Source organism: Amycolatopsis sp. NPDC051373, assembly GCF_040689465.1.
Taxonomy (GTDB): domain Bacteria; phylum Actinomycetota; class Actinomycetes; order Mycobacteriales; family Pseudonocardiaceae; genus Amycolatopsis.
In genome coordinates this window covers 109,991-222,464 of the sequence record NZ_JBFBAE010000001.1, presented here as the reverse complement: position 1 = coordinate 222,464, position 112,474 = coordinate 109,991, and the positions used below count along the sequence as shown (strand labels likewise).

The following is a 112,474-nucleotide window of genomic DNA, read 5'->3' as shown; positions in this document are numbered from 1 at the left end:
ACCGAAGGACTCCTTCGCCTGGTACCGAAAGCTGGTCCGCCATGAGTGACACGACCACCAACCGGCTTCCGGAAGCGCTCGCCGAACCGCTCACGCGGGTGCGGCGGGGCTGGATGAGCCTGCTGTTCTTCGCGAACATCGCGATGTGGCTCGGCATCTACGCGCCGATCCAGGTCCTCCTGCCGCAGCAGGCCGAGCTGCTCGACGCCGCGAACAAGGAGACCGTGTTCGGCGTGGTCACGGGCGTCGGCGCGGCGGTGGCGCTCATCGCGAACCCGCTGGTCGGCCTCCTGTCCGACCGCACGGTCTCGCGCTTCGGCCGCCGCCACCCGTGGACCGTCCTGGGTGCGGTCCTCGGTGCGGCCGGGCTGCTGGTGCTGGCCGAGGCACCCAACGTCGTCGTGATGACCATCGGCTGGTGCCTCGTGCAGGCCGGGCTCAACGGCATGCTCGGCGCCACGCTCATCTGCGGCGTCGCCGACCGCGTGCCGGTCGGTCAGCGTGCGCAGGTCGGTGGCCTGATCGGCATCGCGCAGATGCTCGGCACGGTGCTCGGCGCCGTGGTGGTCGTGGTGATGCTCGACGTGGCCGGCCTGCCGCTGGGGTACGCGGTGTGCGCGGTGATCGTGCTCGGCGGGGCCGGCGCGTTCGTGTTCCGCACGCCCGACGCGCGCCTGCCCCGGGAGTTCCGGCCCAGCACGCGGTTCCGACGGTTCCTCAAGGACCTCTGGGTGTCGCCGCGCAAGCACCCGGACTTCGCGTGGGCCTGGGGTTGCCACTTCATGATCAACCTGGGCAACGCGTTCGGCACGCTTTTCCTGCTGTTCTTCCTCAAGGACTCCGTGCACTACGCCGACCCGGAAGACGGTCTGCTCATCATGATGGGCCTCTACGGCGTGGCGCTGGTGATCGGCGCCGTGCTGGCCGGGCACTTCTCCGACAAGTCGGGTCGCCGCAAGCCGTACGTCCTGGCGTCCTCGGCCGTGATGGCGATCGCCGCGCTGCTGCTGGTGGTGTGGCAGACGTGGCCGGCGGCGCTGATCGCGTCGCCGCTGCTGGGCATCGGGTTCGGCGTGTACATGGCCGTGGCGCTGGCGATGCTCACGCAGGTGCTGCCGGTCGCGCAGAACCGGGCGAAGGACCTCGGCGTGGTGAACATCGCCGGTTCGCTGCCTCAGGTCGTGGCACCGCTGCTGACGACGCTGATCCTCAAGTTCCTCGGCGGCTACCCGGCACTTTTCGGGGCAGCGGCGCTGGCGACGGTCCTCGCGGGTGTGCTCGTCACGCGAGTGAAAGCCGTCCGGTGATCAGCCCGGTGATCGGAGTGGTAATCGGGCAAACCCGATAACTCCGGGAAGTGGAACCGCGGGCCGGTGCCGGTCGGGGGAGGGGAGTGCAACGGCACCGGCCCGCGGAGTTTGTGGTCGTAGCCAGGGAGTTGGCCCCGCTGCGATGATCTTCAACCTAGCGGCGGATTTCGCCGTCCGCTAGAGCCTGCGGTGATAATTTTCGATTAATCGCGGTGGGGGCTGGGGCACCGGGGCTGGTTCGCCTCGCTCGGGGGGACGGACGAACCAGTCCACGGCCACGGCGAGAGTGCCGGTGCCGGTCCGACCGGGGCAGTCGGGTCCGGCGCTCGCTCGCCTGCTCGGGATCAGGCCGTGACGGCCCGGGGGTTCACCAGCGCGTGGCGGCCGGTGGTTTCGGCGGGCGTCGCGCGCCGCGCCTGGTTCGGGACGCGGCGACGGCTCGCGTTGCCCTCGTCCTGCGTGCGGGCCTGCGGGGCGAGGCCGCCGGCGACGAGGTGCTCGTGCGCCACCTGCCACACCGAGCACGGCGCCTTGCAGCGGTGCCACCGGGTGGAGCACGTGGGGCAGTCGCCGCGCTCGTCGGGCTCGTGGGCCTGCAGCATCGCCCGCCAGCCTTCGGTCAGGCGCGGCAGTTCGGAGCGGGCCACCGAGACGAGCGACTGTGCGTCGGCTCGCGTCGCCAGGTCGGACAGCATGTCGAGGCGTTCCCAGACCGCGTTGCGGAGGACCTGCCCGAGTACCTGATCCATGGAGAGCTCACCGTTACCTTTCCGCCATTTTGGCGGCTTCGTTGAGAGCGGCCCTGAGCTGGCCGAGCTGACCGGATGTCAGGCGAGCGGTCTCACCGGGAGGCGAAACGACGACGACCTGGTCGTTTTCCACGAACACCGTCACCGCGCGCTCGCGGCTGATGAGGTCGCCGCACTGCACGCGCCACACCAGCTGTCCGCCTTCGTAGTGACGGACACCCGCGGTGCGGGGGTCGGCCACGGCGGAGGGGGTGACCGGCCGGGTCGCGGTCGCGATTCCCGGCACGCCCGGGGCGGGCCGCAAGGGCCGCATCGCGGTCCCGGCATGTCCTCCTGCGAGCGAGTCAACGAACTCCACTGGCCCTCCACCGCTCTCTCGTCCCGTGTGCACCTTGCGAGATGCACATCCGCGTCGTCGCCGGTCTCCCGGTCTTCGTCGCTCTCCGTGATCGCTACCGGTGTCCGGGCGGTGACGGAGATCTGACAACTACAGTGAAGTGAAATCGGGTGCGATAGAAGGTCGAAACCGCGTCATAGCGGTGACCGGGCGAGGTTCCACGGTAAGCGGTCAGTGGAGTTCGGCCGGGCCGATCAGACACACTGTCTGCTCGTTTCACATGCTTCTCGAGGTGTGCTTAGTCTGCTTCCGACGCCCAACGGACGGTGAGGGGTCGTTATGGACGCCAGTGCTGGCGACAGTGTTTCCGGTGGTACCGATGCCCGTCAGGGCAGCCCGGTTCCGCCCGATGCCTGGGAACAGCCGGAGATGCGCTCGGCGCTGGCGGCCCGGGAGGTCAGCGCGGTGTATCGCCTGTTGCGCAAGCACGGTGTCTCGCAGCGCCAGATCGCCGCGATGACCGGCCAGTCGCAGTCCGAGGTGTCGGAGATCCTCAAGGGACGCCAGGTCATGGCGTACGACGTGCTCACGAGAATCGCCGACGGCCTGGGTGTCCCCCGTGGATACATGGGTCTCGCGTACGACGAGACCACGGCGATACGGGTCGTCGGTTCGTCCGACGGCCGGCAGGCTGAGGAGGACGAGTCCGTGAAGCGACGGAGGTTCCTCGCGCACGCCGCCCAGGTCACGATGGGTGCGGCGGTGTTCGGTTCGGAATCCGGGACGTGGTCGGCGGCGCCGGCGCGCACGCCCGCTCCCGGGCGCATCGGGACGACCGACGTCCGCCAGGTCGAGGCGGCGACGAGGGCGCTGCGCGCGCTCGACTACCAGTACGGCGGCGGGTTCTGTCGCGACGCCGTGGTGGCGCAGCTGTCCTGGGGCCAGCAGATGCTCGAGGCCACCGCGACCGAGGTGGTGAAGCAGCGCCTGTTCGTGGCGCTCGCCGACCTGCACAGCCTCGCCGGCTGGACCTCGTTCGACACCGGCCTGATGGACTCCGCCCGTGGCCACTTCGCCAACGCGCTGGACCTGGCCAAACAGGGTGACAGCCACCCGCTCGTCGCCAACGTCCTTTACCGCATGGGCCGCGTCTACCTGCACAACGACGCCCCCAACGACGCGCTGAAGCTCTTCCAGCTCGGCCAGATCGCCGCGCAGGAGTCGGGTTCCGAGCTCGCCGTCGCGGTGCTCTGCGCCAACGAGGCCTGGGCCTACGCGATGATGGGCAACGAGGACCAGGCCACCAAGCTGCTCGGCCGCAGCAAGGACGAGTTCGCGCGCGCCGACCTCGTCAACGCCGAGTCGTGGGTGAAGTTCTTCAACGAGACCGACGTCTACGCGATGACCGGCACCGTCCACACCGTGCTGGCGCAGAAGAACCCCGAGCACACCAAGTACGCGATTCCCGCCCTGACCAGGGCCGTCGACTCCTACACCGACGACATGGCGCGCAGCAAGACGTTCATGCTCAGCGCGCTGGCCACCAACCACCTGCTCGACGGCGACCTCGACCACGGCGCCAAGGTGGGCGGCAAGGCCCTCGACTACGCCGAGAGCATCAAGTCGGAGCGCATCAAGGACCGCCTGCGCCCGTTGCAGGTGGAGGCCGAGCGTCGGCGCAACAACGGTGACGCCCGTGACCTCGCCGACCGGCTCAAGATCTTCTACGCCGCCTGACGTCGCCGAGAGCGCCGGTGGAGCCACCGGTCTCCCGGTGGACGGCCGGTTCACGCCCGCGAAGCTGCGCGAAGCGCTGACCGAAACGTGCGCGCTGCTGGGCCTGGACCCGGCCGGCGCGCGGCTGCTGCGGTTCACCAACAACGCGGTGTACGCGCTGGCCACGGCCCCGGTCGTGGTCCGGATCGTCGGCTCCACGCGGCTTCGCCACCGCGTCGGCACGGTCGTGTGCGTCGCCGAGCACTTCGCGCGCCACGACATCCCCGCGATTCGCCTGCTGGAAGGCATCGGCCAGCCCATGCACGCCGGGGCGCACCTGGTCACGGCGTGGCACGAGGTCCCGTCCGTCGGCCCCCCGGCCACACCCGCCGACCTGGCCGGGCTGCTGCGCCGCGTCCACGCGCTGCCGCCGCCCGCCGGGCTCGCCGAGTGGGCGCCGTTCGACGCGGTGCGCGCCCGCGTGTCCGACGCCGAGGAGCTCGCCGACGACGACCGGCGGTTCCTGCTGGAGCGCTGCGCCGAGGTCGAGGCGCAGCTGGCCGAGCTGGACTTCCCGCTGGCCAGGGGCTTCGTCCACGGCGACGCGTACCCGGGCAACCTGATCCCCGGCCCCGACGGACCGGTGCTGTGCGACTTCGACTCCTCCTGCGTCGGCCCGCCTGAATGGGACCTCACGCCGCTGGCCGTCGGCCGTGAGCGGTTCGGGGACCCGCCGGACCGCTACCTGGAGTTTTCCCGGGCGTACGGCTTCGACGTCACGGCCTGGTCCGGCTTCGCCGTGCTGCGGGCCGTACGCGAGCTGAAGCTCACCACCAGCGTGCTGCCGATCCTGCGCAGCCACCCGCAGGTGCGCCCCGAGCTGCGTCGCCGCCTCGACGACCTCCGCCAGGGCCGCACGGCCGCCGGCTGGGCGCGCTACCGCTGATCGGGACGAGTGGCCCGCGCCACATTCATGAGCTGCTGCACGTGCATTCGACGCCTGAAGAGGACCACTCGTCGCTTCCCCGAAGATCGCCCGCAGGGTCTCCGCGCGAGTAGAAAATTCGGTCCGGCCGATCGCCTCTAACGGAGGACTGCTACTCCCGTGGTGCAACTTGCAGCTACGTGCGGTGAGAACGAGCCGGTAACGGGCTCGGAAACACTCGGATTTCGAGCAAGTCGGCTTCAGGAAACGGCGACCGGCGCCCGCGTCAGCACGACCGCGAAGCCGAACGCCAGCCCCATCACCGTGAGCTCGAGCGTCGCCCACGACGCGATCGCCGTGCGGTTGTGGCGCACGATCTGCGGCATCAGCCGCCAGCGCAGGTTGGCCGCGAGCAAGGCGATCGCCCCGGTGCACGCGATCTTCAGCAGCACCAGCTGCCCGTACGGAGTGGTGAACACGCCCGCCCAGAAGCTGATGGTGGGGTTGGCCAGGATCTCGACGGCGCCGTTGAACACACCGGTCACCGCGGAGACGGCCAGGCACAGTGTCGCCAGCTTGGAGAACCGTGGCAGCGCGTGGGCCAGCAGCGTGCGGTTCGTCGCGAGCAGCACGATCATCGCGCCGAGGCCGCCGCACCAGGCGACGGCGCTCATCACGTGCAGCTCCATCGAGATCATCGTGTAGTCGTGCCACGACGAGTTCGACGCGTGGCCGGTCACCGGCAGCGGCAGCAGCGCGAACATGCCCACGCCCACGCGCACCTCGGCGGGCACCTTCTCGCCCTGGCGCAGCGCGAGGAACCCGAGCCCGGCGTGCAGCAGCGCCAGCACCGCGACGATCACGAGCGCCTTGCCCGCGCCGACTTCGGCGATGTACGCGCCGATGTCGCTCGCGGTCAGCGTGTCCTTGCCCGGCTTGTACTCCGCCGTCTGCAGGATCAGCGCGACCACGGAGCCGGCCGACCAGATCAGCGCGGCGGCGACGGCGGCCGGTCGGGCCCGCGCCATGATCGGCTCGGTGAGCTTCGGCCGGTCGTAGCCGACCATCACCGAAAGCAGGCCCAGCCCGATCGTGGCGACCGCGGCCAGGTCCATCAGCACGCGCACGATCGGGATGGCGGCCGAGACCACCTCGCTGGGCTCCACCACACCCGGGATGGGCGCCGACGCCGTGAGCGCGACGCCGATCAGCGCGCCCAGCAGGCCCGCCGTGACCACGCACAGCAGCGTGGACCAGCGGACCGCGGAGGTGATCTCGGCTCTGGTCACTGCTTCGTCTTCTCCTGGCTCGGCTCACGCCCGGTGCGCAGCGCGACGGTGAGCCCGATCGCGAGCAGCACCACCGCGCCGGCGATCCAGACCCAGATCGGGATGCCGGTCGAGCCGGAGGTCGAAGACGTCGCCGACGTACCGGCGGCCGGTGCCCCGGAGGCCTTGGCCGCGTCGACCTTCGCCGGCGTGCCGGTGCCCGCCTTGGTGAGCGTGAACGGGATCTCGCCCGACACCGGGTGCCCGTCGGCCGACAGGATCCGGTAGCCGACCGTGTACTTACCCGCCGGGCCGAGTGGCCGAAGCGTTGCGCTGATCACGTTGTTCTCCACGGTCACCGGGCCTTCGGCCCACTGGTTCCCGTCGGGTCCGGTCACCGCGATCTGGTTCACGTCAGCGTTCTGCACGTACTGGTCGAACGTGAGCGTGACCTTCGCCGGACCGGTCGCCACCGACGCGTTGTCGGCCGGGTCGGAGCTGATCAGCACGTTGTGCGCCAGCGCCGGGGTGGCCGTGCCCAGCAGGGCCACCCCGGCGATCGCCAGCGCGAGGAGCGCTTTCCGCATTTACTTGCTTCCTCCGGTGTTGCCGGTGCGGCGGGAGCGCAGGATCGCGCCGCCGCCGATGCCGAGCCCGAGTGCGCCGACGATCAGGCCGGCGCCGCCGAGCCAGCGGGCCGTGGTGTCCTCCGACGCGGGTGCCGAGGCCTCGGAGTCGCTGGTGCTGGCCGTCATGCTCGCGTGGTCGCCGTCCGCGGTCTTGGCGGCGAGCTTGACGGTGGGCGCGGGGTGCTCCGGCTCCTCACCGCCCGGCGTCGCCGTCTGGTCCCACGACACCACTTTGCCCGCCTCGTAGGTCTGGATGGCGGGGAACTCGAGCTGGTCCACGTTCGCGGGCAGCGGGCCCGCGCTGACCTCGAACTCCTGGAACTGGTTCTGCCCGATCTTGGTGCCGGTGTCGGCGGTCCAGACGACCTTGGTGACCGCTTCGGTGATCTTCGTGCCCGACGCGGTGGTCACCGGCTGGGGGAGCGACGACTTGGTGACCTGCGCGGTCCAGCCGGGGATCGGCTTGGTGCTCACGCTGCCGATGCCGTACTCGGGCTTGATGTCCACCTCGAGCTTGATGGTGCCGAGCTTCGCGTCCTCGTTGGGAACGCGGAAGAAGATGGCGCCGTATCCGCCCTTGGTCGCCGGGGCGCCGTAGACGTTGGCGGTGACGTGGGCCGACGCGATGCCGGCGCCGAGCAGGCCGGTGATGCCGACGGTGGCGGCGAGAACGCCGGCGCGCTTGAAGACGTGATGGGACACAACTGCTCCTGAACAGGGGTGATCCGGTGGAGCTCTTTCGGGGACTCCACCGGTGAGGGAAAGGGAAATCTGGGTTGAGGACAGGGCGGGTGGCCCGCGCCGGCCGCGGACGCGCCGCAGCTCGACGTCGAGGATCGCCACGGACCGGGTGGGTCGCGGCGGAAGGGTCACCGCCGCGCCGGCGGGCACGGGCAGTGGCGGCGTGAGGCGCGGCAGGACCGCTCGCACCACGTGCAGCACGGCGAGCAGCAACGCGTCGGCCCGTGCCAGCAGCAGCGCGGTGATCAGGGTGGCCACGGCGTGCGTGGCGGTCATCGTCCAGCCGCTCGCCCAGCCCGCGACCGGTTGGCCGTCGTGGTGCGCGAGCGTGGTGAGCACGAGGTGCATCACGAGCTGGCCGGCCCCGAGCACGGCGACGGTCGCGAGGCGGCCGCGGGCCTTGTCCGCGAACGCGGTGGCCGTCCAGCCGAGCAAGCCGGTGAGCAACACCGTGAGCGCCGGGTCGGGCAGCCCGCCGTCGGCAACGCTGTGGGCGGTGACCGCGAGTGACGCCGAGCTCGCTGCGAGCAGCCCGCCGCGGGCAGCGGCCAGCGCGCCGCGGTGCCGGGTCCGGGTGCTCACCGAGGCAGCTTATCGGCACTCCGACGCGTGAACGAGGGGTTTCAGCCTGTGAGCAGTGTCTCGGTGAACGTTCAAGTAAATGCTGGTCGGAGCGTTGCGATCAGGTGACGACCGCCCGGCCGGGCCACTCGCTTCGGTTGCCGATCGTCTCAGGATGCGAAACGGTGGCCTGACCAACGGTGAGACGGGAGGTTTGGGCCGCCTTCGTTGTGGGTAGTCACCCTCCCGGTTGACGAGCTACTCCGAACGGGTGACGTCTGGGGCTCCTCACTAGCGGCAGGAGATCGAATACGCATGAACCTCTTCGAGTACATCTCGGACCGGTGGGACAGGCTGTGGCTGCAGGCTTACCTGCACACGAGCATGGTTGTGCAGTGCACGATCCTCGCCGCCGTGCTGGGGGTGGCGATCGGTATCGCGGTGTACCGCAGCCCCATCGGCTCGGCGGTCGCCACGGCGCTGGCCAGCACGATCCTGACCGTTCCCTCGTTCGCTCTCCTCGGGCTGCTGATCCCGCTCTCGGGACTCGGCTCCACCACCGCGGTCATCGCGCTGGTGCTCTACGGCCTGCTCCCGATCGTGCGCAACACGATCGTCGGCCTCGCCGGAGTCGATCCGGCGGTGACCGACGCGGCGCGCGGCATCGGGATGGGCCGGTTCTCCGTGCTCACCCGCGTCGAGCTGCGGCTGGCCTGGCCCGCGATCCTCACCGGCATGCGCGTCGCGACGCAGATGTTGATGGGCATCGCGGTGATCGCGGCCTACGCGAAAGGCCCCGGCCTGGGTTCCGAGGTCTTCTCGGGTCTCACCAACGCGGGGAGCGCCAACTCCCTCAACCAGGCCCTCGCGGGCACCGTCGGCGTCGTGATCCTCGCGCTCGTGCTCGACGCCATCTACGTCCTGATCAAGCGATTGACCGTACCGAGGGGGCTCCGTGGCTGAGCACGTTTCCGACGACCATGTCTCCGGCGCCGAGATCGAGCTGGAACACGTCACCAAGCGCTACCCGGGCACGCGCGCGCCCGCCGTCGATGACTTCTCGATGGTGGTGCCCGCCGGCAAGATCGTCGTTCTGGTCGGCCCGTCCGGCTGTGGCAAGACGACCACGATGCGGATGATCAACCGCCTGATCGAGCCGACGTCCGGGCGCATCACGATCGGCGGTGAAGACGCGCTGAAGCTCGACGTCGACACCCTCCGCCGCCGCATCGGCTACGCGATCCAGCAGGCCGGGCTGTTCCCGCACTTCACGGTGGCGCAGAACATCGGCGTGGTGCCGGGGCTGCTCGGCTGGGACAAGAAGAAGGTGACCGCGCGCGTCGAGGAGATGATGGACCTCGTCGGGCTCGACCCGGCCGACTTCCGCGACCGTTTCCCGCGCCAGCTCTCCGGTGGTCAGCAGCAGCGCGTCGGCGTGGCCCGCGCGCTCGCGGCCGACCCGCCGGTGCTGCTGATGGACGAGCCGTTCGGCGCGGTGGACCCCATCACGCGCGGCAACCTGCAGGACGAGCTGCTACGGCTGCAGACCGAACTCAAGAAGACGATCGTGTTCGTCACGCACGACTTCGACGAGGCTGTGAAGCTCGGCGACAAGATCGCCGTGCTCGGCAACGAGTCGAAGATCCTGCAGTACGACACCCCGGACGCGATCCTCGCCAACCCGGCCGACGACACCGTCGCCGGCTTCGTCGGCGCCGGCGCTTCGCTCAAACAGCTGACTCTGCTGCGCGTACGCGACGTCGAGCTGAAGCAGGACGCGCTCACCGCGAGTGAGGACGAGGACCCGGCCGATATCGCGCGCAAGCTCGACGACCAGCGCAAGCACTTCGTGCTCGTCCTCGACCGGCGGCGCCGTCCCGTGCGCTGGGTGCACCGGCGTCAGCTCACCGCGGCGACCTCGCTCGCCGGCGCGGGCAAGCCGCTGCGCGACATCGTGAGCCTGCAGTCGACGCTGCAGGACGCGCTGGAGGCCATGCTGGCGGAGGGCGGTTCGGTGCCGGTCACCGGCGCGCGCGGCGAGTTCGCCGGCACGATCGAGCTGGACACGGTGATCAACACGATCCAGCAGCTGCGCGACGACCACGCCGACGACCACGAGCCGGTCGGAGGTGTGTCGCAGTGACAGCAGTCGTCGAATCAGGCTTCTCCACCGAGTCCGGCTCCCGCGGCGCGGAGCGCTTCCGCTTGTTCGCGCAGCCCATCGCCGTGGTCGTGCTGGTCGCGGTCACGCTCGGCTGGGTGTTCGGCACCGGCCTGACCGCCACCGAGGCGACCACGCTCAACGCGACTTCGCTGCTCACCGCGTTGCGCGACCACGTCGCGATGACGCTGGTCGTGGTGGTGCTCGTGGTGCTGTTGGCCGTGCCGCTCGGCGTCCTGGTCACGCGGCGGTGGGCGCGGTTCCTCGCGCCCGTCTTCCTCGCGATCGCCAACATCGGCCAGGCCGCGCCCGCGCTGGGTGTGCTGGTGCTGTGGTTCATCGTCACCGGCGCCGTCGGCGGGCTGTGGGTCGCGGCGCTGCCGCTGGCGTTCTACTCACTGCTTCCGGTGCTGCGCAACACGATGGTGGGCCTGCAGCAGGTGGACCCGGCGCTGATCGACGCCGGGCGCGGCATCGGGATGTCCTCGTCGGCCGTGCTGTGGCGTGTGGAGTTCCCGCTGGCGATCCCGCTGATCCTGGCCGGCCTGCGCACGTCGCTCGTGCTGGCCGTGGGCACGGCGACGTTCGGGATGTTCGTCAACGCCGGCGGTTTCGGCCTGCTGATCGACACCGGCTACAAGCTCAACCTCACGAAGGTGCTGATCACCGGCTCCGTGCTGGCCGTCGCGCTGGCGCTGCTGGTCGACTGGCTGGGCGCGGTGGCGGAACAGTTCTTCGGACCGAAGGGGCTGCGCTGATGAACGTCCTCAAGAAGGCGGGCGCCCTCGCGGGGGCGGCGCTGCTCGCCGGGACGCTCTCGGCGTGCGGGCTCGACCTCAACACGTCCGTGCCGTACTCGATCCAGCCCGGTTCCATCCAGCCGACGCCCGGCGTGCAGGGCGTGCGCGTGGTGGTGGGTTCGAAGGACTTCACCGAGAACATCATCCTGGGCTACATGGCGGAGATGGCGCTGAGCGCCGCCGGCGCCGACGTCGTGGACCTCACCGACATCAAGGGGTCCAACTCGTCGCGCCAGGCGCTGCTCAACGGGCAGACCGACGTCACCTGGGAGTACACCGGCACCGGCTGGATCAACTACCAGGGCAACGAGCTGCCGGTGCCGGGCGGCGAGCAGGCGCAGTACGACGCCACAGCGAAGGCCGATGCCGAGAAGAACGGCGTCACGTGGCTCAAGTACTCGCCGCTCAACGACCAGTACGCCTTCGCCACGACCGACGCCTACGCCAAGCAGAACAACCTCAAGTCCACCACCGACCTAGCGAACTTCCTCAAGCAGAAGCCCGATCAGGCGCGGTTCTGCCTGGAGACGGAGTTCACCAGCCGCCAGGACGGCTTCCCGGCGGCGGTCAAGGCGTATGGCTTCCAGAATCCGAAGATCGAGAACTTCGGCATCGGCACGATCTACTCCGCCGTGGCCAACGGCACGTGCCCGGTCGGCGAGGTGTTCACCACCGACGGCCGCATCTCGGGGCTCAACCTGCGCGTGCTCGAGGACGACAAGAAGGCGTTCCCGCAGTACAACGCCGCGGTGACGATGCGCACGGACTTCCTGAACCAGCACCCCGCGCTGCGTGGCCCGCTGGAGAAGGTGACCGCGGCGATCGACAACGCGCAGATGGTGCAGCTGTGCAAGCAGGTCGACGTCGACGGCGAGGACGCCGGCGTCGTCGCGCACCAGTGGATGATCGACAAGGGGTTCATCAAGTAAGCAGCCGGGCGCGGGCCGTTCACTAAGGAATGCTAAGTTGCTCAGGAATCCTTAGTCGAGCGGCCCGCGTTTTGCCGGGTCGGGAGGAGGCGGAGGCGTTGCCGAAGCTTGAGATCATCCTGGCGAGCACGCGGCCGGGCCGGGTGGGCCTGCCGGTCGCGAAGTGGACGGAGTCCGCGGCGATCGAGCACGGCGGCTTCGACGTCGAGCTCGTGGACCTCGCCGAGGTCAACCTGCCGTTCTTCAACGAGCCGAAGCACCCGCGCCTCGGTCAGTACGAGCACCAGCACACGAAGGACTGGAGCGCGAAGGTGTCCGAAGCGGACGCGTTCGTCTTCGTGATGCCGGAGTACAACTACGGCTACAACGCCGAGCTGAAGAACGCCATCGACTACCTGCACAACGAGTGGAAGTACAAGGCCGTCGGCCTGGTCAGCTACGGCGGCGTCGCGGCAGGCACGCGCGCGGTGCAGCAGATCAAGCAGGTCGTGACGACGCTGCGCATGACCCCGGTGTTCGATGCGGTGTCGGTGCCGTTCGTGCAGCAGTTCATCAGCGACGAGGGCGAGTTCGTGCCCAACGAGATCGTGAAGACCTCGGCCAAGGCCATGTTCGACGAGCTGGTGCGGGTCACCGCGTCGCTGGCGCCACTGCGCTCGGGCGACTGACGCCTCGCGAGGGGAGCGGGCGATGGTCGAGCACGGTGAACCTGGGCACGCCGACGACGTCCACCAGGTCTGCACGCGCTTCCACACGGCGATCGAGCTGATCGGCACGCGCTGGACCGGCGCGATTCTGCGCGCGGTGTTCACCGGCAGCCACCGCTACGCCCAGATCAAGGCCGCGGTGCCGGGTGTCAGCGACACGATGCTGGCGCAGCGGCTGCGGACGCTGGAGGAGGAGGGCCTGCTGGAACGGCAGGTCCTCGCCACCACGCCCGTGCAGGTCGAGTACCGCCTCACGGCGAAGGGCCTGGACCTCGAGCCGGTGGTCGACGCCGTGATCACCTGGTCGCACAAGTGGATCCCGCTGCCGCCGGGAACCTCGGTTTCTTGAGCGGGTTGTCTTGAGCAGGGCTGTCTTCGGGGCGATCGAGCCGCTCACCACTTCGGGTGAGCGGCCCGGCTCGCGCTCAGACGCCGAGCCGGTGCAGCAGCTGTTCCTCCAGGGAGTCGAGCTCGCTAGCGACCGCGCGATGCGCGGCCTTGCGCCGGGTGGCGGGCATCCGCTCGGCCGCGCGGACCGTGGCCGAGAGCTGTTCGAGCGTGCCCTGGGTGTCGGTCGCGAACTTCGCGTCGGCATCGGTGGCCTTGCTCGACTTCCTGAGCTCGCCCAGGCCCTGCACGAGACCGGCGATCCGCGCGTGCAGCGCGGCACCGCGGCCGGAGAATTCGCCGAGCTGGTCGACGGCGACGCCGAGCTTGCGCGCCTGGTAGCGGTCGTACAGCTCCCGCGCCGCGCCCGCCGCGCGCACCGCGTACGGCGCTACCACCGGGATCACGGCCGGCCCGAGCACCTTGGCCACCGCGATCGCGTTCTTCGCCTTCTTCGGGGTGATCCGAGCTTCACCCGCGTCCTGCTTGGCCTTGCGCGCCATGGCCCACCTCCTGCTACTCGTCGTGGTCGAACTTACTGGTCCGAGTGGGGCCGGGCATGTCGGCTCGCAGCACGGAAAGGCAGTTCTGTCGGTGGGGGCGGATAAGGTGATCGTCATGGGTAACGAGGTGCTGCTCGACGCCGGCGCGGTCAGTCGCTGCCGTCGTCGTGTGCATCTGGAGCACGACCCCGCGATGCGCGACGTTCCGCTGCCGCCGCCGGATCCCACGGCGCAGCAGCGGATCGCCGACGCGACGGCGCACCGCGAGGCGATCCTGCAGCGCCTCATCGCCGCGACCACCGATGCCGCGGGCCGTGATGTGACGAGTACTGATGCGACCAGCGCCGACGTGACCTGGGCGCGCATCCCGCGTGACTTGCCCGCGGCAGATCGGGTGCGGCTCACGGAGGAAGCCTTCGCCGAGGGCGCGCGGTTCATCTGGGGCCCGCTGCTGCAGGCCGACCCGGTCGGGCACCGGCGCGGCGGCGTCGACCTGCTCGTGCGCACCGCGACCGGATACGTGCCGGTGCTCGTGGTGCGCCACCGCATCACCGACCGCGGCCAGGGTGCGCCGACCACCGGGCTGACCGACCTCGACCCGGCGCACCGCACGCCGGACGAGACGCGCAAGGTGCGTTCGCAGCCACGCGACCAGCTGCGGCTCGCGCACCTGCGGCGGATGCTCCAGACGTACGGGCGGGCCGAGACCGGCCGCGCTGTCGGCGGTGTGATCGGGCTCGACGCCGATGTGGTCGTCTGGCACGACCTCACGGCCGGCACCTGGCCCGGCGGCCGCAGCGCGCTGGCGGAGTACGACGCGCGCTTCGCCGACCGCCTCGCCGTGGCCACCGCGGCCGCGACCGGCGGCGAACCGCTGGCCATGCCCTCGCGCGTGCTGGAGTGCCGGCGCTGCCCGTTCTGGCCGACGTGCGAGGTGCAGCTCACCGAGACCCGCGACGTCAGCCTCGTGGTGCGCGGCGAGGACGCCGGCGAGCTGCGCCGCGCCGGCGTGTCCACTGTGGACAAGCTGGCCGCACTCGACCCGGCCGCCGAGGCGCCGCCGATGAACTGGACCGGCGGCACGTTCGCCGACGCGATCATGCTCGCGCGCGCATGGCTCGCCGACCTCACCGTGGTGCGCCGCACGCCGCAGGTCGAGGTGCCGCGCGGCGACGTCGAGGTCGACGTCGACATGGAGAGCTTCGGCGACGCCGGGGCGTACCTGTGGGGCACGCTGCTCTCGGGCGCCGACATCGGTGTCGAGCAGGGCTACCGCGCGTTCGCCACGTGGGAGCCGCTGCCGACCACGGACGAGGCGCGCTCGTTCGCGGAGTTCTGGGCGTGGTTCACCGACGTGCGCGAGCGCACGCTCGCGGCCGGGCTCACGTTCCGCGCCTACTGCTACAACGCGCTGGCGGAGAACCGCTGGCTGTTCGGCTCCGTGGAGCGCTTCGGCGACCACCCGGGGATTCCGGCCAAGAAGGACGTGCAGTCCTTTGTGGACTCCGACGAGTGGGTGGACCTCTTCCGCAGCGTCACCGACCAGTTCCTGTGCTCGCGCGGCAAGGGACTCAAGGTGATCGCCCCCGTCGCGGGCTTCCGGTGGCGCGACGCGGAGGCCGGCGGCGAAGCGTCGATGCGCTGGTACCGCGACGCCGTGGGCATGGACGGCGAGACCCCCGACGACACCCAGCGCGAGCGTCTCCTGCAGTACAACGAGGACGACGTGCTGGCCACCAAGGCCTTGCGCGAGTGGATGTCCGATCGGGCACAAGTCGAGGTGCCTTTCATGCTCGATCTCTGATCCGAGGGCCGGTGCGCAGTATGTTGACGCGATGATCAAGGTCGAGCCGCCCCTTGCGATCGAGGAGTGCGAGGCGGAAGCGCTGTTCCGGCTCGAGACCGGGGGTCCCGAGCCGGTGCGTTCCGCGCTCGGCATGACGGCCACGCGCCTCGGCGGTGCGGTGGTGCTGGCGGTGCGCAACGACCCGACGGACTACTGGAGCAAAGCCCTGGGCTTCGGCCGCACGGAGCCGGTCACCGCTGAGCTGATGGCCGAGGTGTGCGCGTTCTACCGCGCGGCGGGCACGCGCCGGGCCACGCTGCAGCTCGCGCCGTCGGTGATTCCGGAGGGCTGGGCCGAGATCTGCGAGCGCGAAGGGCTCAGGACCCCCTCGTCGTGGGCCAAGCTCGTCGCCCCGGTGGAAGAAGTCGTGGCTCGCGCCGACGACGACGAGCGCCGGCCGGCCGACGAGATCCGGGTCGAGCCGGTCGAACCCGGTGACCTGTACCGGTGGGCCGCGCTGATGCTGAACGTCTTCGGCATGCCCGAGGACCACTTCGCGGAGATATTCGCCGCGGCGGCCACCGAGCCGAACTGCCACCCGTTCGCCGTTTGGCTCGACGACGAGATGGTCGGCACCGCGATGATGTATCAGCACGGCGAGATCGGCCAGATGTTCGGCGGCGCGGTGGCCGAACACGCCCGCAACCGCGGTGGGCAGACGGAGCTCCTCGCCGCCCGCGCCCGGCTCGCGGCCGAGCTGGGCTGCCGCCTGCTCGTCGCCGAAACCGGCGCCGAGACCGAGGGCGAGCACAACTCGTCGCTGCACAACATGCTCAACCTGGGCTTCCAGGTGGCCTACGAGCGGCCGAACTGGGTGTGGTCACCCGCCGAGTAAATCGCCGGCTCGAGTTCGGCCGGCCAGGCAACTTTCCGGCGTTCTCCGCGATCCAAGGGGCGTCGGGGAGCGGAGGGCGGTGGGTGTGCGCGGGTTCGAGGTCTTCGTCGAGGAGCACTACGACGAGCTGTTCCGCTACGCGCTCGTGCTGACGGGCGACCGCGGCGAGGCCGAGGACGTGGTGCACGACGCGCTGCTGCGCCTGGTCAAGCACGTCGGCCGCGCGGACATCGAGCACGAGCGCGCCTACGCCCGCCAGGCGTTGTTCCGCGTCTTCCTCGCTCGCCGCGACCGTCGCCGCCGGGAGCGGCTGATGCCGATCGCCGGGGCGGACGTCGAGGCCGGGGGAGACGCCTTCGCCGTGTCGGCGGGCCGGGCGGAGATGGTCGCGCTGCTGTGGCAGCTGCCGCCGCGGATGCGGGCGGTGCTCGCGGCGCGCTTCTACCTCGACCTCGGTGAGGCGGAGACCGCGCGGCTGCTGGGCTGCGGCGTCGGGACGGTGAAGTCGTCGACGGCGCGCGGGCTGGCCCGGCTGCGGGATTTGTGGGAGGTCGCGCACGAGCCGAGTCCGGCGGCGATCGGGAGGGGACAGCGTTGAGGCAGCAGGAGTTCACCGACACCGTCCGCCGGGAGCTCGGCGAGACCGCGCTGGCGCCGCCGGAGCCGGGGGACGCGGCGCGGATGGCGCGGCGAGTGCTGGGCACCCGGACCCGCCGACGGCAGCGGACGCTGGCCGGGGCCGCGGCCGCCGCCGTGGTGCTCGCGGTGGGTGCGGCGACGATCGTCACCACTCAAACCACGTCGTCGCAGGTCCAGGCGACGCCGGTGACGCAGTGGCCTGCGCGGGGGTCGCTGGCCGGCAACGTGGACTTGATCGAGCGCGCGCGGTGGGGCTGGGGTGGGCAGGCGGCGCAGGTGGTGTTCGCCGGGAGCCGGCCCGAGGTGGGCACGATCGTCGTGCTGCGCAGCCAGGAGCACGACGGCGGAGTCCGGCTGGCGTTTCTCACCGGGCCCGAGCTGGCGGTTCAGGCGCAGCTGACCGTCCCGGCCGGCCGGCTGACGGCTCCGGCCTACGGTTTCGTCGCCTCCGCGCCGGACGGCGGCCCTGCGGCGGGCGTCGCGGTGACCGCTCCGCAAGTGGACACGGCGAGGTTCACCTCCGGCGAGACCCGGGTGGCCGACGGCCTCGCGACCGCGGAGCTCCCACCCACCGCGGCCGCGTGGAACACCTCCCTCGCCACCGGAAACCCGCAGCATCCCGTCTTCGGCACGCTCACCAGTTCGGCCCACGACGCGGCGATCTCGACGGGCACCGTCGTCCGCGCCCGGGACGATGCCCAGTTCGGCATCTCCGGGGTCGACGCGAAGCCTGGCGACGTCGTGGCGACGCGGGCCGGGTTCGTCGGCGTGATCGCCGAGGGCCGCGACGATTTCGCGGCCGTGAAGTCCGACCCGGGTGCGCTGACCGAGGCGTGGGGACTGCGCGCGACGACGGCGACCGGCGAGCCCGTCACCCTGAACGACACCGGCTCGTCGGTCGACAGCCCGGCGATCGTCACCCTCGCCGGCACCGGCGAGCTGCACGACGGCGACCGGATCGTCCTGACCGGCTTCGGCCACTCGGCCGCTGTGGTCGCCCTCGGCACCGTCCACGCCGGGCGGCTGCAGCGCGCCGTCGCCGTACCCGCCGACGGCACCGAGGTGCTTCTCATCCACCGCTGACCCTGGCGATCACCGGCCGGCTGTGCCTATACTCGTCCGCGAATACTCGTAGACGAGGAAGTGGTGGCCGTGAAGCGGCGCAAGGTCGGGAACATGCTGGGGCTGGCGGTGCTCTCGGCCCTGGTCGAGCGGCCGATGCACCCCTACGAAATGGCCTCCGTGCTGCGCGAACGCGGCAAGGACGCCGACATGAAGATCAAGTGGGGCTCGCTCTACACGGTTGTCGGCAACCTCGAGAAGCACGGCTTCGTCGCCACCGTGGAGAGCGTCCGCGACGGCGCGCGGCCCGAGCGCACGATCTATCGCCTCACCGACGCCGGCCGCGCGGAGCTGGAAGACTGGGTGGCCGAGTTGCTCGGCGAGCCGGACCTCGAGCCGACGAAGTTCCAGGCCGGGCTGTCGATCATGGCTTCGCTCGGGCCGGACGAGGTCGCCGACCTGCTGACGAAACGCCTCACGGCACTGGAAAAGCGCCTCGCTGAACGGGTTTCGGCGCTGGACACCTCGCGCGCCGAGGTGCCGCGGCTGTTCCTCGTGGAAAGCGAGTTTGAACTTGTGCTGCTGCGCGCCGAGATCGAATGGGTGCGCAGCCTGCGCGACGACCTGGCCACGAACGCGCTGCCGGGCGTCGCCGAGTGGCGGCACTACCGCGAGACCGGCGAGCTGCCGGAAGACTTGACCGCTTTCACCGAAGGCGGCCAGGAGTAGAAAGCCGGCCCCGGAGGCAGTGCTGGCACACCGCCACCGGGACCGGGGAAACCCTCGAACCGATTCCGCGGACGCGGATCCGATCCTCAGGCTGCGATCACAGGATACGGGCCCGCACTCGCCGGAGCGGTTCGGCCGACCCACCGAACTGGAGTGCAACCATGACGAACACCGAGGTCAAACGGCACCGGACCAAGCTCGTGCCGGAGATGGAGGGACCGGTCGCGCGGGCCTACGCGCGCGGTCGCGGGACGGCGCCGCAGATGTCGTACTACCGCTCATCGGCGGCCGAGCTGGCCAAGCAGCTGCCCGGCGGCGCCGACGTGCTGGAGGTGGCGCCCGGACCCGGCTTCCACGCGGTCGAGCTCGCGCGGCTCGGCTTCGCGATCACGGGGCTGGACGTGAGCCGCACGTTCGTGTCCCTGGCGAGCCAGTACGCGCGGGAGCAGGGTGTCGCGGCGGAGTTCGTGCACGGCGACGTCGCGGCGATGCCGTTCGCGGACGGGTCCTTCGATTTCCTGATCACGCAGGCGGCGTTCAAGAACTTCGCCGACCCGGTCGACGCGCTCGACGAGATGTGGCGCGTGCTGCGGCCGGGCGGGGTGGCGCTGGTGCAGGACCTGCGCAAGACGGCCACGTCGGAAGACATCGCGGCCGAGGTGGCCGGGATGAAGCTGGGGGCCGTAAGTGCGTTCACGACGAAGTGGACACTCGGGCAGCTGCGCAAGCGCGCGTACACGCCGGAGCAGTTCGAAACGTTGGCGCGCGAAAGCCGCTTCGGTTCCTGCCGCATCACCACGGACGGCATCGGGCTGGAAGGTCGCCTCACCAAGGCATAGTGGGCGACCCCATCACCCCGACCCATGATTGTCACGACGGTCTGGACCACTTTGTCAAGGCGGGAAAGCATGCCTTGACGAAGTGGTCCAGACCGCGTTCAAGCTGGGGATCGAGGTGCGGGGCGGAGTCTGGGTGCTGCGAACCTCGGGTGGTCCGCTGCGGGTGTGAGCGGGTTGTTACCGCGGGGCCATGCGCAGCGCGCCGTCCATGCGGACGACTTCGCCGTTGAGGTAGTCGTGGTCGATCAGCGAGAGGGCGAGCTGCGCGTACTCGTCCGGCCGCGCCAGGCGCTTCGGGAACGGCACGCCGGCGGCGAGGCCCGCGCGGAACTCGTCGCTCACGGTGGCGAGCATCGGGGTGTCAACGATGCCCGGCGCGATGGTCAGCACGCGGATGCCCTGCGACGCCAGGTCGCGCGCGGCCGGCAGCGTGAGACCGACGACGCCACCCTTGGACGACGAGTAGGCCACCTGGCCGATCTGGCCGTCGTAGGCCGCGACGGAGGCGGTGTTGATGATGACGCCGCGGGCGTCGTCGGTCAGCGGCTCGGTCTTGGCGATGGCCTCGGCCGCGATGGTGAGCACGTTGAAGGTGCCGATGAGGTTGATCTGCACGACCTTCGCGTACAGCGCGAGGTCGTGGCGGCCCTTCGTCGACAGGATGCGGGCCGAGGGGCCGATGCCGGCGCAGTTCACGACCGTGCGCAGTGGCACGCCGGAGCCGGCCGCGGTGTCCACGGCGGTCTGGACCTGGTCGGGGTCGGTGACGTCGGCCTCGACGTAGGTGACGCCGTCGACCTGCTCCGCCTTTTCGATCGAGGAGGCGAGGTCGAGCGCGAAGACGCGCGCGCCCTTGGCAGCCAGCGCCTTGGCGGTGGCGCCGCCGAGGCCGGAAGCACCACCCGTGACGAGCGCTGCGGTGTCGGTGATCTGCATCTTCAGCCTTTCTCCTGCTCGTGGTGCGGCCCTGCACCGTAACGACAGGTTAACGTTCGTTCGCACCAGCGCCGGGTGTGCTGCCTCACGCGAGAGCCGTTCTTCACTTCTCGCGTGGAGTATTTGGCGTCGCCCACTTCCGTTAGCGCCCGCTTCAACTCCGAATGTCACCTTCGGCATCATGAGCGCAGCTCGGATCGTGGTGGTGGGGACGGGGTACGTCGGATTGACCACGGGGGCATGTCTCGCGAGACTGGGGCATCGCGTCACCTGCGTGGACGTGGACGAGGCGAAGGTCTCTCGCCTCACCGCCGGCAGAGTGGACATTCTCGAACCGGGGCTGGCCGAACTGGTCACCGGTGGCATCAACGGTGGGCGGCTGTCGTTCGTCGTCGGCGCGCGCGAAGCCGTGCAGGAGGCAGACGGTGTCTTCCTGTGCGTGCCGACGCCCATGGGCGCCGGCGGCTCCGCGGACCTGCGCGCGGTGGAGGCGGTGACCGCCGAGATCGGCGACGTGCTGCCCGCCGGCTGCGCGCTGATCACCAAATCGACCGTGCCCGTGGGCACGTCCAAGCGCATTCGCGCGATGCTCGGCCGCTCCGACGTCCCGATCGTGTCCAACCCGGAGTTCCTGCGGGAAGGCACCGCGGTTTCCGACTTCCTCAACCCCGACCGGATCGTGGTCGGCTCCGACACCCCCGGCGCGGCGCACTGGGTCGGTGACCTCTACGCGGACCTCGGCGCACCCGTCGTCGTCGCGGACGCGGCGAGCGCGGAGCTCGTGAAGTACGCGGCCAACTGCTTCCTCGCGCTGAAACTGTCCTATGTGAACTCGATCGCCGAGCTGTGCGAGCGCCTCGGCGCCGACATCGACCTCGTGACCGAGGGCATGGGCTACGACCGGCGCATCGGCCGCACGTTCCTCAAGCCCGGCCCGGGCTGGGGTGGCTCGTGCCTGCCGAAGGACACCAGCGCGCTGGTGAAGGTCGCCGAGTCCGTGAACTACGACTTCCGCATGCTCACCTCGGCCATCGACGAGAACATCGCCCAGCGCGACCGCATCGTCGCGAAGATCGCCGGTGCCTGCGGCGGCACGCTCGCCGGCGCGCGGATCGGCGTGCTGGGCCTGGCGTTCAAGGCCGGCACCAACGACCTGCGCGACTCGCCCGCCCTCGCCGTCTCCTCGGTGCTCGGCGCGCTAGGTGCGGAGATCACGGCCTACGACCCGGCGGTGGACACCGGCATCGACGGCATGACCGTGGTCGACGACCCGTACCAGGTCGCGAAGGACGCCGACGTGATCGTGGTCCTCACCGAGTGGGCCGAGTTCAAGCACCTCGACTGGACGGTGATGGCCGACGCGATGGAGGGCGACGACGTCGTCGACACCCGCAACCTCCTCGACCCGCGCACGGTCATCGACGCCGGCCTCTCCTGGCAGGGCGTCGGGCGGCCGCGCGTGGCGGGGCGAAAGCGCGTGACGGTTTCCTAGTCCTGGCTTACGATCACGGACGCGGCATCGCGTGTCGGTCACCGGCTGGGTGAGGCATGGAGGTGCCGGGATGCCTTCTGGAGGCATTGTTCGTGTCCGTTTCCGTTGAGCTCAATCATCTGATCGTGCCGTCCCGGGACAACCGGGAGTCCGCCGAGTTCCTCGCCCGCTTGCTGGGTCTCGAAGTGGGCGAGGAATGGGGGCCGTTCATCCCCGTCGAAACCGGCAACGGCGTCCGGCTGGACTTCGCGACGATCCCGCCGCAGGACCTTCGGCTGCAGCACTACTGTTTCCTGATCCCCGAGGACGACTTCGACGCGTTTTTCGCGCGGCTGAAGGAAACCGGCGTGACCTACCACGCCGACCCGGCCGGCAAGCAGGTCGGCGAGATCAACCACAGCCACGGCGGGCGCGGGGTCTACTTCCTCGACCCGGGCGGCAACGGCATGGAAGTGATCACGCAGCCCTACGAGCCGGACCGCGCGCGTCCGGCTGGCTGGTAGTCAGGGCCGGATCCCGTGCTCCCGGCAGGGTGCGGGATCCGGCCACCTGCACCAGCACCGCTCCCGCGAGCAACACGGCCGCGCCGACCAGCTGCGTCGCGCCGAGTGTTTCGCCGAGCCACCACCACGCCAGCCCCGCGGCGACGAGCGGTTCCACCAGCGCCAGCACGCTCGCCAGTGCCGAAGGCAGATCGCGCAACGCGCGCAGCCCGGCCAGGTAGGGCAGCACCGTGCCGGCCACGGCCAGCACCAGCAAGGCCAGCCACACGGGCACGTGCAGGCTCCCGAGCGTTGCCGTGGCGGTGATCGACGCCGGCGCGACTGTCCACGGTGGACTAACCGCGCCCACCACGACGGCCCCGATCGCCAGCCCGACGGCCGTGAGCCCCACTGAGTCGTGCCGGCCCGCGCCGCGTTCGCCGAGCAGGAAGTAGCCGGCCGAGCACACGGCTGCGCCCACGCCGGCGGCGATGCCGAGCGCGTCGAGCCGTCCGCCCTGCCAGATCCGCGCGACAAGCGCCAGCCCGGCCACGCCCAGAGCGGTCCCGGCCCACACCAGCGCCGGAAGCCGCTCGCGCCGCACCACGCGGACCCACAGCGCGACCAGCGCGGGCGCCAGGTTCACCAGCACCATCGCCACTCCGACCGCCACCCGGTCCACGGCGACGAAGAAGCACAGCTGCACCCCGGCCACGCCGAGCACGCCGTAGCCCAGCACCAGCCACACGTCGAATCCGCGGAACCGCAACGCCCACGGCCGCACCAGCGCGACGCCGGGCACCAGCACCACCGCTGCGAGCGCGATCCGGACCGCCGTCACCGCGGCCGGTGACCAGCCCGTGCCCATCACGGCCTTCGCTACCGGCCCGGATCCGGCGAACAGCACCCAAGACGTGAGGCTCAACCCTGTCGCTCGTCCTCGCCCGGCCATGACCGCAGTGTCGCCGCCCGCCACCGGCGGCGACCAACGATTTTCCGGCGGCCCGAAATTCACCCGACGGAAAACGCGGTCCCCGGACGACGATGTGGGTGTGACGGAACCGCGGGTGAGACCGGACCCGGCTTTCGCGCTGCTCGGGCTGTACGAGTCCGCGCTGCCGGAGGTCTACGGGTACCTGCTCGCGCGCTGCGGCGACCGCGTGCTGGCCGAGGAACTGACGTCCGAGACGTTCCTGGGGGCCGTCGCGGCGTGCCGCAAGGGTGGCGCGCCGCCGGTGAGCACCCGGTGGCTGATCGGGGTGGCGCGGCACAAGCTGGCCGACCACTGGCGCCGCAAGGCCCGCGAGGAACGCGGGCTGCGGCTGGTGCACGAGCCCGACACCCACGATCCGTGGGACACCGAGCTCGACGCGTTGCGCGCACGCCAGGTGCTCGAATCGCTCGGCGCAAACCACCGGGCCGTGCTCACGCTGCGGTACGTCGACGGCCTGCCGGTCGGCGACGTCGCCGCCTGCCTCGGTCGCACGGTCAACGCGACGGAAGCGTTGCTGACCCGCGCGAAGGCTGCGTTCCGCCACAGCTACGAGGAGAAAGGGGGCCGCGATGACTGAGCCGTTCGACGCGCTCGCACTGCCCCCGACGCCGGTCGACCCGGACCCGGCGTTCGCCAGGGAGCTGCGGGACAACCTGCGGCGCCTCATCCTGAACGGAGCCGAGATGACCACCACCGAAACTCCCGCCGACGCCGCCGTGCGCGCGCTCGCCCCGTACCTCGTCGTCACCGATGCCCGCGCCGCGCTGGACTTCTACGTCGAGGTCTTCGGCGCGCAGCGTCGCTCCGACCCGATCGTGATGGACGACGGCCGCGTCGGGCACGCCGAGCTGGCCATCGGCGACAGCGTGCTGATGCTCGCGGAGGAGTTCCCAGAGCTGGGCAACGTCGTCGCGCCCGAGGGCGGGCCGCTGATCCGCGTGGAGGTTCCCGACGTCCGCGAGTCGGCCCGCCGCGCCGTGGAGCTGGGCGGCGAGCTGCTGCGCCCGGTCGAGGACCGCGGGTACGGGCTCAGCGGCACGATCAAGGACCCCTACGGCCAGCGGTGGCTCGTCGCGCAGGCCGGCCACCCCGGGCGGACCGGGAAGTACGCCACGAACCCGACCCGCCACGGCGAAGCCATGTACTTCACGTTCCAGGTGCCCGACGACGAAGCGGCGAAGGCCTTCTACGGTCGCGTCCTCGGCTGGCAGTTCTCGCCGGGCTCCGTGCCGGACGCCTGGGGCTTCGAAGGTCCCGGCCTCCAGGGCGGGTTGTGGGGCGGCCCGGGCCGGCAAGTCGGCTGGAAGCTGATGTACGCGGTGGACGACCTCGAAGCGGCTCTCGCCCGCGTCCGCGACCACGGCGGCACGGCCGGTGAGGTGGAGAACCACCCGTACGGCACGACCGCCGACTGCGTCGACGACCAGGGCATCGAGTTCTGGCTCTGGGAACAGCCACACGAGTGAGAAACCCCATGACCCCAGCGGGTCCCGCGTTGCCCAGGCGCACACTCGAACCATGGCCGGGCATTGGACTCCGTGCAACGAAGCTGAGCTGACCGCCGGCTGGCGGCTGTGGCTGGAGCTGGGCTCCTGCACGTGGCCAGGGGCGGACTGGGACGGCACGCCCGCCGAGGCCGTGACCGGGCTGACGCGGTTGTTCTCGACGTGCAACGAGATCCTCGAGTCCTACCGCCGCAGCGGCGGCCCCGACGGCGCCGGGATCATCGGCCTCGTGCGCTCGATGTTCCTCGCCGCCAACTGGACCCTCGAGCTCTGGCGCGACGACACGGCACCGTTGGACGCCGAACGCGCCGCGTTGCTGCACGGCGACCTCGCGGGCTTCGCGGAACACGCCGAGGCCGTCCGAATCCTGCTCGCCCGGGGCGGCGGCTGGTCGTCGCTCCCGGGCTGAGCCGTCACCGAGGATCAGGCAGCTTCCTCGCCAGCACCACCACGAGCAGCGCCACCGCGGCCAGCAGCCCCATGACCAGCACGAACGCTCCCTCGTACCCCATTGAGCCCGTGCTCAAGCCCGCGAACAGGCTGCCGAACACGGCCACCCCGAGAGCCAGCGACGTCTGCTGCGTCGTGGTCATCACGCCGCCGCCGATGCCGGCGAGGTCGTGGGGCACGCGGGACAGGACGATGCGGAACAGCGTGGTCATGGCCAGGCCGTTGCCGATCCCGATGAGGACCATGGCGGGAGCCAGCTCCCACAGGGTGAGGTCCGGCCACGCCCACAGCGCCGAGCCGGCCAGCACGAGCAGGCCGAGCGCCGCGATCAGGCCACCGGCGAGCACCACCTTCTGGCCGAAGCGTGCGACGAGGTGGCTGCTGACCAGCGACGTCACGAAGTACGCCACGGCCATCGGCGTCAGCACGAGCCCCGAGCCGAGCGGGCCGAGGTGCAGGCCGTCCTGCAGGGTCACGGCGTAGATGAACATGAAGGACCCGAAGCCGCAGAAGAACGGCACCGCGACGACCAGGCCGTGGCGCACGTTGGCCGTGCGCAGCAGCGCCGGCGGCAGCAGCGGCATCCCGCCGCGCGCCTCCAGCCGGGTCTCGACGCGGGCGAAGGCCACCACGGCGAACGGGAACAGCACCAGCAGTGCGATGGTCCACCACGGCCACCCGAGCGCGCCGCCTTCCATCAGCGGCACGAGCAGCGTCAGGAGCGAAGCGGCGAGCAGCGCCGTGCCCCAGCGGTCGACGCCGAGCGGGTTCTCCGCGCGGCTGTCGGGCACCGTGCGGCGCGCGACGAGCAGCCCGATGAGGCCGATCGGCACGTTGACCAGGAAGATCGGCCGCCAGCTCGTGCCCCACAGGTCGGCGGCCACCAAGGCGCCGCCCAGCAGCTGGCCGACGACGGTGGCGATGCCACCCGTCGCGCCGTAGAAGCCGAGCGCGCGGGAGCGGTGTTCGCCGGTCGTGCCGGCCTGGATGATCGAGAGCACCTGCGGCAGCAGCAGGGCGGACGCCGCCCCTTGCGCCGCGCGGGCGAGCACGAGCGTCGTCGCATCGGGTGCGAGGCCGCAGACCAGCGAGGTCAGCGTGAACAGCGCGAGCCCCAGGAGGAACAGCCGGCGGCGGCCGAACGCGTCGCCGAGCCGGCCGCCGAGGACCAGGAGCACGGCGTAGGCGATGCCATACGCGGCCACCACCAGTTCCAGGGTCGCGGTCGAGGCGTGCAGGTCGGCATCGATGGTGGGGAGGGCGACGTTGACGATGAAGAAGTCGATGATCGGCAGTGCCGCCCCCAGCAGCACGGTGACCAGGCCGGCGGAGGTGAGTGCCGGTCTCGTCGGCACACCGGTGGTGTGCACCGGTGTGGTGGTTGTCGTCGTCATGACTACCACGCTCCGACGCTTTCGAACCTGGTACCAGGTGCGCTCTCATCCTGGTAGTGGGACTACCTGGTACCAGGCAACGCGCTGTGCTGAACTGGGGGCATGACCACCGCTGTCGAAGAACGCCTCCGCCGCGGCGAGCTCGGCGCGTTCCTGCGCAGCCGCCGCGCCCGCATCACGCCCGAGCAGGTCGGCCTGCCGCTCGGCGGCCGCCGGCGTACGCCTGGCCTGCGGCGCGAAGAGGTCGCGCAGCTCGCCGGCGTCGGGGTCACCTGGTACACGTGGCTGGAGCAAGGCCGCGACATCAACGCGTCAGAGCAGGTCCTCGGCGCGATTTCGCGGACGCTGCGCCTCGACCCGCACGAGCACTCGCACCTGTTCACCCTCGCCGGCGCGGCCGAACCGCCGGCCGCCAACGAGTGCAACGCCATCACGCCGTCGATGCGCAAGATGATGACCCAGCTCGAGCCCTTCCCCGTCGCGGTCCGCAACGCGCGCTGCGACCTGCTCGGCTACAACCGCGCGTATGCGTGGTTGATGGGCGACGTCGACTCCATCCCGTTCGAGGACCGCAACACGCTGGTCCAGTGCCTGCTCAACCCGGACTGGCGCAGCCGGATGCTCGACTGGGAGCAGAACACCCCGCGCGTGGTCGCGTCGTTCCGCGCGGCGATGGCCGAGCACGTGGCCGAACCGTCGTGGAAAGCGCTGGTCAAGCGGCTGAAGGCGGAGTCGCCGCTGTTCGAGCAGCTGTGGAACCGCCACGACGTGAACCCCGAGCCGATCCGCACCAAGTGTTACGACCACCCCGAGGTCGGCCTGCTGAAGTTCAACTTCACCTACCTGTACTCGGGTCGCCGCTCCGAGATCACCGTGTCCACGTACACGCCGGCCGACGAGCAGACCGCCGCGAAGCTGCCGAGCTCGTTCGACTAGAAGTGCACCAGTACCCGGCCGTCGTTGGCGGGGTCGGCCTCCACCCGCCGGTAGAGCTTCTTGAGGTGCGGCTGGTTCAGCGTGGCCAGCACACGCCGCTTCAGCTTGCCTGAGCCCTTGCCGGAAATGATCTCGACGGTCCTGATCCGTTCCCTGGCCGCGCGGAAGATCGCGGTCCGCACGGCCGCGTCGATGTCCCGGTCACTGCGGAAGATCGGGTGCAGGTCCACGGTCAGCATCTCCGGCATCGTCGGCTCCTCGGTCACTCGGGTACTGCACCGGACGTAGCCATCGTGCCGCTTCCGGACGGACGCGCGAAGGCGCCGTGAGCGGTAGTTTTCTGCACCATGCAGGACTGGTGGCGGGCGCGGAACCCGTGGTTCGGACGCGTGTTCCGGACCTTCGTGGTGCTCGTGTTCACCCTCGGCGCCACGAGCGCGGCCGGTCGCTGGCAGCCGGGCGCCCACCTGCTCAGCGCCGCGGGCGCCGCGTGGCTGGTCGCGACCGTGCTGACGCTGCTGGTCGTGCACCGCTACCCGCTGCCGGTCTTCGTGGTCACGGCCGCGTCGGCGTACGCGTTCTACGCCTCCAGCGAGCCCAACGGACCGATCATCCTGGTGCCGACCATCGCGTTGTTCATGCTCACCCGGCGCAGTGGCCCGGTGGTCGCGGGCTGCACCGGCGCCGGCGTGCTCGTCGCCGGGTACGCGGCGCACGTGATCGCCACGCGGTCGTTCGCGATCACTCCTTCGGCCGGGGTGTTCGTGGTGTGGCTGGCGGCGGTGATCGGCATCGGCACCGCCGTGCGCTACCAGTTCGCGGCCCTGGCGGCGCGGCGCGAGCAGGCGGTGGAGCACCGCCACCGCCTGGCCGAGCAGGAGCGGCTGCAGATCGCGCGCGAGGTGCACGACGTCGTGGCCCACAGCCTCGCGATGATCAACGTGCAGGCGGGCGTCGCTGCGCACGTCGCCGACCGGCGGCCGGAGCAGGCGAAAGAGGCGCTGCTGAACATCAAGGCGGCCAGTGCGTCGGCGCTCAACGACCTGCGCGCGACGCTGGCAGTCCTACGTTCGGGCGAGGACAAGGCGCCCGCACCGAGCCTTGCGCAGCTGGGCGAGCTGCTCGACCACGCGCGGTCCGCGGGCCTCGAAGTGCGGCTGCACGGCGACGCGGGCGATGTGCCCGCGCCCGTGGCCGGCGCGACCTACCGGATCCTGCAGGAGTCGCTCACCAACGTCGTCCGCCACGCCGACGGGGCGCAGCACGTGGACGTCCACCTCGACCGGCGTCCGGGCGCCCTCACGCTCACCGTCCGCGACGACGGCCGCGCCACCACCGCACCCACACCGGGCCACGGCCTGCGCGGCATGAACGAACGCGCGGCCGCCCTCGGCGGCACGGTCCACGCCGCCCTGGTCAGTGCCACCGACGGCGGTTTCGAAGTGCGGGCCGAGCTGCCCGTGAAGGGGGAATGATGACGATCACCGTGGTACTGGCCGACGACCAAGCCCTGGTCCGCGCGGGTTTCCGCGTGCTGCTGGAGACGGAAGACGGCTTCGCTGTCGTCGGCGAGGCGGGCGACGGCGCGCAAGCCGTGGCGCTCGCGGCCGAGCACAAGCCCGACATCGTGGTGATGGACGTCCGCATGCCCGGCACCGACGGCCTCGAAGCAACCCGCCGCATCACCGCCGACCCAGCGCTCGCCGACGTGAAGGTGCTGGTCCTGACCACTTTCGACGTCGACGAGTACGTCTACGAGGCCCTGCGCTCGGGCGCGAGCGGCTTCCTGCTCAAGGACACCGAGCCGGTGGAGCTGCTGCGCGCGCTGCGCGTGGTCGCCGCGGGCGAGGCGCTGCTGGCCCCGACCGTGACGCGCCGGCTGATCTCGGAGTTCGTCGGCCGCCCGGAGCATCGTCGCATCGACACCGCCGCGGTCAAGGAGATCACCGACCGCGAACGTGAGGTCCTCGGCCTCGTCGCCGGCGGCCTGTCCAACGACGAAATCGCCGCCCACCTGGTCATCTCCACCGCCACGGCGCGCACCCACGTCAGCCGCATCATGACGAAGATCGGCGCCCGCGACCGCGCGCAGCTCGTAGTCCTGGCGTACGAATCAGGCCTCGTGACGCCGAGACGCAACTAGCCCGAAGGTGTGAGTTACGCCGTGTCGGTGAACGTCGTCCCACGTTCGGACGCCTTACCGGCAGAGCATCGCCTCACTCAGCGATGTGTTCGGCGGAAGGAGCTCCCATGGCGTGGGAGATCGTCGTGGTCGCCACGCTGGCCGTGATCTTCCTGGTCAGACTGGTGCTGCAGCTCAAGCGGGGCTGACGGGCGCCGCCGCGGCGTGCTGTGGCGGGCGCGGGGCTCGGCCGTGCGGTCGGAGCCTGTCTCCTGCGCGAGCGGGGGCCGGGGCTGTGGTTGCGGCTGCGGCCGGCGAGACGGGACGGCCCGGGTGATGACCGTCTTCTCCGCGTCAGCCGGCGGGGGCGGCGGCTTCGGGCCGGGCGGCGTCTTCGGAGGAGGCGGCTTCGGGGTCCCCTTGGGCGGCGTCGAAGGCAGGCTGCCGTTCAGCGACCCGGACACCGACCCCTTGGCCGAACCAGCCGCGTGCCGAGGCCGTTCCGCGACCTTCGGGATCTCGATCGTGATCTCGCTGTTGACCTTGATCGGCGCCGGCTTTTCGCGCCGGTACGAGAGCTTGCGAGCCAGCGCGTGGCTCGGCCGCTCGACCCACCGATAACACACCTCGACCACGCCGAACACCGCCGGGATCACGATCAGCAGCGCGATCGGCAGCGGCACCGCCGGGCGCAGCAACTGCAGCAGCACGAACGACACCAGCATGTGCAGCAGGTAGATCGAGTAACTGCGTTCGGACACCGCGGTCCAGAACTTCCGCTGCTTGAGCTTCGGCTCCGCCATCATGCCCAGCATGAACAGCACCACGGCGAACGCCATCGAGAGGTTGTAGGACGTGTCCACGCGGCCGACGTCGATGATGTCCGCCAGCACGTACAGCGACCAGGCGCACGCGCCGTACAGCGCGCCCGTCCACAGCGGGATCTTCTTCGCCGTGGTGGCCCAGATCGTCTGCCCGATGATCATCACCGGCAGGTAGGACACGTTCACCGCGAACAGCGACCACGACGGCCCGAGCTGCGACCGGCTCATCATCACCACGAAGATGAACGTGAGTTCCACCGCGATCGCCAGCCACACCGAGCGGCGCAGCAGCGGCAGCACGGCCATCAGCACCACGTAGAAGACGACCTCGACGATCATCGACCACGCCACCGGCACCAGCACCACCTGCGGGTAGATCAGGTAGTTCACCAGGAAGGTGTTGGTGAAGATCGTGAGCGGGTTGAGTTCCTGCGACTGCCCGGTCGACGGCGGGTGCAGGCTCACCACCAGCATCAACGCGGTGAGCAGCACCACGAACAGCATCGGCGCGTACACGCGGATCAGCCGGTTCACGGCGAACCGGCGCTGGCCCTGGCGCAGTGCGATGGGCGTGACGACGAAACCGCTGACCACGAAGAAGAACGGCACGGCGATCTCACCGATGCCCTGGGTGGACATGTGCATCGGATTGCTCGTCAGCGCCTCGACGAAGCTGATGTAAGGCGCGGAATCATTCTTCGCGATCACCCACGGGTGGGCGATGTGGCTGTAGAACACGAGCAGGGCGCCGAGGCCACGGCCGATGTCGATGAAGACGATGCGGGTCTTCTTCTGCACAGCAGGTGGCTGCTCAACCAGCGCGACCACCCCCGTCTACTCGTGCTGATTCCCCCAAGCAGGGTAGCGCCTTGCTCCGGGGCCGCGGACCAGTCCCCGGAATTGCCCGGGATTCGAGAAAAACCACCCGCGGCGTTCTGGCCTCGGAAGATGCCACGCGCAGGTACCATCGGGTAGGAATTTGTCCCTTTTCACCCGAGCCGTTCAGGAGTCCCGCGCGAGTGCAGTCGACCACCCTCGACGCGGATCTCGAGTCCCGTTCGGCCTTCCAGGCGAGGATCCGCCCCGCCTTGCCGGCGGTCGGCCTGTACCTGCTCTTCCAGCTCCTCGCCTTCGGCGTGCTGTGGCTGATGAGCTGGAAGGCAGACGTCTCGCCGGGCCGCTTCGTGGGCGCGTTCGACTCGAACTGGTTCATCTCAGTGGCCACGCACGGTTACGACCAGGTGCCGACGATCCTGGCGAACGGCATGCCGGGGGAGAACAGCCTGGTGTTCTTCCCGCTGTACCCGGCGCTGATCGCGGTGCTGACGTTCGTCGGCATTCCCGCGCTGCCCGCGGCCCTGGCGGTGTCGCTGCTGGCCGGCTGCGCCGCGGCGTGGGGCCTGTTCGTGCTGGGTCGCGAGTTCGCCGGCCCGCGGGTGGGGATGCTGCTGGCGGTGCTGTGGTCGCTCGGGCCGGGTTCGACGGCGTTGCGCATGGCGTACTCCGAGGCGCTGCTCGTGGCCCTCGTCGCGTGGACGCTGGTCGCCGTGTCACGCCGGAAGTGGCTGCTTGCGGGTGCGCTCGCCATCTTTGCGGGGCTTACCCGGGCGAGCGCCGGCGCGCTCGTGGCCGCGGTGGGCGTCGCGGCGATCGTCGCGATCTTCCGGCGCCAGGACGGCTGGCGGCCGTGGGTCGGTGGTCTGCTCGCGCCGTTGGGGCTGCTGGGTTACCTCACGTACGTCGGGTTTCGCACCGGCCGCGCCGACGGTTGGTTCTGGCTCCAGAACGCCTGGCAGATGCACTTCGACTTCGGTCGTTTCACGTGGATCCAAGTCCGCGAGGGGCTGACCGCGAACGGATCCAGCTGGACCAGCGTCACGGCGATCATCGTGCTCGCGGCCGTGGCACTGCTGGTGTGGACATGGTGCACGAAGCTGCCCTTGCCGTGGCAGCTCTACGGCACGCTGACCGTGCTCATCGCGCTCGGGTCGTCGAACTACTTCCAGTCGCGCGCGCGGTTCCTGCTGCCCGCTTTCGTGCTCACGGTGCCGCTCGCACTGGTTCTCGCTCGCCTGCCGACGCGAGTCGTCGTGGTGCTGTTGCCGGCAGGCGCGGCGATCAGCGCGTGGTACGGCTCGTTCCTCATGGCGATCGCCCACGTGGCCCCCTGAGCGGGAGTCACGCAGGCTCGAGCCACAACGTCACGAAGGCCTTCGCGTCGCCCTCGGCGGCCGCGATCAGCGCTGCGTCGTCGAGGGAACGCTCGTCCGGGCCGGAGTCGCCGACGATCTTCGACGTGTAGCCCAGCGAGCGGTAGCCCGCCAGAACCGCGGCCGGGTCGTCGCCGAGCTCCCGGATGGCGCACGGGTCGAACTCGCACACCACGTGCGGACGGTCGCGCTCGAGCACCGAGCGCAGGCCCGCCAGCGCGCGGTGGTCGCGGCCCTGCAGGTCGACCTTCACGAGGCCGATCCGCTGCGCCGTCACCGCCGGCAGCGAGTCGAGCCGCACGGCGGGCACCTCGATGCCCGGGCCCTCGGCGCTCACGCGGTTGTCGCCGCTGTTGCCCTCGGTGGCCTGCGTGAGGCGTACGGTCCCGGCCGAGTCCCAGGCCGCCGACTCGACGACCGTGACCAGTTCGGCGGCCGCCGGCGGCAGGTTGACGGAGACGTTCCGGCGCAGGTAAGCCGCGTTGACCGGGTCGGCCTCCACCGCGACCACGCGGGTGACGTCCGGCGTGGCCCGCAGCAGCCGCAGCGTGTGGTAGCCGACGTGGGCGCCGACGTCGAGGAACGCGCCCTGGGCCAGGCGCGCCATCAGGTCGGCCTCGCCGTCTTCCCAGGACCGGTGGAAGACGATCCACGGCAGCATGACCTGGTCGACCGGCATGAGCAGCGCGCCGACGTCGCACGGCACCACGTCGGCGCCGTGCGGCACCGGGGCGTGGGCCAGGCGGGCGGCGGCGCGCATGGCGCTCACGTCGAGCGTCACGCGCTGGATGGCCTTCTCGTCGGCGTCCAGCCGCTCGTCGCGCTGGGAGAACATCTTGTGCACCGACGTCGTGGTCGCCTCGAGATCGGCGCCGAAGCCGCCGTAGCCCTCGGACAGCTTCGTCACGTCGGCTTCGAGGTTGCGCAGTGCCAGCTCAGTGGCCGGGGCGCGCTGACGCAGCTCCCCGACGGTGTCGTCGAGCGTCTTCATGCGCTCGCCCAGCGTCTGGCTGTCGCTCCGCGCGCCTTCGGCGGCCCGGGCCGCGTCGGCGAAGCCGTGCTCCAGCGCCTCGATGCGCTCCAGCAGCCGCCGGTTGCTCTCCTCCGCGCCGGCCAGCAACGCGCCCATCACCTTGCGCTGGTGGACGTCGTAGTGGTCGATCGCGCGCAGCACGGCCTTGCGCAGCGCGGGCGCGAGCGGCAGCCGCGACGGGGCGGCCGGCTCGGGCCGCCAGTGCAGGGCCTGCCCGGCGTCGTGCAGCGGGGTGATCGGGTGCGGCGGCGCGGGCCGGCCGGCGTGGCGGCCCGACTGCCACACGCCGTACGCGTCCTGCAGCTGCTCGCGCATCCACTTGGCCGCCGTGGCCATCGAGCGCTCGCGCAGGATGTACGCGCGCGCCGCCTGGCCGCGCTTCGCGGCTTCGGCCGGGTTGTCCGCGACCTCGCGCATCGCGGCGGCCGCGGCGTCGAGATCGGGGTCGGCCCACACGGCGTCGGCGTGGTACGGGTAGTTGTCCTTGCCCACCGGCACCAGCCGGAACGGCACGGGCCAGCCCGTGGACGCGTCGAGGAACTCCGTGGTGCTGGAGTAGTTCGTGGAGATCACCGGCATCGCGCGCGCCATCGCTTCGGCGACGGTGAGGCCGAAGCCCTCGCTGCGGTGCAGGGAGACGTAGCAGGTGCTGCGCTCGTACAGCTCATGCAGCTCGGCCACCGACAGGTAGCGCTCCACCAGCTCGATGCGGTCGTCACCGACAACCGCCGCGCGGAGGCGCTCGGCCGCGTTGGGGTGCAGCTTCGCGTTGATCGCCTTGATCGTGAGGCGCACGTCGTCGCGGCCGTCGAACGCGCGGCGGAACGCCTCGACGGCACCCCACGGGTTCTTGCGCTCGGCCACGCTGTTGAAGTCGAACGCGAACAGGAACCGCACCGGTTCGCCCTGCTCACGCGCGGGCGGCGACGGCTCACCCGGGTCGCGCACCGGCACCGGGATCGTCTTCACGGGGATCGGCGAGTGCGCGGAGATGGCGCGGCGGCAGAACTCGCTCACCGTCCACACCTCGTCGAGCATCCCGAACGCCTCGTGCTGCCACTCGGGGAAGTCCTCGAGCTCCCAGGCCCACAGCCCGATGCGGTAGCGGCCGTTGCCGACCTCGGGGTGGTTGGTGAGGATCACGCGCGTCTGGTCCGCGTTCACCGCGAGCACGCTCAGCGGGAACCGCGGGTCGCCGACCGTCGCCGGCCGCTCGATGCCCGTGCGGTTCGACACCGCCTTCTCCTCGAGCACCGACGCCACCGGCACACCGCCGGTCTCGATGGCCTCGAGCACGATCCGGCCCATCTCGCCCAGGCCCAGCTCGGCCGTGAGGTAGCCGAGCAGGTTGACGCCGAACTCGTCGGCCGGCGGGTGGCCGGCGGGCCGCTCGCCGGGCAGCGCCCACTCGGGCAGCCCGGCCTCACTGACGCCGGAACCGGCGCACCAGAAGCGGAAGTTGTCGGCGTCGGCGCCGTATGGGTGCGGGAACGCCATCTGCAGGTCGATGCGCGAAGCCCAGATCGCGTGCGTCAGCCGGTTGAGCCCGGCGGCGGCCTGCGCCTGGTCCTCGGGCGTGGCCAGCCACTCGCGCAGGGCCTGGCCGCCGTCCTCGCCGTACGCGTGGGGCGGCGCGGGCTTGTTCTTGCGCTCGGCCTTGATCCAGCCCTCGCGGAACACGCGGCGGGCGAGCTTCGGCACTTCGGTGCCGTCGCGGAAGTTCTTGAAGCCGTAGGGGATCGAGTCGAGTGTCTCGGCGTAGCCGGCTTCACGCAGCTTCGCGCCGTACGAGTCGCAGATGGCCCGCAGGTCGTCGTTGTGCGACAGCAGCACGCGCGGCTTGCGTGCGCAGTGGAAGCTCAGCAGCCACGGCTTCTCCGGCCGGTAGCCGCTGAAGTGGAAGAAGCGCAGGGCGGCGCCGCCGGCGGTGTACGTGCCGTCGGCGGCGCGCGCGATCGGGCGCTCGTGGAGGTTCCAGTAGGCGACGTCGAAACCCGGGTCGGTGACCACGTGATTGCGGAACAGCGCCGGCACCTGGTCCACCCACCGCTGGTCGGTGAACAGCTGCTGCTCGGGCGCCACGATCGCGTCGTGGCGCAGGCGCCCGGCCCAGAAGTCGAGGAACGCGCCCGCGCCCTGGCCGACGCCGATGAAGCCGAGGTTGAACATGCCGGTGCCCATGATCACGGCGTCGTCCGGCTCGAGGCCGTCCTGCGGCAGCGGGGTCAGGAAGTGTGGCGCGAGCACGATGTCGTGCTCGCGGGCCAGCTCCGTGACCTCGGGGATCGGGGCGAACAGCTCGATGTCCGGGTCGATGTACATCGCGACCTCGGACGTCTTCAGCAGCTCGCGCAGCAGGTACGGCTTGGCCGACGTGGCGAGCTCGGTGACCGAGTACGCCGTGGCCATCCGCAGGTAGTCGGGCTCGTCGATGCCGAACGCGGCGGGGCCGACGACCTGCGTGCCGTCTTCGAGCTCGGTCACCTCGTCGCGCGGCGCGTCGATCACCGCGATCACGAAGCGGCCGTCCGGGTGCTGCGCGAGGTAGGACCGGGCCAGCACGCGCGCCGCGGGAACGTAGTTCCGCGCGACGATCGTGCAGGCGGTGGCTCCGGTGCTGCCGTGCTCAGGCATCGGCAGGCAGGGTGGTGAGCTGCTGGTTCAGCGCGGAGGAGAAGTCCGCCTTCACCGTCGACAGGTCTCCCTTGCCGGAGACGTCGATGCGGACGATCACGTTGCCGTGCGCGTAGTGGCCGCGCTCCTGAGCAGACTGGCCGTCCTTCTTGTCGATCGTGGTCGCGAAGACGCCGTCGGGCGCGGCGGTGTCGCGCTTGGCGCCGTTGGTGACCTGGATCTGCATGAGCTTGTCGGCCGCGGTCGCCGCCGCGGTCGGGCTCGACGCCTGGGTCAGCAGCAGCGTGATCTGGTCACCGTTGTCGAGGTGGTAGACCACGAACTTGGCCTTGCCGGCGCCGGCGGCCTGGTAGGCCTCGAGTTCGTCGGGGTTCAGGTACGACAGGCTGTTGACCTGGCTGAACGACGTGATGTCGTCATGGGTCTCGGCCTTGCCCGGCATGTTCGCGACGGCCAGGGGGTCCGGCGGCTTCGGCGCGCTGGAGGGCGCCTGCTGCGTCGGCTGGGCGGTGGGCTGCTCGTTGCCGCCCCCGCTGTCGCGGCCCCAGAGCCAGTAGGCGCCGAAGGCGATCGCGGCCAGCACGACCACGGCGCCGACGATCGCGCCGACCTTCTTGCCGTTGCCCGACTTGGGCTTCTCGGCGAAGAACTCGGGACCCTGGCGGAAGGAGTCACTGCCCGTCGGGCCGAGCGGAGGCAGTTCGCCGCCGCCCCACGGCGGGCTCTGGTCGCCTTCGGGCGCGTTCCACGGCTGCTGCTGCGGGAAGCCGCCGGCCGGGGAGGCGGGTTGCTGGAACCCACCGGGCGGGGAGTACTGCGCCTGCGGCGGCTGCTGCTGGGGCTGCACGTACTCGGTGCGCGCGGGGTCGGCGTGCTGCTGCATCTGCCAGGACTGCACGGCCTGCGTGCGCTCCGCGCTCGGGTCACCGGCGGGCTGCTGCGGCGCGGCCGGGGGCTGCTGCTGCGGGGGCTGTTGCTGGGGCTGCTGGGGCATCCCCTGCGGCGGGCTGACCGGCGTGATGATCTGCGTCGAGTCCGCGCTCGGGGCGGCCTGCTGCGGCGCCGGCTGGTCCTGCTGGCCGACGGCCGAGGACAGCACCTGGTCGCGCCGGATCCGGTAGTCGTCCGCGGACAGCCGCCCTGACGCGAGCTCCTCGTCCAGCCGCCGCAGCTCCTCCTGCCAGGACACCAGGGCCCCCCTTATCTGTCGGCATGGCGACGATCAGTGCGCCACCGCGACCCGATGTGTGTGACGACGTGGACATTGTGCACGGCTGTGACCCCGCGCGACCCCGCGGGTCGACTTCCGTGGCCGGGCCTCGCGTCAGCGGGCGGGCAGGGCCGCCGCGACCTTCGTGCGGATCTGTTCGATCCGCGACCGGAGCACCACCGCGTCGTCGGTGAGCGGCTGCGACACGCCGATGCCGATCGCCACCGGACCGGAGGTGTACCAGAACGCGAGGACCCGCCCGGCCGGGCTGCTGCCGGAGTAGAGCAGGTCCGTCGGCCCGGGTCCGAGCGGTGTGCTGTCGAAGCCGCCCGCCGTGAGGTTCTGCTTCAGGCCCTTCACGAGCTGCGCGGCCTGCGCGGGTGACGGTGTCGGCACGGCGAGTAGGATCGTGCCGTTGTCGGTGTGCGTGGTGTCGGCGTACGCGTGGTAGACGAGCTCGGTCGCGGTGGCGGTCTTCATCAGGTCCGCGTCGGCCTGCGACAGCACCTTCAGCTCCACGGCCTTGTCGAGCGACATCGTCGAGTTGTCGGGGTTCGGCGTGCCCGCCAGCGCGGGCAGCTTGTCCTCCAGCGAGGCCGACGGGTCCTGGCTGCCGGTGGCCGAGGGGACCGGTGGCGGCGAGACGGTGTCGGCGCTGTCGCTCTGGTCCGGCCGGTTGCCGATGTACCAGATCCCGCCGACGACCAGCGCCAGCACGACCAGCACCCCCAGTGACAGGAACAGCCACGTCGGCTTCTTCTTCCGCGGCGGCGCTTCCTCGCAGAGGCGGCGCAGCTCGGGCGTCTGCTGCCGGCCGAGGTCACTCGTGTCGCCGGTGACGGGCAGGTAGCCGGTCGGTCGCGTGTCGGCCGGGCTCGGCGCGGTCGCGAACGACGGCTCGCCGTTCTTCGGGCTCCACCGCGGCTTCCGGGTCAGCGACGACCGCGGCGGCCGCTGCGGCTTGGCCTTCTTGTCCTGCTTGTCCGGCTGGCGCGCTCGCTGCGGCTCGGCGGGCACGGGCTCGGTGACCTGCTGCTGGACGGGGTGCCAGACCGGCTGGGGCTGGGGTTGCTGGGGCTGGGATTGCTGCTGCTGGATCGCCGGGTTGGCGCTGGCCCACGTGTTCGGCGTATTAGGAGTATTCGGCGCGGCCGGCGCCCAGCCCTGCTGGGGCTGGTTCCACGACACCGGCTCGGCGTTCCACGTCCCCGCGGCCGGGCTCGGCTCGGTGACCTGGGCCGGGATCTCGCCTGCGTCCGCCCGCAACGGCGACGCCACCGGCGAGGCCGCCCCCCCACCCGAGGCCTCCGCGAGCAGCTCCTCGCGCTTGTGCCGGTGCTCGGCGTGCCCGATCCGGCCCGCGGCCAGGTCGGAGTCCAGCCGCCGAAGCTCTTCCTGCCAGCTCATCGCCATCCTCTGCCACTGGTCGGGGCCGTAGTTTTTCATGCACCCGGACCTGCGGGGGTACCGGTTTGTCGACTCGTGATCGATTCGTCGGCGAGATCATTCCGCGCCAGTCGCGTGGCGTCCAGGGTCCAGGGCCGTCCGTAGGATCGGTGTATGTCCTCCGCCCGCGGTGAACTCGCCGCCTTGGCCATGGACCGGCTCGTCGGCCGGACCGTGCTGCCCGACGATCTGGTCACCGCGGCGGCGCGGGCGATCGTCGCGGGCCTCGACTCGCCGACTCTGCCCGAGCTGGCCGGTCTCGGCCACGACGACACGACCGCGTCCGACCTGTTCTCGCAGGTTGTGGCCGAGCTGGGCATCGAGGTGCCCACCGACGCGGCGACGGCCCGTTGGCAGCTGCTCGGCGAGGCGCTGGCGGCTCTGGCGCGCGGCGACGTGTCGGTGAACGAAGGCGCCACCGCCGTCTGGGAGCTCGACAGGCGGCTTGACTACCCCGATGCGCTGGACGAGATGCGGCGGTGGATCGCGATGCTCGACTCCTGGATCCCCACCGACGTCACACCCGTCAGCTTCTGCGAGGACCAGATCCTCCAACGGGCCCGTGAACTTCTTTCCGGAAACTGGCCGCCCGTCACCCGTTGAGCGGCAAAAACTGTCGTACACACGTTCTAAAATTGGCCGTGTCCAGGGGAGATGCCGCTCGCGCACTGCACACGCGACGGGCGGCATCGGCGAAGAGTTCGGACCGGAAGGCGGCTGACCCATGGCCTACATCACCCTGCCCACGTTCGTCGGCTACAGCGCGAGCACGGGTCCCACGCGGTCGTCGTTCGTGCGGCGCCAGCGGCGGCTGTACGAGGACCCGGCGCGGGCGGCGTTCAACTACTACCGGCGGGCGGCCAACGCGGTGCGGGCCGGGCGCGCGGCGCGGCAGGACGAGGTGGCGATGCGTTCGCTGGTCCACCACGCCGACGACCGCACGCGCCCGCACTACTCGGCCATCGCCGAGGGGTGGCTGCGCTATCTGGGCCGGCGCGACCCGAAGCTGATCGAGGTCGGCCGGGCGCGCGTGCCGCTGGGGGAGCTGGAAGTGGGCCTGAGCCCGCAGCTCGGCCTGCGCAAGAGCAACGGCCAGCGCTACGCGACTTGGCTCTACTTCAAGGAGGAACCGCTGACGCGCGACGCCGCGCAGCTCGCGCTGTGGCTGCTCACCCAAGGCCTGTCCGACATTCTGCCGGGCGGCGAGGCGCTGGTCGTCGACGTGCGGCGCGCGAAGGAGTTCACGCTCACGGCGCGCGACCGCGAGCGGCTGCGGCCGTGGGCGCACAGCGAGGCGTCGGCCTTCATGACCCTGTGGGACGCTGCGTGATGTGACGTTCGGTAACGGTCGGTGACCGGGCACTCGGGCTGCGCTCGGTCACCGATCCCGCAGGCCACAGGCCCGGGACGCACCCACTCGGGTGACGCATTTGGCACTCGGCGGCTATGGACTGGACAATCTCGCCCCCGGACACGAAGCTTTCGACAGTTTTGAGCCGGCCGATGACTTCGAGGTCGATAAGTGAACGCAGCAGCCTGGGAGCCGCTCTCAAGAGTGGCCGACGAGCCCGCTTGGTACTGGGTCTACAACAAGCTCGGCTTCTGGCCGAGCACTTTCGCGCACGACTGGCCCGGCTTCCGCGAGCCCACGCCGTCGCGCACGTGGGATCTGTCGGCGGGTGACTTCGACCGCGCGTCGGCGGAATTTCGGCTCGGGCCGTACGCGGTGGAGGAGCCCGATGTCGCGCGGATCGTGCTGGCGGCGCTGAAGGAGAGCGTGCGCGAGGACGAGTGGCTGTGGGTGCTGCACTGGCAGCATCAGTCGTTCAAGTTCTGGCCGCACCGCATGCCCGAGGGTGCGGCGTGGCCCGTGCCCGTGTTCCCGCGCGGCGACTACCACCTGTTCCTCGCCGAGGACTTCAGCTTCGGCACGCTCGGGCACCCGTGGGAACGCACGTTGTGCGCGTTCGGCGATCGGCTGCTGCCCGCCGTGGGGAAGCACGGCGAGGGCGTGCTGACCAAGGTCCTGCGCCGCGACGGCCGCCCCAGCGCCCTGGCGCGCTGACCGCCCGTCCCGCCTGGGGAACCGCCCGTCGCGGCGGGCCGACCGGCGCATCGGCGCAGCTTGTGGCGCTGCTACCGTTCGCGACGTGTACGAATACCACGGCTGGGTGACCATCGCGGCGACCACGAGCGGCGACGACGACGCTGCTCTGCTGGAGCGCCTGGTCGATCGCGTCCACCGAGCCGTGCGCGACGCCGGCACCCTGGACCTCGTCGACCTCCGCTGGAGCGCGGGCATGCCGATGCTGCACCTCGGCGGCCTCGACAAGCACGGCGGCGCGATCGCGCCCGAGCTGCTGGAGACGTTCACGCGCGTCGGCGAGCTGGCGCCCGGCTCATACGGGCTGCTGCACGTCTGGGACGACCAGGATCCCGACCACGACAACGAGTTCCGCGTGTTCCGCATGGCGCGCGGCCTCGTGACCGAGTTCTGCGACGAGCACCTCACGCCGGTCGCCCCGATCGTGTTGGACGTGTACGAGCTGTAGAAAACGCACGAACGGCCCCTTCGCGCTTGTGGCGCGAGAGGGGCCGTTCGCTTTTTCTGCCCCGGCCGACGGCGTTCTTGGTGGAGCGCCGTCAGTGGTGGTGGTTCGGCGTCTGCGGGCGGCTGCCTGGCTCCTGGCGCGGCGGCTTCTGGTCCGTGCCAGGGAACACCGGGGCGGGCAGGTTCGCGGCCTCGTAGCGCGACAGCGTGAGCGGGCCCGAGGTGTCGGGCAGCGTCGGCGGCTGCGCCATGTGGTCGTTGAAGCGGAACGCCGAGGTCATGTCACCGAAGGTCTTGCGGCGCCAGTCGGAGATGTTCGTCTCCTTCACGCCGGTGACCTGCTCGAGGAACTGCAGGGTCGACGTGTGGTCGAACGGCTCGCTGCACACCCAGCCACCCGCGGTCCAGGGCGAGATCACGATCGCCGGCACGCGGTAGCCCGCGCCGACGGGGAGGTCGTTGCCCTTGGTGCCGCCGTGGGAGGTGCCGTTCACGTACTCGTGCGGGGTGCCGGCGGGCGGGATCGGCGGGACGACGTGGTCGAAAAGGCCGTCGTTCTCGTCGTAGTTGAGGATGAACACGGTCTTGGCCCACACGTCCGGGTTGGACGCGATGGCGTTGATCTTCGAGGCGACGAACGCCGCGCCCTCGGCGGGTGTGTAGTTCGGGTGCTCCGAAGCCGTGGAGGTGCAGATGATCCACGAGACGGTGGGCAGCTTGTCGTTGCGCGCGTCGTACTCGAACTGGCCCTCGGGTCGGTGGGTCAGGCCGTTGACGGCGAGCGGCGAGTCGGCCGGCGCGTTCTTGAAGTTGGCGAAGTTCTCGAGCATGTTGCAGCCGTAGGTGTCGCTCTGCTCGTAGACCTTCCAGCTCACGCCCGCGGCCTGGAGGCGCTCCGCGTACGTGGTCCAGGTGTAGCCGCCGGTGGGGGCGGTGTTTTCGAGGATGGGGCCGCCGTTCACGCCGTCGGGGTCGACGGTGCCGGTCATCCACATCATGCGGTTGGGCCACGTCGGACCGAGCACCGAGCAGAAGTAGGAGTCGCACACGGTGAACGCCTCGGCGAGCGCGAACTGGAACGGCAGGTCGGCGCGCGTGTGGTAGCCCATCACGTACGGGCCGTTCTTGCCGTCGGCCTTGCGGTGCGCCGGGAGCCAGCTGTCCATCTTGCCGCCGTTGAGGGCGTCGTGCTGGACCTGCCAGGCGTGGGAGGTCGAGGGGATCTTCTGGGCGTTGGTGGCGTGCGTGTCGAGGTGGAACGGCAGCGCGTAGCCGGCGGGGTTCTCGGTGTCGGGCTGGTAGAACACTGACTTGCCGTTCGGCAGCTTCTTGGCGTGCGGGTCGCCGAACCCGCGAACGCCGCGCATGGTGCCGAAGTAGTGGTCGAACGACCGGTTTTCCTGCATCAGCAGCACGACGTGCTCGATGTCCTTGATCGAGCCGTGCTTGGGCGCTCCCTGGGCGAGCGCCTTCTGCACGCTGGGCGGAAGGAGCGTGGCCGCGGCAGCGGCGGCCGCAGCCCCGGCGGTGGATCCGAGCAGACGGCGACGAGTCAGTTCGGTCATGGCTCACACCCTGCTGCCACGCCGTCACCCAAAAAGGTGGTTATCTCAGAACGAGTGACTAACACATGATGAAAACAACTTCCGAACTACCCAACAACCCCGAACCGCCCTGTTCTCGCTGGTAAACGCATTAGGCCACCCGGCGGTTCCCCTCGGCGCCCTGTTTTGCCTTGCTCTCCGCTGGCTCTCCTCTAACCCTCCGCTTGCCTTCGGCCGCACTTGCTCGGGTGTTCGTCCTGCCGGAGCCGGGCACCTGTGTGGGTGGTTTCGGGTGCCGCTGGACGCACCCCGATCATCGATTGTGTGGGGGCTGCGGATCGAGATGCAGGGAGGGGTCTGGGTGCCCTCGCCGCTGCGTTGCCGGCCTCTGTTCGCGAGATGGCAGTCGCCGCGGTTGGGAGATTGCTCGCCCACTGCGCAGCCCGCGTGCCTGCCGGTCCGCGCCTCACTCATACACAGGCAGACGTCCTCACCCGCAACTCAGCAACGCGGTTCTCTCACCACTCAACGTGGCCGCGCAGCGCATTTCACCCGCAACTCACCAACGCGGCCGGCCGGACCACCCACCTCGGCCGCGCGGGAGAACGGTCACCCCGCAACTCGCCACGGCGCTCGCCTCCCGGCCAACTTCAGCCGCGCCGCGCGCTCTCACCGGCACCTCACCACCGCGGGGCGCCCACCGACCAACTCACCCGAGCACAACGCCTCACCCGCAACTCGCCTCGGGAGCTCGTCTCACCACTCAGCTCGGCCGCGCAGCGCGTCTCACCCGCGCCTGAACAACGCATGCCACTCACCGGGAAATCTCGGCCGCGCAGCGCGTCTCACCCGCAACCCACCAACGCAGGTCTCTCACCACTGAACTCGGCCGCGCAGCGCGTCTCACCCGCAACCCACAACGCAGGTCTCTCACCACGAGCACTGCGCCCCGCGCAGTAGCTCCCCAACTCCACCATGCAGGAATGGTCACCGATGGCACCGCGGGGGTCCGGGGGCTCGGCCCCCGGGAGACATGGCGAGGGCCACCGGGTCTGCGCATTCCGCAGACACAGTGGCCCCTGGACCGAGCGGATGACGGGATTCGAACCCGCGACCCTCACCTTGGCAAGGTGATGCGCTACCAGCTGCGCTACATCCGCGTTGACCGCTTGTTGCTCGGTGTTGTCGTAACTCTATACCGAGGGATGAGAGCCACTTTCGGGGGGTCCACCTTGTCCCAGCCCGGCCTGTGACGTGCCTCGACTCGGTGCTTCGGTGTCACATCGGGCGTACAAGGGGTGACGACGGGCTTTTCGCTCCGTATGGTGTCCCCATTCGACCGAGTGGTGAGTCCTTCGGGGGAGGAGGTGCCTTGCCGGATGACCGAGCTGGGCACGGCGCCGCCACCAGCGGCCTCGGAATCCGACGAGCAGGCACTTCTTCAGCGGCTCCGCAACGGGGAAGACGCCGCGTTCGGGGAGCTGTTCGAGCTCCACGCGGCGGCCGTGCGGAGATTGGCGCAGAGCCTCGCGTCCGACAGTTCCGAGGCCGAGGACATCACGGCCGAGACGTTCTTCCGGGTCCTGCAGGCGCTGCGGCGCGGCGCGGGCCCGCGTGACTACGTCCGCGCGTACCTCCTGACCGTCGCCCGCCGCGTGTCGTGGGAGTGGCACGGGGCGCGCCGCGATGTGCCGGTGACCGACGACGAGCTGACGTTCCGCGCCGGCGCGGGCGCCGATACCAACGCGCGCACCGCCGAGCACACGCTGATCACCACGGCGTTCACGAGTCTGCCCGAGCGTTGGCGCACGGTGTTGTGGCAGACCGAGGTCGAGGGCGAGCAGCCAGCCATGGTCGCGCCGCACTTCGGGCTTTCGGCCAACGCGACGGCGGCGCTCGCCCGCCGTGCTCGCCAAGGGCTGCGGGCGGCCTACCTGCAGGCGCACCTTTCGGTGAACCGCGGGCCGGGGACGTGCCGTTCGGTCGTCGAGAAGATGGGCGGCTTCACGGCGGGCAGCGTCACGGGCGCCGAGGCGGAGCGGATCAAGGCGCACCTGCTGGGGTGCGCATCCTGTCGGGCGACGCAGGACGAGCTGCGCGATGTCTGTTCCTCGCTGCGCGCGCACGCCGAGGTGATCGTGGTCGCGGTGCCGGCGCTGGTGGGCCTCGGCAAGGCCGCCGGGGTGACGGGGGTCGTCACCACTGTGAAGGGCGTGCTGTTCGGTTCGAAGGTGAAGGTGGGCCTCGCGCTCGCGTCGACGGCCGCCGCGGGCGTCGCCGGGTTCACGACCGGTCCGCTCGTGTTCGGTTCGCACCCGGTGCAGGACGTCGGCCTCCAGGGTGGCGCGCCGGAGCTGGCGTTGCAGCCGCCCGCGCCGCCGGCTCAGCAGCCGCCTCCGCAGGTGCAGCACGGGCCGCGCGTGGCGACCGGGCAGTTGCACGGCGCCGCGCGCCCGCAGCACCCGTCGGCCCACACCGTCGGCTCGCATCTGGGCACCAACGACGTGCCGAAGCTCTCGGGCGGGCCCGGCGCCGGGCAGCCGTCCGGCGGTTCGGCCCGCGACGACCTCCCCGTCGGCAGCCAGTCGCACGCCCCGATGTCGAGCCAGAACTCCACGGACACCACCGAGTCCACGGACTCGCGCGCCGACACCGACCCGGATCTGACGTCGGGCGCCCCGTGCGACGACCCGACGATCGATGGCCCTTTCAGCACCACGCGGACCTCGTACCCGCCGTCGTTCGTGCCGCCGCCGACGTTCACGTACGTGCCCCCGCCGGAGACCTACCTCCCGCCGACGGTCACGACCACGCCGACGCCGGGTGACACCGTCCCGGAGAAGCCCGAATCGTCCGCGAAGTCCGCTCCGACCAAGTCCACGCCGTCCGAGACCCGGTCCGAAACGGATACGACTTCCCAGGACTCGGGAGACGTGACCCCGTCGGATGTCACCGGTTCGGCCGATTCCGATTCGCCGCCGGCTCCCTGAGCAGCGGAAACCGGGCAAACCTCACGCCACGCTCCGTGACCACCTCGCGCTGACGGGCGCCGTCACGATAACGTTGACCGACTCGAGCGTCGCCCGGGAGGCAACAGGATGAACCGGCTGGTACGCGGTGAAGACGGCCGCGACTGGGTGGTCCGAGCCCAGATGGAGTGGCGTGCGCCCGCCACCGCGGACGATTTCGAACACGACGTGGCCGGCAGCTACACGCCGGGCATCGCCATGCTCTTGGTCACCGCCTTCCTGGCTGTGGTGCTCGTGATCTGGACGCCGGACCAGGTGCGTGTGCCGGCGTGGGTGTTCCTCGCGATCCTGCTGGTGCTGCTGTTCTTCCCGTTGCGCTGGATCCTGCGCCGGCCGTGGACGGTCGTCGCCGAAACCGAGGGCGACGTGGCGGGCGACCGGCCCTCGGAGCGCTGGGTCGGCACGATCCGGGGCATGTTCACGGTGTCGGGCGAGGTCAAGCGGATCACGAAGACGATCCAGAAGCACTCGCTGCCTGATTTCGACGGTCCTCTGCACCCTGTCGAATAGGCCTGTCGAATAGGGCTGTCGAGTAACGGCACCTGGCCGATTCGGGCAGCGCGAGCAAGACTGGTGCCATGCCCGAGCTGCCCGAGGTCGAAGCACTCGCCCACCACCTGCGCGAACACGCCGTGGGCTCCACGGTGTTCCGGCTCGACGTAGCCTCGCTCAGCGTCCTGAAGACGGCAGTGCCGCCCTACACCGAGCTGCACGGCCGCGAAATCACCGGCACCACCCGCCACGGCAAGCACCTCGATGTGGTCCTCGGCGACCTGCATCTCGTCGTCCACCTCGCCCGCGCCGGCTGGCTGCGCTGGTCCGACCAGCTTTCGCCCACGCCGTTGAAGCCGGGCAAGGGCCCGATCTCGCTGCGCGTGCACCTCAACGCCGCGGCCGGCCCGGGCTTCGACCTCACAGAGGCCGGCACGAAGAAGGGCCTCGCCGTCTGGATCGTCCACGACCCGAGCGAGATCCCGAGCGTCGCGCGCCTGGGGCCGGACGCGCTGTCGCTCGACGCGTCGCAGCTGCGCGAGCTCTTCGCCGGCAAGGGCACGCGGCTCAAGTGGGCGCTCACCGACCAGTCGCTCATCGCCGGCATCGGCAACGCCTACTCCGACGAGATCATGCACAAGGCGAAGCTCTCCCCGTACGCCACCGTCGGCAAGCTCGACGAGGGCGCGCTGGAGACCCTGGCCGCCGCGATCCACGACATCGAGTCCGACGCCGTGCAGCGCTCCGTCGGCCAGAAGGCCGCGATGCTCAAGGGGGAGAAGCGCTCGGGCCTGCGCGTGCACGCCCGCACCGGCCTGCCCTGCCCGGTCTGCGGCGACACCATCCGCGAGATCTCCTTCGCCGACAAGTCCTTCCAGTACTGCCCGACCTGCCAGACGGGCGGCAAACCCCTGGCCGACCGCCGGATGTCGCGGTTGCTCAAGTAACGCGGGGCCCGGGCTCCGCGAACCCCCGCAGGACGGGTCCGTTCGCGCCGTGAGAGCGCTGGGCCGAACGGGAAAATCCACTCCGCCAGCCGTCGCAGGGAGTGACCATGCGGCCCTGGCACGCCGCTCGGTAGGGTTCAACCACCCTCGGTCGTCACAACTGGACAGAAAGTGGGGAGCAAGCCTTGCACCCGGTCGGTCGAGCGCAGAGCATGGACGTCGTGTCCGCCTTCCCCCTCGCGCAGGTCGTCCCGTGGACGCTGGCCGGTGTGCTCGCGGTCATCGTCCTGGTGCTGCTCTTCAAGGTGCGCCGGCCCAAGGGCGTGATCCAGGACGCGGTGCTGCAGGCCGTGCACCGGATGTCGAAGGCCACGCCGAACCTGCGCGCCGGGCTCGACGAGGAGGCCGCCAACCGGATGACGGCCGAGCTGCTCGAAGTGCTCGACTGCCTCGCCGTGGGAATCACCGACAGTGAGGGCACGCTCCTGTCCTGGGCCGGCGAGGCCACGGACCACTACCTCGACCTCGTCGACGACATCGGCACCGCGCTGCGCAAGCACCGCCGCGCCGTCGCCGATCACAACCGCATGCCGTGCAACCACCGCGGCACCTGCAAGATGAAAACCGCCGCCATCGTGCCGATCCTGGTCGAGGGCACGGCGGAGGCCACGCTGATCGTCGTCGGGCGCACGCGCGGCAAGCTCGTGCAGATGGCCGAGGCCGTGGCGCAGTTCGTCTGCACGCAGTTCGAGCTGGCGCGCCTCGAGGAGTCGCGCAACCAGCTGAACCAGGCCGAGATCAAGGCCCTGCGCGCGCAGATCTCGCCGCACTTCGTCTACAACGCGCTGAACACGATCTCCGCGCTGATCCGCACGGACCCCGAAGAGGCGCGCGAGCTGCTTCAGGACTTCGCCGACTTCACGCGCTACTCGTTCCGCACCTCCGGCATGTACACCACGCTCGCCGAGGAGCTGCGCAACATCGACCGCTACCTCACGATCGAGAACGCCCGCTTCGGCGGCCGGCTCGAGGTGCGGATGAAGATCGCGCCCGAGGTGCTGAGCGTGGTCGTGCCGTTCCTGATCATCCAGCCGCTGGTGGAAAACGCGGTGAAGCACGGCCTGGCGAGCAAGCCCAGCGGCGGCTGCGTCACGGTGATCGCGCAGGACTACGGCACCGAGGCCCTGATCAGCGTCGAGGACGACGGCATCGGCATGGATCCGCGCGCGCTCACCGACCTGAAGAACGCGCACCGCACCGGCGCCCACGTCGGCCTCGGCAACATCAACCAGCGAATGCGCCAGGTCTTCGGCGAGGACTACGCGCTCACCGTCGACACCGCGCCCGGTGCCGGCATGAAGGTGACGCTGCGCGTGCCGAAGTTCAAGCTCGGCGTGCGCCCGAACATGCCCGACTACTCGGCCGACGTGCCATCACAGGGCGGCCCCGAGGACACCGAGGTCGAGCACAACGGTGTGAACGGATCGCGTTCGGGCATGCTGCCCGCCCTCTGACATGGCTAGCCTGGCGGCATGAGCGTTACCGAGAAGCTGACGTCCCGCCTGCCTGTGCTCGGCGACCGCGTCGAGCGCAAGGACGTGGTCGCGGTGGTGAAGCTGCACGGCGTGATCACGCCTTCGCCTTCGCCGCTGGCGCGCGGCTCGATCAACCTGGCGGCCGTCGAGTCGGCGCTGACCAGGGCGTTCGGCCACGATCGGCTCAAGGCGGTGGCGCTGCTGATCAACTCGCCGGGTGGCGCGCCGACGCAGTCGGGCCTGGTCGCGGAGCGCATCCGCCAGCTGGCCGACGAGAAGAAAGTGCCCGTGCTCGCCTTCGCCGAGGACGTCGCGGCGTCCGGCGGCTACTGGCTCGCGTGCGCGGCCGACGAGATCTTCGCCCACCGCACGTCGATGGTCGGCTCCATCGGCGTGATCAGCGGTGGCTTCGGGTTCACGGGCCTGTTGGAGCGCTTCGGCATCGAGCGCCGGCTGCACACGGCGGGCGCGAACAAGTCGCGCCTCGACCCGTTCAGCCCGGAGAAGCCCGAGGACGTCGAGTGGCTGAAGAAGATGCACAGCCAGCTCCACGAGCTGTTCGTCGACTGGGTCAAGGAGCGCCGCGGCAGCCGGCTCGCCGACACCGAGGACCTGTTCACCGGCGACGTCTGGCTCGGGCAGAAGGCGCTCGACCTCGGCCTGATCGACGGCCTCGGCTCGCTGCGCCAGATCGTCACCGAGCGGTACCCGGACGCCGAGATCTCCGTGGCGGAGCCGAAGAAGCCGCTGCTGGCCCGGCTCGGCATCGGCGCCCCCGCGGCGGCGAGCGCGGTGCTGGACGCGGTGACCACCAAGGCCGCGTGGGCCCGCTTCGGTTTGTGACCTCCGGACACCCGTGCGCGTCCGGCACTCGCCCGGTTGGCCGCACTGTCGTACGGCACCGTGCCGCGCCCGTGACCAGGAATGGGGCAAAGGGGGCGTCGGCTTTCCCCGACGGGCGGATGAGCGGGACGGGGCTGGACATTGCACTCGGCAATCGGCAGGATGCGTCTCACTGTGAGTGCTCATGAAGACACCCGGAAGCTCATCGTCCTGGCGGTGGACGACGAGCTCAACGGGCTTGACGAACTGACCCACGGCCTGAAGAACAATCCGCACATCCACCGCGTCTTCAAAGCGTCGGACGCTTCCGACGCGCTGCGGTTGTTCTCCCACGACGACCCCGAGCTCATCGCCCGGCGTGCGCAGGGCCTGCCGACGGTCGACGCCGTGTTCGCGGACATCGACATGCCCGGCCTGTCCGGTATGGAGATGTCGCGCGTGATCGCGGCGATGAACCCGTCGCCGATCCTGGTGTTCGTCACGGGCCACGCCGAGGAAGCCGTGAACGCGTTCGACCTCGGCGCCGTCGACTACGTGCTCAAGCCGTTCCAGCAGGACCGCCTCGACCGGTCTGTCTCGCGGGTGCGCGAGAAGCTGGCTTCGGCCGCCTCGCCACCGCCCGGGCAGCGCGCGGGCGAGCCGGTGAAGAACGACGACGAGGTGATCCCCGTCGAGCTCGCCGGCACCACCAAGCTCATCCCGCGCTCGTCGGTGCGCTGGGTGGAGGCTCAAGGCGACTACGCCCGGCTGTTCACCACCGAGGGCAGCCACCTGGTGCGCATCCCGCTGGCCCAGCTCGAGGAACGCTGGGAGAAGGCCGGGTTCGTGCGCATCCACCGCTCGTTCCTGGTCGCGTTGCCGCTGATCACGGAGCTGCGCATGGGCCAGGGTGGCTACCAGGTCGTGATCGGCAACGAGGAGAAGGTGCTGCCGGTCAGCCGGCGGCACACGCGGGCGCTGAAGGACCGGCTCGTCGGCTCCGGCCGCGGCGGCTGAGCCTGTGTCAGCGCCCGACGACCCGTACCACCGCCTGGCCAACGGCGTCCGCGAACCGGACCCGACGCTGGGTCGCGTGCCCGAGGACAGCGCGGTCGTGGAGCCGGTGCCGCCGGCGCCCGAGCCGCTGCGCCCGGCCGAGCCCGCACACGAGAAGCCGAAGCGGCAGCGCGTGGTGCTGGCCGACCCGCGCCAGTCGGCGGGCCGGATGCGCGCGCGCGTCGAGCTGGAGGAGCAGACCAGCTGGGGAAAGCTACTGGTCCGCGACCTGGTGAAGGTGCAGCTGCGCACGGCCGTGCTGCTGGCGTTGCTCGTGCTACTGGTGCTCGGTGCGATGCCCGTGTTGTTCTACCTGCTGCCCGCCGTCGCGCGGTTCACGGTGATCGGCATCCCGATCCCGTGGCTCGTGCTCGGGCTGCTGCCGTTCCCGTTCCTGTTCGCGGTGGGCCTTTGGTACAACCGGCTCGCCGAGCGCCACGAGCGCGACTTCGTGGACATGATCGAAAACTGACCGCCGCGGACGGGAAAGCCCCGGTGGCGGGGCATCACCTGGCCGCGGGCTCGTGCGAGGATTCCAGCCGTGCAGCTGAACCCGTGGGCGTTGACCGGCATCGTGCTGGTCGCCCTCGCGACGTACTACCTCGGGTACCGCTCCTCGCGTTCGGCCACCAGCACACACGATTTCCTTGTCGCCAGGCGAACAGTCCGTTCGCGCCGCAACGCCGCGGCCATCTCGGGTGAGTACCTCTCGGCGGCGTCGTTCCTGGGCGTCGCGGGCATCGTGCTCAAGGAAGGCGCCGACGCCACCTGGTACCCGATCGGCTTCACCGCCGGCTACCTCGCGCTGATGCTGTTCGTGGCCGCGCCGCTGCGGCGCTCGGGCGCGTACACGCTGCCGGACTTCGTGGAGATGCGCCTCGGTTCGCTGGGGCTGCGCCGCTTCGCGACGGCGTTCGTGGTGTTCATCGGGATCCTCTACATGGTCCCGCAGCTGCAGGGCGCGGGGCTCACGCTCGCGTCGATCCTGCCCGTGCCCGCGTGGGTGGGCGCGGTCGTCGTCACGGTGCTGGTCAGCATCAACGTGATCGCCGGCGGCATGCGCGCGATCACGGTGGTCCAGGCCTTCCAGTACTGGCTCAAGCTGTTCGCGATCTCCGTGCCGACTTTCGTGCTGTGCATGGTGTTCTTCTCCGGCGGCGGCCCCGGCGGCGTGCGCGCGCTCGGTGCGCCCGCCCCGCCCGTGTTCTCGCAGGACACCACGGTTTCAGTGCAGACCGACGTGACGGTGAACGTCACCACCGAGACCTACTTCTACGCCGACGGCCGCATCGACGACGGCCCCGCGCGCGGCGTGGCGCGCTGGTCGCCGCTGATCCCGCACACGGTCGAGAAGGGCACCACGCTCAAGTTCGCCGCGGGCACGCCGGTGCCGGTGATCAGCGACGCGCCGGCGAGCAACGACGCCTGGCTGCACCCCGCGTCCGGCAAGATCACCGACCTGCTGCAGACGTACTCGCTGATCTTCGCGCTGTTCCTCGGCACCATGGGCCTGCCCCACGTGCTGGTGCGCTTCTACACCAACCCTGACGGCAAGGCCGCGCGCCGCACGACCGTCCACGTGCTGTTGCTTCTCGGGTTGTTCTACCTGTTCCCGACGATGCTGGGCGCACTGTCGCGGATGTACGTGCCGCAGCTGCTCGTCACCGGCAACACCGACGCGGCCGTGCTGATGCTGCCGTCGGCGATGGTGCCGGGGATCGTGGGCCAGATCCTCGCGGCGGTCGTGGCGGCGGGGGCGTTCGCGGCGTTCCTGTCGAGTTCGTCGGGGCTGCTGGTGAGCGTGGCCGGCGTGGTGTCCACGGACCTCCTTCCCGGGCGCGTCAAGGATTTCAAGGTGGGCACGGCCATCGTCGCGCTGTGTCCGCTCGGCTTGGCGTTCCTGCTGCGCACGGAGGACATCTCGTTGTCGATCGGGCTGACGTTCGCTTTGGCGGCGTCGACGTTCAGCCCGCTGCTGCTGCTCGGCATCTGGTGGCGCAAGCTCAGCTGGCCGGGCGCGCTGGCGGGCATGCTCGTCGGCGGCGGGCTGGTGCTGGCGGCGCTGGGCGTCGACATCGCTGCGGGCTACGCGAGTTTCGAAGCGCCTTGGTTCACGAGCCAGCCGGGCCTGATCTCGGTGCCGGCGGCGTTCCTCACGACGTACGTGGTCAGCCGCCTGACCCGCTACGGGCGCCCGGAGCTGGTCAACGACATCATGCTGCGGCTGCACGCCCCCGACCCGCTCGGCCTCATGAACGACCGGGCCGTCGCGCGGTTCGGCCAGGCGGAGGACAAGGCCCGAGCGGGGCGAGGCCGGCACCGCAAGTAGGTCACTCGGAGTCACTTTGTATTCACCCGATTCGACGAGGTCGCATCAGCCTTTCCGGGGCGGAAGATCTTCGTGTTGGTCGTGTCGGTGTTTTCAGGTCGTTGTCGGGAAGGGGTGCCGTGGAACGCACCGAAGCGGACGTCGACTGGGAGCACGTGCAGGCGACCCCCGAGTTCCAGCAGCTGCGCCGGCGTCGGCGCGGGTTCGTGTTCCCCATGTCGGCGGCGTTTCTGGCCTGGTACCTGCTCTACGTGCTCCTCGCCGACTACGCGCACGCGTTCATGAGCGCGCGCCTGTGGGGCAACATCACCGTGGGTTTGGTGCTGGGCCTGGCGCAGTTCTTGACGACGTTCGTCATCACGGCGTTGTATGTGCGCTTCGCGAACCGCAAACTGGATCCCCTGGCCGCGGAGCTGCGCGCCGAGTACGGGGGCTAGCGTCTGGTTCCTCACACGCGTACAACGCCTGGACATGGGAGCATGGAACTGTGGTGAGCCCCGCTGAACTGCCGACCGCCGAGGTCCGTGACCTGCCGAAGGACGGCGTCCCCCTGCTGGACGTCCGCGAGGACGACGAGTGGGCCGCCGGCCACGCGCCCGGCGCCGTGCACATCCCCCTCGGCGAGCTGCCCGCGCGGGTCGACGAGCTCGCCGAGCTCCCCGACGACCAGCCCGTCTACGTCATCTGCCGCAGCGGCGGCCGCTCCGCCCGCGCCACCGCCTGGCTCAACGCCAGCGGCTGGGACGCGGTCAACGTCGCCGGCGGCATGGGCGCCTGGGCCCGCGAGGGCCGCGCCATGGTGAGCGAAAACGCGGGCGCCGAACCCGAGGTCATCTGACGGATGCACCCAGCCCAGCCCCCCGTCCCCCCGGGATCCGCGCACCCCGCGGGTCCCCAGGGCGGCGCGGGCTGGCCCCAGTACCCGCCTTGGCAGGGTGAGTCTTCACCCGACGGCTGGGTGCCGGGCTTTGGTGCGCCGCCGGCCGGCAGTCCTGATTCACCTGCGGGCCCCTCGGGTCAGCACGCCGGGGTGCCTCACTCTGCGCCGGGTTTCGGTGCGCCGCCGGCCGGCAGTCCTGATTCACCCGCGGGCGCCTCGGACCAGCACACCGCCTCGCACGCCGGGGTGCCGCACTCCGCGCCAGGCGGCGCTGGTCCCTCTTCTTCGCCCTCGGCCGGCCCGGCCCATCCCGGCGGGTACTCGCAGGTGGGCAACCACCCGGCGCAGGCTGGCCCACACCCCGGCGCCTACCCGGCCGAGGCCGGTCAGCAGCCGGGATTCGCCGCACCTGCCCAGCAAGGCGGTGCCCTGGCGCAGTACCCGCCTTGGCAGGGTGAGCCGTCTCCCGACGGCTGGGTGCCGGGTTTCGGTGCGCCGCCGGCCGGCGGTCCTGGTCAAACGGCCAACCAGCCGCGACCGTTCACCGCCGCCCCGCAGGGCCAGGTGCAGCGAACCGCGCCGGAGTACCCCGCCACTCCGCGGCAACGTCCGCGCTTGAAGTGGGTCGCCTCGCCCCCGCCCGGTTCGGTGATCCGGCGGCGCGCCGTGGCGACCACGCCGTACACCGGCCCGCCGTCCTACCCGGTCCCGCCGCGCTGGGGCTTCCCGAACCTCGTCTGGCGCCGCCCGACGACCGTGCCCGGCACGGCCTCCGGCGCGGTGCGCGCGATCGACCGCATCCCGGTCCTGGCGCAGAGCCTCAACACCATCCTGTGGACGTTCGTGTTCCTCGCCCTCGCCGCGGCGGGGTCGGAGATCTGGCGCTACGTCCTGCTGGTGCAGAGCCGCGACTCCGCGCTGAGCACCTCGGTGGTCGGGTTCTCCGACGCGTTGGTGGTCACCGCCGGCCTGCTCACCACGATCCTTTCGCTGCTCCCGGCGGGCCTGGCCGTGTGGTGGCTGCTCGTCGCCCGCCACGCCGCCGCCGACGAGGCCGGCGTCGAGCCCGCGCGTCCCGTGTGGCAGGTGCTCGTCGGCGTGCTGGTGCCGGTTGCGAACTTGCCCATGGCGCTGTCCGTGGTGGGCGAACTGGAACACGCCGTCCTCCGCCGCCCCCGCGACGAACGCCCCAAGCCCTCCCGCCTCGTCCTCATCTGGTGGGGCACCTGGGTGGCCAACTGGGTGCTCCTCGCGGTCACGATCATCTGGCGCCTGCGCCCGGGCGTCCAGGCGATGGCGGACAGTGTTGTCCTCGTCGCCCTCACCGACCTCACGGCCGCCGCCCTCGCGATCGCCACGGCCCTCGTCATCCGCCGCTTCTCCGACCTCCTGATGCCCATCGCCCCCGGCCGCCTGCGCAAGCTGCGCGTGCTCAAGGTCGACGGCGCCCCGGAACCGGAGCTGCACAACGCCCGCCCGGTCGGGGCCGCTCGCTGAGCTCTCCTGAGCCTCAGCCCTGGCGCGGGGCTCGCTGCTGCCTGTGTTGTCCGACCGCCACCGCTGCTCGCTGAACCTCAGCCGAGCGCCGGTTCGAGCTGTGCGAAGGCCTCCGCCTCCGCCGTCGCATCGAGCCATGCGGCACTTCGCCGCCGCCCCCGGTGCGCTGTCCACGGTCCGGCCGGCGCCGTTCTCCAAGAGTCCCAGCCGGGCTGCGCGAAGGTTTTAGTCGCGGCCTTGGCCTTGCTGACCAGGTGGTCTTGATCCCGGCCGCACCGGCGCCGGTCGGCGCTGCTCGGTGAGCCTTAGCCGAGCGCCGGTTCGAGCTGCCCGAACGCTGTCGCCGCCGCCTCACGCACCTTGGCGACCAGATCCTCGTCGCCGGCGTAGGTGAGGTCCCAGACCTCGTCGAAGAGCAGCCGCAGCACCGAAGTCAGGTGCGCCGCCGCCGCGCGCGCGAGGATGTCGCTGCCGGGGGCCTCGCGTTCCAGCAGGGCGGCGACGAGCTGCTGCTCCCGGTCGAGGTGCATCTGCGTGAGCGCGGCCATGAGCGTCACGCTGGCCCGCACCATCCCGACGAACTCGATCCCCGCGAACCCCAGCAGCGCGCTCCGCTCCTCGAGCGCCGCGAAGTACCCGTCGCGCACCGCCGCGAACGGCGTGCTCGACGGCGCCTGCTGCACCAGCTTCGCCGGCCAGTCGACGAAGTCGTTGCGGATGTCGAAGACCAGGTCCTCCTTGCGCCCGAAGTGGTTGGTCACGGTCATCTTCGCGACGCGCGCCTCCTCGGCGACCTCGGCGATCGTCACCCCCTCGAACCCCCGCGCGATGAACAGCCGCGTCGCCGCGTGCGAGATGTTCTGCCTGGTCTCAAGCTTCTTCTGTTCCCTGAGGCTCACCCGGCTCAGCATACTAGGTCCGACCTAAATTTGTGCTTGACCCAGCGAATTGCCGAGACCTAATCTTAGGTCCGACCTAATCAATCTTGAAGGGACACCGATGACCCTGCGCCTGCTCGCCGTCCACGCCCATCCCGACGACGAATCCAGCAAGGGCGCCGCCACCCTCGCCCGCTACGCCTCCGAAGGCGTCGACGTCCTCGTGGCCACCTGCACCGGCGGCGAACGCGGCGATGTGCTCAACCCAGCGCTGAACACCCCGGCCATCCACAGGGACCTCCCCGCCATCCGCAGACGCGAGATGGCCGCCGCCGCGGAGATTCTGGGTGTGCGCCAACGGTTCCTGGGGCACGTCGACTCCGGCCTCGACCAGCCGTTACCCGAAGGCTGCTTCGCGAAACTGTCCATTGAGGACGCCGCCAAGCCCCTGGCGGACCTGCTCCGCGGATTCCGTCCACAGGGCGTGATCACCTACGACGAGACCGGCGGTTATCCACACCCCGACCACATCCGGACCCACGAAGTCACCCGCGCCGCCTTCGCCGCGACCGACGACGGCACTCCGCGCAAGCTCTACTACCAGGCCACCCTCAGCCGCGCGTGGTTCCAGGCCATGCACGACGCCACACTCGCCGCCGGCCTCGAGTCACAGATGGGCCCGGTCCTCGACGAGCTCCCGCCCGACCGCCTTCGCGCCACCACGAGAATCCGCTGCGAGCAGTACTTCGACACCCGCGACCGCGCCCTCAAAGCCCACGCCACCCAGGCCGACCCGGCCCACCCGTTCTTCCACCACTCGCGCGACGTCGAACGCGCCGCGTGGCCCTGGGAGGAGTACCACCTCGTCGGCGCCACCCCGTACACCCACGAAGACGACCTCTTCGCGGGCCTCCGCTGACCCATCGACCAGCAAGAACCCAGCTTGATCAGCAAGAACCGATCAAACCGTCACCGGCAGCGTCCTCAACCCCCGGATCACGAACTCCGGCCGCCTCTCCGGCTCGGCCGCCAGCCGCAACCCCGGCAGCCGCGTGGAAAGCGCCGACAACGCCGCCGCGATCTCCACCCGAGCCAACGGGGCCCCCACGCAGTAGTGGATCCCCATCCCGAAACCGAGATGCGCGTTCGGCGAGCGTCCGATGTCCAGCACATCCGGCGAATCGAACACGCGAGGATCCCGCGCCGCCGCCCCCAGTAGTGCGCCGATCTTCGCGCCGCGCGCCACCCGGTACCCGGCGATCTCCACATCCTCAGTCGCCGTGCGCTCGAACAGCTGCAGCGGCGCGTCGAACCGGATCAGTTCTTCCACAGTCGAGTCGAGCAAACTTGGGTCCGACCCAAGTCGCTCCCACTCGGACCGGTAAGTCAGCAGCGCCAGCACCCCGTTGCCGATCACGTTCACCGTCGCCTCGTGCCCCGCCATCAGCAGCAGCACGGCGGTGGCCACGACCTCGTCCGGCGTGAGCTCGCTGGCCACCAGGTCAGCCACGATCCCGCCCGGCGTCCCGCTCACCACCGAGCGCAGGTACGAGACGAAGTCGGCCGCGGCCTGCTCGGCGGCGTCGCGGCCCGCTTCGGGCAGGCCGAACTCGTACATCTTCACGATGGCGTTGCTCCACGCCACCAGCCGCGGCCCGTCCTCCACCGGGATGCCGAGCAGCTCCGCGATCACGGCCACCGGCAACGGCTGCGCGAGGTGTTCCAGCAGGTCAGCGCTACCGTCGGCCTCGATCTTGCCCGCCAATGTGTCCACCATGGACGAAGCGAGCGCCGCGACCATCGGCTGCAGCCGATGCACGTGGCCACGCCCGAACTCGCCCGCGATCACGCGCCGCAGCCGCGTGTGGGCCGGCGGTTCGTTCTCGAGTAAGGAGTTGCGGTGCAGCAGGTTGAACGACGCGAACCGCTCGAGCGGCAGCGCGTCCGTCCAGATCCGGCCCAGCCCGCGGTGGCGCAGCACGGCGGCCGACGCGGCGTGCGAGACCGTGATCGCCAGGTCGAGCCCATTGTGGTGGTGCACCTCGCCCTCGGCGCGCAGCGCGGCGAACGCGGGATACGGGTCGGCGAGGAAGGCGGGATCGGAAGCGTCGAACACGAGCCGACTCTACTGTGCCGATCGTTACCAATTCGACCACAGTCACAGGCCGAATGGCTCTGTAGCAACGGATACGTGCCGCGCGGGGGCCGGCCTACTTTTGGCCGGATTAGTAACCCGAACGCTTCAGGCGGCCCCCGCTTCGATAGCGTCTGGCGTCGAGCTTTGAGGAGGCTGAAGTGGGTAAAGGCGCACGGAAGAAGGGTCCCAAGCCGGACCGCAAACCGAAGGTGCGCGACGTTTTCGTCGGGCAGCCCTTCGAAGGTCTGGCCGCGGAGCCGGAGCTGATCGCGTTGCGCGAGTTCGTGCCGTCGGCCACGGCGAAGCTCACGCTCGCCGACGGCGGCGACGTCACCCTCGGCACCGTGCTGCCCATGGCGGCCGCGGCGTTCGTCCGCTCCGACGGGCAGCGCTACCTCGGGCTGCAGGTGCAGACGCGGTCGTCGGACATCAGCCGCGACCTCGGCCGGTCGCTGCGCTGGGTGCTCGACGCGAAGCCGGGCGACGTCCTATCCGTGCCGGACACGACCACGCCGACCGACCCGGACGAGCACAACCGCCTGCAGGACCTGCTCGCGCCCGCCGCCGAGCTGGAGCTCACGCTCCACAGCGACTTCGGCTGGTGGCTGCCCGAGGACGCGGACGCGAGCGGCGACGTCGCGGTGTCCCTCGAGCGCGCCAATGCCGCCATCATGCCCACCGAGCGCCTCGGCACCGGTGCGTACTGGGTGCTCGCCGGTGAGAAGGCGCACCTGCGCTGGGTCCGTCCCGAGCCGGAGAACCTGCTGCTGCAAGCGCTTGCGCGCCTGTCCGCGGCCGGCACTTTGGGCCTCGGCGAGGGCACGCGGTATGCGGGTTCGTTCCGCGCCCACGGCCTGCTCGTCCCGGTGTGGGACCTCGACCCCGAAGCGCACGCGCGCGAATGGGCCGAAGCCAAGGACCAGCTCGGCGCCCGGCTCGAGGAGGCGCTGAAGTCGCTCGACGCCGAGCCGCTCAACGCCACCGAGCGCCGCGCCCGCGACGGCCTCATCGGCCGCCAGCTCACGATCCGCTAGTGAACAACGCTGTGGAAGTTCGACGCCGAACTTCCACAGCGTTGATCACAGCGTTGAAGTCACACCCGCTCACCGGGTAAACCCGTACCTCGACGTGTCCCCGCGGTGGCACGATCGTCGGGGTGATCCTGCACATCTGTTCCCGCGACGAGTGGGCCGCCGTGCCCGAGGCCGGCGACTACGCCGCGCCTTCGCTCGCCGACATCGGGTTCATCCACTGCTCCGACCCCGGCACCGTCAGCTTGCCCGCGAACGCGCTCTACCGCGGCCGCACCGACCTCGTGCTGCTCGAGATCGACCCCACGCGGGTCGATGCGCGCGTGGTCTGGGAGGACGGCGCCCCGCCGCACCCCGACGGAATCCTCTTCCCGCACATTTACGGGCCGATCCCGCGAAACGCTGTGGTCGCGGTACACGACTTCCCATCAGGCGCGGACGGTTCGTTGAAGCTGCCCGAGTCGCTCTCCGTGCGCTGAATCGCGTGGACGTTCACGGAAAGTAGTCGCGAGAGCTGGACAACCTGCGGGGGCTGCCATGCGTTTGGGGGATGACGAGGACGCGGTGCGCGGCGATCTCATCCGGAGAGGGGGCGATTTGGTGACGGCAGCGGCACCTGTCATCTCGGGGGGAGAACCGACGTGGGCCGCGGACGCGCGCGCGGCGGCCGAGCCCAGGGTGTTCGCCGAATTCGGTGACTTCGTCGCGGCCAGCCTGCCCGGCTTGCTGCGCTACGGCCACGCACTCACCGGCAACCCGCACGACGCCGCCGACCTGGTGCAGACCGTGCTCGAGAAGATCGGCTCGCGCTGGTCCTACGTCCAGCAGAAGACGGGCGACCCGCTCGCGTACGTGCGGCGCTCGATGGCCAACGCGCACGTCAGCCGGTGGAGACGCACGCGTCGGGAGAACCTCGTCGCGGACCTGCCGGACACGAGCCCGTGCGCGTCGGACGACCCGTTCGAGCACGAGCCGCTGTGGCAGGCGCTGCGAAATCTGCCGCCGAGGCAACGCGCGGTGGTGGTGCTGCGTTACTACGAAGGACTGTCCGAGGCTGAGATCGCGGAAGCGCTCGGCGTCAGCCAGGGGACGGTGAAGAGCCAGGCCAGCAAGGCCATCGCTTCGTTGCGGACGAAGCTGAAGCACGGAGAAGGGAGCGAAGCAGGTTGAACGTCTCCGATGACGAGCTCGAACAGCGGCTGCGCACGCTCTTTTCCGACGACCGGCTCGGCGTCGCGCCGCCGGCCGACGCGGCTCCGGCGATTATGGCCGGTGCGCGACGTCGACGGCGGCGGCGGAAGGTGCTGATGTCGGCATCCGGGGCGGTGTGCGCGCTCGCGCTGGTGTCGGGTGGGCTGGTGGTGTTCAAGTTCCAGGCCACGACGGGCGCGGCCGACTTCACGGCTTCGCGGCTGACGGTGCCGAACGTGTCCGGTCCGCCACCGGTCGCGCCGGTTACTTCCGCCTCGCCGCCGGCGGCGGAAGATCCGCCTGTTGCCCCTCCGGTCGCGCCGTCGCACCTCTCGTCCGCTCCGCCGAAGCGGCATTCACCACCGCCGGCGGTCACGCGGGGTGACGCGCCGGACAAGGTCACGAAGGGACCGTTGCTGACGGCGGACGGTCTCGGGGTCTTGAAGCTCGGGATGACGGAGGAGCAGCTGGCCGAGTCGGGCCTGACGCTGACGCAGGTCAAGGAATCAGCCGGCTGCACCTACTACGACGTCGCCGGTGCGGGCGTCCCCGCCGCGACTGCCGTGGTTTCGCCGGACGCCGGCGTGGTCGTCGTGAAACCGGCCGGCGCCGCCCACACGCCCGAGGGCGTCGGCGAGGGCTCGGCGAAGGAAGACGTGACCACCGCGTACCCGGGAACATCCCAGGCCTCCGACGAGTTGGTAGCTCCGACAGGCGACGAGGGCGCCTACCACTTCACCCTCGCCGACGACGGCTCCGTCTCGAGCCTCGACGTCCGCTCCGTCAACCAGACCTGCGCCGGCTGAGCCTGGCGCCGACCGGGGAACCCGGGCTATCCACAGGGGGAGAGCTCGGGTTCCTCTCTGTCCGGGCCCCTGTGGGCAACTGGCGACGGCTCGATGGGCCCGACCTAACGAGCTGCCATCCGCCCTCCGCCTTCGTGAGCAGCTGGGTAGGTCGAACCCAATTCGTTCGGAATGGGCCGCCGCCCTTGTGGACAGCCGGGTAGGCCTGACCTGACAACCCTTGGCTCGCCACACGCAGAGGTGCTGCGGTCCGGTCTGCTGTTGATGACTGGCTACGCCCGACCCAGCGAATCGCTGGTCGCTCGCGCCGACCGATGCCATGGGCTCTTGGTGCGCGGGCGGTGCGGATGAGTTGCGCGGGTCCGACCTAGTGAGTCCTCGAGGGTGCTGGTGGAGTTGGCGTGGCTGCCGCTGTGTGGGCGACTTTATGGACGGTTGGATAGCTGGATAGGTCGGACGCACTGAACCCCGGTCCGTCCGCGCGCAGCGCTGCTGGTGTTCGCATGGGCCTGGCGTTGTGGATGGCTGGGTGGGTCGGACCCACTGAACTCCGGTCCGGTCGCGCGCAGTGCTGCTGGTGTTCGCATGGATCTGGCGTTGTGGGCGGCTGGGTGGGTCGGACCCAATGAAACCCGGTCCGGCTGTGTGCAGGGCTGCTGGTGTTTGGATGGGCCTGGGGTTGTGGGTGGGTCGGACCCACTGAACCCCGGTCCGGTCGCGCGCAGTGCTGCTGGTGTTCGCATGGGCCTGGCGTTGTGGACGGCCGGGTGGGTCTGACCTAGCGCCTGAACCGGCCAGCCGACTGTCGGCGACATGACCCGCCGGTGCCCGGCACGTCTCGCGTGCCGACAAAACGACGGAGCCCGGGTTGTCCACAAGGGGACAACCCGGGCTCCGCGATGGCTGGCCTGATGGTGACAGCGCCCGCTGACTGGCCGGATGAACGGCAGCCTTACAGAGCGCCGCCCGCGACGGGGGGCATGCCGGCGTCCGCGGTGGGCGCGCCGACGGACTCGCGGTGGAGGAACTTCTCGATCTCGTACACGTTGTCACCCGCGCGGCGCGCGACGGTGACCAGCGTGGACATCTGGGAGATCTCCTCGACCTGCTCCTTGAGGAACCACTGCGTGAACTGCTCGCTGATGTAGTCCTCTTCGGCCCGCGCGGCCTTCGCCAGCGCGGAGACGTCGGCGGCGACCTCCTTCTCCTGCTCCAGCGCGAGCTCGAGGAGCTCAAGCGGGGCGGAGAACTCGTTGCGGACGTCCTTCACGCCCGGCACCTCCACGTGGTGGTCGCGGTCGAGCATGTACTGCACGAGCGCCATCGCGTGGTTCCGCTCTTCCACCGACTGCTTGTAGAAGTGCTTCGCGAGCTGCGGCAGGTCCTCGTTGTCGAACCAGACCGCCAGCGCGATGTACTGCTGGGACGCGTGGAACTCGTTGTGGATCTGCGCCTGCAGCAGTTCGTAGAACTTCGAGCGCGGTTCTTTCTTCGTGAGGGCCATGTCAATGACGGTACGACAACTCTCGATTAATTTCCACTTTTACCTGGTGATCTCCACCCTATTAGGGTTACCATTCCTAAAGAAATACTCCCTTATTTTGGTTAGCCTTCCCTTAATTGATTTCGTTCATTTAGGGAAGGCTAACTTCGCTTTATATCGTGTCCCGTACGATCGGGCACGACATGCAACGCGGGCCGCCGCGACCTGATCCCAGTTCGGATCCGGCGATGGCGAGGACCTCGATCCCGGCGTCGGCCAGGCGTTCGTTGGTCTCGAAGTTGCGCTCGTACCCGACGACGACTCCGGGGGCCAGCGCGAGGGTGTTGTTGCCGTCGTCCCATTGCTCGCGTTCGGCGGTCACGGGATCGAGGCCCGTGTCGATCACGCGCAGGCGGTCGATGCCCATCGCCTCGGCGGTGGCGCTCAAGAATGGCGCCGGCCCCGCGACTTTCACCCCGCCGTCGCCGGTGGGACGCACGGTGAACGCGGTGAGTGAATCGCGCGCGAGCGGGTACATCACGACGGCGTCGGCCGCGACCATGGTGCACACCGTGTCCAGGTGCATCGTCGCGCGGGTCTGCTCGATCGGCACGGCGAGCACGGTGTGCGCGAGGCCGTCGGCGAACACCGAGCGCGCGAGCGACTCCGCGCCCGCCGGCGTGGTGCGCTCGCCGACGCCGATGGCCAGCACGCCCGGGGCCAGCAACATCACGTCGCCACCTTCGATGGGCGCGGAGTGGGCGCCGTACGCGCGCGCCGCGTGGCGGAAGCGCGGGTGGTAGGCGTAGACGAGGTCGAGCACAGCCGTTTCGCGCCTCCGCGCGGGCATGGTCAGCGACGAGATCGCCACGCGGTCGCCGATCCACGCCGACGAGTCGCGCGTGAACAGCAGGTTCGGCAGCGGATCGACGGCGAACTCGTGCGGGTCGCGCATCATCCGCACCAGCGACGAGCCCTCCGACGACGGCAGCTCCTCGAACGTCATGCCCGCCATCAGGACCTCGGCGAGCGTGCTCGCGTCGACGCCGCTCAGGTGCGAGCGCAGCGAATCGGCGAGATCGGCGCCGAGACGCAGTTCATCCACAGCCGCGTGGACGCCCGCGGTGTGCGCGCGGCTGTCCTCCAGCGCCGTGCGCAAGGTGTCCGCCAGCAGGAGCACTTCGACGCCGCGGCCGCGGAGCACTTCCGCGAACGCGTCGTGCTCTTGCTGGGCCCGGTCCACCCACGGGATGGAGTCGAAGAGGAGCTGGTCGTTGTTGCGGGGCGTGAGCCTTTTGAGCTCGTTTCCCGGCCGGTGCAGGAGAACCGCACGAAGGGGTCCGACTTCGCTGTCCACCCTGGGCGGTGCCGTCACGTCGTTCACGAGGTCGAGCCTAATGAGCGCGCGTCAGGGGAGCCAGGAAAGATGGCCTTTGAGGAGTGAATAACCGACGAAAGACACCACGTCGAAAAGGGTGTGCGCGGCGACCAGCGGCCACAGCCGGTTGGTGCGTTGCCAGATGCGGCCGAACACCAGGCCCATGACGAAGTTGCCGACGAACCCGCCGAACCCCTGGTACAGGTGGTACGAGCCACGCAGCACCGCGGCGCCCACGAGCGAATTGTTCTCACGGACGCCGAGCTGGCGCAGCCGCGTGAGCAGGTAACCGATCACGAGCACTTCTTCGGCGAACGCGTTGCCGAACGCCGAGAGCGTGAGCGCGATCGGGCGCCACCACGTGTCGCCCAATGTGGACGGTTGCACCGCGAGGCTGAAGCCGAGGTGGTAGGAGAGGAAGTACAGGCCCAGCCCGGGAATCCCGATCACGGCGGCGAGGCCGAGGGTGATCAGTGCGTCGGAGCTGGGGGAGCTGCGGTCGAGGCCGATGTCGCGGATCTTGAGGCCGGCGCGCCACAGCAGGTACAGGCCGAGGACGCCCCAGCTGACGAGCTGCAGGGCGTTGAGCAGCTGCTGCAGCAGGTCCAGGAGGCTGGCGGCGGCCTGGGGGACGTTGAGCTGCACCTGTTGCTGCGCCAGCGGGACCGGGCGCAGCAGGGAGTCCACAAGGGACAGCAGGCTGCGTGCGCCAGAGAGGCCGAGCGTGATGCCGAAGACGAGCACCAGCTCGAACTTGACGGCCCGGCGCTCCTTCTCGTCCACGATCGGGGCGGGCGAATCGGGCGGAAGGGGCAGCAGCCAGGACCTGATGCCCGATCGCTCTGTCGTGCTCATGAGCGCACGCTACCTTCGGGGTATGCCTCGGACTATCGCCACCAACACGAAGGTCGACCGCGACGCGCTGGTCGAGTTCCTGAAGCCCCGCCACCACGCGATCCTCGTCACCACTCGCGCCGATGGGCGGCCCCAGCTCTCCCCGAACACGTGCGGCGTCGACGCGGAGGGCCGGATCGTGATCGCGACCTACCCGAAGCGGGCGAAGGTCGCGAACCTGCGGCGTTCGGCTGCCGTTTCGGTCTGTGTCCTGTCGGACGAGTGGAACGGCCCCTGGGTCCAGGTCGACGGCACCGCCGAGGTCATCGACCTGCCCGACTCCGTCGAACCGCTCGTCGACTACTTCCGCAGCATCTCCGGTGAACACCCCGACTGGGACGAGTACCGCGAAGCCATGCGCAAGCAGGGCAAGAGCCTCATCCGCGTCACTATCGACCGCTGGGGCCCCATCGCCACGGGCGGCTTCCCGCCGGAACTGGCGGACGACTGAGGTTTCGCGCTTGGCGCGACCGGGCCGGCTCCACTGAGGTGGGGCCGGCCTTTGTCGTGTGTGGGGCCGGCTTCCGCCGGGCAGGAGCTCCTTGCGTCCCGCGCTGTGGATAGTCCGCTGGGCCGGACCCAATTCCCATCGCTCGGTTCTGCGCCTGAGGAAGGCCGGGTTAGGTCGGACCCAACTTCCACGGCTCGGTTCTGCGCCTGAGATGGCCGGTTGGGTCGGACCTAACTCCCATCGCTTGGCTCTAGGGCTGGGCACGGCTCGGTGGGCCGGACCTGAATTCATTGGACTGCATCCGGCTTCGCGGTGCCTCTCCGGGCCCTTGGGTCGAACCCCGGCGAGGTTCGTTAGACCGCGCCCTGGTTCCGGGTTCCCGGTCGGACCTCGCTCGGATCTGGCTTCGCCGGGGCGGGCTCGATCCGTTTCCGGTTGGGTCGAACCCAGCCGGAAACCGGTCTGCGCGGTGGCTTGTCGGTAGTCCGCTCGGTCGAACCTGACCTTCGTCGGTCGGCCATGGGGCTCGCCGCGGCTGGCCGGGTCGGACCCAACGAACTCCCACGACTTGTCCCCAGACCCAACTCCTCCCCATGGGGACAAGTGCCGGGCTGTCCCCATGGGGATGAACGCGAGTTGTCCACAGGTGAATCACTCGACATGTCCACATGGGGATGGCCGACGAACCATCCCCACGAGGTGGGCCTCAGTCGGAGCGGTGTTGCTGGCGGAGAAACGGGCAGCCGACCAGCCGGCGGAGCTCGGCGGCCAGCTTGGGCGGGCTGTCGATCGGCTCCGAGAACGCCAGGCGCACGTCGTGGTCGCCGGTGTCGGACTCGACGCGCAGGCGCAGGCCGTAGCGGTCGAGGCCGAGCGGACGAATGCGCCCGTGCTGCAGGCCCGGCGGCAGGTGCTGCGCGAGCTGCTTCACGACGTCCGAATGGTCGCTCTCCAGGTGGCGCAGCCACTCGGCCTCGTAGCTGTGGAACGGGTCCGGCGGCGCCGCGCTGAACATGTGCGGCCGCAGTGAGTGCGTGCCCTCCGCGTCGGCCAGGACCAGGGAGGCGGGGGTGAGGCGCAGGAGCGTCAGGCCGTGGCCGACGTCCAGGAGCCGCTCGTCCGGCCGCTGCTCGGCGATCGACACGGCGCGGGCGCGCGCCGAAACCGCCGAGAGTGGCCGGAGCCACCCGGTTATCCACAGCAGGCCGCGGATGGGTTCCCGCAGGTCCACCGGGGCGTGGTCGGCGAGCTCGACCATGACGGCGAGCTCGCCGCGCTGAGTCTGCCGCGACGTGCGCACCATCGGGTGCTCGTCGGGCAAAAGGATGCTGACGCTGCCGCTGTGGTGCACGTGGTGCAGCACGGGCACCACGCGCTCGGCCTCGAAATCGGCGCGCTCTACGGTCGGCATGATCGTCGCCGGTCCGTTGCGCGTCGCGATCGTCTTGGCCCGCTCGGCGGGGTTCGGCGCGGGCGGGCGGCGGACGGATGTCGGGGCCTCGGTCACGGGTCACCTCCTACTTAGGTGAGCCTAACCTGAATACCGGCGAGAAGGGAAGACCCGATCCGTAACGCACCCCGCACAAGTGGCGAATAGTCGGTGATCAGTACCGCCATCTGGGGAGAACATGACCAGCGTCTGGGAACCCGATCCGAAAACCTCCGCGGCGCAGCTGCACCCCGGAAAGCTCTTCCGCAACGTGCGCATGTCCCTGCTGTTCACGGTGCTCGGCGCACTTTTGGTGGCCGTGGGAATCGTCTGCCTCTGGATCGACATCGGCCTGGCCGCGCCGGTGCTGGTGATCTACCTCGGCGGCGTCATCGTGGTGCAGCTCGGGCGCGGCGCGGTCAGCGGGCTCGTCTGGGGAGCCAAGTTCCAGTGGCACCCCGACCTCGCCTACGAGCAGATGACCGTCCCGCCGGACGGCCTTGCCGCCCGTCGCAAGAAAGTCGCCGCGCGATTGCCCGACGGCCGATGGCTGCACTTCCGGCTGTCCGCCGGAATGCGCGTTCAGCTCGCCGGCGAGCGACGGCTGTGGCTCGTCCGGAGCGGCGACCAGGCGCTGGTCGCCGTGCCTGGAACTGCGGCTCTGCACCAGGGAACCATTCGGGACGAGCCCATGGCCGGTGGCCGGGAGCTCCCGGTCGTGCCGCGGGAGTTCGTCCCGCCGCGGCTCGACCCCGTGCTCGCCGCGGTCCGCCGGGCCGCGGTCCGAAGCAGCTGGCTGGTCGTCGCGGTCTACGCGGTCCTCGCCGGGCTCGCCGGCTGGAGCGTTTACTGGATCTTCGCGCACCGCGGCGCCGGCGGGCCCGATGCCGTCGTCCAGCTGCTGCTCCTCATCGTGGCCACCTCCTGCGCAGTGGTCGGCGTCCTCTGCGCGATCCGCTTCGCCGTCGGCGCCGTGCGCATGACGACGTCGTACCGCGCCGACACCTGGACCGAGCTGGCCGTCGCCAAGAGCCTGGCGCAGCTGCCCGACGGCCGGACCATCCACATCCGCCTGCCGAAAGCCCAGCCCTCGCTCGCGCTCAACGTGCACGCATCCCGCACGCTCTGGACGTTTGGCCCCGCCAAGCCCGGACGGGTGCGCGTCGGCGTGCCCGGCTACCCGGTGTCCGGGGAAGCTCGTCTGAAGGTGGTCAAAGTGAAGGCAGGAACACCGTGACCGGCTGGCAACCCGACCCCACCACGCCGGCCGCGCAGCTGCCATTCCTCGGTGAGCTCCTCGCCCGAGCCCGACGCAAAGCCGTGCGGCGCCTGGCGACCGCCGTTGTGGCCGCGGTGGCCGCGATCGCGCTCGTGTTCGCGGACGGCCGGGTCGACGTCGCCGACGTCGTGCTGCTCGGTCACGCCCTCGGCACGGCCTTCCTGCTCAGCGGCCGGCGGATCGCGCTGAACCGGTTGCTGACGCGGCTGTTCACCAAGCCGCTCGAAACAGTCGACGCCACCGAGAAAACCACCGAGCAGACCACCAAGGGCCGGCGGTTCGCGGTCCGGCTCCCGACGGCCGCTGGGCGCACTTCCGGCTGCGCCGCTACGCGACCGGCCTGCTCACGCAAAGCCGGCAACTCTGGCTGGCCCGGATCGGCGACCGGGCGGTCGTCGTGCTGCCCGGCGTGGGATTCCGGCCGGCACGGATCCGCGATCTGCCTCTGCGGCACCCGCTTCCCTTGACCACGGCAGCGACAGCGCCCGACCTCCGGCCGATCATCGCTTTGAGCAAGCGGCGAACGTGGTTCGCCCTCGCCTGGCTCGTCGGCCTCACTGTGCTGCTGACGTGGGCGCGCCTGAGCCTGCCGGTGGGAGACCGCTCGCTGTTCGGCACCATCGTGGGGCTTTTGATCGCCGTCGCGGTGCTTTTCGCGCTGAGAGCGATCCGGCGCCTCGCACGTCTGCGGTCGCCCGTCGTCGAGTGGGCCGAGTTCGACCTGGCGAGCGAGCCCACGATCACCTACGCCGACCGTCGCTTGACCGTCGACGGGCACCTGATCCACCCCGACGGCACCCAAGCCGCCTTCCGTATCCCCAATGTGAACTCCCTGGCCGCCCTTGACATCGTCGCCACGAAGAAGCTCTGGATCACGGGCCGGCGAGCCGGCCTACCCGGTCACCTCTGGACCGGCCCCATCCGCCTTCACGCTCCGGGACCCCTGCCCGACCACGACCACGCGTAAGCCTCGTCCTCGGAAGCCGAAGCCGCTTCCCCGAGCTCCAGCGGCGCGAACGTATCCACCATCACCGCCGTCTCGTCGAAGAACTCCGCCCCGATCGACGCCTCCGCGGCGCCCGGCTGGGGGCCGTGCGTGAAGCCCGACGGGTGGAGCGACAGGGAGCCGATGCCGATGCCCGAGCCGCGGCGGGCTTCGTAGTTGCCGCGGACGTAGAACATGAGCTCGTCGGAGTCGACGTTCGCGTGGTTGTACGGCACGGGGATCGAGTCCTCGTGGTAGTCGACCTTGCGGGGGCAGAAGGAGCACACCACGAAGTTCGGCCCCTCGAACGTCTGGTGCACGGGCGGCGGCTGGTGCACGCGGCCGGTGATGGGCTCGAAGTCGTCGATGTTGAACGCCCACGGGTACAGGCAGCCGTCCCAGCCGACGACGTCGAAGGGGTGCGTCGCGTATGTGTAGCGCGTGAGGCCGGCGCGGTGGCGGACCAGCACGTCGACGTCGGAGCCGTCCACCAGGAGCGGCGCGACCGGTCCCCGGACGTCACGCTCGCAGTACGGCGAGTGCTCCAGGAACTGCCCCTTCGCGGACAGGTAGCGCTTCGGCGGGCCGATGTGCCCGCGCGCCTCCAGCACGTACAGGCGGACCTCGCCGCGCGGCACCACACGGTAGGTGCACGACGTCGGGATCACCACGTAGTCGCCGTCCGCAGCCTCCAGTGCCCCGTAGATCGTCTCGAAGACAGCCGACCCGCCCTGGACGTAGAACAGCTCGTCGCCCGCCGCGTTGCGGTACAGGGGCGAAGGGGCGGTGGCGACGACGAAGCCGATGGTCACGTCGTTGTTGCCGAACAGCCGCCGCCGATCGGTCACGGCGTCGGCGGACGCGCCGAACTTCAGCTCCGGCGTCTTGAAGTGCCGCGGCTTCAGCGGGTGGTTGGGCACGAGGCCGCCGCGGTCTTCGGGCACGGCCACCGCGTCGACGATCGCCGTCGGCAGGCCGCGGTGGTACAGCAGCGCCGAGTCGGCGGAGAAGCCCTCGACGCCCATCAGTTCTTCGGCGTACAGGCCGCCGTCGGGCTTGCGGAAGGCCGTGTGCCGCTTGTGGGGGACCTCGCCTACTCGCCGGTAGAAGGGCATGGCTGACTCCTCCGGAGGTGTCCGCAGAACGAACGATTTTGTCCTGTTGTCGTACGCTACTAGCGTGTCATTCGTGTCAAGCGCTGTGGAACTCACGCCCCCCGGCCCCCGTGGAATTCCTCCCCTGTTCGCGCGGCTCGTCGACGACTCGGCGCTCTTTCCGCCCTCGGACGCGGCCATGCCCGAAGCCCTGCGAGCGCACTACGAGTCGCGGGCGGGTGAACACGCCGGTGTACTGGGCGTTTTCCTCTGCCAGGCCTCCCGGCTGCCGGAGCTGATCACCGAGTTGATCAAGATCAAGCCGAAGGAGCCGCTGCCCCTGTCACTGATCATCGACACCGGGCTCGGCGGCGTGCCCAAGGCCATCTCGATCGTCGAGTCGCGCAGCGAGCTACTGTCGCTGCGGATGGTCGAGATGCCGGCGCCGTCGGACGTCGACGAGGTGTGGCTGGAGCGCGTCTCGGAGTTCGTGCCCGAGGACGTGATCCGCGTGGTCGAGCCGCGCCGCGGCGTCGGCTGGCTCGACGGCGTGCGCAAGGTGATCGAGCACGGCAGCTGGCCGAAGATCCGCTGCGGCGGCCCGGCGGGGGAGAACTTCCCCAGCGTCGACGAGGTGGCCGACTTCATGTCGGTGGTCAGCGGCGCACCCGGCGCGTCGTTCAAGGCCACGAACAGCCTGCACCGCGCCGTCCGCCACACCGATCCGGAGTCGGGCTTCACGCACCACGGCTTCCTGAACCTGATCGTCGCGTCGGCCCGCTGCCTTTCGGGCGGCGACGTGCGCGAGGCGCTGGAGTCCACCGACGGCAAGGCGCTGGCCGACGAGGCCCGCGCGTTGTCCGAGCCGGCCGCGAAGGCCGTGCGGGAGCTCTTCGCGTCTTACGCGGCGGCGTCGTTCGCCGAGCCGGTGGCCGACCTGGGTGAGCTCGAGCTGCTGTGAGCAGGGAGGGGTCGCTGACCCTCGACCGCGGCCTGGCCCTGCTTCAGGCGGTGGCCGACGCGGGCGAGGAGGCGGCGACCATCTCCGAGCTGGCCGTGACGATCGGCGCGAGCCGCGCGGCCGTCTACCGGCTGCTGGTGCCGTTGTCCGAGCGCGGCCTGATCTGGCGCGACGGCACGAAGGTGCGCCTCGGCGTCGGCCTGCTGCGGCTGGCCGGGCAGGTGCTGCCGCAGCTGCGGGAAGCCGCGCGGCCGGTGCTGCGAGAGCTGGCGGAGAAGGTCGGGGCCACGGCGCACCTCACCGTGGCCCAGGGCGACCAGGCGCAGGCCGTGGCGGTGGTGGAGCCGTCGTGGACGAGCTACCACGTCGCATACCGCGTGGGCAGCCGTCATCCGCTCAGCGCGGGCGCGGCCGGCAGGGCGATGTCGCTGCGGCCCGGGGGCGACGGCTGGGTCGCGTCCACGGGTGAGCTGGAGGCCGGCGCGTCCGGCGTGGCCGCGCCGGTGCGCGGGGTGCCGGGGCTGCGGGCGAGCGTCGGGGTGGTGTCGCTGGAGCCGTTGGACGCGGCCGCGGTGGGGCCTCAGGTCGTCGCGGCGGCCGCAAAGCTGACCGAGGTGCTCCGAACCGACGCGTAGTGCGGCGTGGCGTGCTGGAATATGGTCTCGTGGGGCAAAAGGGGACGGCTTGCCGAGGAGCCGTCGCGGAGGTGCCCTGGTGAACGTTCCGAGTGAGCTCGTCGGCTGCGAGGTGCGCCGGACGTCGTTCGACTACCAGGTGCGCCTCTCGCTGGTCGACCAGCCGGACCCGGCCGACGAGCCGCGGGTGGACGCCGAGCTGGTGCTCGAGACATCGTTCGTGGTGCGTGGCGTCGAGGGCGTGAGCCACGAGCTGGAGCCCGGCAGCGGTGCGGCCCTGGCGCCGGTGCTCGCGCTGTTCGGCCAGCGCGTGACCGAGGTGGCGGTGCCCGAGGAAGGCACCCTGGCGGTGGTTTTCGACGGCGGCGCCGAGCTGCGCGTGTGGCCGGACCGGCAGTACGAGGCGTGGTGGCTCACCGGCCACGGCGTCGAGCCGATCCTGGTCGGCCCGGACGCCTGACAGCTTGGTGGCTCAGCGGCGCGCGGCCGCCAGCAGCGGTCGCACCATCGTGAGCAGCAGCGCCAGGTCCACGCAGAACAGCAGCCGCTCGAACAACCCCAGCGTCACTTCCTGCTGCGCGGGGCCGGTGATCAGCTCGAAGACGAACCCGCCGAGCACGATCAGCACGCTGGCCAGGCTCGCGACGGCCAGGCCGCGGATCGCGCTGCGTCGCGGTTCCCACGGGCACTTCGGCGTGCCGCGGCGCGTGAGCAGCCACGCGGCGGCCGGCAGGGCCAGGAACGCGGTGATTGCGGCGCCGTTGTGCAGCTGGCCGTCGAAGGTGCGGGCCTGGCCGTCGGGGTCGACGGGGACGGTCGCGCAGATCGTGAGACCCGCGCACCACACGCCGAGCAGCGCGACGACCGCGGGCGAGCGACGGGCCTTCACCAGCCCGGCCAGCAGCGCGACCGAACCGAGCGCCAGCGCCAGGCACATCGCGCTGAACAGCGGCGCGGCCGAGCGCCCGCCGAGGTGGCCGTAGACGTACTCCGACAGCGTCTGCCACACCGGGCTGACCTGCGCTGACAGTCGCAGGTGCAGGTCAGCCGCGATGGCCACCGCGAGCGCCATGCCGGCCAGCGCGAGCCGGCCGTGCACGGGGGACACGGCGGCGGGCACGGCCTTCGACACGGGGGCACTCCTCGGTGGTCATGGCGAAGGGCAAGGCTCCCCGCGTCATCGCGGATTCACCTTGCCCTCATCCACTGGTTCCGAAGAGGCTACCTCGTGTTCCTGTGAAGTCTCTGTGGTCAGCCGGCGCGGAAGGCGAGCTGGACCAGGGCGAACGCGGCGAATCCGGCGAACGCGAACCCTGCGACGCGTTGGATGAGCTTCGGGCGGATGCGGCTGCGGATCTTCGCGCCGATGAACACCGCGAGCCCGGCCACGGAGACCAGCGCGACGAACGCGCCGAGCCCGACCGCGAACGGGTTGCCGAGCCGCGCGACGAGTCCCGCCGTCGCAAGCTGCGACGCGTCGCCCCACTCGGCGGCGAAGAGCACGCCGAACGACGTCAGCGCGGAGCGTAGGAAGGACTTCGGCGCCGCGCCGAGGCGTGCGGCGTCGTCGGCCGCTTCGTCGGCTTCGTTGAATCCTTCGCGCAGGAGCATGAAGGCGCCGATACCGAACATCGCGGCCACCAGCAGTGAAACCACGGTTTCCGGAAGAAGGGTGAGCACGTGGCCGAAGGCCGCGGCGATAACACACTGGATGGCGAATGCCGCACACACCCCGACGAATACCGGCATCGCCCGGAAACGCGTGGTCAGCACCAGCGTCGCGACCAGGGTCTTGTCCGGCAGTTCCACTGCCAGGACCAGGCCGAACGCGCTGATGAGAGCGATGAGTGCGGGAGACATGAGCTTGTGGACACCCCTTTCACTTCAACGATAAAGGAGCTTTTCAGAAAGCCGCAAGTTGATCGGGTTTGCGAATTGCCCCGTGAGGTTTGTTGAATAGCTTCCGCCGTGGTCCCTGAATATAGTTTTCGGCGTGCCGAATTCTGTTTTGCGGATGCGGTACGGTTCGGGTCATGCCTGCTGACCACGTGGTCGTGACCACCACTGTCGACAAAGAAGCGACCGCTCGGAACATCGCCACGAGCGCCGTCGAGGCGCGGCTTGCCGCCTGCGCCCAGATTGTGGGGCCGATCACGAGCGTGTACCGCTGGGAGGGCAAGGTGCGCACCGACTCCGAGTGGCGCGTCGAGTGCAAGACGGCGGCCGACCGCGCGGGTGCGCTGGAGGAGTTCCTGAATGTGCGCCACACCTACGCCCTGCCGGAGATCGTGGTGACCCCGCTCGTCGGCGGCAGCCCGCGGTACCTGTCGTGGGTAGTGGAGCAGACCCGGTAGATCCCTTTCGGGTACACAGTGGACGGATGTGCCCGGGACGCCTGACGTGGGCGTTTCCCGGGTTCAGGACGTTGGTCCCCCGTCTTTCGGGACGTGTTGAACTGGTCGGTGCCGCGCGGGCGGAGTTAGCTCGGGTACGTGGATGTCCTTGAGCTAGCGCGGTGGCAGTTCGGCATCACCACCGTGTACCACTTCCTGATGGTCCCGCTGACCATCGGACTTTCGGTGCTCGTCGCGGGGATGCAGACCGCCTGGGTGCGTACCGGCAACGAGCGCTACTTCAAGATGACCAAGTTCTGGGGGAAGCTCCTCCTGGTCAACTTCGCCATGGGCGTGGTGACCGGGATCGTGCAGGAGTTCCAGTTCGGGATGACCTGGAGCGCCTACTCCCGCTTCGTCGGCGACGTGTTCGGCGCGCCGCTGGCGATGGAAGGGCTAATCGCGTTCTTCGTGGAGTCGACCTTCCTCGGCCTGTGGATCTTCGGCTGGGACCGGCTGCCGAAACGCGTGCACCTGGCGTGTGCCTGGGCCTTCGCGCTGGCGTCGATGGCGTCGGCCTACTTCATCCTGTCCGCGAACTCGTGGATGCAGCACCCGGTGGGTGTGGAGTTCGTGAACGGCAAGCCGACGATGAACTCGATCTTCGCGGTGCTGGCCAACAACACGGCGCTGGCGGCGATCCCGCACACGCTGGCCGGGGCGTTCTCGGTGGCGGCGGCGTTCCTCGTCGGGGTGGCGGGCTGGCACCTGTGGCGGCGGCGTTCGGACTCGGACTCGGACGCCGGGGTGCACCGGGACGTCTGGCGCGCGTCGCTGCGGCTCGGTGGCTGGGTCGGGATCGCCGCGTTCGCGGTCCTGGCCATCACGGGCGACACGCAGGGCAAGCTGATGTTCCAGCAGCAGCCGATGAAGATGGCGTCGGCGGAAGCGTTGTGCCACACGGAGAAGCCGGCGAGCTTCTCGATCCTGGCGATCGGCGATGTCGCGGGGGCCAACTGCGAGGACGTGAAGACGTTCACCGTGCCGGCGCTGCTGTCGTTCCTCGCGCACAACGACTTTTCCACCGAGGTGCCGGGTGTGGAAAACCTGATCGGCCAGTACCAGGCGAAGTACGGCACCAACTACCCGAACGACCCCGACCTGGGGCCGCTGGCGGGCAAGCCGATCGACTACGTGCCCAACCTGCCGGTGACCTACTGGGGATTCCGGGCCATGATCGGCTTCGGCGCGATCGGGGCGGGGATCGGTCTGCTGGCCCTGTGGCTCACGCGCCGCGGCCGGATCCCGAGCGGGCGCTGGTTCCCGTTGCTGCTGGGCGCGGGTATCGCGACGCCGTTCATCGGCAACAGTGCCGGCTGGATCTTCACGGAGATGGGGCGTCAGCCGTTCGTGGTCGCGCCGAACCCGACGGGCGTCGAGGGCATGTGGATGTTCACGGCGCAGGCGGTGTCGAAGCTGTCGGTGGGTGAGGTGTGGACATCGCTGATCTCGCTCACGGTGCTCTACCTGGGATTGGGCGTGGTGGAGCTGTTCTTGATGCGCAAGTACGTCCGCGGTGGGGTCGAAGGGGTTCTGCCGCCGCCTGCTCACGGTGGGGAGGCGGGTTCGGATGACACGTTGTCGTTCGCTTACTGACTCGGTGGGCCTTGCTTCGTTGGGTTGGACCCAGAGTGTTCACCCGATCACCCACGAGAGTTGTCCACAGCTGATCTGTGGACAACTCGATGGGTTGTGGATAACTCAGGGCGATCTTGGGGATGAGTTATGACAACGCTGCAGCTGGTGTGGTTCGGGATCATCGCGCTGTTCTGGCTCGGGTACCTGTTTCTCGAGGGCTTCGACTTCGGCGTCGGGATGCTGCTGCCCGTGCTCGGGCGCGACAACACCGAGCGGCGCGTCATGGTCAACACCATCGGGCCGGTGTGGGACGGCAACGAGGTGTGGCTGATCGTCGCGGCCGGCGCTACGTTCGCGGCGTTCCCCGACTGGTACGCGACGCTGTTTTCAGGCGCCTACCTGCCGTTGCTGCTCGTGCTGCTGGCACTGATCGGGCGCGGGGTCGCGTTCGAGTACCGCGGCAAGGTCGACTCCGAGCGCTGGCGGCGCACGTGGGACCGCGTGATCATGGTCGGCTCGTGGATCCCGCCGCTGGGCGTCGGGCTGCTGCTGGCGACGACGGTGCTCGGCCTGCCGCTCGACGCCGACGGCAACCGCATCGGCACGCCGTTCGAGGCCGTGCGGTGGGACACGCTGCTGGGCGCGCTCGCCGTGGTCGGGTTCTCGCTGGTGCACGGGGCGGCGTTCCTGGCGCTGAAGACGTCGGGTCAGTTGCGGGAACGGGCACGGGTGCTGGCATTGCGGCTGCTGCCGGTGGCGTTGCTGCCGCTGGTCGCGTTCCTCATCGTGGTGCAGGTGCGCGCGGGGCAGGCGTGGACGTTGGTCGCGCTTGTGGTCAGCGTGGTTGCCGCAATCGTCGCGTGGCTGCGGCTGCGCGCGGACCGCGACGGGCAGGCGTTCGCCGCGCTCGGCGTGGTGATCGCGGCCGCCGCGGTGACGATGTTCGGGGCGCTGTACCCGAACGTGCTGCCGTCGACGGGGGATCCGGCCCACTCGCTGACCATCGCGCAGGCCGCCGCGAGCCCGTACGCGCTGAAGGTGATCACGTGGGTCGCCGCGTTCGGCGCGCCGGCTGTGCTCATCTACCAAGGCTGGACCTACTGGGTTTTCCGCAGGCGCATCGGCGTCCAGCACATCCCGGCGGTGCACGCACCGTGATCACGCTTCCCGGCCGCACCACCCTTTCCGCCCCGAGGTCCACAGTGGACCAGGTGCGGCCGGGCAAGGGGCCGCTCGGCGCGCTCTCGGCTCTCGGGCCGGCCGCGCGCCGGGCGCTGCTCCTCGTGGCGGTGCTCTCGTTCATCAACGCTGTTTTCCTGGTGGCGCAAGCTTTTCTTCTGGCTGACGTGCTCGCGTCCATCGTCTCCACAGGGATCAGGGGCCGCACCGCTCAGCTGGCCGCTCTGTTCGCGCTCGTCGCGGGCCGGGCGTTCACCGGCTGGGCGGTGCGGGTGGTCTCCGCGCGCGCCGCGGCGACGGCGCAGCAGGACCTGCGCGCCCGCGCCGTCTCCCACGCTCTGCGGCTCGGCCCGGAGTGGCTGGCTCGCCGCGGCGACGGCTCGCTGACGGAGCTCGTGACCCGCGGCTTGGACGCGCTCGACGCCTACTTCCGCGAGTACTTGCCGGCCTTGGTGACGGCCGCGGTGGTCCCCCTCGCGGCGGGCGCGGCGATCCTGTGGATGGATTGGCCGTCGGCGGTGATCGTGCTGGTGACGGTGCCCTTGCTGCCGGTTTTCGCTGTGCTGGTCGGCAAGTTCACGGCCGACCGCGTGGCAGGCGCGACGGACGCCGTGCACCGCATGTCGGGGCTGCTGCTGGAATTGGTGCGCGCTCTGCCGGTGCTCACGGCGTTCCGCCGCGCCGACGCGCAGTCGGCGACCGTGGCCCGCGTCTCGGAACGCCACCGCCGCGCGACTTTGAAGACTTTGCGGGTCGCGTTCTCGTCGGCTTTCGTGCTCGAACTGGTCGCCACTTTGTCCGTGGCGCTGGTCGCCGTGGTGATCGGCGTGCGGCTGGTGTCGGGTTCGTTGCCCCTGGCCATCGGGCTCGGCGTGCTGATCCTCGTCCCCGAGTGCTACCAGCCTCTGCGCGCGGTGGGCGCGGCTTTCCATTCCAGCGAAGACGGCGTCGAGGCGGTTCGCCGCGTCACCGACGTCCTGGCCGAGCCGGCCCCGCACTTCGGCACGCGCGTTCCGCCCCGTGGACAACTCACTGTGGCCAACCTGAGCATCGCCCGTCGCGGCGGCTTCGCCCCTGCTGGTGCCTCGTTCTCCGTGCGCCGAGGCCAAACGACCTGGCTCCGCGCCCCCAGCGGCGGTGGCAAATCCACCACCCTCGCCGCCCTCCTCGGCTTCCTCCCCACCTACGACGGCACCGTCACCCTCGGCGACGTCCCTCTGGCCTCGGTGGATGTGGACCGCTGGCGCGCGGATGTCGCGTGGGTTCCTCAGTCGCCGGTGTTCAGCGGCGGGACCGTCCGTGCGGAGGTGGCCGGCGTTGGCTCCGGGCTCGGCGCAGCCTCGGCTTTCGTTGATTCGCCTGCGGGTGACTCCGTTGCCGGCTCGGGCGCGGTTGGGTCTGCGCTGCGTGCGGCTGGAGGTTTCGAAGCCGCCCAGGGTGGCTCTGAAGAAGCCGGCGCGGCCGGTGCTGCCTCGGTCGGCGCGGCTGATGTTGTCGATGAGGTACTGGCGGAGCTCGGGCTGTCGGGGTTGGGGGACCGGCCCGTCGGACAGCTGTCGTTGGGGCAGCGGCAGCGCGTGGCGGTCGCTCGGGCGTTGGTGAGGGTGCGGGCGGGCGCGTGGCTGCTGTTGCTCGACGAGCCGACGGCCCACCTCGACGAGGTCAACGCCCGGCGCGTGATGGGCGCCGTCGAGCGGGCCGTGGCGGGCGGGGCGGCGGCGATCATCGCGGCGCACGAGCGGTCGGCGGCGGTGGCGGTGGCGGATGAGAAGCCGTTGTCCGGCACCACGTCCGCCGGCACTGCGGGGTCCGGTCGGCCGCTGCCGTGGCGGCTTTTGCTCGACCGTCGGCTGTTTTCCGGAGCGGTGCTGGGTGCCTTGGCGCTGTTGGCGGGCGTTGCGTTGACGGCGACTTCGGGGTGGCTGATCGCGAAGGCGTCGTTGCAGCCGCCGATCTTGACGCTGACCGTGGCGGTCGTCGGCGTGCGCGCGTTCGGGCTCGGGCGTGCGGCTCTGCGCTACGCCGAACGTCTTGTCACGCACGACGCCGCGTTCCGCATCGCCGGGCGGCTGCGCGTCCGGCTGTGGGACTCGCTCGTCCGCCTCGGCCCGGCGCGCGCGTTGGCGGCCGGCGAGGGCCAGCGCCGCCTTGTCACCGACGTCGACAACATCCGCGACCTGCTGCCCCGCGTGGTCTCGCCGCCGGTCGTCGTCGGACTTGTCGCCGTGGGCGCGATCGCGGTGCAGACGGTCGTTCTTCCCTCCGCCGGCCTGCTCCTCGCTGGTGCGGTGGTGGTCAGTCTCGTCGCGCCCCGGCTCGCCCTCCTGGCCGAGCGCCACGCGACGGCCGCCCTTGCCGCCGGACGCCGCGACATCGCTGCGCGGGTCTTCGTGTTGTTCACCTCGGCGGCCGAGTTGATCGCTTACGGCACCGCGACCGCGCGCCGCCGTTCGCTGCTTGCGACCGACGCCCGGCTGACCGCCGCCACCCGCCGCCAAGCCTTCGGTGCCGGCGCGGCCGATGCCCTGATCGTCCTGGCCACCGGGGCCGCCGCCGTGGGCAGCACGCTGCTCGCCGCGCCGGCCGTCGCGTCCGGCCACTTGGCGGGGGTCATGGCTCCGCTGCTGGCGCTGGTCCCGTTGGCCCTTGCCGAGGTCCTCTCGCTGCTGCCGCCGGCCGCTACCCACTGGGACACGCTGCGCGCTGCCCGCTTCCGCCTGGGCGACCTCGACACAGCTGCCGGATCAGAGCCGGCGCTGCCGGGCGCAGCGGTGCAGCCGGCTGGATTGCACCTGGCGTCCGCCTCGACGCAGCCCGACTCCGTCGGCACGGCTGGTTTGGCGTCACTGCGAGCCGGCGAAGAACGGCAGCGCGGCAATGCCACGATCGCGTCGAAGCCGGCGCCGTTCGGCCGTGCGGCGCGCCCTGGCAAGGGGCCTGAGCTCGGCGGCGCGCCCGAGCAAGGACCGAGCGCCGTGCGGCTTCGTGGCGCCGACCTCGGCTGGCCCGGCGGCGAAACCGTGCTCACCGACGTCACGCTCGACATCGAGCCCGGAACCTACGTCGCCGTGGTGGGGCCGAGCGGGGCGGGGAAGTCGACGTTGGTGGCGGCCTTGCTGGGGTTCCTGGAGCCGCGCGCGGGGGAGGTCGCAGTGCCGGGGCGGGTGTCGTGGGCGCCGCAGGAGGCGATGCTGGTGTCGACGAGCGTGGCGGAGAACCTGCGCCTCGCGGATCCCCGGGCGACCGACGAGGACGTCCGGCGGGCGCTCGACCTGGCGCAGTTGCCGGAGCTCGACGCGGCGACCGTCCTCGACAGCGCCGGCACCGGGCTTTCCGGTGGCCAGGCTCAGCGCGTCGCGCTGGCACGGGCGTTGCTGGCGGCGCCGACCGCCGACCTCGTGCTGCTCGACGAGCCCACGGCGCACCTCGACGAACGGACCGCTCGCGCCTTGCGCGCCACGCTGCGTGCCGAGCTTGCCGGGCGCACCGTCGTGCACGTCACCCACAACCTCGACGAGCAGCTCGACGCCGACGTCGTCCTGGAGGTCCGCGGCGGCCAGGTGCTCGAGTCGCAAGCGGTACCAGCCGCGAGGGGTGATTGGTGACGGTCACGATTCCGGGTCCGGGCCGCAAGCACGCGCTAGGGTCGGTGTTGCTCATGGACCCGACACTTGCCGCGCGGGCGTTGTCCGCTGCCACCGAGATCACCAGCACCGCGTTGTCCGGGGACGACCCGGAGGCCGTGCTGGACACCGTCGTGATCCGCGCGGCCGAGCTGGCCGACGCCGACCTCGGCCTGGCCATGGTCAGCGCCGAGGACGGGCACGTCGTGGTCGAGGCCGCCGTCGACCCCAGCGGCGCCGGCCGCGCGCTGCAGGGCCTGACCTTGCCCGCCGACTCCGCCGCCGGCCGCGTCGCTCGCGGGGGCGAGCCGGTGGTCAGCGACAACTTCGTCGTCGACCCGCGCACCGCACCCTTCGTGCCCGACGAGCTCCGTGGCTTCGGCCCCTTCGCCGCCGCGCCGTTCGGCTCCGGCGGCCGGGTGCTGGGCGCGCTCACGGTCTACCGCCTGCAGGGCCGCGAGCCGTTCTCCGCGGGGACCGTCGAGATGCTCGTGGCGTTCGCCGCACAGGCTGGCGTGGTGCTCGCACTCGCCGAAGGAGCCAACGCACGACACCGCGTGACGCTCTACCAAGAGCGCGAACGCATCGCCCGCGAGCTGCACGACGTGATTGTGCAACGCCTCTACGGCGCCGGCATGCAACTGGACCGCGTGCGCCGCAACATGCGCAAGCGCTTCGCCCAAGCCGACGGCGCGCGCCTGTCCGACGCCATCGACCAGCTCGATCAGACCATCGAGGAAATCCGCGGCACCGTGCGAGCCCTGCGCTCACCCGAGCCGCGCCACGACATCGGCACACCGACCGACCTCGCCGAGTCCGCCCGCGGTGAAGTCCGCATCGCCGGCGAGCTCCTCGGCTACCCGCCGACCCTCGAGCTCTCCGGCGAGTTCGCCGACATCCCCGCCGAAAGCGCCGACCACATCCGCGCGGCACTGCGCGAAGCACTGTCCAATGTGGTCCGCCATTCCGGCGCGAGCGAGACGCGCGTGTCCCTGACCCGCGACCGCGACGGCGTGAAACTCCGCGTGCGCGACAACGGATCCGGCGTACCCCAAGGCGTCGCCACCCGGGGCCTGCGTCACCTCGCCGAACGCGCCGACACCGCCGGCGGGAAGTTCTTCATCAACTCCTCACCGAGCCTCGGCACACTCGTCGCCTTCGATCTCCCTCTGGACTAGTCGCACGTGCGCGACCGCCACCCACAGCGCGCTGATCCGGCTTCAGCCTTCACGCGTCATGTGAGCCGCTCCTTCCTCTCCGACGGGCACGTTCGGCTCCCCGTTCGACATCGACCAACACCCCAGAACCGCGAGTCGCCGCTCGCTTTCACCTGGTGACGAGTCTACCGGCGATCGAACACCCATTCGACTCACGATGGGGTGAATCCGAAAGATCCTTACCGAATCCGCCGTGGCCGACCGTGATCTCACGCGCGCGCGAAACCTCCGAACGGCCTAGTCGATTTCCGAGCGGCGGTACCGGATGGTCACTCGAAAATCGAGGTCACCAGTTCTGTCGGCGGTGGCTGTTAGGGTCGCCATGATCAGTCACGAGGGGGTCGCTTCATGTGGGAAACCGTGGCGGCGGAAGTCGTCAAAGCAATGGCTGTGGCCGCGCTCGGCGGGGTGAAACAGCTGGTGTCGCGCAAGCTCGAACAGCGCCGGACCGCCGCCGACGTCGAGGCGATCCTCAACGACAAAGCCCGCACCGCAACGGTGATCGCCGAGCTGCTCGCGACCGATCAGGAGTTCGTCGAACAGATCGAATCACTGCTGCCACGATCGAAGGGAACTGGCAGCAGCAGCGACTTTCCCGCGTCGGCCGAACCCTTTGTCGACCGCGAAAGTGAACGCGCGCTCGTCGCCGGCCCCGGCGCCCGCCTCGTCACCGGGCCGCGCGGCGCGGGCAAAACGGCGCTGCTGAGCCGGCTTGCCACCGACCTGCGCCCGCACCTCCCGAAACAGATCTACGTCGACCTCGCCGACTACCGGTCCGGTTCGCTGGTGCGCCGCACCGAGGTGGCCGCGCGCGTGGTGCGAGCGCTTGACGTCGGCAGTGACCTGACCGCCACAGAAACACCCCAGCTCTGGGAGCAGTACCGCTCCGTCACCGCACGCCACCGTTTCCTGCTCGCACTCGACAACGCCGAAGCGGCCACCGACCTGCACGGCCTCATCCCGCCGTCGCCGCACAGCGTCGTTCTCGTGACCGCGATCAAGGCCGGTGACGACCTGCGCAAGGAGTTTCCCGCCCCGCCGATCGAGGTCGGTCGGCTCGCGCTGCCGGACGCGCTCGCCCTGCTGAGCCGCCTCTCCCACCCGAGCGTGATCGCCGCCGAGCCCGCCGCGGCCGAGGAACTCGTGGACCTGTGCGACCACATGCCCTTCGCGGTCCGGCTCGCCGCCGTCCGCGTCGCGCGGAGGATGCAGCGCGGCCCCGGCGCTGTCACGTCCGTGTTGGAAGGCTTCCGGGCCACGGGCAAACTCGGCGGCGAGGACGTGATCGCCGCCGCATTCGAGGAGTCCTTTTCGGAGTTGACTCCCGAAGCGGCAGAGCTGTGCCGCCTCCTCGCCGCGCACCCCGGACCCGACTTCACCGCCGCCGGCGCGGCTGCGGTCTTCGGCCGCTCACCCGAAGACGCCCTCGACGAGTTGGCCGACGCCGGTTTCCTCACCCGCACAGGCACTTCCCGGCAGCGGCTGTACAACCTGATCCGCGAGGGAGCCCGCCGCGGCGGCTGGGCCGAGGTGGCTGTCGAACGCGCGCTCGAGTTCCACTGTGACCAAGCCGTGGCCGCGGATCTCCACAACGGCAAGGATCGCCTCCGGCTGTACGCGCCGCGCCCGGAGGCCGAAGCGAACGCGAACTTCGAAGGCCGCAAGCCACTCGACTGGGTCGAAGACGCCCGCGAGACGTACGGTGCACTCGCTCGGGAGGCCTACCTGCGCGAGCGCGACGTCGAGCTGGGCCAGATCTGCGGGGCGCTCGAAGTGCTCATGCTCAACCGCGGGTACCACCGGCTGTTCGCCGAGATCAACAACTGGGGCATCCGCGGTGCGCGCCGGCTCGGCGACCGGCCGCTGCTCACGCGCGTGCTGAGCCAACAGGGCCGCACTCACTTGCTGATGCACGAGTTCACCACGGCGAAGCCGTTCCTGGACGAGTCGCTCACGTTGGCGCGTGAGCTTGCGTCGCCGGGCCTGCTGTCGTCGGTGCTGGAGTTCTGCGGCCGTTTCCGCGAGGAAGAAGCCCGGCAGTACCCGCAACAGGCATCAGGGCTGACGGCCGAGGCAGTGACGTTGCTGGACGAAGCGATTCGCATCGACCGCGCCGCGGGGCCGGAAGCCGCACGAAGCCTGGGCATTCACACGCGGATGCTGGCCAACGTCCTCGTCGGGCTCGCACGATGGGACCAGGTGTTCGCGCTGCTCGGCGAGTCGGAGCAGCACACCACCGAGGACCGCAACCGCTCCCGGATCCTGCTGGTCAAGGGAAAGGCCGAGACGGCCCTGGGCTCTTTCGACGCCGCCGCCAGCACCCTGGGCCAGGCCTGGCAGCTCGCGAACACCTCAGGAGCCTCGCAGTACGCGGCCGAGTTCGACGCCGCCTTCGCGACGCTCGCCGAGGCCCGCGGCGACCTGCCGGCCGCACTTGAGGCGTGGCGACGGGCGTGGCAGGTCTATTTCGCTGCCGGGCACCCGCGGCAGGCGGAGTTCGCGGTGAAGTTCAGCGCCGTCGAAGAGCGGATACGGCGGCGCCATTGAGATCACCGGTCAACGGCCGGCTCGTCGCAAGCCGCACATAAGCAAAAGCGGCCAGCAGCACGGGATCCACGTCGGCCGTCAGCGCGTGCGTCTCGCCGGTCGAGTCGCGCACGAGACAGCCGCCGTCGGTCGGCGCGGCCGCGAGCCGAGCGGCGGGCCAGTGGGCGAGCAGGTCGTCGAGTCGTCCGGGCTCGTCCGCGTAGACGACGGTGGCAGCGTCGAGTTCGCGCAGCTCGGCGTTGTCGGCGTGGGCGAGTACATGCCGGTACTCGAGGTCCGGCGCCTTCTCCGCGACGAGCGGGAACCGCACGAGCTCACCCGACGCGTCGACGCCGGCCACGAACGCGGCCGCAGGCGAGGTCAGCGGCTCGGGATCCGCGACGGGCGGAAAAACCGGGTCGTCGGGCGGGTTCAGGCCGAGCAGTGCATAGAGCAGGCCGGCGAGCAGCGGTGCGCCCGGATCTTCCACGGCCTCTTGGATGATCGGCGCGTGCGAGCCAGGCCGGTGCCGAGCGATCGCGCCGTCGATCTGGTCGCGCAGGCCGAACTCCGTCCCGAGTTTCGGCACGCTCCGGGCGAGGGCGGCGAGCGGCGAGTCCGCGACCGTCGTCGGTGATCCCGGCGTCGTGAGCAGCACCGGTTTGTCGACGGCGGCCGCGTACAGCGCGGCGGATCCTTCGTCCGACAACACGCAATCCGCGGCGAGCACGGCCGCCTGCCAGCCGTGGTCAGGCGGGACGAGCGCGAGCCCGGCGGCGATGGCCGGCCGCAGCCACGACCGCACCTGCCACGGTCCGTGCGCCGCCCAGACGCCCGGGTGCAACGTCAGCACGACGCGGTAATCGTCGAACGGCAGGCATCCCAGCAGCTCGACAGGTAGCTCGGGGCGTCGGCCGAACAGGGAGTGCTTGCCCCAGGTCGACGCGAGCGTCACGACCGTGCGGCCGCCCGCGTCGAGCGCCTTGCGGTAGCGGGAAACGCGGTGCCGGCTCATCACCATGCGGTCGAGGCAGGGGTCGCCGATGACCACGGCCCGCTCGGCGGCGGGCGGACACGACCGGGTCAGCTGCGCACGCTGGCTTTCGTGCGAGAGCGCGATGGCCGCCGGCACCACTTCACCGTTGTGGACGAGCTTTTCCGGGTCGAGGCCCGACGTGACACGGCTGCCCGGATAGTACTTCTGGTAGCCGATTCCGTGGGGCACCAGCAAAATCGGGGCGTCGAGCTCCGTCAGCACGTCGTTTTCGCTGGCCGCGAGCGCGAGGTCGAACCGGGTCGCCGTGGCCTGGCCCCAGCCGATCACGGGCGGTCCGAGCCGGCGCAGCGCTTCCGGCACGCCGGCGGAGAGGATGCCGGGCCGTCGCTCGTCGTGCGTGAAGACGAGCTGGATCCGCCGGTCGCTGCCGAACAACGAGACGACGTCGAGCAGGCGCGTGAGCGTGGTCAGGGTGCGCACGACCACGAGCACCTTGCGGTCGAACTCCGTCGTCAGCCAGTGGTCATACGCCGGATCAGCCGGGACCTTCGGCCAAAACGACGGGGGGTATGCGTTTTCGGGCATCACTTGCCGCGGCGGGCGATCCAGGCGGCGGCTTGGGTGCGGCGTTGCATGCCGAGCTTGGCGAGGACCGAGGTGACGTAGTTCTTGACCGTTTTTTCGGCCAGGAAGAGGCGTTCCGCGATTTCGCGGTTGGACATGCCCTGGCCGATGAGCTCCAGGACGTCGCGCTCGCGGTCGGTGAGGGCGGCGAGGTCGTCGGTGGGCGGGTGGCGCAGTTTGTCGAGCACGCGGGCCGTGGAGACGGGGTCGAGCAGCGAGTGGCCGGCGGCGACCTCGCGGACCGCGTTGACCACGTCCTGGCCACGCACCTGCTTGAGCAGATAGCCCGAAGCGCCCGCCATGATCGCGCCGACCATGGCCTCCTCGTCGTCGAAAGCGGTGAGCATGAGGCAGGCCGGCGGGTTGGGCTTTGAGCGCAGCTCGCGGCACAGCGTGATGCCGTCCCCGTCGCCGAGCCGGACGTCGACCACCGCGACGTCCGGCTCCACGTGCATCGCGACGGCCAGCGCCTCCTCGACGCCCCCGGCCTCGGCGACCACCTCGATGTCCGCCTCGTCGCCCAGCAGGTCGCGCAGGCCGCGGCGGACCAGTTCGTGGTCGTCGACGAGCAGCACCTGGATCGGCATACCCCGAGGTTACGGCTTCGGGGCGGTCGTTGCCGGTGCTGGTGCCCGAGGACACGTTGGGGCGCGATGTCGACACGATGTCGGCGCGACGGCGGCGCGGCGGAAAATCACCGGATGCACCCGATCAGGTTGCCGCGGGAAATCGTTCGGAATTGATCCGTAACGGTTTCGGCGGCACGGCGATATGCCCGGCATCGCTTCGCCGGACTCTTCGGAAGGTTTTCCTGTTGGCTCTCTTTCGCCGTGTCATTGGTACGTTCGCCCTGATTGCGGGGCTCATCGTGGTCGGCTCTGCCGCGGCGCAGGCGGAACCGGGAAATCCGGTGGGCGCAATTCCGGAAACGTCGATATCCCCATTCGGTGGCTATCCGTTCCTGGTCGCCGCGGGTGCGTTGATCGCGGCCGCCGCGTCCGCCGGGCTGGTCCTCTACCTGCGCCGCCGGCCGGCCTGATGCGGATCGTCGTGGTCACGGCCCTGGTGGTGGCCGTCGCGGCTCTGCTGCTGGTCGCGTTCCTGCGCCCGCCCGAGACACTGCCGGCGCAGCAGGTGGTGACGACGAGCAAGCCGTCGACGAGCCGCGCCGGCTGATCAGCGCGGCACGGGCGGGAAACGGGTCTCGTTGCGGTCGACCTTCGCGTTGCCCACTTCGAGGAGGTCGATGTCCAGGGCGTCGGCCAGTTGGACCAGGTAGAGGAGGACGTCGGCGATTTCGTCGCGGACGTTGGCGGTCAGGGTGGGGTCGGAGCGGTATTCGCGGGCCTCTTCGGGCGTGAGCCATTGGAAGAGGGAGATGAGCTCGCCGACTTCGCCGGAGAGGGCCATGACGAGGTTCTTCGGGTGGTGGAACGGTTCCCAGTCGCGGGCGGAGGCGAAGTCGCGGAGGCGTTGGGTGAGCGCGTCGAGAGTCACGGGAGATTGCGTACCACGGCGGTCACGGTGGGCTAACGGCCGTATGGCGGACTTTCGTTGACCCTCGCGCCGCGGTTTCCCTAGCGTGGTTGGCCGGGTTGGGGAAAAGCGGAAGGAAAGGCCGTGGAGTACCTGCGCAGGCGCGTGGTCCTGATCGCGTTCGTGCCCGGTGCGGCGCTGGTGCTGGTGGCGTTGGTGATCGGGATTTTCCTGGTGCAGCAAGCGAATCACGTGCGAGGGCTGGCGGATGAGACAGCGCGGGCGTCGAACGACGTGACGCGGACCGTGGTGGGGTTGCAGGAGCGGCGGGGCAAAGCGCTGCTCGCGGGCGACCGGCTGGCTGAGTACACGGGTTTTACGCAGCGTATCGACGACGCGATCGCCGGCCTGCGAGAGCTCACCCGGGCGGCGCCGGATGCGGAGACGGCGTATCAGCAGAACACGGCGGTGGATCTGCTGGTGGCGACGGAAGGTTTGTACCGAGCGGATTCTCTCGCGCTGGCGGCGCTCGATGGGACCACGCGGCGGCTCTTCACGGACGCGGTGGGCGGGTACCGGACGACGCTCGCGAGCGCGGCGGGCAGGCTCACGCAGAGTGGTCGGGAGCGGTACGAAGCGCTTGTGCGGGGTGAGGACTGGAGCACGCTGACGGCGGTCGAGAACGCCTACGCCGACGCGGCGCCGCTGCCGGTCGCGATGCCGACGTGGCGCGCGGCGACGGCGGTCGCAGGGCGTGGGTTGGGGGAACTCTTCGCGCAGCAGAACAACTTCGCGGTGCAGATGACGGTTGATCACGCTCACCGCACTTTGGGCGGGGCGCTCGCCGGCGGGGTGGCGATCGTGGTGTTCGCCGGCGTGGTGATGGCGGTGGCGATTCGGCTCGCCGGCCAGCTCAAGGACCCGCGGCGGCTCGCGCTAGGGCGGGCGGCAGTGGCGCGGAAAGCCGCGGAGCTGCGGCGGGCCGAGGTCGAGCGGGGAACCGGGCAGGAGACGGAGTCGCGGCAACGCTCGGAGCCGCGGCGGAGCACGGTGGCGCAGCGATCCCCGGAGCCCGAGCGAAGCGCGGAGCTGCGGCAACGCTCAGCGCCGCGGCACAGGGCCACGGCAGCACGCAGCGGCGCGGCGTCCCGCTGAGGCCAGGCGAGGCATAGTCCTGGGTCGCAGCGTGGCATCTGTCCTGTGGTGACAGGGCACGCGCCGACGCCACGGCAATGGCAAGAGCGCTGGCAAGGGACGGCGCCGAAGCGATTCACGGGTGGTGCAGGCCCGGGCCGCGGCAGAGCAAGGCCGCGGCAGAGCAACAGCCGGCCCGGGACGGAGCCGAACCGATCCGCGTGGTGGCGCAGGCCGAGCCGCGACATCGGATCGAAGCGGCGTCGATCCGACTTGTGGTGGGGGTGTGGGAGAGGGGCCACGGGATGAGTCGCGATGGCGGCGATCCGATCTGCAGTGTGGCGTGGGAATGGCACCACGGGACGGGTCGCGGCCGCGATGGTCCGACCCGCGGTGAGAGGCAGGAGCGGGCTGGGGCATCGGGTCGAGACGGCACTGAACTGATGTGCGGGGTGACGCAAATCGGGCGGCGGCGGTGCCGGGCTGCGATGGAATCGATCCGATCCGCGGTGCGCATGGAACGGGCCGCGACACCAGCCGCGATGGTGTCGGTCAGATCCGCGGCGGGTGGCGGGACCGGTCGCGATGGCGCTCAACCAACCCGGGGGGCCGGTCGCGATGGTGCTCAGCCAACGCGGGGGTCGGTCGCGATGGTGCCCAGCCAACGCGGGGGTCGGTCGCGATGGCGCCCAGCCAACGCGGGGGTCGGTCGCGATGGTGCTCAATCGACCCGGGGGGTCGGTCGCGATGGTGCCCAGCCAACGCGGGGGTCGGTCGCGATGGTGCTCAATCGACCCGGGGGACTGGTCGCGATGGTGCCCAGCCAACCCACGAGACATCACCTCACCGAGCCCCCGAGCGATGGCCCGCCAGAGCCCCGCCCGACGAGAACCACAGGTCACCCCCGGTGCGCGGTTGGGCCGGAAAGAGCACGCCGTTGGCCCACACGCGCGGCGAACGGCATGCGGCAGACTGGTGCGCGTGAGTGCTCCCCCGGATCTGCGGTCCTACCTGCGTACGTTGGACGTGGAAACGCTGGTGGACCTGCTGTACGCCCAGGTGCGGCGTGACCCTGAGTTACGGCATTCGCTGGAACTGCGGTGCGCCACTCAATCGGGTGAGGTTGCGGAGGCGCATCGGCTGTTGGACACGGCGGTGCAGGACGGCAATGTCGAGTACACGGCCAAGGTGGGCGCCGTGCTGGACACCTTGGGGCGGTTGCTCGATGCGGGCAGTCCGGCGGACCTGGCGCCGCTCGCGCGGCGGACTGTGGATGACATCGGTGAGGTGCTGGAGCAGTCCGGGGATCCGTCCGGTGACCTCGGGGACAAGCTGGACTTCGCAGTCGAGCTGTACGCGCGGGCGTGTGTTGCGCGGCCGCCGGATCCCGAGCAGTTGGCCGAGTGGCTGCTGGAGGTGGAGTTCGACGGGCCCGGAAGGCCGACGATCGCGCTGGCGGATTTCGCTGAGGCGTTGGGGGAAAAGGGACTTGAGCGGATCAAGTCTACTGTGGACGAAATACTGACAGGCGGGCCGACGGGGTACCGCCGGGACGTCGCGGAGCGCATGCTGGAGGAGCTCGCCGAGGTGCGCGGGGACGTGGACGCGCTGGTCGCGATCCTGTCGGCCAAGCCGCCGCGCGTGGATGTGAGCCTGAAGATCGTGCGGGTGCTGCGGGCGGCCGGGCGGCACAGCGAGGCCATCGCGCACGCGGCCCGCGCGCTCACGCCGCACAAGACGCACCAAAACCCGCACCAAACCCTGCCCGAGCCGGAAGACGAGACAGTCACCTTGCGGCGCAAGGAGTTCGACGAGGCGCCGGGCAGCGTCACGTACACGACGTTGCGCGAGGCGGCTGTCGAAGCGGGCGTGTGGTCCGTGCAGCGCGTCGCGGCCCTCGCGCGGCTGAGGGAACGCGCGGCCGACAGTGAAGAAGGCGCCGAAGAGCTCGCCCGGGCGCTGGTCGCCGAGGATCGGCCCGACGAGGCGTGGCGCGCGTGCGTGCGCTTCGGTGGGTCGCTGGCGTTGCGCGTGGAGCTGGCCGCGTCGCGCGAGGTTGCGCACCCGGCCGAGACGATCCCGGTCTACCGCAGCCAGGTCGAGCAGCTCATCGAGCAGAAGGACCCGCAGGCCTACCGCGAAGCGGCGAAGCACCTGAAGAAGCTGCGCACGCTGCACAAACGCGCCGGCACGGCGGAGGAGTTCACGGGGTACCTGGCCGACTTGGTGAGCGTTCACCGGCGCAAGACACGGCTGATCGCGGAAGTGCGCGCGGCTCGGATCGCGTTGCCGAAACCGCGTAACCTTCCGGCGTCTGACTCGTTGACCAGCTGAAACACCTCGCACGTAGCTCTTTTCCGCGTCGTCGCGGTGGTCCCTCTTCGCAGCCGGCTCCCTGGCCGGTCGCGGATACCGCGCCCGGGGCCACCGCGGCCGCGCGTCCCGCGGATCCGCGCCCGCACCAGCGATGCAACGATGTTCCGCATGAGTCCGGTGAGCCGCGCCCGCAAGAAGAGCCCCCAGCCCGCCACGCCCAGCGTGAACGGCCTGTTCAAGGACGTCCTCCGGGACTTCTCCGCCGTCGCGGCGGAGCCCGGCCCGTTCGACGTCGAGCTCCTCGCCTCCGAGGTGCTCGGACAGTGGTGGGACCTCGCGATCGAGGGCGAGCCCGACGGCGGCGAGCAGCTGGGCTTGGAGCTCATCGCGTTCGCGCAGCGCAAGATCACGCCCGGCGCGGCGGCGCTGCTCGCCGCGCTGAAGGTGCTGGCCGAGACCGAGGAGGAGCGCACGGCGGCCGCCGAGGCGCTCGCCGTGGTGCTCTCGCGCGGCATCCCCGAGCCCGAGTGGGCCGGTGAGGTCGGCCGCGTGACGGTCGGTGAGATCTGGCGGACCGGCGACGTCTACGGCGACGAGTCCTCGCTGCTGTGCACATTCTCCCGCGGCGACGCGACGCTCGGCCTGCTGGCGCTGCTCGACTTCACCGAGCTCGGCCGAGTGCGCGACCTCGTGGTGATCGACGAGCCGCACGAGGTTCTGGCCGAGATGCGCACGCAGATCGCCGACGACGGCGAGCTCGTGGTCCTCGAGAAGGTCGCGCCGGCCGACGCGCACCGCCTGCTGCTCGACGGCATCGCCGCGACCGACGGCATGGACGAGCCCGACGTCGGCGAGGACTACACGCGCTTCCACGCCGTGGCGATGGCGTGGCTGCGGGCGTTGCCGGAGCCGTCAGCCGGCCGGGGTGTCGAGGAGTGGCCGGACGCGCGGCGCGGCGCGATCGTGGAGGAGTTCCTCGGGAAGGTTTCGTTCGCCGACGTCGAGGCGGCGCGGTCGGTGGCGCGGCTGCTGGTGGACCACGGGTGCCGGACCGAGCCGGCGGATCCGCTGCGCGTCGGGCCGGAGAAGCTGGCGCGATTCCTGGAGTCGTTGCTGGGTGGGGAGTACGAGGTCGAGGACGAGGATCTCGTGCCGCCGGTGGTGCTGGCATGGGCTTCTTGGGCCGCGGCTCGGGGCGGGTTGTCGGAGGTTGCTTCGGCTGCTCTTGTCGAAGACGTGAAGGAGTATTTGGCGGAATACCTGTCCGACGAAGATGAGTCCGAAGAGGATGAGGTTTCGGATTATCTGGATGGGACGGAGTCTGCCGAAGAGGTTTTGGGGGTCGTGGAGCGGCGACGGTTTGCCGTGCCGGAGTTGTCCACGGTGATCGGGGATGAGGAGCTGACGGATCTGGATCCGTCGGATCCGGAGCAGCGGCGGATGCTGGTCATCGGGGGGCATCCGGAGTATCACGAGTCGTTGGCGAATGACGAGTTCGATGGTGCTGATGGGCTGAGGCTGGCGTTGGAGACGTCGGTGGTGGATCAGCTTTGGGAGGACTCGCCTGAAGAGGTTTGGGTGGCGGCCCAGAAGTTGATCGAGAAGGGGTTGACGAGGGAAGAGGTTTTGGGGGAGTTGGTCTCTGTGCTGGAGGGGCAGTTGGAAGAGGCTGAGGATGAGGATCGGTTGGATTATGATTTGGAAGGGTATCGGGAGGCGTTGACTGCGGTTGAATAGCCGTTGTCACGGCTCGATCCGCTGGCGCGGATCATTGCGCTTGGATTAGCGCATGTTGGCACCCCGATTTTTTAGTGTCCCTACGGCCTGGACTATTTGTCAAGGCGGGAAAGAGTACCTTGACAAATAGTCCAGGCCGCGTGGAAGGCGGGGATCGAGGTGCAGGGCCGGGTCTGGGTGCGCTGGTGAGTTTGTGGAACTGGTGCGGTTGTGTGATGGGGGAAAGCGAAAAGCATAAAAGAAAGCCCCGGCCGGGTGTGGCTGGGGCTTTTGTTGGTTATGCCGTTGGGGTTTGGCTGGGGACTACGGGGATGGTGGCGGCTGCGGTGGCGGCCTTGCGGCGGCGTTCGCGGATGGCTTCGTCCAGGTCGACCAGGAAGGTGCTGGCGGCCATGGCGACGAAGAGGGCCAGTCCGAGTACCGCGCCGATCCAGGTGAGGACGATGGAGAACACCGGGGGCCTCCTTCCCAGGTCAGATGCGAATTTCCCTTCTGTTCAGGGTCGCTTTCACGAGGCTCGCCCGGTATCGGCCAACTGGTTACGAAGCCGCCCCCCGAACTGGCCGATCGGCCGAGGTCGGGGGGCGGAGGGTGAGGATGCGGGGCAGCCGAGGGCTATGTGGGTGACAAAGCCGCCAACAAGGCCGCCGACGAAGCTGACGACAGAGCCGCCGAACAAGCCATCGCCGCGCCGGAGGACAGGCCACCGCAGGGCCGGCCAGGAAGCGGTCAGAGCTTGCGCAGGCGCACGCGGTTGATGGAGTGGTCGGCGTCCTTGCGGAGCACCAGCGTGGCCCGTGGGCGCGTCGGCTTGATGTTCTCCATGAGGTTCGGTTCGTTGATCGTGCGCCAGAGGTGGCGGGCTTCCTCACGGGCCTCGTCGTCGTCGAGGCCGGCGAAGTGGTGGAAGTGCGAAGCCGGGTCGGAGAACGCGGTGTGGCGGAGCTTGAGGAAGCGCTCGACGTACCAGCGTTCGATGTCGTCGGTGTGCGCGTCGACGTAGATGGAGAAGTCGAACAGGTCCGAGACGGTCAGGCGCGGGCCGGGTTGCAGGACGTTCAGGCCCTCGATGATGAGGATGTCCGGGCGCTCCACGACCTGTTCCTCGCCGGGCAGGATGTCGTACGCGAGGTGCGAGTACACGGGCGCCGACACGCGTTCGGCGCCGGACTTCACCTCGGTGACGAAGCGCAGCAGGGCGCGCCGGTCGTAGCTTTCCGGGAAGCCCTTGCGGTGCATGATGCCGCGGCGGGTCAGTTCGTCGCGGGAGTACAGGAACCCGTCGGTGGTCACGAGGTCCACGCGCGGGTGGTCCGGCCAGCGGGCGAGCAGCGTGCGCAGGATGCGGGCCGTGGTCGACTTGCCGACCGCGACGCTGCCGGCGACGCCGATCACGTACGGCACCTTCGTGCTGACGCACTCTTCGCCGAGGAACGTCGTGGTGGCCTCGTACAGCTGTTGACGGGCTTTGACCTGCAGGTTGATCAGTCTCGACAGCGGCAGGTAGACGTCGGCCACCTCGGCGAGGTCGATCTGCTCGCCGAGACCTCGCAGCCGAACCAGCTCATCGGCGGTCAGGGGCAGTGGGGTCGAGCTGCGCAGCTCCCGCCACTGTTCCCGGTGAAGCTCGACGTAGGGACTGAGTTCACGGACCCGTGGCATCGCACACTCCTCGGCCGTCGCCTGCGCTGGCTCCGTACTGGGCACTACCTTGCGAGTAACGCTCCATCAACGGTAGGGCCTACCGCGCGTGAACGCGCTGTGATGTGCTGCACGCGGTCCGAACCGTTGCCTGACGCGATCACCGAGGGTTACGGCGGCGGCCGAAAACTTCCTCCCACGCGGCGGCCACCTGGCGTGCGCACGTGACCGGATCGACGCCGCCGACGCCGGTGCCCAAGCCGGGCATCGCGATGGTCTCCACGAGTTCGCGCACGGGCCCTTCGTCGAGCATCCCGTGCCGCCACTGCAGGAACACCGCGCGCGCCGCGAGGTACGGGTGCACGGTGTCGGCGGGCAGCCGCTCGCCGGGCTCGCGCATGGTCGGCGCGCTGATCAACCACGCCGGCTCGGCCTCGCCCGTCGGCACGATCACCGACTCGCCGAGCGGCAGTTCTCCGCCGTACGAAGCCAAGATGGCGCTGCGCACGTTCTGCTCGACGTCCGGGAACGCCCGCGCATACACGGCGTCGATCCCGCCGCGCATCCAGCCGTAGGAGTTGGCGGGACTCACGACCGCCTGGGCGACGACGTCCAGCACCGAACCACGGTGCACCCGAACCATCTCGACCTCGGTCCTGAGGGTGGAGACGGCGCCGGTCCACGCGGCGGCGAGCGGTTCGTCGACGGCACACAGCACCAGTTCCGGCGTCGCGGACGAAACCGGCGGGTCGACGTCCTCGTGCCCGGTGTGTGTGCCCGATTCGGCGGTCACGGTTCCAGCATGGCAAAAAAAGCCACGTGGCGTAACCGGTTTGAGTTGTGGCTGTCCGAGTGAAAACCGCCACGTCCGTCCGAAGTAGCCTGGCGGTCGTGTTGCGGATCGCGTATTTCGGCCCTCAGGGCACGTTCACCGAACAGGCCGCCCGTGCGCTCGCGCCGGGTGAGGACCTGAGCCCCTACGAGACCGTCCGGCTGGCGCTCACTGCCGTTCGCGAAGGCGCTGCTGACGCGGCGTGCGTGCCGATCGAGAACTCCGTCGAGGGCGTCGTGCCGACGACGCTCGACGGTCTCAGCGACGGAGCCCCGCTGGTCGCCGTCGCGGAGACCATCCTGCCCATCCACTTCAGCGTCCTGACGCGTCCTGGTGGTGGCGAGATCCGCACCGTCGCGAGCCACCCGCACGCCCTCGCCCAGGTGCGGGAGTGGCTCGAGGCGAACCTGCCCGGTGCGACCGTGGTGGCCTCCTCGTCCACGGCGTCGGCCGCCGTCGGCGTGGTCGAGGGCACCTACGACGCGGCCGTGTCCGCGCCGGTCGCCATCGAGCACTACGCGCTGGAGGAGCTGGCCACGGGCGTCGCCGACGTCCACGATGCGCAGACGCGCTTCCTGCTGGTCCGCCGCCCCGGCGAGCTACCCGAGCCCACGGGCGCCGACCGCACGTCGATCGTCGCGGCGGCCGTGAACCGCACCGGCACGCTGGCCGAGCTGCTCGCCGAGCTCGCGAGCCGCGGCATCAACCTCACGCGCCTCGACGCGCGCCCGACCCGCAACAACTTCGGCGAGTACCGCTTTTTCATCGACTTCGAGGGGCACGTGGCCGAGCCGCGGATCGTCGACGCGATGGCCGCGCTGCGCCGCCGCTGCCACCTGCGCTTCCTCGGCTCGCACCCGCGGGCCGACGACGTCGCCGCCACCGTCGAGGCCGGCGCGGGCAACCAGGACTTCGTCGACGCCCAGGCCTGGGTCGACGCCGTGTTGAAGGGAGAAGGCGCGTGAGACTGTTCCTCGTCCGCCACGGCCAGACCGACGGCAACGTGCGGGGCGCGCTCGACACGGCGCTGCCCGGTCCGCCGCTCACCGAGCTGGGGCAGGAGCAGGCGAAGGCGCTCGCGGACCGGCTCGCCGCGGAGCCGATCGTGGCCGTGTACGCGTCGCAGGCCACGCGCGCGCAGCAGACGGCCGCGCCGCTGGCCGAGGTGCTCGGCCTCGAGGTGCAGGTGATCGAGGGCGTGAAGGAGGTCGACGCGGGCGACCTGGAGGGCGCCACCGACGCCGAGTCGATCCGGACCTACCTCGAGACGGCCAAGCGCTGGACGGAAGGCGACCTCGACGCCGTCATCCCCGGCGGCGAGTCGGGCGCCCAGGTGCGGGCCCGCATGGTCGGCGCCGCTGACGACCTGCGGGCGAAGCACGAGCAGACCGACCCGGACGGCATCGTCGTGCTGGTCAGCCACGGCGGCGCGATCCGGCTCGGCGCGGAGTTCCTGGCGTCGAACGTACCCGCCGACCTGGCGAGCAGCGCGCTCATCCCCAACACCGGCGTCGTGGAGCTCCTCGCGGAACCGGACGGCACCTGGACCTGCCTCACCTGGGTCGATACGGCCCTATAAGCAACCACACCGCGAGATCGCTTGAGGCGATCTCGCCGCCTAGGCGGAGCCTAGGCAGAAAACACAGGCCAGCCCTCCTGGCGGTAGGCGCTGTCCCAGAACATCCACTCGTACTCACACGCCCGGGTGAAAGCGGCGAGCATTTTTTCGCGCGTCGCCTCACCCGCGGCGTCGGCGGCGCGGTCGAGGGCGTCGCGGCCCTTGCGGACGGTCGCTTCGAACTCGTCGCCCGCGTACGTGTCGATCCACGGCCGGTACGGATTGTCGTTTTCCGGCGACTGCCGCGTGAGGATTCCGGCGCCCACGCTCTCGTACACCCAGAAGCACGGCAGCAGCGCCGCGAGGAGCTCGCCGTAGCTGCCCGTGTGGGCCGTGGCCAGCAGGAATGACGAGTACGCGACGCACGTCGGCGATGTCTCGATGTCGGCCAGATCGGTCTCCGAGAGCCGGAACCACTTGAAGTAGCTCTCGTGCATCTCGCGCTCGATCACGATGGCGTCGCGCGCCGCTCCGGCCAGGAAGGCGACGTCGTCGACCTCCGGCGCCTTGGCCGCCGCGGCGGCCAGCGCGCGGCCGAAGCCGACGAGGTACCGCGCGTCCTGGACCAGGTAGAACTGGAACCGCTCGCGCGACAAAGTGCCGGTCGCGAGCTCTTCGTTGAACGGGTGGACCGACATGGCGTGTTGTAGTTTCACCGTGTGTTGCCATGCCTGGTGAGAAAAGCCCGTCATGATCGCCTTCCGTCTGGTGAAGAGTTCACGATGCCGGCGCAACCCGGTGCGGAGGTCGCACGTCCACTGAACGGTGGTTACCCAGCACGGGGAGGCAACTGAGATGGTAAGCACGACAAAATCACGAATTCCCTTGGTCTTTCTTGCTGCGCTGGGCGCGTCCGGCGCCCTGCTGTTGTCGGCTTGTGGTGGCGGAACCACGCCGACCGCGAGCAACACGCCAAGTTCCGACACTTCGGCCAGCACGTCCGACACGTCACCGGCGCCCACGGCCAGCTCGTCCGAGTCCTCTTCGGACAGCACGCCGGCATCCGGCCAGCCGGTGAACAACGGGCTGTGCAAGGCCGGCGACGTCACGCTGTCGCTCGGCCAAGGCGACGCGGGCGCGGGTTCGGTGTACCGGCCGATCCTGATCAAGAACTCCAGCGGCAAGGCCTGCACGATCCAGGGCTTCCCCGGCGTCTCGTACGTGACCGGCGACGACGGGCACCAGGTCGGCCCGGCCGCCTTCCGCGAGGGCACCAAGGGCGACGCGATCAAGCTGCAGCCGGGCCAGTCGGCCGCCGCGGACGTGCAGTTCGCGCAGGCCGCGAACTTCGACCCGGCGGTGTGCAAGCCGACCGCGGTGAAGGGCCTGCGCGTGTACCTGCCGCAGGAGACGGCGTCGAAGTTCCTGCCGGACCCGGGGACCGGGTGCGCCGGGGACAAGCTGCCGGGCTTTCAGCTCGCGGTGAAGACGGTCCGGCGGGCTTGAGTTCCTAGCCCCTGGCGCAGAGTTGCTGGACGCGGATGATGTCGTCCTGTCCGGATTGGTTGTCGAAGCGGCCGGACAGGACCATTCCGTTGACGCCGGCGAGGCTTTGGGCCAGGGGTTGGTACTGGCCGTCGAAGGCGGCTGCGGCCTGGGCCAGCTCGTAGGCCGCGGTGATGCGGTGGGCGGCGTCGTCGGCCAGGCGCGTGAAGGCGGTGGGGTCGTAGCCGCTCGTCGTGTCAGGGAGGTGGCCGGCGCGGTTGAAGGCGTCGCAGGCGGCTGCCGCGTCGACGTTCGCGCCGCCGCGTTGGCCGGAGAGGCCCCAGAGGAGGCCGGTGATCAGGATTCCGATGGCGAATCCCGCGGTCGCGGCCAGGACCAGGGGTCTTCGGGATTTTCCGCCCGGGGCCGAGTCGTTCGGGGTGTCGGCGGTGTCGGTCGTGTCGGCGGCTGGGTTTTGCCGGTCGTCGTCCGGTAGGGGCGGGGTGTCGAGCGCGGTCATTCACGTCCTCCCGGCGGCCGGGTGATGTGCTATTTCAGCACCAAAACCGCCGGTGGGCACTGCTCTCGATGGAGTACTTCGGGTGTTGACGCCGATTCGTCATCTGGCGCCGCCGGGACGCGAGCGCTCAGCCCCAGCCGAGTTCGTGGAGGCGGTCGTCGTCGAGGCCGAAGTGGTGGCCCAGTTCGTGCATGACGGTGATGAGGACCTGTTCGACGACCTCGGCCTCCGTGGAGCACATCCAGAGGATGGGGCGGCGGTAGATGGAGATGCGGTCGGGCAGGACGCCGCCGTAGTTCGTGGTGCGGCGGGTGAGGGCGACGCCGTGGTAGAGGCCCAGGATGGTGGGAGACTCGTCGTTGAACTCCTCGACCAGGACGACCACGTTGTCCATCGCCTCGGCGAACTTGGGCGGGACCTGGTCCAAAGCCTCGGACACGAGCTCCTCGAAGCGCGCGCGGGTCATCTCCACCGGCATGTCAGCGGGACCCGGTGGTGCTGGGCGGGGAGCTGCTCTGGCCGCCGCCGTTGTCGGAGGGTGGGCCCGCTGCGTCGGGCTGGCCGGCGTTGTCCTTGACGCTGCCGGTGACGGCCACGAAGCCGCTGTTGTCGCTGAGGGGGGCGGCGACCTTGCAGTTGACCTTGGTGGAGCCGGCGTCCCAGCTTTCCTGTTCGCGCAGGTCCCAGCCGAGGACGAGTTTCTTGGCGCTGAGGTCGGCCTTGCCGGTGTAGTCGTCAGCGGCCTTGTTGCACTCGGTGTCGAGCCACTTGTCCTGCTTGTCCTGGTCCGGGTAGCCGTCCTTGAACTGCGTGGCCAGGTCGAGCGTCGCGATGATCTCGTACGAGTGGGGGCGGCTGCAGTCGATCGGGTCGCCCACGCCCTTGCCCGCAAGCGCCAGGCAGGTGCCGGGCGCCCACACGGCCGACTGGTCCTGCGTCTTCGCCGGGCCGGTGGTGGGCTGCAGGCCGCCGCCGGGGCCGGCCCACTGGAGGCCGCAGCGGAGCTGGCGGTCGCCGTCGGCCCACTGGTCAGCGCTCGGGCGCAGCAAGTTGGTGGTGAGCTTGCCGTACGGGTCGAGCGGGTGGCCCAGGTACGGCGTGACATCGCCGTTGCACTTCGTCTGCGCGATCTGCTGCCACTGGTCGAGGTTCGGGAAGGGCGCCTCGGCGTTGTACTGCGCGCCGATGTCGGCCAGGCTCGTCACCTCGAACAGGTGCGACTGGGCGCAGGAGACCTTGCGCACGTCGGACGCGTCCGGTGCGCTCCAGGTCAGGCAGCTGCCCGGGGGTGACTGGAACGCCTCCTGGGCCGCGGCCGACAGCTTGCCCTCACCACCGCCGGCCCCTCCCGCGAAGGAGGCCGTCCACGAGAACGCGACGGACAGCCCCAGCGCGATCACGGCGCCCAGGAACACCCCGGCCATCACCGCGCGGGTGGTCAGGGTCTGCAGGGGCGAGCGGAACCGCTCGGCGTCGGGAGACATCGATACCCATGATGCCCGCGCCGCACGAGCCGTGCGCGTCCCGGGTCGTTAGTGTGGGAAGAGACTTCGCGGTGCCGGGGGATTACGGAGCGCAGATGACGCAGGACGACAACAACGGGGCCCAGCCACCCCAAGAGCCGCCAACGGAGCCGACTCCGCGCGGATCGATGCGGTTCCAGGACGAGAGCACGACGCCGAGGGAGCCCTCGCTCGCCGAGCAGCGCGCCCGCCGGCAGGCGATCGCCGACCAGGAACGCCAGGAGGCCGAGGCCGCCGAGGCCGCGCGCAAGGCCGACCAGAAGGCCGCGACCAAGCGCAAGATCCTCATCGGCAGCGGTGTGACCGTCGGCCTGGCCGGCCTGGTCGCGACGTTCTACACGGTCGCCAAGCCGACCAACGAGACCGCCGTCTGCACGGACGCCAGCGGCGTGATCCAGAACGACCAGTTCTGCGACGAGAGCTACGCCACCTCGCACGGCGGCTACCAAAGCGGCGGCTTCTGGTTCATCCCGATCGTCGGCGGTGGCTTCCAGCAGTACCGCTACAACTACGGCGGCACCGGCACGATCGGCCAGCGCGTGTCCGGTGGCACGTTCACCGCGCCTTCGGGGAACACGAACGTCTCGACGAAGTCGGGCAAATCGGTGCAACGCGGTGGCTTCGGCATCAGCGGCAAGACGGGCACGTCCGGCGGCACGGGCGGCACCGGCAAGAGCGGGGGCTCGTAGGTGTACCGGGACCGGAGCGAGCCGCGGCGCGACTGGCAGCGGATCGTGGAGGAGCAGGGTCTCGCCTACGGCACGCCGGCGCGCGACGGCGCCGGCAAGGCCCGCCCGTACTGGGACGAGTCGGTGCACTACGTCTTCGACATGGACGAGGTCCTCTCGCTCGAAGCCGACGTCGAGCTGCTGCACTCGATGTGCCTCGAGGCCGTGGACAACGTCGTGACCACCGAGGGCTACCGGCGGTTCGGCATCCCGGAGTGGGTGTGGCCGCACATCGCCGAATCGTGGAAGCGGCAGGACCCGCACGTCTACGGCCGCTTCGACCTGCGCTACGACGGCAAGTCGCCGGCCAAGCTGCTGGAGTACAACGCGGACACACCCACCACGCTGCTCGAGGCGTCGGTGCTGCAGTGGTACTGGAAGACGACCGTCTTCGAGAACGACGACCAGTGGAACTCCATCCACGAGAAGCTCGTCGAGCGCTGGCGCGAGATCGGCGACAAGCTGCCGTCGAACGAGCTGCACTTCACCTGGTCCTCGGCCGATCCTTCCGGCGAAGACCACGTGACCACCGCGTATCTGCAGGAGACGGCCGCGGAGGCCGGGCTCGACACCGTGGGGCTCTCGATCGAGGAGATCGGCTGGGACCCGGTGCTCAAGCGGTTCGTGGACCTCGAAGAATCCCAGATGTCCACGGTCGTGAAGCTCTATCCGTGGGAGTGGGTGGTCGACGAGGAGTTCGGCCGCTTCGCCGTGGAGACGATGCCGCGCACGCTGTGGGTCGAGCCGCTGTGGAAGATGCTGCTCTCGAACAAGGCGCTGCTGGCCGTGCTGTGGGAGAACTACCCCGGGCACCCGAACCTGCTGCCCGCGTTCACCGACGACCCGGGCCTGCTCACGGAGTACGTGCGCAAGCCGAAGCTGGGTCGTGAGGGCGCCAACGTGCAGATCGTCGCCACTGGCTACGAGACGCAGACCGACGGCGTCTACGGCGCCGAGGGCTACGTCTACCAGGCGTTCGACCCGTTGCCCGAGTTCGACGGCTACCGGCCGGCGCTCGGCGCGTGGATCGTCGGGGACTCGTCCGCGGGGCTGGGGATCCGCGAGACGAGCGGGCTGGTCACCGACGACGGTGCGGCGTTCGTCCCGCACCGCATCCCCGAGTCGTGATACAACCTCCCCGCCTGATCTGCACGGTTCGCTCTGATCGTTCTGGGAGACCCCTGTGACCTCGACCCTTGCGCTGTCCGACACGTTCGGCTCCGACCTCCTGCGGGGGATCGGGGCGATCCTCTTGTACGGCGTGGTCGGCCTGCTGCTGATGTTCGCCGGGTTCTACGCGATCGACTGGACGACCCCGGGCAAGCTCTCGCAGCTCGTGCACCGCGGCCTGCCGAACGCGGTGATCGTGACCGCGTCCGGGCTGCTGTCGATGGCGTTCATCGTGGTCGTGGCGATCTTCAATTCGGCGAGCGACCTCACCGAGGGCCTGATCACGTCGCTGGTCTACGGCCTGCTCGGCATCGTTGTCCAGGTGATCGCCGTGCGGCTGCTAGAGTGGGCCACCCGCATCGACGTCGGCTCCACGATCGAGAGCGAGAAGTTCGCGCCGGCGAGCATCGTCGTCGCCGCCGCGCACCTCGCTCTGGGCTTCGTGGTGGCGGTCGGTATTTCCTGAGTACTGCTTTGCGGTCCGGTTCCCACTAGCGTGGAACCGTGCGACTGCTCAGGACGCCGGAAGACCGGTTCGCGGACCTGCCCGAGTTCCCCTACGAGCCGCAGTACGCGGAGCTCGCCGATCCCGACGGTGGCCTGATCAGAGTCGGGTACGTCGAGGCCGGCCCGGCCGATGGACCGCCCGTGCTGCTCCTGCACGGCGAGCCCAGCTGGTCGTATCTGTACCGCAAGATGCTGCCGGTTCTCGCTTCCGCGGGCCTGCGTGCGATCGCGCCGGACCTCGTCGGGTTCGGCCGCTCGGACAAACCGGGCGACATCGTGGACCACACGTATGCGCGGCACGTGTCGTGGATGCGCGGGTTCGCCTTCGACGCGCTCGACTTGCGTGACGTGACCCTGGTCGGCCAGGACTGGGGCGGGCTGATCGGGCTGCGGCTGGTGGCGGAGAACCCTTCGCGGTTCGCCGGGGTTGTCGCGGCGAACACCGGGCTGCCGACGGGTGATCAGGACATGCCTGAGGTGTGGCACCAGTTCCGGTCGGCGGTGGAGAACGCGCAGGTGCTGGACATCGCGCGGTTCATCCAGTCGGGGTGCCGGTCTGTGTTGTCGGATTCGGTCCGCGCGGCGTACGACGCGCCGTTCCCGAACGAGATGTACAAGGCCGGGCCGCGGGCCATGCCGGGTTTGGTGCCGTATCGGCCGGACAACCCGGCTTCGGACGCGAACCGGGCGGCCTGGAAGACGTTGACGGCGCTGGACTTGCCCTTCCTGGTCGCGTTCTCCGACGGCGACCCCATCACGGGGGCGATGGGGCCGATCCTGCAGCGGACAATGCCGGGGGCTGTTGGTCGGACGCATCCGGTGATCGCGGGGGCGGGGCATTTTCTGCAGGAAGACGCGGGTGAGGAGCTGGCGGAGCAGGTGGCTCGGTTCGTGCGCGGCCGAGCCGGGATCTGAGCAGCCCCCGTTTTTCACGCTACCGGCGAGGGACGACGGGTTCGGGTGTGAGCATCGGGAAAGCGGGCAGGTTGTCCACAGCCTGCCCGCTTGTCCACAGCCCTTGTGTCAGGAAAGTGCGGCGTGGGTGGCCGCCAGCGCGTCCACCAGGATGGCCAGGCCTTCTTGCGCCTCGGCTTCCGTCAGGGTCATCGGCGGACCCAGGCGGAGGACGTTGTTGTGCAGCCCGCCCTTGCCGATGAGGAGGCCGCGGGCGCGGGTTTCCTCCAGCATCTGCTTGGCGGCCGCCGGATGCGGCGTCGTGGTGCCCGGCTGGACGAGTTCGATGCCGACCATCAGGCCCTTGCCACGGACCTCGCCGATCAAGGGATTCTCGGCGGCGCGCAGGCCGGACAAGAGCTGCGAACCCCGAGCGGCGCAATTGGCCTGCAGGTCGTGGTCCTTGATGTAGTCCAGCACCGCGGTCGCGCCGGCCATGGCGACAGGGTTGCCGCCGAAGGTGGAGATGGACTGGGCGTTGATGGCGTCCACGATGTCGCCGCGGCCGACGACGCCACCGATGGCCAAGCCGTTGCCGAGGCCCTTCGCGAAGGTCATGAGGTCGGGCACGACGTCGTGGGACTGGATGCCCCAGAAGTGCGAGCCCGTGCGGCCCCAGCCGGTCTGGACCTCGTCGGAGACGAACAGGATCCCGTACGCGTCGAGGACCTCCTTCATGGCCTTGAACAGGCCGTCCGGCGGGAGCGAGAAGCCGCCGACGCCCTGGATCGGCTCGGCGACCAGGCAGGCGACGTCGCCGGAGGTGGCGGTTTCGAGGATGTCGACGAGGTCGGCCACGCAGGCGTCGATGTAGGCCGCATCGGACAGGTCGCGGAACGGGCTGCGGTAGCGGTACCCGCCGTGCACGTAGTTGACCTTCACCGGCGAAAGCGATGAAGCGGACCACCCGCGGTTGCCCGTGATGGCGATCGTGCCGAAGGAACGGCCGTGGTACGAGTTGCGCATCGCCAGGACCTGGTTGCTGCCGCGGTACTGCGTGGCGAGCATCAGCGCGGTGTCGTTGGCTTCGCTGCCGGAGTTGGTGAAGAAGACCTTCGCGTCCGGGATGCCCGACAGCGCGGCGATCCGCTCGGCGAGCTCCACCTGCGAACGGATCAGGTACAGCGTGGAGGTGTGCAGCACGCCGGTGTCGAGCTGCTTGCGCACGGCGTCGCTGATCTCGGCGACGTCGTAGCCCATCGAGTTGGTGAGCACGCCGGCGAAGAAGTCGAGGTAGGTGCGGCCGCTGGAGTCGGTGACGCGCCGGTCCTGCGCGTGGACGATCTCGATCGGCTCGTCGTAGAACAGCGCCATCCAGGACGGCAACACCGCTCGGTGCCGGGCGAGCAGCTCGTCGGTCATGTCGTTCTCCATCCGTCTCGGCCTCATCGGAGTATGGGCAGCGCCGGAAACGGGCGACAACGATCAGACTGCTCCGTCCTCGGACGAGGGCCGCACAGTTTGTCCGTGGACGGCCGGCAGGCCGCGCAATCCCCAAACCGCTTCGAGGGACCTGCTGGCCTGCGACTACCCTTTCTTCCGTGATTGACCCCAGGACTCTGCGCGAAGACCCGGAAGCCGTGCGCGCGTCGCAGCGTGCCCGTGGTGAGGACGAAGGAGTGGTCGACAAGCTGCTCGGCTTCGACTCCCGCCGCCGCTCCGCGATCGCCAACGCCGACAAGCTGCGGGCCGAGCAGAAGTCCGTGAGCAAGCTCGTCCCGAAGGCCGCTCCCGAAGAGAAGGCTTCGTTGCTCACGCGCGCCAAGGAGCTGTCCGCCCAGGTCAAGGCCGCCGAGGTCGAGCAGACGGAGGCGTCGGAGGAGTTCGACACGCTCTTCCGCACCGTGCCCAACCTGGTGCACCCCGACGCGCCCGTCGGCGGCGAAGACGACTTCACCGTGCTCAAGACCGTCGGCGAGCCGACGAAGTTCGACTTCGAGCCGCGTGACCACCTGGACCTCATGGAGGGCCTCGGCGCCGTCGACATGGAGCGCGGCGCGAAGGTGTCGGGCTCGCGGTTCTACTTCCTGAGCGGCGTCGGCGCGCAGCTGCAGCTCGGGCTGCTCAACATGGCCATCGCGCAGGCGCTGGAAAACGGCTTCACGCCGATGATCACGCCCTCGCTCGTGCGCCCGGAGATCATGGCCGGTACCGGTTTCCTCGGCGCCCACGCGTCGGAGATCTACCGGCTGGCCGACGACGACCTGTACCTCGTCGGCACCTCCGAGGTCCCCCTCGCCGGCTTCCACGCCGACGAGATCCTCGAACTCGGCGACGGCGCGCGCCGCTACGCCGGCTGGTCCTCGTGCTACCGCCGCGAGGCCGGCTCGTACGGCAAGGACACCCGCGGCATCATCCGCGTGCACCAGTTCGACAAGGTCGAGATGTTCGTCTACACGACGCCCGCCGAGGCCGAGGCCGAACACCAGCGCCTGCTCGGCTGGGAAGAGCAGATGCTCGCCAAGATCGAGGTGCCCTACCGCGTCATCGACACGGCGACCGGCGACCTTGGCACGTCCGCCCACCGCAAGTTCGACTGCGAGGCCTGGGTGCCCACGCAGGAGACCTACCGCGAGCTGACGTCCACGTCCAACTGCACCACCTTCCAGGCCCGCCGCCTGTCCGTGCGCTACCGCGACCCCAACGGCAAGCCCCAGATCGCCGCCACCCTCAACGGCACGCTGGCCACCACGCGCTGGATCGTCGCGATCATGGAGAACCACCAGCAGGCCGACGGCTCGGTGCGCGTCCCGGAGGCCCTGCGCCCCTTCGTCGGCGGGCGCGAGGTGCTGGAGCCGAAGAAGAAGCGCTGATCGGCGGTTTTGGGCGGCCGGGGCCCTGCGGGGTTCCGGCCGTCGTCGTTTCCGTGGATAGCCGGTGCGAGCCCGGTGCGCCCGGCCGGGGCGGCGAACGGACCACTCATCGCCGCCGCCCGAGCTCATCGGCACGCCACTGCGATCTTGCCCGCCTCGAAGTTCACGCAGCGCCTGGGATCGCGCGTCGAGCCGGAAAGCCCGGCTCGACGGGCCGGGTTCGGCGGTCCGGGCAGCACGTGGGGACTGCAGCTCCCGGTGCGCAACCGCGTCGCGCACCATGAGCCGAGAAGAAGCGCTGATCGGCGGTTTTGCGCAGCCGGGGCCCTGCGGGGTCCCGGCCGTCGTCGTTTCCGCGGATAGCCGGTGCGAGCCCGGTGCGCCCGCTAGGGTTCGGGCGCGAGGAGGAGACGCCGATGGGGTTCAGGGGAGTGCGCGCGGCCGTGGCCTTGGCCGGGGTGGCCGTGGTGGTGGCCGGGTGCACGGTGCGCGTCGGGGGCGTCGCGGCGCCGGTGCCGGGGCAGGGGCCCGTGCAGCAGGTCGTGGACGCGTGTTCGCTGGTCGACCAGCAGCAGGCCGACGCGCTCGGCTATCGCGCGCCCGGCAAGGGGCAGGCGGCGAGCGAGAAGCTGCGCACGCCCGCGATGTGCCTGTGGAACAGCAAGGACGACAGCGCGGCGCTGACCATCCTCACCGTCGGCTGGTCGGTGGACCAGTCGCTCGACGACTACCTGCAGGGCGCCGTCGTCAAGGCGCCGCCCTTCTCCGATGGCGGGTTCCAGTGGACCCGCTACGGCTCGTTCATCCCCGGCAGCTGCGACCTCTACACCACGCTCGGCCCGAAGTCCTACGCGTTCGTGAGTGTGTCCAACCCGGACGAGACCAAGGCGTGCGACGCGGCGAAGCAGGCGGTGCCGCAGGTCGCCGCGCACCTGCCGGGTGGGCAGCCCGCGCCGCAGATCATGCCGACGGCGCCGAGCAGTGCGGCGCCGCCGAGTGGGCCGCTCGTGGGCCTGGACCCGTGCACGCTGCTGAAGCCCGAGCAGGCCGCGTCGCTGCACGTGGCGCCGCAGGGCGAGAAGCAGAACTCGAGCGTCGTGCCCAACGCGGTGTTCTGCCTGTGGGACGACACCGACGGCGACCGCGGCCAGAAGGCCTTCGAGGTCTGGCTCGGTCCCGACCTGCCGATGACGCAGTGGCCCGGCATGGACGTGCCGCCGGTCTCGACCATCGACGCCAACGGTCACCACTGGTCGATCTTCGCCAACTTCAACGACTCCGGCGGCGTCAACTGCGGCGCCGGCCTCGCCGTCACGCCGAAGTCGTCCATCCAGATCGTGTCCGGTTATCTCGACGACCCCTCGAAGGCGTGCGACGCCGTCAAGGCGGGAGTTCCCCTGGTTTCGGGGAACCTCCCGGCCTGAAAGTCCTGAGTGGACTGTCGCGTCAGGACACGCCGGCGGGACGGCGCGGCCCGGCCGGGGCGGTGCGCGCCGCCGGGATGTTGCGCGCCGCCGGGATGTTGCGCGACGCGGGGCGGGCCGGCCGCTGGGGCGACGGGGCGCGGCGCGTCGGCTCCGAGGCGCTGGTGTCGGCGGGTGCCACCTCGATGTTCACCGCCACCTCGTCGCCGCCGATCTCGCGGGTGATCCAGGCACCGGACTCGACCATCACGCCCAGTGTCTTCACGTCGAGCGAGTTGATGCGCGAGCGGTACCAAGCGTCGTCGGCCAGCGTGCCCATGCGGCCTTCGAGCCGGGACTTCACGGCGAGGAGCCGCTTGTACAGCGTGTCGGCCAGCGCCTGGCGGTCTTCCTTGCTGGTGAGGCCGGCGCGGATGCGGTCCTCGATGCCGCGCGGCAGGCCGTTCTCGTCGGGAATCAGCATCGTCGTCCAGGCGCGCGACTTCTCGCGGTACTGCAGCTGCTGCATCAGGCCCTCGTGCGGCGCGAAGTCGGCGGCGCGGAACGCCCGCCCGGCCCAGCGAGACGCGAGGTTCGCGGCGAGCGACTGCACACTCTTCACGCCGGTGTTGAGGCCGCGGCCCGGCCAGAAGTGCAGTGAGTTGGCGGCGTCGCCGAGCAGGAACGCGTACGTGGACGGCGCGAGCTGCGCGGTGAACTTCGGGTTCTGCTGCATGCCCAGCTTGAACGACGTGATGCCCACGATGTCGGCCATCGTGGCACCGAAGAACTTGACGCCGTCGGCGATGCGCGGCCACAGGAACGACAGCTTGTCCACCGAGGGCTTGAACACCGAGCGGTGGCGGTCGCACACGAACTTGTCGCTGTCCGGGCGCATGGTGCAGCCGAACTTGCCGATGCACGGAACCGGGCCGTTTTCGCCGTAGGCCAGGACTTCCGAGGCCTCCTCGGCGGTGAGGCGCATGTTGATGAAGCCGCCGCCGAGGGAGTTGAACAGGAAGCGGTTCTGGCACACGGTGAGCGGCACGGTGTGCTCGTCGGGCACCTTGCCCTTGATGCGGATGCCGAGCACGGTCTCGTCGAGCGGCGTGCCGCCCACGGAGTACAGGTCGCGGCTCGACGAGCCGAACGCCTCCTTGAGGTCCTCCCGCGTCTTCGATCGGGCGCCGTCGCAGATGGCGAGCACGTCGAGGCCGTCCCAGGACTTCGGCTGCGCGTACGGCTCGGGGATGAGCTCGATGCCGTAGAAGTCCTGCGCCATCTCCAGCAGGCAGTCTTCGATCCAGCGGACCTTGATGTTGCGCGGGCGCCCGCGGTGCGTGGGGGAGTCGGGGCCGAGCGGCCACATCTCCGAGTAGTTGCCGGCGGTGAACAGGCGGCGCCGCACGAGCATCGGCAGCTGGCCCCAGACGTTGCTCTGCAGCGTGACGACCTGCTCGCGCCGGTTGTTGCCCTCCGCCGTGCCCTGCCAGGCGATCCGGCCGTCGCGCCGCATCCAGCGGCGGTCGAACACGCGGATCTTGACCTTGTCGCCCAGCATCGAACGCAGCGTGCACGCGAAGATCAGCCCGACCGGGCCACCGCCGGCCACGTCGACCCGCAGCGGCCGGGGTGCACCGGGGCGAGCAACCGCCTGAACCACCCGGCCCAGGTTCGCCGGCTCCTGGCCGCTGTTCGGCTTCAGGAACGTCGTGGCCGGCTCACCGAAGTGCGAGGCGTTGTGGTTCATGGCTTCCGGGACCTCCAGCGTGATCTTCCGCGTGCGGCCAACACACGGAACGAGAGGGCCGGACGGTTCACGGAAATTTCAAAAACTTTCCGCGTACGCGTTTGCGCTGGTTACGCCGCTACCTGGTCGGCGATGTGCTTCGCGATCTCCAGCGCGCTCGTCGCCGCGGGGCTCGGAGCGTTGAGCACGTGGACCTGGTCGCGGGCGGTCTCGATGAGGAAGTCGTCCACGAGTGAGCCGTCCGGGCGCAGTGCCTGGGCCCGCACACCGGAGCCGTGACGGACGATGTCGTCCTCCGTCACGGCGGGCACGAGCCGGGCAAGGCTGGCGGCGAAGCGCTTCTTCGAGAACGAGCGCAGCACCTCTTCCAGCCCGGTCGGGAACGCGTACTTGCGTGCGAGCCGCCACGCGCCGGGGAAGCGGGCGACGTCGGCGAGGTCTTTCACGGACACGTCGGCCCAGCGGTAGCCCTCGCGGCGCAGCGCGAGCACGGCGTTGGGGCCGGCGTGCACGCTGCCGTCGAGCATGCGGGTGAGGTGCACGCCGAGGAACGGCAGCGTCGGGTCGGGCACGGGGTAGATCAGGCCGCGCACGAGGTGGCGGCGCTCGGGCTTGAGCTCGTAGTACTCGCCGCGGAAGGGCACGATGCGCGCGCTCGGTGTCACGCCGGCCAGCTCGGCCACGCGGTCGGACTGCAGGCCGGCGCAGTTCACGAGCGCGTCGGCGTGGATGACCTCCGTGCCGGTGGCGACCTCCACGCCACCGTGGGCGCCGGGGCGGATGCCGACGACCTCGGTGTCGAGCCGCAGGTCGGCGTCGGCCTCGTCGAGCAGTCGCACGAGCGCGGCGCAGACGGCCGGGAAGTCGATGATGCCCGTCGATTCCACGCGCAGCGCGCCGACGCACGCCACCTCGGGTTCGTACTCGCGCGCCTCGGCGGCGGTGACCTTCTTGGCCGGCACGCCGTTGGCCTCGGCGCGCTCGGCGAGGGTGTTCAGGGCCGGCAGCTCCGACTCGCTCGTGGCCACCACGAGCTTCCCGCACACCTCCACGGGCACGCCGTACTGCCGCGCGAAGTCCACAATGGACCGATTACCGGCCACGGACATCCGCGCCTTGAACGAGCCCGGTTTGTAGTAGAGGCCGGCGTGGACCACGTTGGAGTTGTGCCCCGTCTGGTGTGCCGCCCAGCGGCTCTCCTTCTCGAGCACCGTGACGTCCTGCCCCCGCTGCGACAGCTCCCAGGCCACGGCCAGGCCGACGATTCCGCCACCGATCACCACCACGTTACGCACGGACAGACAGGCTACGCGACCTCGCGGTCGTGTGAGTAGCCCAAGTGGTCTGAAATGCGGTTCTTCACGCATCAGGTGACCCATTGGCGAACCCCGGTCCGAAGTGGACCTCCGCCCACCTCGGACCGGAGCGCGCTCACTCGGCCGGGTCTTCCAGCACCTTCGGCACCCCGCGCAGCGCGACCCACGCCACGCCCGCTACCAGCACCATCAGGCCCGCGGCGCCGAGCATCGTCACCTGCAGGCCGCCGATGAACGCGTGCTGCCCGGTGTGCAGCAGCTGCGCCCCGGGACCGGCCGGGAGCTGCGCGGACACCTGCGCGGCGCCGGCCAGCGTCTCCCGAGCCGGCTCCGGGACGTCCGCGGGCAGGCCGTGGCGGTAGAGCGAGCCGAGCACGCTGCCGAGCACCGCGATGCCCAGCGCGCCGCCGAGCTCCGTGGCCGTCTCGGAGATGGCCGACGCGGCGCCCGCGCGGTGCTTCGGGACGACGCCGAGCACGGTGTCCGTCGCGACGGTGAGGATCAGCGCGAGACCGATGCCGAAGACCACCATCGTCACCACGAGGTACCCATACGCGGTGCCGACGTCCGTTCGGCTGTAGAGGGCGAACCCGATCGCCGAGGACAGGCAGCCGAGCGTGACCGTGCCGGCGCGGCCGAGCGACTTGATCAGCACGGCGCCGAGGGTGCCGCCGATCAGCGCGCCGCCCATGCCCGGCAGGCCCGCCAGCCCCGACTTCAGCGGCGACCACCCGTTGACGAGCTGGAAGTACTGCGTGGAGATCACGTTCACGGCCAGTTGCGCGAACATCGCGAGCACGGTGGTCACGACCGTCGCCG

Annotated in this window: 110 protein-coding genes and 1 tRNA gene (2 of these 111 cut by a window edge); 72 read left to right on the top strand and 39 right to left on the bottom strand. The window is 70.3% G+C overall.

Annotation, left to right across the window (positions count from 1 at the left end):
• Both AB0383_RS01135 and AB0383_RS01130 read left to right on the top strand, forming a co-directional pair.
• Window positions 1-49, top strand: the final stretch of a protein-coding gene (locus tag AB0383_RS01135; RefSeq protein WP_366184356.1) for a GH1 family beta-glucosidase. The gene continues 1,274 nt to the left of window position 1, outside the view; only the last 49 of its 1,323 coding nucleotides appear in the window; its start codon lies off the left edge, out of view; it ends in the stop codon at window positions 47-49.
• Window positions 42-1,307 (top strand): MFS transporter, encoded by a 1,266-nt coding sequence (locus tag AB0383_RS01130; RefSeq protein ID WP_366184354.1) that lies wholly within the window; start codon window positions 42-44, stop codon window positions 1,305-1,307. The genes AB0383_RS01135 and AB0383_RS01130 overlap by 8 nt, the downstream gene beginning before the upstream one ends.
• A gap of 347 nt (window positions 1,308-1,654) precedes the next feature.
• On the opposite strand, the gene AB0383_RS01125 is transcribed toward AB0383_RS01130, so the two are convergent.
• Together AB0383_RS01125 and AB0383_RS01120 are read right to left on the bottom strand one after the other, a co-directional pair.
• Entirely contained in the window at window positions 1,655-2,059 is a 405-nt protein-coding gene (locus tag AB0383_RS01125; protein ID WP_366184352.1) for a hypothetical protein, read from the bottom strand.
• A 13-nt stretch (window positions 2,060-2,072) separates the two neighbouring features.
• On the bottom strand, window positions 2,073-2,417 hold the full coding sequence (locus tag AB0383_RS01120) for a hypothetical protein (RefSeq protein WP_220245493.1): 345 nt from the start codon (window positions 2,415-2,417) through the stop codon (window positions 2,073-2,075).
• A gap of 318 nt (window positions 2,418-2,735) precedes the next feature.
• Between AB0383_RS01120 and AB0383_RS01115 the strand changes: the two genes are divergently transcribed.
• Complete coding sequence (locus AB0383_RS01115) at window positions 2,736-4,133, top strand: helix-turn-helix transcriptional regulator (RefSeq protein ID WP_366184350.1); 1,398 nt, start codon at window positions 2,736-2,738, stop codon at window positions 4,131-4,133.
• 37 nt (window positions 4,134-4,170) lie between these two features.
• The gene (locus AB0383_RS01110) at window positions 4,171-5,058 is read left to right on the top strand and encodes an aminoglycoside phosphotransferase family protein (RefSeq protein ID WP_366184871.1); all 888 of its coding nucleotides are present in this window, start codon (window positions 4,171-4,173) and stop codon (window positions 5,056-5,058) included.
• Window positions 5,059-5,297: 239 nt separating this feature from the next.
• Here the strand turns inward: AB0383_RS01110 and AB0383_RS01105 are convergent, their stop codons facing one another.
• Genes AB0383_RS01105 through AB0383_RS01095 form a run of 3 tightly spaced genes read right to left on the bottom strand, consistent with a single transcriptional unit; the run spans window position 5,298 to window position 7,636 of the window.
• A complete protein-coding gene (locus AB0383_RS01105; RefSeq protein WP_366184348.1) occupies window positions 5,298-6,326 on the bottom strand; it encodes a CopD family protein in 1,029 nt (342 codons plus the stop codon).
• The gene (locus AB0383_RS01100; protein ID WP_366184346.1) at window positions 6,323-6,892 is read right to left on the bottom strand and encodes a copper resistance CopC family protein; all 570 of its coding nucleotides are present in this window, start codon (window positions 6,890-6,892) and stop codon (window positions 6,323-6,325) included. The genes AB0383_RS01105 and AB0383_RS01100 overlap by 4 nt, the downstream gene beginning before the upstream one ends.
• Entirely contained in the window at window positions 6,893-7,636 is a 744-nt protein-coding gene (locus AB0383_RS01095) for a YcnI family protein (RefSeq protein WP_366184869.1), read from the bottom strand. It lies immediately after the preceding gene.
• 915 nt (window positions 7,637-8,551) lie between these two features.
• On the opposite strand from AB0383_RS01095, the gene AB0383_RS01090 reads away from it, so the two are divergent.
• The 6 genes from AB0383_RS01090 (at window position 8,552) to AB0383_RS01065 (ending at window position 13,182) form a co-directional block, all read left to right on the top strand.
• On the top strand, window positions 8,552-9,199 hold the full coding sequence (locus AB0383_RS01090) for an ABC transporter permease (protein WP_364173981.1): 648 nt from the start codon (window positions 8,552-8,554) through the stop codon (window positions 9,197-9,199).
• Window positions 9,192-10,379, top strand: coding sequence for an ATP-binding cassette domain-containing protein (locus AB0383_RS01085; protein ID WP_366184343.1), 1,188 nt, complete (start codon window positions 9,192-9,194; stop codon window positions 10,377-10,379). Before AB0383_RS01090 ends, AB0383_RS01085 begins: the two co-directional genes overlap by 8 nt.
• Entirely contained in the window at window positions 10,376-11,155 is a 780-nt protein-coding gene (locus AB0383_RS01080) for an ABC transporter permease (protein WP_354865825.1), read from the top strand. Before AB0383_RS01085 ends, AB0383_RS01080 begins: the two co-directional genes overlap by 4 nt.
• Entirely contained in the window at window positions 11,155-12,126 is a 972-nt protein-coding gene (locus tag AB0383_RS01075; RefSeq protein ID WP_364173972.1) for a glycine betaine ABC transporter substrate-binding protein, read from the top strand. Before AB0383_RS01080 ends, AB0383_RS01075 begins: the two co-directional genes overlap by 1 nt.
• A 98-nt stretch (window positions 12,127-12,224) precedes the next feature.
• Entirely contained in the window at window positions 12,225-12,794 is a 570-nt protein-coding gene (locus AB0383_RS01070) for an NAD(P)H-dependent oxidoreductase (RefSeq protein WP_220245503.1), read from the top strand.
• 22 nt (window positions 12,795-12,816) lie between these two features.
• A complete protein-coding gene (locus tag AB0383_RS01065) occupies window positions 12,817-13,182 on the top strand; it encodes a helix-turn-helix domain-containing protein (RefSeq protein WP_364173968.1) in 366 nt (121 codons plus the stop codon).
• Between the two features lie 76 nt (window positions 13,183-13,258).
• On the opposite strand, the gene AB0383_RS01060 is transcribed toward AB0383_RS01065, so the two are convergent.
• Window positions 13,259-13,723 (bottom strand): DUF6474 family protein, encoded by a 465-nt coding sequence (locus AB0383_RS01060; protein WP_364173965.1) that lies wholly within the window; start codon window positions 13,721-13,723, stop codon window positions 13,259-13,261.
• A 115-nt stretch (window positions 13,724-13,838) separates the two neighbouring features.
• Here AB0383_RS01060 and AB0383_RS01055 point away from each other — a divergent pair, with 115 nt between their 5' ends.
• The 6 genes from AB0383_RS01055 to AB0383_RS01030 all read left to right on the top strand — a co-directional run bounded on the left by AB0383_RS01055 (window position 13,839) and on the right by AB0383_RS01030 (window position 19,673).
• On the top strand, window positions 13,839-15,527 hold the full coding sequence (locus tag AB0383_RS01055) for a TM0106 family RecB-like putative nuclease (RefSeq protein ID WP_364173962.1): 1,689 nt from the start codon (window positions 13,839-13,841) through the stop codon (window positions 15,525-15,527).
• 31 nt (window positions 15,528-15,558) lie between these two features.
• A complete protein-coding gene (locus AB0383_RS01050) occupies window positions 15,559-16,404 on the top strand; it encodes a GNAT family N-acetyltransferase (RefSeq protein WP_366184339.1) in 846 nt (281 codons plus the stop codon).
• A gap of 79 nt (window positions 16,405-16,483) precedes the next feature.
• Window positions 16,484-17,002 (top strand): sigma-70 family RNA polymerase sigma factor, encoded by a 519-nt coding sequence (locus AB0383_RS01045; protein WP_364173958.1) that lies wholly within the window; start codon window positions 16,484-16,486, stop codon window positions 17,000-17,002.
• Window positions 16,999-18,126: a hypothetical protein gene (locus AB0383_RS01040; protein WP_366184336.1), complete on the top strand. Its 1,128-nt coding sequence runs from the start codon at window positions 16,999-17,001 to the stop codon at window positions 18,124-18,126. Before AB0383_RS01045 ends, AB0383_RS01040 begins: the two co-directional genes overlap by 4 nt.
• A 69-nt stretch (window positions 18,127-18,195) precedes the next feature.
• Window positions 18,196-18,834 carry a PadR family transcriptional regulator gene (locus AB0383_RS01035; RefSeq protein WP_364174214.1) on the top strand — a complete coding sequence of 213 codons (639 nt, stop codon included), beginning with the start codon at window positions 18,196-18,198 and terminating at the stop codon, window positions 18,832-18,834.
• 161 nt (window positions 18,835-18,995) lie between these two features.
• Window positions 18,996-19,673, top strand: a complete 678-nt coding sequence (locus tag AB0383_RS01030) for a class I SAM-dependent methyltransferase (protein ID WP_366184334.1) — start codon at window positions 18,996-18,998, stop codon at window positions 19,671-19,673.
• Between the two features lie 177 nt (window positions 19,674-19,850).
• Here AB0383_RS01030 and AB0383_RS01025 read toward each other — a convergent pair whose 3' ends face one another.
• Window positions 19,851-20,609: an SDR family NAD(P)-dependent oxidoreductase gene (locus tag AB0383_RS01025; protein WP_366184332.1), complete on the bottom strand. Its 759-nt coding sequence runs from the start codon at window positions 20,607-20,609 to the stop codon at window positions 19,851-19,853.
• A gap of 181 nt (window positions 20,610-20,790) precedes the next feature.
• Here AB0383_RS01025 and AB0383_RS01020 point away from each other — a divergent pair, with 181 nt between their 5' ends.
• Entirely contained in the window at window positions 20,791-22,101 is a 1,311-nt protein-coding gene (locus AB0383_RS01020; RefSeq protein WP_366184330.1) for a UDP-glucose/GDP-mannose dehydrogenase family protein, read from the top strand.
• A 56-nt stretch (window positions 22,102-22,157) separates the two neighbouring features.
• On the top strand, window positions 22,158-22,604 hold the full coding sequence (locus AB0383_RS01015) for a VOC family protein (protein WP_366184328.1): 447 nt from the start codon (window positions 22,158-22,160) through the stop codon (window positions 22,602-22,604).
• On the opposite strand, the gene AB0383_RS01010 is transcribed toward AB0383_RS01015, so the two are convergent.
• Window positions 22,558-23,508 (bottom strand): EamA family transporter, encoded by a 951-nt coding sequence (locus AB0383_RS01010; RefSeq protein WP_366184326.1) that lies wholly within the window; start codon window positions 23,506-23,508, stop codon window positions 22,558-22,560. The two genes, AB0383_RS01015 and AB0383_RS01010, sit on opposite strands and share 47 nt — an antisense overlap.
• Window positions 23,509-23,635: 127 nt before the next feature.
• Here AB0383_RS01010 and AB0383_RS01005 point away from each other — a divergent pair, with 127 nt between their 5' ends.
• The 3 genes from AB0383_RS01005 to AB0383_RS00995 are packed head-to-tail and all read left to right on the top strand — an operon-like array spanning window position 23,636 to window position 25,491.
• The gene (locus AB0383_RS01005; protein WP_364173942.1) at window positions 23,636-24,154 is read left to right on the top strand and encodes a sigma-70 family RNA polymerase sigma factor; all 519 of its coding nucleotides are present in this window, start codon (window positions 23,636-23,638) and stop codon (window positions 24,152-24,154) included.
• Window positions 24,147-25,043 (top strand): VOC family protein, encoded by an 897-nt coding sequence (locus AB0383_RS01000; RefSeq protein WP_364173939.1) that lies wholly within the window; start codon window positions 24,147-24,149, stop codon window positions 25,041-25,043. Before AB0383_RS01005 ends, AB0383_RS01000 begins: the two co-directional genes overlap by 8 nt.
• Window positions 25,044-25,095: 52 nt before the next feature.
• The gene (locus tag AB0383_RS00995) at window positions 25,096-25,491 is read left to right on the top strand and encodes a hypothetical protein (RefSeq protein ID WP_364173936.1); all 396 of its coding nucleotides are present in this window, start codon (window positions 25,096-25,098) and stop codon (window positions 25,489-25,491) included.
• Between the two features lie 4 nt (window positions 25,492-25,495).
• Here AB0383_RS00995 and AB0383_RS00990 read toward each other — a convergent pair whose 3' ends face one another.
• Window positions 25,496-26,926, bottom strand: coding sequence for an MFS transporter (locus tag AB0383_RS00990; protein WP_364173933.1), 1,431 nt, complete (start codon window positions 26,924-26,926; stop codon window positions 25,496-25,498).
• A 102-nt stretch (window positions 26,927-27,028) separates the two neighbouring features.
• On the opposite strand from AB0383_RS00990, the gene AB0383_RS00985 reads away from it, so the two are divergent.
• A complete protein-coding gene (locus AB0383_RS00985; RefSeq protein ID WP_364173931.1) occupies window positions 27,029-27,862 on the top strand; it encodes a helix-turn-helix transcriptional regulator in 834 nt (277 codons plus the stop codon).
• Here the strand turns inward: AB0383_RS00985 and AB0383_RS00980 are convergent.
• Complete coding sequence (locus AB0383_RS00980) at window positions 27,859-28,110, bottom strand: Smr/MutS family protein (RefSeq protein ID WP_354865862.1); 252 nt, start codon at window positions 28,108-28,110, stop codon at window positions 27,859-27,861. The genes AB0383_RS00985 and AB0383_RS00980 overlap by 4 nt on opposite strands.
• Window positions 28,111-28,209: 99 nt before the next feature.
• Here AB0383_RS00980 and AB0383_RS00975 point away from each other — a divergent pair, with 99 nt between their 5' ends.
• Together AB0383_RS00975 and AB0383_RS00970 are read left to right on the top strand one after the other, a co-directional pair.
• Window positions 28,210-29,337: a sensor histidine kinase gene (locus AB0383_RS00975; protein WP_366184323.1), complete on the top strand. Its 1,128-nt coding sequence runs from the start codon at window positions 28,210-28,212 to the stop codon at window positions 29,335-29,337.
• A complete protein-coding gene (locus AB0383_RS00970; protein WP_364173925.1) occupies window positions 29,337-30,005 on the top strand; it encodes a response regulator transcription factor in 669 nt (222 codons plus the stop codon). Before AB0383_RS00975 ends, AB0383_RS00970 begins: the two co-directional genes overlap by 1 nt.
• A 77-nt stretch (window positions 30,006-30,082) precedes the next feature.
• Here AB0383_RS00970 and AB0383_RS00965 read toward each other — a convergent pair whose 3' ends face one another.
• Window positions 30,083-31,636 carry an acyltransferase gene (locus AB0383_RS00965; RefSeq protein WP_364173923.1) on the bottom strand — a complete coding sequence of 518 codons (1,554 nt, stop codon included), beginning with the start codon at window positions 31,634-31,636 and terminating at the stop codon, window positions 30,083-30,085.
• A 191-nt stretch (window positions 31,637-31,827) separates the two neighbouring features.
• Here AB0383_RS00965 and AB0383_RS00960 point away from each other — a divergent pair, with 191 nt between their 5' ends.
• Window positions 31,828-32,979, top strand: a complete 1,152-nt coding sequence (locus AB0383_RS00960) for a hypothetical protein (RefSeq protein ID WP_366184320.1) — start codon at window positions 31,828-31,830, stop codon at window positions 32,977-32,979.
• A 7-nt stretch (window positions 32,980-32,986) separates the two neighbouring features.
• On the opposite strand, the gene AB0383_RS00955 is transcribed toward AB0383_RS00960, so the two are convergent.
• The 3 genes from AB0383_RS00955 to AB0383_RS00945 all read right to left on the bottom strand — a co-directional run bounded on the left by AB0383_RS00955 (window position 32,987) and on the right by AB0383_RS00945 (window position 39,341).
• Window positions 32,987-36,685, bottom strand: a complete 3,699-nt coding sequence (locus AB0383_RS00955) for an FkbM family methyltransferase (protein ID WP_366184318.1) — start codon at window positions 36,683-36,685, stop codon at window positions 32,987-32,989.
• Window positions 36,678-37,874: a hypothetical protein gene (locus AB0383_RS00950; RefSeq protein ID WP_364173914.1), complete on the bottom strand. Its 1,197-nt coding sequence runs from the start codon at window positions 37,872-37,874 to the stop codon at window positions 36,678-36,680. The genes AB0383_RS00955 and AB0383_RS00950 overlap by 8 nt, the downstream gene beginning before the upstream one ends.
• Before the next feature lie 135 nt (window positions 37,875-38,009).
• On the bottom strand, window positions 38,010-39,341 hold the full coding sequence (locus AB0383_RS00945) for a hypothetical protein (RefSeq protein ID WP_366184316.1): 1,332 nt from the start codon (window positions 39,339-39,341) through the stop codon (window positions 38,010-38,012).
• Window positions 39,342-39,455: 114 nt separating this feature from the next.
• Between AB0383_RS00945 and AB0383_RS00940 the strand changes: the two genes are divergently transcribed.
• The 4 genes from AB0383_RS00940 to AB0383_RS00925 all read left to right on the top strand — a co-directional run bounded on the left by AB0383_RS00940 (window position 39,456) and on the right by AB0383_RS00925 (window position 41,893).
• Window positions 39,456-39,944 (top strand): hypothetical protein, encoded by a 489-nt coding sequence (locus AB0383_RS00940; RefSeq protein WP_366184314.1) that lies wholly within the window; start codon window positions 39,456-39,458, stop codon window positions 39,942-39,944.
• A gap of 121 nt (window positions 39,945-40,065) precedes the next feature.
• Window positions 40,066-40,671 (top strand): hypothetical protein, encoded by a 606-nt coding sequence (locus AB0383_RS00935; RefSeq protein WP_220245527.1) that lies wholly within the window; start codon window positions 40,066-40,068, stop codon window positions 40,669-40,671.
• Between the two features lie 192 nt (window positions 40,672-40,863).
• Window positions 40,864-41,406, top strand: coding sequence for a DUF2716 domain-containing protein (locus AB0383_RS00930; protein WP_366184312.1), 543 nt, complete (start codon window positions 40,864-40,866; stop codon window positions 41,404-41,406).
• Between the two features lie 85 nt (window positions 41,407-41,491).
• Window positions 41,492-41,893, top strand: a complete 402-nt coding sequence (locus AB0383_RS00925; protein ID WP_364173901.1) for an immunity 7 family protein — start codon at window positions 41,492-41,494, stop codon at window positions 41,891-41,893.
• A gap of 91 nt (window positions 41,894-41,984) precedes the next feature.
• On the opposite strand, the gene AB0383_RS00920 is transcribed toward AB0383_RS00925, so the two are convergent.
• Both AB0383_RS00920 and AB0383_RS00915 read right to left on the bottom strand, forming a co-directional pair.
• Window positions 41,985-43,457 carry a phosphocholine-specific phospholipase C gene (locus AB0383_RS00920; RefSeq protein ID WP_366184310.1) on the bottom strand — a complete coding sequence of 491 codons (1,473 nt, stop codon included), beginning with the start codon at window positions 43,455-43,457 and terminating at the stop codon, window positions 41,985-41,987.
• Window positions 43,458-44,523: 1,066 nt separating this feature from the next.
• Window positions 44,524-44,596 (bottom strand) — tRNA-Gly (locus AB0383_RS00915).
• A 219-nt stretch (window positions 44,597-44,815) separates the two neighbouring features.
• Between AB0383_RS00915 and AB0383_RS00910 the strand changes: the two genes are divergently transcribed.
• From AB0383_RS00910 to AB0383_RS00860, 11 genes are all read left to right on the top strand, one after another.
• On the top strand, window positions 44,816-46,426 hold the full coding sequence (locus AB0383_RS00910) for a sigma-70 family RNA polymerase sigma factor (RefSeq protein ID WP_366184308.1): 1,611 nt from the start codon (window positions 44,816-44,818) through the stop codon (window positions 46,424-46,426).
• Window positions 46,427-46,534: 108 nt separating this feature from the next.
• Window positions 46,535-46,975, top strand: coding sequence for a DUF983 domain-containing protein (locus AB0383_RS00905; RefSeq protein ID WP_220245532.1), 441 nt, complete (start codon window positions 46,535-46,537; stop codon window positions 46,973-46,975).
• A 68-nt stretch (window positions 46,976-47,043) separates the two neighbouring features.
• Window positions 47,044-47,904 carry a DNA-formamidopyrimidine glycosylase family protein gene (locus AB0383_RS00900; protein WP_364173892.1) on the top strand — a complete coding sequence of 287 codons (861 nt, stop codon included), beginning with the start codon at window positions 47,044-47,046 and terminating at the stop codon, window positions 47,902-47,904.
• A gap of 212 nt (window positions 47,905-48,116) precedes the next feature.
• A complete protein-coding gene (locus tag AB0383_RS00895; protein ID WP_354865887.1) occupies window positions 48,117-49,418 on the top strand; it encodes a histidine kinase in 1,302 nt (433 codons plus the stop codon).
• Window positions 49,419-49,436: 18 nt separating this feature from the next.
• The gene (locus AB0383_RS00890; RefSeq protein ID WP_364173888.1) at window positions 49,437-50,282 is read left to right on the top strand and encodes a S49 family peptidase; all 846 of its coding nucleotides are present in this window, start codon (window positions 49,437-49,439) and stop codon (window positions 50,280-50,282) included.
• Window positions 50,283-50,444: 162 nt separating this feature from the next.
• Complete coding sequence (locus AB0383_RS00885) at window positions 50,445-51,278, top strand: LytTR family DNA-binding domain-containing protein (protein ID WP_364173885.1); 834 nt, start codon at window positions 50,445-50,447, stop codon at window positions 51,276-51,278.
• Between the two features lie 4 nt (window positions 51,279-51,282).
• A complete protein-coding gene (locus AB0383_RS00880; protein WP_364043725.1) occupies window positions 51,283-51,789 on the top strand; it encodes a hypothetical protein in 507 nt (168 codons plus the stop codon).
• A gap of 69 nt (window positions 51,790-51,858) precedes the next feature.
• Window positions 51,859-53,646, top strand: a complete 1,788-nt coding sequence (locus tag AB0383_RS00875) for a cation acetate symporter (RefSeq protein ID WP_366184304.1) — start codon at window positions 51,859-51,861, stop codon at window positions 53,644-53,646.
• Between the two features lie 119 nt (window positions 53,647-53,765).
• Complete coding sequence (locus tag AB0383_RS00870; protein ID WP_364043731.1) at window positions 53,766-54,083, top strand: DUF485 domain-containing protein; 318 nt, start codon at window positions 53,766-53,768, stop codon at window positions 54,081-54,083.
• 50 nt (window positions 54,084-54,133) lie between these two features.
• The gene (locus AB0383_RS00865; protein WP_364173879.1) at window positions 54,134-54,484 is read left to right on the top strand and encodes a rhodanese-like domain-containing protein; all 351 of its coding nucleotides are present in this window, start codon (window positions 54,134-54,136) and stop codon (window positions 54,482-54,484) included.
• Between the two features lie 606 nt (window positions 54,485-55,090).
• Window positions 55,091-56,023 (top strand): DUF4328 domain-containing protein, encoded by a 933-nt coding sequence (locus tag AB0383_RS00860; RefSeq protein WP_364174211.1) that lies wholly within the window; start codon window positions 55,091-55,093, stop codon window positions 56,021-56,023.
• A gap of 305 nt (window positions 56,024-56,328) precedes the next feature.
• On the opposite strand, the gene AB0383_RS00855 is transcribed toward AB0383_RS00860, so the two are convergent.
• Complete coding sequence (locus AB0383_RS00855; protein ID WP_366184301.1) at window positions 56,329-56,922, bottom strand: TetR/AcrR family transcriptional regulator; 594 nt, start codon at window positions 56,920-56,922, stop codon at window positions 56,329-56,331.
• Window positions 56,923-57,022: 100 nt separating this feature from the next.
• Between AB0383_RS00855 and mca the strand changes: the two genes are divergently transcribed.
• Window positions 57,023-57,820, top strand: a complete 798-nt coding sequence (gene mca / locus AB0383_RS00850; protein WP_366184299.1) for a mycothiol conjugate amidase Mca — start codon at window positions 57,023-57,025, stop codon at window positions 57,818-57,820.
• Window positions 57,821-57,862: 42 nt separating this feature from the next.
• On the opposite strand, the gene AB0383_RS00845 is transcribed toward mca, so the two are convergent.
• Window positions 57,863-59,017: a cytochrome P450 gene (locus tag AB0383_RS00845; protein ID WP_366184297.1), complete on the bottom strand. Its 1,155-nt coding sequence runs from the start codon at window positions 59,015-59,017 to the stop codon at window positions 57,863-57,865.
• 179 nt (window positions 59,018-59,196) lie between these two features.
• Between AB0383_RS00845 and AB0383_RS00840 the strand changes: the two genes are divergently transcribed.
• The 4 genes from AB0383_RS00840 (at window position 59,197) to AB0383_RS00825 (ending at window position 62,066) form a co-directional block, all read left to right on the top strand.
• A complete protein-coding gene (locus tag AB0383_RS00840) occupies window positions 59,197-60,072 on the top strand; it encodes a DUF5926 family protein (RefSeq protein ID WP_364173868.1) in 876 nt (291 codons plus the stop codon).
• A gap of 122 nt (window positions 60,073-60,194) precedes the next feature.
• Window positions 60,195-60,548 (top strand): DUF952 domain-containing protein, encoded by a 354-nt coding sequence (locus tag AB0383_RS00835; protein WP_364173865.1) that lies wholly within the window; start codon window positions 60,195-60,197, stop codon window positions 60,546-60,548.
• A 121-nt stretch (window positions 60,549-60,669) separates the two neighbouring features.
• Entirely contained in the window at window positions 60,670-61,239 is a 570-nt protein-coding gene (locus AB0383_RS00830; protein ID WP_366184294.1) for a SigE family RNA polymerase sigma factor, read from the top strand.
• A complete protein-coding gene (locus AB0383_RS00825; RefSeq protein WP_366184292.1) occupies window positions 61,236-62,066 on the top strand; it encodes a hypothetical protein in 831 nt (276 codons plus the stop codon). Before AB0383_RS00830 ends, AB0383_RS00825 begins: the two co-directional genes overlap by 4 nt.
• A 952-nt stretch (window positions 62,067-63,018) precedes the next feature.
• Here the strand turns inward: AB0383_RS00825 and AB0383_RS00820 are convergent.
• From AB0383_RS00820 to AB0383_RS00810, 3 genes are all read right to left on the bottom strand, one after another.
• The gene (locus AB0383_RS00820; RefSeq protein ID WP_364173857.1) at window positions 63,019-63,570 is read right to left on the bottom strand and encodes a ferritin; all 552 of its coding nucleotides are present in this window, start codon (window positions 63,568-63,570) and stop codon (window positions 63,019-63,021) included.
• A 151-nt stretch (window positions 63,571-63,721) separates the two neighbouring features.
• Window positions 63,722-64,906 carry an arginine deiminase gene (locus AB0383_RS00815; protein ID WP_366184866.1) on the bottom strand — a complete coding sequence of 395 codons (1,185 nt, stop codon included), beginning with the start codon at window positions 64,904-64,906 and terminating at the stop codon, window positions 63,722-63,724.
• A gap of 51 nt (window positions 64,907-64,957) precedes the next feature.
• Complete coding sequence (locus tag AB0383_RS00810) at window positions 64,958-65,782, bottom strand: CPBP family intramembrane glutamic endopeptidase (RefSeq protein ID WP_364173854.1); 825 nt, start codon at window positions 65,780-65,782, stop codon at window positions 64,958-64,960.
• A gap of 22 nt (window positions 65,783-65,804) precedes the next feature.
• Here AB0383_RS00810 and AB0383_RS00805 point away from each other — a divergent pair, with 22 nt between their 5' ends.
• Window positions 65,805-66,272, top strand: coding sequence for a PPOX class F420-dependent oxidoreductase (locus AB0383_RS00805; protein ID WP_364173851.1), 468 nt, complete (start codon window positions 65,805-65,807; stop codon window positions 66,270-66,272).
• A gap of 706 nt (window positions 66,273-66,978) precedes the next feature.
• Here AB0383_RS00805 and AB0383_RS00800 read toward each other — a convergent pair.
• Entirely contained in the window at window positions 66,979-67,779 is an 801-nt protein-coding gene (locus AB0383_RS00800; RefSeq protein WP_366184289.1) for a DUF2470 domain-containing protein, read from the bottom strand.
• 121 nt (window positions 67,780-67,900) lie between these two features.
• Here AB0383_RS00800 and AB0383_RS00795 point away from each other — a divergent pair, with 121 nt between their 5' ends.
• The 3 genes from AB0383_RS00795 to AB0383_RS00785 are packed head-to-tail and all read left to right on the top strand — an operon-like array spanning window position 67,901 to window position 69,947.
• Window positions 67,901-68,938 (top strand): hypothetical protein, encoded by a 1,038-nt coding sequence (locus tag AB0383_RS00795; protein ID WP_364173845.1) that lies wholly within the window; start codon window positions 67,901-67,903, stop codon window positions 68,936-68,938.
• Window positions 68,935-69,447 carry a hypothetical protein gene (locus AB0383_RS00790; protein ID WP_366184286.1) on the top strand — a complete coding sequence of 171 codons (513 nt, stop codon included), beginning with the start codon at window positions 68,935-68,937 and terminating at the stop codon, window positions 69,445-69,447. The genes AB0383_RS00795 and AB0383_RS00790 overlap by 4 nt, the downstream gene beginning before the upstream one ends.
• 41 nt (window positions 69,448-69,488) lie before the next feature.
• A complete protein-coding gene (locus tag AB0383_RS00785) occupies window positions 69,489-69,947 on the top strand; it encodes a hypothetical protein (RefSeq protein WP_366184284.1) in 459 nt (152 codons plus the stop codon).
• Here AB0383_RS00785 and AB0383_RS00780 read toward each other — a convergent pair.
• Window positions 69,908-71,080, bottom strand: a complete 1,173-nt coding sequence (locus tag AB0383_RS00780; RefSeq protein WP_366184282.1) for a homogentisate 1,2-dioxygenase — start codon at window positions 71,078-71,080, stop codon at window positions 69,908-69,910. The two genes, AB0383_RS00785 and AB0383_RS00780, sit on opposite strands and share 40 nt — an antisense overlap.
• An 85-nt stretch (window positions 71,081-71,165) precedes the next feature.
• Between AB0383_RS00780 and AB0383_RS00775 the strand changes: the two genes are divergently transcribed.
• The 3 genes from AB0383_RS00775 to AB0383_RS00765 all read left to right on the top strand — a co-directional run bounded on the left by AB0383_RS00775 (window position 71,166) and on the right by AB0383_RS00765 (window position 73,115).
• On the top strand, window positions 71,166-72,020 hold the full coding sequence (locus AB0383_RS00775; protein ID WP_266118434.1) for a hypothetical protein: 855 nt from the start codon (window positions 71,166-71,168) through the stop codon (window positions 72,018-72,020).
• Window positions 72,017-72,655: a helix-turn-helix domain-containing protein gene (locus tag AB0383_RS00770; RefSeq protein ID WP_366184280.1), complete on the top strand. Its 639-nt coding sequence runs from the start codon at window positions 72,017-72,019 to the stop codon at window positions 72,653-72,655. Before AB0383_RS00775 ends, AB0383_RS00770 begins: the two co-directional genes overlap by 4 nt.
• A 79-nt stretch (window positions 72,656-72,734) precedes the next feature.
• Window positions 72,735-73,115 (top strand): DUF6188 family protein, encoded by a 381-nt coding sequence (locus AB0383_RS00765; protein WP_366184278.1) that lies wholly within the window; start codon window positions 72,735-72,737, stop codon window positions 73,113-73,115.
• Window positions 73,116-73,127: 12 nt separating this feature from the next.
• Here the strand turns inward: AB0383_RS00765 and AB0383_RS00760 are convergent, their stop codons facing one another.
• Window positions 73,128-73,727, bottom strand: coding sequence for a DUF998 domain-containing protein (locus AB0383_RS00760; protein ID WP_366184864.1), 600 nt, complete (start codon window positions 73,725-73,727; stop codon window positions 73,128-73,130).
• A 179-nt stretch (window positions 73,728-73,906) separates the two neighbouring features.
• Window positions 73,907-74,515, bottom strand: a complete 609-nt coding sequence (locus AB0383_RS00755) for a TMEM165/GDT1 family protein (protein WP_364173831.1) — start codon at window positions 74,513-74,515, stop codon at window positions 73,907-73,909.
• A 173-nt stretch (window positions 74,516-74,688) separates the two neighbouring features.
• Between AB0383_RS00755 and cutA the strand changes: the two genes are divergently transcribed.
• The 6 genes from cutA (at window position 74,689) to AB0383_RS00725 (ending at window position 85,192) form a co-directional block, all read left to right on the top strand.
• A complete protein-coding gene (gene cutA, locus AB0383_RS00750; protein ID WP_364043794.1) occupies window positions 74,689-75,009 on the top strand; it encodes a divalent-cation tolerance protein CutA in 321 nt (106 codons plus the stop codon).
• Between the two features lie 138 nt (window positions 75,010-75,147).
• Window positions 75,148-76,644, top strand: a complete 1,497-nt coding sequence (locus tag AB0383_RS00745) for a cytochrome ubiquinol oxidase subunit I (protein ID WP_366184275.1) — start codon at window positions 75,148-75,150, stop codon at window positions 76,642-76,644.
• A 129-nt stretch (window positions 76,645-76,773) separates the two neighbouring features.
• Window positions 76,774-77,784 carry a cytochrome d ubiquinol oxidase subunit II gene (cydB, locus tag AB0383_RS00740; RefSeq protein ID WP_364173825.1) on the top strand — a complete coding sequence of 337 codons (1,011 nt, stop codon included), beginning with the start codon at window positions 76,774-76,776 and terminating at the stop codon, window positions 77,782-77,784.
• Window positions 77,781-81,410: an ATP-binding cassette domain-containing protein gene (locus AB0383_RS00735; RefSeq protein ID WP_366184273.1), complete on the top strand. Its 3,630-nt coding sequence runs from the start codon at window positions 77,781-77,783 to the stop codon at window positions 81,408-81,410. Before cydB ends, AB0383_RS00735 begins: the two co-directional genes overlap by 4 nt.
• 53 nt (window positions 81,411-81,463) lie before the next feature.
• Window positions 81,464-82,606: a GAF domain-containing protein gene (locus tag AB0383_RS00730; RefSeq protein ID WP_364174203.1), complete on the top strand. Its 1,143-nt coding sequence runs from the start codon at window positions 81,464-81,466 to the stop codon at window positions 82,604-82,606.
• A 387-nt stretch (window positions 82,607-82,993) separates the two neighbouring features.
• A complete protein-coding gene (locus AB0383_RS00725; protein WP_364173821.1) occupies window positions 82,994-85,192 on the top strand; it encodes a hypothetical protein in 2,199 nt (732 codons plus the stop codon).
• Here AB0383_RS00725 and AB0383_RS00720 read toward each other — a convergent pair.
• Window positions 85,155-86,753, bottom strand: coding sequence for a hypothetical protein (locus AB0383_RS00720; protein WP_366184270.1), 1,599 nt, complete (start codon window positions 86,751-86,753; stop codon window positions 85,155-85,157). The genes AB0383_RS00725 and AB0383_RS00720 overlap by 38 nt on opposite strands.
• On the bottom strand, window positions 86,753-87,379 hold the full coding sequence (locus AB0383_RS00715; RefSeq protein ID WP_285971182.1) for a response regulator transcription factor: 627 nt from the start codon (window positions 87,377-87,379) through the stop codon (window positions 86,753-86,755). The genes AB0383_RS00720 and AB0383_RS00715 overlap by 1 nt, the downstream gene beginning before the upstream one ends.
• Window positions 87,380-87,414: 35 nt before the next feature.
• Here AB0383_RS00715 and AB0383_RS00710 point away from each other — a divergent pair, with 35 nt between their 5' ends.
• Together AB0383_RS00710 and AB0383_RS00705 are read left to right on the top strand one after the other, a co-directional pair.
• Window positions 87,415-87,831, top strand: a complete 417-nt coding sequence (locus AB0383_RS00710; RefSeq protein ID WP_364173817.1) for a hypothetical protein — start codon at window positions 87,415-87,417, stop codon at window positions 87,829-87,831.
• The gene (locus AB0383_RS00705; RefSeq protein WP_364173815.1) at window positions 87,831-87,968 is read left to right on the top strand and encodes a hypothetical protein; all 138 of its coding nucleotides are present in this window, start codon (window positions 87,831-87,833) and stop codon (window positions 87,966-87,968) included. The genes AB0383_RS00710 and AB0383_RS00705 overlap by 1 nt, the downstream gene beginning before the upstream one ends.
• Here AB0383_RS00705 and AB0383_RS00700 read toward each other — a convergent pair whose 3' ends face one another.
• Window positions 87,969-88,289 carry a nucleotide pyrophosphohydrolase gene (locus tag AB0383_RS00700; RefSeq protein WP_364173813.1) on the bottom strand — a complete coding sequence of 107 codons (321 nt, stop codon included), beginning with the start codon at window positions 88,287-88,289 and terminating at the stop codon, window positions 87,969-87,971.
• Between the two features lie 144 nt (window positions 88,290-88,433).
• On the opposite strand from AB0383_RS00700, the gene AB0383_RS00695 reads away from it, so the two are divergent.
• From AB0383_RS00695 to AB0383_RS00685, 3 genes are all read left to right on the top strand, one after another.
• Window positions 88,434-89,423 (top strand): nitrate- and nitrite sensing domain-containing protein, encoded by a 990-nt coding sequence (locus AB0383_RS00695; protein ID WP_366184266.1) that lies wholly within the window; start codon window positions 88,434-88,436, stop codon window positions 89,421-89,423.
• 960 nt (window positions 89,424-90,383) lie between these two features.
• The gene (locus tag AB0383_RS00690; RefSeq protein WP_366184264.1) at window positions 90,384-91,736 is read left to right on the top strand and encodes a hypothetical protein; all 1,353 of its coding nucleotides are present in this window, start codon (window positions 90,384-90,386) and stop codon (window positions 91,734-91,736) included.
• Window positions 91,737-91,886: 150 nt separating this feature from the next.
• Window positions 91,887-93,455: a hypothetical protein gene (locus tag AB0383_RS00685; RefSeq protein ID WP_366184262.1), complete on the top strand. Its 1,569-nt coding sequence runs from the start codon at window positions 91,887-91,889 to the stop codon at window positions 93,453-93,455.
• Between the two features lie 277 nt (window positions 93,456-93,732).
• Here the strand turns inward: AB0383_RS00685 and AB0383_RS00680 are convergent, their stop codons facing one another.
• The 3 genes from AB0383_RS00680 to AB0383_RS00670 all read right to left on the bottom strand — a co-directional run bounded on the left by AB0383_RS00680 (window position 93,733) and on the right by AB0383_RS00670 (window position 95,889).
• Complete coding sequence (locus tag AB0383_RS00680; RefSeq protein ID WP_364173802.1) at window positions 93,733-93,909, bottom strand: hypothetical protein; 177 nt, start codon at window positions 93,907-93,909, stop codon at window positions 93,733-93,735.
• A 275-nt stretch (window positions 93,910-94,184) separates the two neighbouring features.
• The gene (gene coaA / locus AB0383_RS00675) at window positions 94,185-95,117 is read right to left on the bottom strand and encodes a type I pantothenate kinase (RefSeq protein WP_220245573.1); all 933 of its coding nucleotides are present in this window, start codon (window positions 95,115-95,117) and stop codon (window positions 94,185-94,187) included.
• Window positions 95,118-95,256: 139 nt separating this feature from the next.
• Complete coding sequence (locus AB0383_RS00670; protein ID WP_366184259.1) at window positions 95,257-95,889, bottom strand: macro domain-containing protein; 633 nt, start codon at window positions 95,887-95,889, stop codon at window positions 95,257-95,259.
• 98 nt (window positions 95,890-95,987) lie between these two features.
• On the opposite strand from AB0383_RS00670, the gene pheA reads away from it, so the two are divergent.
• Window positions 95,988-96,893 carry a prephenate dehydratase gene (gene pheA / locus AB0383_RS00665; protein ID WP_366184257.1) on the top strand — a complete coding sequence of 302 codons (906 nt, stop codon included), beginning with the start codon at window positions 95,988-95,990 and terminating at the stop codon, window positions 96,891-96,893.
• Complete coding sequence (locus AB0383_RS00660; RefSeq protein ID WP_364173795.1) at window positions 96,890-97,507, top strand: histidine phosphatase family protein; 618 nt, start codon at window positions 96,890-96,892, stop codon at window positions 97,505-97,507. Before pheA ends, AB0383_RS00660 begins: the two co-directional genes overlap by 4 nt.
• Window positions 97,508-97,557: 50 nt before the next feature.
• On the opposite strand, the gene tenA is transcribed toward AB0383_RS00660, so the two are convergent.
• Window positions 97,558-98,568 carry a thiaminase II gene (tenA, locus tag AB0383_RS00655; protein ID WP_366184255.1) on the bottom strand — a complete coding sequence of 337 codons (1,011 nt, stop codon included), beginning with the start codon at window positions 98,566-98,568 and terminating at the stop codon, window positions 97,558-97,560.
• Here tenA and AB0383_RS00650 point away from each other — a divergent pair.
• The gene (locus tag AB0383_RS00650; protein WP_364173789.1) at window positions 98,561-98,992 is read left to right on the top strand and encodes a DUF4232 domain-containing protein; all 432 of its coding nucleotides are present in this window, start codon (window positions 98,561-98,563) and stop codon (window positions 98,990-98,992) included. The two genes, tenA and AB0383_RS00650, sit on opposite strands and share 8 nt — an antisense overlap.
• Window positions 98,993-98,996: 4 nt before the next feature.
• On the opposite strand, the gene AB0383_RS00645 is transcribed toward AB0383_RS00650, so the two are convergent.
• The 3 genes from AB0383_RS00645 to AB0383_RS00635 form a co-directional block, all read right to left on the bottom strand.
• Window positions 98,997-99,491, bottom strand: a complete 495-nt coding sequence (locus AB0383_RS00645) for a hypothetical protein (RefSeq protein ID WP_366184253.1) — start codon at window positions 99,489-99,491, stop codon at window positions 98,997-98,999.
• 127 nt (window positions 99,492-99,618) lie between these two features.
• Complete coding sequence (locus AB0383_RS00640; protein WP_366184251.1) at window positions 99,619-99,969, bottom strand: metallopeptidase family protein; 351 nt, start codon at window positions 99,967-99,969, stop codon at window positions 99,619-99,621.
• Between the two features lies 1 nt (window position 99,970).
• Window positions 99,971-100,975, bottom strand: coding sequence for a septum formation family protein (locus AB0383_RS00635; protein ID WP_364173783.1), 1,005 nt, complete (start codon window positions 100,973-100,975; stop codon window positions 99,971-99,973).
• Window positions 100,976-101,142: 167 nt separating this feature from the next.
• Here AB0383_RS00635 and AB0383_RS00630 point away from each other — a divergent pair, with 167 nt between their 5' ends.
• The 4 genes from AB0383_RS00630 to AB0383_RS00615 are packed head-to-tail and all read left to right on the top strand — an operon-like array spanning window position 101,143 to window position 104,334.
• Window positions 101,143-101,703, top strand: a complete 561-nt coding sequence (locus AB0383_RS00630; protein ID WP_364174201.1) for a hypothetical protein — start codon at window positions 101,143-101,145, stop codon at window positions 101,701-101,703.
• Window positions 101,704-102,870 carry a glutathionylspermidine synthase family protein gene (locus AB0383_RS00625; RefSeq protein ID WP_364173781.1) on the top strand — a complete coding sequence of 389 codons (1,167 nt, stop codon included), beginning with the start codon at window positions 101,704-101,706 and terminating at the stop codon, window positions 102,868-102,870.
• 55 nt (window positions 102,871-102,925) lie between these two features.
• A complete protein-coding gene (locus AB0383_RS00620; RefSeq protein WP_366184248.1) occupies window positions 102,926-103,378 on the top strand; it encodes a DUF350 domain-containing protein in 453 nt (150 codons plus the stop codon).
• Between the two features lie 38 nt (window positions 103,379-103,416).
• Window positions 103,417-104,334, top strand: coding sequence for a haloalkane dehalogenase (locus tag AB0383_RS00615; protein WP_364173778.1), 918 nt, complete (start codon window positions 103,417-103,419; stop codon window positions 104,332-104,334).
• Window positions 104,335-104,442: 108 nt separating this feature from the next.
• Here the strand turns inward: AB0383_RS00615 and AB0383_RS00610 are convergent, their stop codons facing one another.
• Complete coding sequence (locus AB0383_RS00610; RefSeq protein WP_364173775.1) at window positions 104,443-105,735, bottom strand: aspartate aminotransferase family protein; 1,293 nt, start codon at window positions 105,733-105,735, stop codon at window positions 104,443-104,445.
• A 179-nt stretch (window positions 105,736-105,914) separates the two neighbouring features.
• Here AB0383_RS00610 and serS point away from each other — a divergent pair, with 179 nt between their 5' ends.
• Window positions 105,915-107,186 (top strand): serine--tRNA ligase, encoded by a 1,272-nt coding sequence (serS, locus tag AB0383_RS00605; RefSeq protein ID WP_364173774.1) that lies wholly within the window; start codon window positions 105,915-105,917, stop codon window positions 107,184-107,186.
• 416 nt (window positions 107,187-107,602) lie between these two features.
• Window positions 107,603-108,610 (top strand): DUF3558 family protein, encoded by a 1,008-nt coding sequence (locus AB0383_RS00600; protein WP_366184245.1) that lies wholly within the window; start codon window positions 107,603-107,605, stop codon window positions 108,608-108,610.
• Window positions 108,611-108,632: 22 nt separating this feature from the next.
• On the opposite strand, the gene AB0383_RS00595 is transcribed toward AB0383_RS00600, so the two are convergent.
• The 3 genes from AB0383_RS00595 to AB0383_RS00585 all read right to left on the bottom strand — a co-directional run.
• Window positions 108,633-110,339 (bottom strand): hypothetical protein, encoded by a 1,707-nt coding sequence (locus AB0383_RS00595; protein ID WP_366184243.1) that lies wholly within the window; start codon window positions 110,337-110,339, stop codon window positions 108,633-108,635.
• Between the two features lie 110 nt (window positions 110,340-110,449).
• Complete coding sequence (gene lhgO / locus AB0383_RS00590; protein WP_366184241.1) at window positions 110,450-111,634, bottom strand: L-2-hydroxyglutarate oxidase; 1,185 nt, start codon at window positions 111,632-111,634, stop codon at window positions 110,450-110,452.
• A 136-nt stretch (window positions 111,635-111,770) separates the two neighbouring features.
• Window positions 111,771-112,474: the 3' end of an MFS transporter gene (locus AB0383_RS00585; RefSeq protein WP_366184239.1), read on the bottom strand. It continues 826 nt past the right edge of the window; the window shows 704 of its 1,530 coding nt (coding positions 827-1,530); its start codon lies beyond the right edge, outside the window; its stop codon occupies window positions 111,771-111,773.

What these genes read in the sequence shown, in the direction of transcription:
- AB0383_RS01130 (WP_366184354.1), top strand. Translation starts at nt 42, where the DNA reads ATGAGTGACACGACCACCAACCGGCTTCCGGAAGCGCTCGCCGAACCG.
- AB0383_RS01125 (WP_366184352.1), bottom strand. Translation starts at nt 2,059, where the DNA reads ATGGATCAGGTACTCGGGCAGGTCCTCCGCAACGCGGTCTGGGAACGC.
- AB0383_RS01115 (WP_366184350.1), top strand. Translation starts at nt 2,736, where the DNA reads ATGGACGCCAGTGCTGGCGACAGTGTTTCCGGTGGTACCGATGCCCGT.
- AB0383_RS01100 (WP_366184346.1), bottom strand. Translation starts at nt 6,892, where the DNA reads ATGCGGAAAGCGCTCCTCGCGCTGGCGATCGCCGGGGTGGCCCTGCTG.
- AB0383_RS01090 (WP_364173981.1), top strand. Translation starts at nt 8,552, where the DNA reads ATGAACCTCTTCGAGTACATCTCGGACCGGTGGGACAGGCTGTGGCTG.
- AB0383_RS01075 (WP_364173972.1), top strand. Translation starts at nt 11,155, where the DNA reads ATGAACGTCCTCAAGAAGGCGGGCGCCCTCGCGGGGGCGGCGCTGCTC.
- AB0383_RS01065 (WP_364173968.1), top strand. Translation starts at nt 12,817, where the DNA reads ATGGTCGAGCACGGTGAACCTGGGCACGCCGACGACGTCCACCAGGTC.
- AB0383_RS01060 (WP_364173965.1), bottom strand. Translation starts at nt 13,723, where the DNA reads ATGGCGCGCAAGGCCAAGCAGGACGCGGGTGAAGCTCGGATCACCCCG.
- AB0383_RS01055 (WP_364173962.1), top strand. Translation starts at nt 13,839, where the DNA reads ATGGGTAACGAGGTGCTGCTCGACGCCGGCGCGGTCAGTCGCTGCCGT.
- AB0383_RS01050 (WP_366184339.1), top strand. Translation starts at nt 15,559, where the DNA reads ATGATCAAGGTCGAGCCGCCCCTTGCGATCGAGGAGTGCGAGGCGGAA.
- AB0383_RS01030 (WP_366184334.1), top strand. Translation starts at nt 18,996, where the DNA reads ATGACGAACACCGAGGTCAAACGGCACCGGACCAAGCTCGTGCCGGAG.
- AB0383_RS01025 (WP_366184332.1), bottom strand. Translation starts at nt 20,609, where the DNA reads ATGCAGATCACCGACACCGCAGCGCTCGTCACGGGTGGTGCTTCCGGC.
- AB0383_RS01020 (WP_366184330.1), top strand. Translation starts at nt 20,791, where the DNA reads ATGAGCGCAGCTCGGATCGTGGTGGTGGGGACGGGGTACGTCGGATTG.
- AB0383_RS01015 (WP_366184328.1), top strand. Translation starts at nt 22,158, where the DNA reads ATGGAGGTGCCGGGATGCCTTCTGGAGGCATTGTTCGTGTCCGTTTCC.
- AB0383_RS01000 (WP_364173939.1), top strand. Translation starts at nt 24,147, where the DNA reads ATGACTGAGCCGTTCGACGCGCTCGCACTGCCCCCGACGCCGGTCGAC.
- AB0383_RS00995 (WP_364173936.1), top strand. Translation starts at nt 25,096, where the DNA reads ATGGCCGGGCATTGGACTCCGTGCAACGAAGCTGAGCTGACCGCCGGC.
- AB0383_RS00990 (WP_364173933.1), bottom strand. Translation starts at nt 26,926, where the DNA reads ATGACGACGACAACCACCACACCGGTGCACACCACCGGTGTGCCGACG.
- AB0383_RS00985 (WP_364173931.1), top strand. Translation starts at nt 27,029, where the DNA reads ATGACCACCGCTGTCGAAGAACGCCTCCGCCGCGGCGAGCTCGGCGCG.
- AB0383_RS00980 (WP_354865862.1), bottom strand. Translation starts at nt 28,110, where the DNA reads ATGCCGGAGATGCTGACCGTGGACCTGCACCCGATCTTCCGCAGTGAC.
- AB0383_RS00975 (WP_366184323.1), top strand. Translation starts at nt 28,210, where the DNA reads ATGCAGGACTGGTGGCGGGCGCGGAACCCGTGGTTCGGACGCGTGTTC.
- AB0383_RS00970 (WP_364173925.1), top strand. Translation starts at nt 29,337, where the DNA reads ATGACGATCACCGTGGTACTGGCCGACGACCAAGCCCTGGTCCGCGCG.
- AB0383_RS00955 (WP_366184318.1), bottom strand. Translation starts at nt 36,685, where the DNA reads ATGCCTGAGCACGGCAGCACCGGAGCCACCGCCTGCACGATCGTCGCG.
- AB0383_RS00945 (WP_366184316.1), bottom strand. Translation starts at nt 39,341, where the DNA reads ATGAAAAACTACGGCCCCGACCAGTGGCAGAGGATGGCGATGAGCTGG.
- AB0383_RS00940 (WP_366184314.1), top strand. Translation starts at nt 39,456, where the DNA reads ATGTCCTCCGCCCGCGGTGAACTCGCCGCCTTGGCCATGGACCGGCTC.
- AB0383_RS00935 (WP_220245527.1), top strand. Translation starts at nt 40,066, where the DNA reads ATGGCCTACATCACCCTGCCCACGTTCGTCGGCTACAGCGCGAGCACG.
- AB0383_RS00920 (WP_366184310.1), bottom strand. Translation starts at nt 43,457, where the DNA reads ATGACCGAACTGACTCGTCGCCGTCTGCTCGGATCCACCGCCGGGGCT.
- AB0383_RS00910 (WP_366184308.1), top strand. Translation starts at nt 44,816, where the DNA reads ATGACCGAGCTGGGCACGGCGCCGCCACCAGCGGCCTCGGAATCCGAC.
- AB0383_RS00905 (WP_220245532.1), top strand. Translation starts at nt 46,535, where the DNA reads ATGAACCGGCTGGTACGCGGTGAAGACGGCCGCGACTGGGTGGTCCGA.
- AB0383_RS00900 (WP_364173892.1), top strand. Translation starts at nt 47,044, where the DNA reads ATGCCCGAGCTGCCCGAGGTCGAAGCACTCGCCCACCACCTGCGCGAA.
- AB0383_RS00895 (WP_354865887.1), top strand. Translation starts at nt 48,117, where the DNA reads ATGGACGTCGTGTCCGCCTTCCCCCTCGCGCAGGTCGTCCCGTGGACG.
- AB0383_RS00890 (WP_364173888.1), top strand. Translation starts at nt 49,437, where the DNA reads ATGAGCGTTACCGAGAAGCTGACGTCCCGCCTGCCTGTGCTCGGCGAC.
- AB0383_RS00885 (WP_364173885.1), top strand. Translation starts at nt 50,445, where the DNA reads ATGCGTCTCACTGTGAGTGCTCATGAAGACACCCGGAAGCTCATCGTC.
- mca (WP_366184299.1), top strand. Translation starts at nt 57,023, where the DNA reads ATGACCCTGCGCCTGCTCGCCGTCCACGCCCATCCCGACGACGAATCC.
- AB0383_RS00820 (WP_364173857.1), bottom strand. Translation starts at nt 63,570, where the DNA reads ATGGCCCTCACGAAGAAAGAACCGCGCTCGAAGTTCTACGAACTGCTG.
- AB0383_RS00810 (WP_364173854.1), bottom strand. Translation starts at nt 65,782, where the DNA reads ATGAGCACGACAGAGCGATCGGGCATCAGGTCCTGGCTGCTGCCCCTT.
- AB0383_RS00805 (WP_364173851.1), top strand. Translation starts at nt 65,805, where the DNA reads ATGCCTCGGACTATCGCCACCAACACGAAGGTCGACCGCGACGCGCTG.
- AB0383_RS00795 (WP_364173845.1), top strand. Translation starts at nt 67,901, where the DNA reads ATGACCAGCGTCTGGGAACCCGATCCGAAAACCTCCGCGGCGCAGCTG.
- AB0383_RS00780 (WP_366184282.1), bottom strand. Translation starts at nt 71,080, where the DNA reads ATGCCCTTCTACCGGCGAGTAGGCGAGGTCCCCCACAAGCGGCACACG.
- AB0383_RS00760 (WP_366184864.1), bottom strand. Translation starts at nt 73,727, where the DNA reads ATGGCGCTCGCGGTGGCCATCGCGGCTGACCTGCACCTGCGACTGTCA.
- AB0383_RS00755 (WP_364173831.1), bottom strand. Translation starts at nt 74,515, where the DNA reads ATGTCTCCCGCACTCATCGCTCTCATCAGCGCGTTCGGCCTGGTCCTG.
- cutA (WP_364043794.1), top strand. Translation starts at nt 74,689, where the DNA reads ATGCCTGCTGACCACGTGGTCGTGACCACCACTGTCGACAAAGAAGCG.
- cydB (WP_364173825.1), top strand. Translation starts at nt 76,774, where the DNA reads ATGACAACGCTGCAGCTGGTGTGGTTCGGGATCATCGCGCTGTTCTGG.
- AB0383_RS00730 (WP_364174203.1), top strand. Translation starts at nt 81,464, where the DNA reads ATGGACCCGACACTTGCCGCGCGGGCGTTGTCCGCTGCCACCGAGATC.
- AB0383_RS00725 (WP_364173821.1), top strand. Translation starts at nt 82,994, where the DNA reads ATGTGGGAAACCGTGGCGGCGGAAGTCGTCAAAGCAATGGCTGTGGCC.
- AB0383_RS00720 (WP_366184270.1), bottom strand. Translation starts at nt 86,753, where the DNA reads ATGCCCGAAAACGCATACCCCCCGTCGTTTTGGCCGAAGGTCCCGGCT.
- AB0383_RS00715 (WP_285971182.1), bottom strand. Translation starts at nt 87,379, where the DNA reads ATGCCGATCCAGGTGCTGCTCGTCGACGACCACGAACTGGTCCGCCGC.
- AB0383_RS00705 (WP_364173815.1), top strand. Translation starts at nt 87,831, where the DNA reads ATGCGGATCGTCGTGGTCACGGCCCTGGTGGTGGCCGTCGCGGCTCTG.
- AB0383_RS00685 (WP_366184262.1), top strand. Translation starts at nt 91,887, where the DNA reads ATGAGTCCGGTGAGCCGCGCCCGCAAGAAGAGCCCCCAGCCCGCCACG.
- coaA (WP_220245573.1), bottom strand. Translation starts at nt 95,117, where the DNA reads ATGCCACGGGTCCGTGAACTCAGTCCCTACGTCGAGCTTCACCGGGAA.
- AB0383_RS00645 (WP_366184253.1), bottom strand. Translation starts at nt 99,491, where the DNA reads ATGACCGCGCTCGACACCCCGCCCCTACCGGACGACGACCGGCAAAAC.
- AB0383_RS00640 (WP_366184251.1), bottom strand. Translation starts at nt 99,969, where the DNA reads ATGCCGGTGGAGATGACCCGCGCGCGCTTCGAGGAGCTCGTGTCCGAG.
- AB0383_RS00635 (WP_364173783.1), bottom strand. Translation starts at nt 100,975, where the DNA reads ATGTCTCCCGACGCCGAGCGGTTCCGCTCGCCCCTGCAGACCCTGACC.
- AB0383_RS00630 (WP_364174201.1), top strand. Translation starts at nt 101,143, where the DNA reads ATGCGGTTCCAGGACGAGAGCACGACGCCGAGGGAGCCCTCGCTCGCC.
- AB0383_RS00610 (WP_364173775.1), bottom strand. Translation starts at nt 105,735, where the DNA reads ATGACCGACGAGCTGCTCGCCCGGCACCGAGCGGTGTTGCCGTCCTGG.
- AB0383_RS00600 (WP_366184245.1), top strand. Translation starts at nt 107,603, where the DNA reads ATGGGGTTCAGGGGAGTGCGCGCGGCCGTGGCCTTGGCCGGGGTGGCC.
- AB0383_RS00595 (WP_366184243.1), bottom strand. Translation starts at nt 110,339, where the DNA reads ATGAACCACAACGCCTCGCACTTCGGTGAGCCGGCCACGACGTTCCTG.